At 41.7% G+C, this 114,672-nt stretch carries 116 protein-coding genes, 4 tRNA genes and 1 pseudogene (1 of these 121 only partly in view); 66 read left to right on the top strand and 55 right to left on the bottom strand.

The genetic code is table 11. The annotated features are described in order from the left end of the window. Positions 1-309 carry the 3' portion of a hypothetical protein gene (locus EXE29_RS07585; protein ID WP_120364334.1) on the top strand. It extends 138 nt beyond the left edge of the window, so 309 of the gene's 447 nt are visible here — the last part of the coding sequence; its start codon lies beyond the left edge, outside the window; it ends in the stop codon at positions 307-309. Positions 310-631: 322 nt separating this feature from the next. Here the strand turns inward: EXE29_RS07585 and EXE29_RS07580 are convergent, their stop codons facing one another. Continuing rightward, the gene (locus EXE29_RS07580) at positions 632-2,344 is read right to left on the bottom strand and encodes an electron transfer flavoprotein-ubiquinone oxidoreductase (protein ID WP_120364335.1); all 1,713 of its coding nucleotides are present in this window, start codon (positions 2,342-2,344) and stop codon (positions 632-634) included. Between the two features lie 193 nt (positions 2,345-2,537). Between EXE29_RS07580 and EXE29_RS07575 the strand changes: the two genes are divergently transcribed. From EXE29_RS07575 to EXE29_RS07555, 5 genes are all read left to right on the top strand, one after another. After that, positions 2,538-3,149: a DUF1285 domain-containing protein gene (locus EXE29_RS07575; protein ID WP_120364336.1), complete on the top strand. Its 612-nt coding sequence runs from the start codon at positions 2,538-2,540 to the stop codon at positions 3,147-3,149. A 45-nt stretch (positions 3,150-3,194) separates the two neighbouring features. Then, on the top strand, positions 3,195-4,067 hold the full coding sequence (murI, locus tag EXE29_RS07570) for a glutamate racemase (protein ID WP_120364337.1): 873 nt from the start codon (positions 3,195-3,197) through the stop codon (positions 4,065-4,067). Positions 4,068-4,194: 127 nt separating this feature from the next. After that, positions 4,195-5,223: a DUF4062 domain-containing protein gene (locus EXE29_RS07565; RefSeq protein ID WP_120364338.1), complete on the top strand. Its 1,029-nt coding sequence runs from the start codon at positions 4,195-4,197 to the stop codon at positions 5,221-5,223. 63 nt (positions 5,224-5,286) lie between these two features. Then, positions 5,287-6,300 carry a ferrochelatase gene (hemH, locus tag EXE29_RS07560; protein ID WP_120364339.1) on the top strand — a complete coding sequence of 338 codons (1,014 nt, stop codon included), beginning with the start codon at positions 5,287-5,289 and terminating at the stop codon, positions 6,298-6,300. An 18-nt stretch (positions 6,301-6,318) separates the two neighbouring features. Beyond that, positions 6,319-6,963 (top strand): MBL fold metallo-hydrolase, encoded by a 645-nt coding sequence (locus tag EXE29_RS07555; protein ID WP_120364340.1) that lies wholly within the window; start codon positions 6,319-6,321, stop codon positions 6,961-6,963. A 723-nt stretch (positions 6,964-7,686) separates the two neighbouring features. Here the strand turns inward: EXE29_RS07555 and EXE29_RS07545 are convergent. Next, on the bottom strand, positions 7,687-7,860 hold the full coding sequence (locus tag EXE29_RS07545) for a DNA gyrase inhibitor YacG (protein ID WP_106986528.1): 174 nt from the start codon (positions 7,858-7,860) through the stop codon (positions 7,687-7,689). Positions 7,861-7,945: 85 nt separating this feature from the next. Between EXE29_RS07545 and EXE29_RS07540 the strand changes: the two genes are divergently transcribed. Together EXE29_RS07540 and EXE29_RS07535 are read left to right on the top strand one after the other, a co-directional pair. Beyond that, complete coding sequence (locus EXE29_RS07540) at positions 7,946-8,602, top strand: class I SAM-dependent methyltransferase (RefSeq protein WP_171356310.1); 657 nt, start codon at positions 7,946-7,948, stop codon at positions 8,600-8,602. Beyond that, positions 8,602-9,801, top strand: coding sequence for a TIGR03862 family flavoprotein (locus EXE29_RS07535; RefSeq protein WP_120364341.1), 1,200 nt, complete (start codon positions 8,602-8,604; stop codon positions 9,799-9,801). Before EXE29_RS07540 ends, EXE29_RS07535 begins: the two co-directional genes overlap by 1 nt. A gap of 67 nt (positions 9,802-9,868) precedes the next feature. Here EXE29_RS07535 and EXE29_RS07530 read toward each other — a convergent pair whose 3' ends face one another. Then, complete coding sequence (locus EXE29_RS07530) at positions 9,869-10,471, bottom strand: hypothetical protein (protein WP_106986525.1); 603 nt, start codon at positions 10,469-10,471, stop codon at positions 9,869-9,871. A gap of 8 nt (positions 10,472-10,479) precedes the next feature. Beyond that, positions 10,480-11,256, bottom strand: a complete 777-nt coding sequence (locus EXE29_RS07525; protein WP_120364342.1) for a class I SAM-dependent methyltransferase — start codon at positions 11,254-11,256, stop codon at positions 10,480-10,482. Between the two features lie 123 nt (positions 11,257-11,379). Between EXE29_RS07525 and EXE29_RS07520 the strand changes: the two genes are divergently transcribed. The 3 genes from EXE29_RS07520 (at position 11,380) to EXE29_RS07510 (ending at position 14,041) form a co-directional block, all read left to right on the top strand. Further along, positions 11,380-12,654 carry a hypothetical protein gene (locus EXE29_RS07520; protein ID WP_117006856.1) on the top strand — a complete coding sequence of 425 codons (1,275 nt, stop codon included), beginning with the start codon at positions 11,380-11,382 and terminating at the stop codon, positions 12,652-12,654. A 112-nt stretch (positions 12,655-12,766) separates the two neighbouring features. Further along, positions 12,767-12,973: a hypothetical protein gene (locus EXE29_RS07515; protein ID WP_130125648.1), complete on the top strand. Its 207-nt coding sequence runs from the start codon at positions 12,767-12,769 to the stop codon at positions 12,971-12,973. Between the two features lie 114 nt (positions 12,974-13,087). Further along, positions 13,088-14,041: a 2-hydroxyacid dehydrogenase gene (locus EXE29_RS07510; RefSeq protein ID WP_117006855.1), complete on the top strand. Its 954-nt coding sequence runs from the start codon at positions 13,088-13,090 to the stop codon at positions 14,039-14,041. 78 nt (positions 14,042-14,119) lie between these two features. On the opposite strand, the gene EXE29_RS07505 is transcribed toward EXE29_RS07510, so the two are convergent. The 3 genes from EXE29_RS07505 to EXE29_RS07495 form a co-directional block, all read right to left on the bottom strand. Further along, positions 14,120-14,641 carry a hypothetical protein gene (locus EXE29_RS07505; RefSeq protein WP_106986520.1) on the bottom strand — a complete coding sequence of 174 codons (522 nt, stop codon included), beginning with the start codon at positions 14,639-14,641 and terminating at the stop codon, positions 14,120-14,122. A 211-nt stretch (positions 14,642-14,852) separates the two neighbouring features. Then, complete coding sequence (locus EXE29_RS07500) at positions 14,853-15,401, bottom strand: hypothetical protein (RefSeq protein WP_106986519.1); 549 nt, start codon at positions 15,399-15,401, stop codon at positions 14,853-14,855. 280 nt (positions 15,402-15,681) lie between these two features. Continuing rightward, positions 15,682-16,071: a hypothetical protein gene (locus tag EXE29_RS07495; protein WP_106986518.1), complete on the bottom strand. Its 390-nt coding sequence runs from the start codon at positions 16,069-16,071 to the stop codon at positions 15,682-15,684. Positions 16,072-16,625: 554 nt separating this feature from the next. Here EXE29_RS07495 and EXE29_RS07490 point away from each other — a divergent pair. Next, a complete protein-coding gene (locus EXE29_RS07490) occupies positions 16,626-17,054 on the top strand; it encodes a hypothetical protein (RefSeq protein ID WP_106986517.1) in 429 nt (142 codons plus the stop codon). A 164-nt stretch (positions 17,055-17,218) separates the two neighbouring features. On the opposite strand, the gene EXE29_RS07485 is transcribed toward EXE29_RS07490, so the two are convergent. The 5 genes from EXE29_RS07485 to EXE29_RS07465 form a co-directional block, all read right to left on the bottom strand. Next, positions 17,219-17,548, bottom strand: a complete 330-nt coding sequence (locus EXE29_RS07485; RefSeq protein WP_227865814.1) for a hypothetical protein — start codon at positions 17,546-17,548, stop codon at positions 17,219-17,221. 208 nt (positions 17,549-17,756) lie between these two features. Then, complete coding sequence (locus tag EXE29_RS07480; RefSeq protein WP_106986515.1) at positions 17,757-18,155, bottom strand: hypothetical protein; 399 nt, start codon at positions 18,153-18,155, stop codon at positions 17,757-17,759. Between the two features lie 182 nt (positions 18,156-18,337). Continuing rightward, on the bottom strand, positions 18,338-20,407 hold the full coding sequence (gene glyS, locus EXE29_RS07475; protein ID WP_117006854.1) for a glycine--tRNA ligase subunit beta: 2,070 nt from the start codon (positions 20,405-20,407) through the stop codon (positions 18,338-18,340). Beyond that, positions 20,407-21,381: a glycine--tRNA ligase subunit alpha gene (gene glyQ / locus EXE29_RS07470; RefSeq protein ID WP_117006853.1), complete on the bottom strand. Its 975-nt coding sequence runs from the start codon at positions 21,379-21,381 to the stop codon at positions 20,407-20,409. Before glyQ ends, glyS begins: the two co-directional genes overlap by 1 nt. An 88-nt stretch (positions 21,382-21,469) precedes the next feature. Next, positions 21,470-23,011, bottom strand: a complete 1,542-nt coding sequence (locus EXE29_RS07465) for an SIR2 family protein (protein ID WP_117006852.1) — start codon at positions 23,009-23,011, stop codon at positions 21,470-21,472. A 176-nt stretch (positions 23,012-23,187) separates the two neighbouring features. Between EXE29_RS07465 and EXE29_RS07460 the strand changes: the two genes are divergently transcribed. Next, entirely contained in the window at positions 23,188-24,297 is a 1,110-nt protein-coding gene (locus EXE29_RS07460) for an HPP family protein (protein WP_117006851.1), read from the top strand. A 124-nt stretch (positions 24,298-24,421) separates the two neighbouring features. Here EXE29_RS07460 and EXE29_RS07455 read toward each other — a convergent pair whose 3' ends face one another. Next, positions 24,422-24,682, bottom strand: coding sequence for a PspC domain-containing protein (locus EXE29_RS07455; RefSeq protein WP_106985342.1), 261 nt, complete (start codon positions 24,680-24,682; stop codon positions 24,422-24,424). Between the two features lie 286 nt (positions 24,683-24,968). Between EXE29_RS07455 and EXE29_RS07450 the strand changes: the two genes are divergently transcribed. Next, positions 24,969-25,514: a hypothetical protein gene (locus tag EXE29_RS07450; protein WP_120364343.1), complete on the top strand. Its 546-nt coding sequence runs from the start codon at positions 24,969-24,971 to the stop codon at positions 25,512-25,514. Next, positions 25,514-25,636, top strand: coding sequence for a hypothetical protein (locus EXE29_RS17820; RefSeq protein ID WP_265936308.1), 123 nt, complete (start codon positions 25,514-25,516; stop codon positions 25,634-25,636). Before EXE29_RS07450 ends, EXE29_RS17820 begins: the two co-directional genes overlap by 1 nt. 23 nt (positions 25,637-25,659) lie before the next feature. Here the strand turns inward: EXE29_RS17820 and EXE29_RS07445 are convergent. The 6 genes from EXE29_RS07445 to EXE29_RS07420 form a co-directional block, all read right to left on the bottom strand. Further along, a tRNA-Lys gene (locus tag EXE29_RS07445) sits at positions 25,660-25,735 on the bottom strand. A gap of 213 nt (positions 25,736-25,948) precedes the next feature. Continuing rightward, a tRNA-Lys gene (locus EXE29_RS07440) sits at positions 25,949-26,024 on the bottom strand. Between the two features lie 47 nt (positions 26,025-26,071). Continuing rightward, positions 26,072-26,147: transfer RNA gene (locus EXE29_RS07435), tRNA-Lys, on the bottom strand. A 22-nt stretch (positions 26,148-26,169) separates the two neighbouring features. After that, a tRNA-Lys gene (locus EXE29_RS07430) sits at positions 26,170-26,245 on the bottom strand. Between the two features lie 129 nt (positions 26,246-26,374). Next, positions 26,375-28,216: a long-chain-acyl-CoA synthetase gene (locus EXE29_RS07425; RefSeq protein ID WP_120364344.1), complete on the bottom strand. Its 1,842-nt coding sequence runs from the start codon at positions 28,214-28,216 to the stop codon at positions 26,375-26,377. 185 nt (positions 28,217-28,401) lie between these two features. After that, a complete protein-coding gene (locus EXE29_RS07420) occupies positions 28,402-31,779 on the bottom strand; it encodes an Rne/Rng family ribonuclease (RefSeq protein ID WP_120364345.1) in 3,378 nt (1,125 codons plus the stop codon). 757 nt (positions 31,780-32,536) lie between these two features. On the opposite strand from EXE29_RS07420, the gene EXE29_RS07410 reads away from it, so the two are divergent. The 7 genes from EXE29_RS07410 to EXE29_RS07380 all read left to right on the top strand — a co-directional run bounded on the left by EXE29_RS07410 (position 32,537) and on the right by EXE29_RS07380 (position 40,537). Beyond that, positions 32,537-33,499 (top strand): RluA family pseudouridine synthase, encoded by a 963-nt coding sequence (locus tag EXE29_RS07410; protein ID WP_106985346.1) that lies wholly within the window; start codon positions 32,537-32,539, stop codon positions 33,497-33,499. Positions 33,500-33,630: 131 nt separating this feature from the next. Continuing rightward, entirely contained in the window at positions 33,631-34,299 is a 669-nt protein-coding gene (locus EXE29_RS07405) for an HAD-IA family hydrolase (protein WP_106985347.1), read from the top strand. A gap of 484 nt (positions 34,300-34,783) precedes the next feature. After that, the gene (locus tag EXE29_RS07400) at positions 34,784-35,581 is read left to right on the top strand and encodes a 2-keto-4-pentenoate hydratase (RefSeq protein WP_106985348.1); all 798 of its coding nucleotides are present in this window, start codon (positions 34,784-34,786) and stop codon (positions 35,579-35,581) included. A 36-nt stretch (positions 35,582-35,617) separates the two neighbouring features. After that, positions 35,618-36,520, top strand: a complete 903-nt coding sequence (locus EXE29_RS07395) for an acetaldehyde dehydrogenase (acetylating) (protein WP_106985349.1) — start codon at positions 35,618-35,620, stop codon at positions 36,518-36,520. A gap of 10 nt (positions 36,521-36,530) precedes the next feature. Then, positions 36,531-37,550: a 4-hydroxy-2-oxovalerate aldolase gene (dmpG, locus tag EXE29_RS07390; RefSeq protein ID WP_120364346.1), complete on the top strand. Its 1,020-nt coding sequence runs from the start codon at positions 36,531-36,533 to the stop codon at positions 37,548-37,550. Between the two features lie 569 nt (positions 37,551-38,119). After that, positions 38,120-39,388, top strand: coding sequence for an OprD family outer membrane porin (locus tag EXE29_RS07385; protein WP_120364347.1), 1,269 nt, complete (start codon positions 38,120-38,122; stop codon positions 39,386-39,388). A gap of 288 nt (positions 39,389-39,676) precedes the next feature. Then, positions 39,677-40,537 carry an alpha/beta fold hydrolase gene (locus EXE29_RS07380; RefSeq protein ID WP_106985352.1) on the top strand — a complete coding sequence of 287 codons (861 nt, stop codon included), beginning with the start codon at positions 39,677-39,679 and terminating at the stop codon, positions 40,535-40,537. 393 nt (positions 40,538-40,930) lie between these two features. Here the strand turns inward: EXE29_RS07380 and hcaR are convergent, their stop codons facing one another. Continuing rightward, positions 40,931-41,836: a DNA-binding transcriptional regulator HcaR gene (gene hcaR, locus EXE29_RS07375; RefSeq protein WP_117006844.1), complete on the bottom strand. Its 906-nt coding sequence runs from the start codon at positions 41,834-41,836 to the stop codon at positions 40,931-40,933. 280 nt (positions 41,837-42,116) lie between these two features. Between hcaR and hcaE the strand changes: the two genes are divergently transcribed. The 8 genes from hcaE (at position 42,117) to EXE29_RS07335 (ending at position 50,087) form a co-directional block, all read left to right on the top strand. Next, positions 42,117-43,484 (top strand): 3-phenylpropionate/cinnamic acid dioxygenase subunit alpha, encoded by a 1,368-nt coding sequence (gene hcaE / locus EXE29_RS07370; protein ID WP_120364348.1) that lies wholly within the window; start codon positions 42,117-42,119, stop codon positions 43,482-43,484. Then, positions 43,481-43,999, top strand: coding sequence for a 3-phenylpropionate/cinnamic acid dioxygenase subunit beta (gene hcaF, locus EXE29_RS07365; RefSeq protein WP_120364349.1), 519 nt, complete (start codon positions 43,481-43,483; stop codon positions 43,997-43,999). The genes hcaE and hcaF overlap by 4 nt, the downstream gene beginning before the upstream one ends. Next, positions 43,999-44,325: a 3-phenylpropionate/cinnamic acid dioxygenase ferredoxin subunit gene (gene hcaC, locus EXE29_RS07360; protein WP_004278517.1), complete on the top strand. Its 327-nt coding sequence runs from the start codon at positions 43,999-44,001 to the stop codon at positions 44,323-44,325. The genes hcaF and hcaC overlap by 1 nt, the downstream gene beginning before the upstream one ends. A 2-nt stretch (positions 44,326-44,327) precedes the next feature. Continuing rightward, the gene (gene hcaB / locus EXE29_RS07355; protein WP_117006843.1) at positions 44,328-45,143 is read left to right on the top strand and encodes a 3-phenylpropionate-dihydrodiol/cinnamic acid-dihydrodiol dehydrogenase; all 816 of its coding nucleotides are present in this window, start codon (positions 44,328-44,330) and stop codon (positions 45,141-45,143) included. Between the two features lie 65 nt (positions 45,144-45,208). Beyond that, entirely contained in the window at positions 45,209-46,174 is a 966-nt protein-coding gene (locus tag EXE29_RS07350; RefSeq protein ID WP_106985357.1) for a 3-carboxyethylcatechol 2,3-dioxygenase, read from the top strand. Between the two features lie 5 nt (positions 46,175-46,179). After that, a complete protein-coding gene (gene hcaD, locus EXE29_RS07345) occupies positions 46,180-47,409 on the top strand; it encodes a 3-phenylpropionate/cinnamic acid dioxygenase ferredoxin--NAD(+) reductase subunit (RefSeq protein WP_120364350.1) in 1,230 nt (409 codons plus the stop codon). Positions 47,410-47,786: 377 nt separating this feature from the next. Next, positions 47,787-48,692 (top strand): DMT family transporter, encoded by a 906-nt coding sequence (locus EXE29_RS07340; RefSeq protein WP_120364351.1) that lies wholly within the window; start codon positions 47,787-47,789, stop codon positions 48,690-48,692. A 339-nt stretch (positions 48,693-49,031) separates the two neighbouring features. Next, a complete protein-coding gene (locus EXE29_RS07335) occupies positions 49,032-50,087 on the top strand; it encodes an MBL fold metallo-hydrolase (protein WP_120364352.1) in 1,056 nt (351 codons plus the stop codon). Here EXE29_RS07335 and EXE29_RS07330 read toward each other — a convergent pair. Next, positions 50,076-50,480, bottom strand: a complete 405-nt coding sequence (locus tag EXE29_RS07330) for a DoxX-like family protein (protein WP_120364353.1) — start codon at positions 50,478-50,480, stop codon at positions 50,076-50,078. The genes EXE29_RS07335 and EXE29_RS07330 overlap by 12 nt on opposite strands. Then, positions 50,473-50,913 carry a thiol-disulfide oxidoreductase DCC family protein gene (locus tag EXE29_RS07325; protein WP_106985363.1) on the bottom strand — a complete coding sequence of 147 codons (441 nt, stop codon included), beginning with the start codon at positions 50,911-50,913 and terminating at the stop codon, positions 50,473-50,475. The genes EXE29_RS07330 and EXE29_RS07325 overlap by 8 nt, the downstream gene beginning before the upstream one ends. 356 nt (positions 50,914-51,269) lie before the next feature. Between EXE29_RS07325 and katG the strand changes: the two genes are divergently transcribed. Then, positions 51,270-53,453, top strand: coding sequence for a catalase/peroxidase HPI (katG, locus tag EXE29_RS07320; protein ID WP_120364354.1), 2,184 nt, complete (start codon positions 51,270-51,272; stop codon positions 53,451-53,453). A 64-nt stretch (positions 53,454-53,517) separates the two neighbouring features. On the opposite strand, the gene EXE29_RS07315 is transcribed toward katG, so the two are convergent. Together EXE29_RS07315 and EXE29_RS07310 are read right to left on the bottom strand one after the other, a co-directional pair. Next, on the bottom strand, positions 53,518-54,519 hold the full coding sequence (locus EXE29_RS07315) for a hypothetical protein (protein WP_117006836.1): 1,002 nt from the start codon (positions 54,517-54,519) through the stop codon (positions 53,518-53,520). 221 nt (positions 54,520-54,740) lie between these two features. Beyond that, positions 54,741-55,349 (bottom strand): TetR/AcrR family transcriptional regulator, encoded by a 609-nt coding sequence (locus EXE29_RS07310; protein ID WP_120364355.1) that lies wholly within the window; start codon positions 55,347-55,349, stop codon positions 54,741-54,743. Positions 55,350-55,440: 91 nt separating this feature from the next. On the opposite strand from EXE29_RS07310, the gene EXE29_RS07305 reads away from it, so the two are divergent. Further along, entirely contained in the window at positions 55,441-57,102 is a 1,662-nt protein-coding gene (locus EXE29_RS07305; protein WP_120364356.1) for an acyl-CoA dehydrogenase family protein, read from the top strand. 60 nt (positions 57,103-57,162) lie between these two features. Here the strand turns inward: EXE29_RS07305 and EXE29_RS07300 are convergent, their stop codons facing one another. Continuing rightward, complete coding sequence (locus tag EXE29_RS07300) at positions 57,163-57,636, bottom strand: Lrp/AsnC family transcriptional regulator (protein WP_120364357.1); 474 nt, start codon at positions 57,634-57,636, stop codon at positions 57,163-57,165. Positions 57,637-57,773: 137 nt separating this feature from the next. Between EXE29_RS07300 and EXE29_RS07295 the strand changes: the two genes are divergently transcribed. Then, positions 57,774-58,427 (top strand): LysE family translocator, encoded by a 654-nt coding sequence (locus EXE29_RS07295; protein ID WP_120364358.1) that lies wholly within the window; start codon positions 57,774-57,776, stop codon positions 58,425-58,427. Positions 58,428-58,520: 93 nt separating this feature from the next. Next, on the top strand, positions 58,521-58,721 hold the full coding sequence (locus EXE29_RS07290; RefSeq protein WP_117006865.1) for a DUF7230 family protein: 201 nt from the start codon (positions 58,521-58,523) through the stop codon (positions 58,719-58,721). 23 nt (positions 58,722-58,744) lie between these two features. Here EXE29_RS07290 and EXE29_RS07285 read toward each other — a convergent pair whose 3' ends face one another. The 4 genes from EXE29_RS07285 to EXE29_RS07270 all read right to left on the bottom strand — a co-directional run bounded on the left by EXE29_RS07285 (position 58,745) and on the right by EXE29_RS07270 (position 62,806). Next, positions 58,745-59,326, bottom strand: coding sequence for a DJ-1/PfpI family protein (locus EXE29_RS07285; protein ID WP_106985370.1), 582 nt, complete (start codon positions 59,324-59,326; stop codon positions 58,745-58,747). Positions 59,327-59,446: 120 nt separating this feature from the next. Continuing rightward, positions 59,447-59,917, bottom strand: coding sequence for a hypothetical protein (locus EXE29_RS07280; protein WP_120364359.1), 471 nt, complete (start codon positions 59,915-59,917; stop codon positions 59,447-59,449). A gap of 36 nt (positions 59,918-59,953) precedes the next feature. Beyond that, the gene (gene ptsP, locus EXE29_RS07275; protein ID WP_120364360.1) at positions 59,954-62,251 is read right to left on the bottom strand and encodes a phosphoenolpyruvate--protein phosphotransferase; all 2,298 of its coding nucleotides are present in this window, start codon (positions 62,249-62,251) and stop codon (positions 59,954-59,956) included. 75 nt (positions 62,252-62,326) lie between these two features. Further along, entirely contained in the window at positions 62,327-62,806 is a 480-nt protein-coding gene (locus EXE29_RS07270; protein ID WP_106985373.1) for an RNA pyrophosphohydrolase, read from the bottom strand. 181 nt (positions 62,807-62,987) lie between these two features. Between EXE29_RS07270 and EXE29_RS07265 the strand changes: the two genes are divergently transcribed. The 4 genes from EXE29_RS07265 (at position 62,988) to EXE29_RS07250 (ending at position 65,344) form a co-directional block, all read left to right on the top strand. Next, positions 62,988-63,638, top strand: a complete 651-nt coding sequence (locus EXE29_RS07265) for an HAD family hydrolase (RefSeq protein WP_106985374.1) — start codon at positions 62,988-62,990, stop codon at positions 63,636-63,638. A gap of 142 nt (positions 63,639-63,780) precedes the next feature. After that, positions 63,781-64,275: a DUF2628 domain-containing protein gene (locus tag EXE29_RS07260; protein ID WP_106985375.1), complete on the top strand. Its 495-nt coding sequence runs from the start codon at positions 63,781-63,783 to the stop codon at positions 64,273-64,275. 160 nt (positions 64,276-64,435) lie between these two features. Beyond that, complete coding sequence (locus EXE29_RS07255; RefSeq protein ID WP_106985376.1) at positions 64,436-64,672, top strand: DUF2789 family protein; 237 nt, start codon at positions 64,436-64,438, stop codon at positions 64,670-64,672. 165 nt (positions 64,673-64,837) lie between these two features. After that, on the top strand, positions 64,838-65,344 hold the full coding sequence (locus EXE29_RS07250; protein ID WP_120364361.1) for a DUF2628 domain-containing protein: 507 nt from the start codon (positions 64,838-64,840) through the stop codon (positions 65,342-65,344). A gap of 95 nt (positions 65,345-65,439) precedes the next feature. Here EXE29_RS07250 and EXE29_RS07245 read toward each other — a convergent pair whose 3' ends face one another. Both EXE29_RS07245 and EXE29_RS07240 read right to left on the bottom strand, forming a co-directional pair. Further along, on the bottom strand, positions 65,440-66,309 hold the full coding sequence (locus EXE29_RS07245; protein WP_106985378.1) for a LysR family transcriptional regulator: 870 nt from the start codon (positions 66,307-66,309) through the stop codon (positions 65,440-65,442). Between the two features lie 690 nt (positions 66,310-66,999). Further along, positions 67,000-67,242, bottom strand: coding sequence for a DUF2061 domain-containing protein (locus EXE29_RS07240; RefSeq protein WP_106985379.1), 243 nt, complete (start codon positions 67,240-67,242; stop codon positions 67,000-67,002). 261 nt (positions 67,243-67,503) lie between these two features. Here EXE29_RS07240 and leuC point away from each other — a divergent pair, with 261 nt between their 5' ends. The 4 genes from leuC (at position 67,504) to leuB (ending at position 71,389) form a co-directional block, all read left to right on the top strand. After that, positions 67,504-68,937 carry a 3-isopropylmalate dehydratase large subunit gene (gene leuC / locus EXE29_RS07235; protein ID WP_106985380.1) on the top strand — a complete coding sequence of 478 codons (1,434 nt, stop codon included), beginning with the start codon at positions 67,504-67,506 and terminating at the stop codon, positions 68,935-68,937. Between the two features lie 24 nt (positions 68,938-68,961). Next, the gene (gene leuD, locus EXE29_RS07230) at positions 68,962-69,612 is read left to right on the top strand and encodes a 3-isopropylmalate dehydratase small subunit (protein WP_120364362.1); all 651 of its coding nucleotides are present in this window, start codon (positions 68,962-68,964) and stop codon (positions 69,610-69,612) included. Positions 69,613-69,707: 95 nt separating this feature from the next. Further along, positions 69,708-70,268 (top strand): hypothetical protein, encoded by a 561-nt coding sequence (locus tag EXE29_RS07225; protein ID WP_120364363.1) that lies wholly within the window; start codon positions 69,708-69,710, stop codon positions 70,266-70,268. A 41-nt stretch (positions 70,269-70,309) separates the two neighbouring features. Continuing rightward, positions 70,310-71,389 carry a 3-isopropylmalate dehydrogenase gene (gene leuB / locus EXE29_RS07220; RefSeq protein WP_120364379.1) on the top strand — a complete coding sequence of 360 codons (1,080 nt, stop codon included), beginning with the start codon at positions 70,310-70,312 and terminating at the stop codon, positions 71,387-71,389. Between the two features lie 83 nt (positions 71,390-71,472). Here the strand turns inward: leuB and EXE29_RS07215 are convergent, their stop codons facing one another. Further along, positions 71,473-71,868: a hypothetical protein gene (locus EXE29_RS07215; protein WP_117006827.1), complete on the bottom strand. Its 396-nt coding sequence runs from the start codon at positions 71,866-71,868 to the stop codon at positions 71,473-71,475. 242 nt (positions 71,869-72,110) lie between these two features. Between EXE29_RS07215 and EXE29_RS07210 the strand changes: the two genes are divergently transcribed. Further along, positions 72,111-72,470 (top strand): lysozyme inhibitor LprI family protein, encoded by a 360-nt coding sequence (locus EXE29_RS07210; protein WP_120364364.1) that lies wholly within the window; start codon positions 72,111-72,113, stop codon positions 72,468-72,470. An 81-nt stretch (positions 72,471-72,551) separates the two neighbouring features. On the opposite strand, the gene infA is transcribed toward EXE29_RS07210, so the two are convergent. Further along, positions 72,552-72,773, bottom strand: coding sequence for a translation initiation factor IF-1 (gene infA / locus EXE29_RS07205; RefSeq protein ID WP_001284370.1), 222 nt, complete (start codon positions 72,771-72,773; stop codon positions 72,552-72,554). 230 nt (positions 72,774-73,003) lie between these two features. Here infA and EXE29_RS07200 point away from each other — a divergent pair, with 230 nt between their 5' ends. Further along, the gene (locus EXE29_RS07200) at positions 73,004-74,011 is read left to right on the top strand and encodes an AraC family transcriptional regulator (protein ID WP_117006825.1); all 1,008 of its coding nucleotides are present in this window, start codon (positions 73,004-73,006) and stop codon (positions 74,009-74,011) included. 139 nt (positions 74,012-74,150) lie between these two features. On the opposite strand, the gene truA is transcribed toward EXE29_RS07200, so the two are convergent. The 5 genes from truA to asd all read right to left on the bottom strand — a co-directional run bounded on the left by truA (position 74,151) and on the right by asd (position 80,081). Beyond that, entirely contained in the window at positions 74,151-74,948 is a 798-nt protein-coding gene (gene truA, locus EXE29_RS07195) for a tRNA pseudouridine(38-40) synthase TruA (protein ID WP_120364365.1), read from the bottom strand. Positions 74,949-74,971: 23 nt separating this feature from the next. Beyond that, entirely contained in the window at positions 74,972-75,931 is a 960-nt protein-coding gene (locus tag EXE29_RS07190) for an asparaginase domain-containing protein (protein ID WP_171406260.1), read from the bottom strand. 48 nt (positions 75,932-75,979) lie between these two features. Then, positions 75,980-77,224, bottom strand: coding sequence for a T4P machinery localization factor FimV (fimV, locus tag EXE29_RS07185; RefSeq protein ID WP_120364366.1), 1,245 nt, complete (start codon positions 77,222-77,224; stop codon positions 75,980-75,982). 70 nt (positions 77,225-77,294) lie between these two features. Then, positions 77,295-78,812 carry a FimV/HubP-related protein gene (locus tag EXE29_RS07180; protein WP_120364367.1) on the bottom strand — a complete coding sequence of 506 codons (1,518 nt, stop codon included), beginning with the start codon at positions 78,810-78,812 and terminating at the stop codon, positions 77,295-77,297. A 150-nt stretch (positions 78,813-78,962) separates the two neighbouring features. Continuing rightward, a complete protein-coding gene (gene asd, locus EXE29_RS07175) occupies positions 78,963-80,081 on the bottom strand; it encodes an aspartate-semialdehyde dehydrogenase (RefSeq protein WP_120364368.1) in 1,119 nt (372 codons plus the stop codon). Between the two features lie 185 nt (positions 80,082-80,266). On the opposite strand from asd, the gene EXE29_RS07170 reads away from it, so the two are divergent. Both EXE29_RS07170 and EXE29_RS07165 read left to right on the top strand, forming a co-directional pair. After that, the gene (locus EXE29_RS07170) at positions 80,267-81,379 is read left to right on the top strand and encodes an endonuclease/exonuclease/phosphatase family protein (RefSeq protein ID WP_106985389.1); all 1,113 of its coding nucleotides are present in this window, start codon (positions 80,267-80,269) and stop codon (positions 81,377-81,379) included. Positions 81,380-81,862: 483 nt separating this feature from the next. After that, positions 81,863-82,180 carry a hypothetical protein gene (locus EXE29_RS07165; RefSeq protein ID WP_106985390.1) on the top strand — a complete coding sequence of 106 codons (318 nt, stop codon included), beginning with the start codon at positions 81,863-81,865 and terminating at the stop codon, positions 82,178-82,180. A gap of 111 nt (positions 82,181-82,291) precedes the next feature. Here the strand turns inward: EXE29_RS07165 and EXE29_RS07160 are convergent, their stop codons facing one another. The 6 genes from EXE29_RS07160 to EXE29_RS07140 form a co-directional block, all read right to left on the bottom strand. Continuing rightward, positions 82,292-83,401, bottom strand: a complete 1,110-nt coding sequence (locus EXE29_RS07160; RefSeq protein ID WP_117006819.1) for a glycosyltransferase family 4 protein — start codon at positions 83,399-83,401, stop codon at positions 82,292-82,294. 30 nt (positions 83,402-83,431) lie between these two features. Then, entirely contained in the window at positions 83,432-84,367 is a 936-nt protein-coding gene (locus tag EXE29_RS07155) for an LpxL/LpxP family acyltransferase (RefSeq protein WP_120364369.1), read from the bottom strand. 104 nt (positions 84,368-84,471) lie between these two features. After that, entirely contained in the window at positions 84,472-85,233 is a 762-nt protein-coding gene (locus EXE29_RS07150) for a 3-oxoacyl-ACP reductase (protein ID WP_120364370.1), read from the bottom strand. 107 nt (positions 85,234-85,340) lie between these two features. After that, positions 85,341-85,625, bottom strand: coding sequence for an aromatic acid exporter family protein (locus EXE29_RS17710; RefSeq protein ID WP_228198740.1), 285 nt, complete (start codon positions 85,623-85,625; stop codon positions 85,341-85,343). A 6-nt stretch (positions 85,626-85,631) separates the two neighbouring features. Beyond that, positions 85,632-85,859, bottom strand: a complete 228-nt coding sequence (locus tag EXE29_RS17705) for a hypothetical protein (RefSeq protein WP_228198742.1) — start codon at positions 85,857-85,859, stop codon at positions 85,632-85,634. Between the two features lie 175 nt (positions 85,860-86,034). Further along, positions 86,035-87,933 (bottom strand): ATP-binding cassette domain-containing protein, encoded by a 1,899-nt coding sequence (locus EXE29_RS07140; protein WP_106985395.1) that lies wholly within the window; start codon positions 87,931-87,933, stop codon positions 86,035-86,037. Between the two features lie 34 nt (positions 87,934-87,967). Here EXE29_RS07140 and EXE29_RS07135 point away from each other — a divergent pair, with 34 nt between their 5' ends. The 7 genes from EXE29_RS07135 (at position 87,968) to EXE29_RS07105 (ending at position 95,410) form a co-directional block, all read left to right on the top strand. Then, positions 87,968-88,213, top strand: coding sequence for a SlyX family protein (locus EXE29_RS07135; protein ID WP_106985396.1), 246 nt, complete (start codon positions 87,968-87,970; stop codon positions 88,211-88,213). Between the two features lie 197 nt (positions 88,214-88,410). After that, positions 88,411-89,403 carry a hypothetical protein gene (locus EXE29_RS07130; RefSeq protein WP_117006815.1) on the top strand — a complete coding sequence of 331 codons (993 nt, stop codon included), beginning with the start codon at positions 88,411-88,413 and terminating at the stop codon, positions 89,401-89,403. A gap of 331 nt (positions 89,404-89,734) precedes the next feature. Continuing rightward, complete coding sequence (locus EXE29_RS07125; RefSeq protein ID WP_106985398.1) at positions 89,735-90,184, top strand: hypothetical protein; 450 nt, start codon at positions 89,735-89,737, stop codon at positions 90,182-90,184. A gap of 32 nt (positions 90,185-90,216) precedes the next feature. After that, positions 90,217-92,859, top strand: coding sequence for a type I DNA topoisomerase (gene topA, locus EXE29_RS07120; RefSeq protein WP_106985399.1), 2,643 nt, complete (start codon positions 90,217-90,219; stop codon positions 92,857-92,859). Between the two features lie 97 nt (positions 92,860-92,956). Next, the gene (locus EXE29_RS07115; protein ID WP_120364371.1) at positions 92,957-93,940 is read left to right on the top strand and encodes an NYN domain-containing protein; all 984 of its coding nucleotides are present in this window, start codon (positions 92,957-92,959) and stop codon (positions 93,938-93,940) included. Positions 93,941-93,946: 6 nt separating this feature from the next. Further along, positions 93,947-94,708 (top strand): hypothetical protein, encoded by a 762-nt coding sequence (locus EXE29_RS07110; RefSeq protein ID WP_120364372.1) that lies wholly within the window; start codon positions 93,947-93,949, stop codon positions 94,706-94,708. A 129-nt stretch (positions 94,709-94,837) separates the two neighbouring features. Then, on the top strand, positions 94,838-95,410 hold the full coding sequence (locus EXE29_RS07105; protein ID WP_120364373.1) for an HdeD family acid-resistance protein: 573 nt from the start codon (positions 94,838-94,840) through the stop codon (positions 95,408-95,410). A gap of 56 nt (positions 95,411-95,466) precedes the next feature. Here EXE29_RS07105 and EXE29_RS07100 read toward each other — a convergent pair. Continuing rightward, a pseudogene (locus EXE29_RS07100) lies at positions 95,467-95,920 on the bottom strand (carboxymuconolactone decarboxylase family protein). Between the two features lie 81 nt (positions 95,921-96,001). Between EXE29_RS07100 and EXE29_RS07095 the strand changes: the two are divergent. From EXE29_RS07095 to EXE29_RS07065, 7 genes are all read left to right on the top strand, one after another. After that, positions 96,002-97,132 carry a glycerate kinase family protein gene (locus tag EXE29_RS07095; RefSeq protein WP_117006810.1) on the top strand — a complete coding sequence of 377 codons (1,131 nt, stop codon included), beginning with the start codon at positions 96,002-96,004 and terminating at the stop codon, positions 97,130-97,132. An 18-nt stretch (positions 97,133-97,150) separates the two neighbouring features. Beyond that, positions 97,151-97,480, top strand: a complete 330-nt coding sequence (locus EXE29_RS07090) for a hypothetical protein (protein ID WP_117006809.1) — start codon at positions 97,151-97,153, stop codon at positions 97,478-97,480. 174 nt (positions 97,481-97,654) lie between these two features. Then, the gene (locus EXE29_RS07085; RefSeq protein WP_106985109.1) at positions 97,655-99,643 is read left to right on the top strand and encodes an ATP-dependent helicase; all 1,989 of its coding nucleotides are present in this window, start codon (positions 97,655-97,657) and stop codon (positions 99,641-99,643) included. A gap of 89 nt (positions 99,644-99,732) precedes the next feature. Next, the gene (locus tag EXE29_RS07080) at positions 99,733-99,984 is read left to right on the top strand and encodes an RNA recognition motif domain-containing protein (protein ID WP_106985110.1); all 252 of its coding nucleotides are present in this window, start codon (positions 99,733-99,735) and stop codon (positions 99,982-99,984) included. A 47-nt stretch (positions 99,985-100,031) separates the two neighbouring features. Beyond that, on the top strand, positions 100,032-100,391 hold the full coding sequence (locus EXE29_RS07075; protein WP_106985111.1) for an ASCH domain-containing protein: 360 nt from the start codon (positions 100,032-100,034) through the stop codon (positions 100,389-100,391). A 75-nt stretch (positions 100,392-100,466) separates the two neighbouring features. Beyond that, on the top strand, positions 100,467-100,970 hold the full coding sequence (locus EXE29_RS07070) for a DUF6586 family protein (RefSeq protein ID WP_106985112.1): 504 nt from the start codon (positions 100,467-100,469) through the stop codon (positions 100,968-100,970). Between the two features lie 108 nt (positions 100,971-101,078). Beyond that, entirely contained in the window at positions 101,079-101,357 is a 279-nt protein-coding gene (locus EXE29_RS07065; RefSeq protein WP_106985113.1) for a hypothetical protein, read from the top strand. 64 nt (positions 101,358-101,421) lie between these two features. Here EXE29_RS07065 and EXE29_RS07060 read toward each other — a convergent pair whose 3' ends face one another. From EXE29_RS07060 to EXE29_RS07040, 5 genes are all read right to left on the bottom strand, one after another. After that, a complete protein-coding gene (locus tag EXE29_RS07060; RefSeq protein WP_120364374.1) occupies positions 101,422-102,039 on the bottom strand; it encodes a DUF1294 domain-containing protein in 618 nt (205 codons plus the stop codon). 143 nt (positions 102,040-102,182) lie between these two features. Beyond that, positions 102,183-103,901, bottom strand: coding sequence for a cation:proton antiporter (locus EXE29_RS07055; protein WP_117006806.1), 1,719 nt, complete (start codon positions 103,899-103,901; stop codon positions 102,183-102,185). A gap of 136 nt (positions 103,902-104,037) precedes the next feature. Then, positions 104,038-104,193 (bottom strand): 50S ribosomal protein L33, encoded by a 156-nt coding sequence (gene rpmG / locus EXE29_RS07050; RefSeq protein ID WP_001205031.1) that lies wholly within the window; start codon positions 104,191-104,193, stop codon positions 104,038-104,040. A gap of 12 nt (positions 104,194-104,205) precedes the next feature. Next, a complete protein-coding gene (gene rpmB, locus EXE29_RS07045; RefSeq protein ID WP_000048256.1) occupies positions 104,206-104,442 on the bottom strand; it encodes a 50S ribosomal protein L28 in 237 nt (78 codons plus the stop codon). A 162-nt stretch (positions 104,443-104,604) separates the two neighbouring features. Then, a complete protein-coding gene (locus EXE29_RS07040) occupies positions 104,605-106,053 on the bottom strand; it encodes a coniferyl aldehyde dehydrogenase (protein WP_117006805.1) in 1,449 nt (482 codons plus the stop codon). Between the two features lie 115 nt (positions 106,054-106,168). On the opposite strand from EXE29_RS07040, the gene EXE29_RS07035 reads away from it, so the two are divergent. From EXE29_RS07035 to EXE29_RS07015, 5 genes are all read left to right on the top strand, one after another. Beyond that, on the top strand, positions 106,169-106,876 hold the full coding sequence (locus EXE29_RS07035; protein ID WP_106985117.1) for a TetR/AcrR family transcriptional regulator: 708 nt from the start codon (positions 106,169-106,171) through the stop codon (positions 106,874-106,876). 224 nt (positions 106,877-107,100) lie between these two features. Beyond that, complete coding sequence (purU, locus tag EXE29_RS07030; RefSeq protein ID WP_106985118.1) at positions 107,101-107,967, top strand: formyltetrahydrofolate deformylase; 867 nt, start codon at positions 107,101-107,103, stop codon at positions 107,965-107,967. Between the two features lie 221 nt (positions 107,968-108,188). Next, a complete protein-coding gene (locus EXE29_RS07025) occupies positions 108,189-108,956 on the top strand; it encodes a TonB family protein (protein ID WP_120364375.1) in 768 nt (255 codons plus the stop codon). A gap of 26 nt (positions 108,957-108,982) precedes the next feature. Beyond that, positions 108,983-109,603: a MotA/TolQ/ExbB proton channel family protein gene (locus EXE29_RS07020; protein ID WP_120364376.1), complete on the top strand. Its 621-nt coding sequence runs from the start codon at positions 108,983-108,985 to the stop codon at positions 109,601-109,603. Then, a complete protein-coding gene (locus EXE29_RS07015; protein ID WP_106985121.1) occupies positions 109,603-110,007 on the top strand; it encodes an ExbD/TolR family protein in 405 nt (134 codons plus the stop codon). Before EXE29_RS07020 ends, EXE29_RS07015 begins: the two co-directional genes overlap by 1 nt. Positions 110,008-110,104: 97 nt before the next feature. Here EXE29_RS07015 and msrA read toward each other — a convergent pair whose 3' ends face one another. From msrA to thyA, 5 genes are all read right to left on the bottom strand, one after another. Continuing rightward, complete coding sequence (msrA, locus tag EXE29_RS07010; RefSeq protein WP_117006803.1) at positions 110,105-110,623, bottom strand: peptide-methionine (S)-S-oxide reductase MsrA; 519 nt, start codon at positions 110,621-110,623, stop codon at positions 110,105-110,107. Between the two features lie 118 nt (positions 110,624-110,741). Beyond that, on the bottom strand, positions 110,742-111,200 hold the full coding sequence (locus tag EXE29_RS07005) for an META domain-containing protein (RefSeq protein WP_106985123.1): 459 nt from the start codon (positions 111,198-111,200) through the stop codon (positions 110,742-110,744). 112 nt (positions 111,201-111,312) lie between these two features. Then, positions 111,313-112,341, bottom strand: a complete 1,029-nt coding sequence (locus tag EXE29_RS07000; RefSeq protein WP_171406258.1) for an Lnb N-terminal periplasmic domain-containing protein — start codon at positions 112,339-112,341, stop codon at positions 111,313-111,315. Between the two features lie 72 nt (positions 112,342-112,413). Further along, positions 112,414-112,926, bottom strand: a complete 513-nt coding sequence (locus tag EXE29_RS06995; protein WP_117006800.1) for a dihydrofolate reductase — start codon at positions 112,924-112,926, stop codon at positions 112,414-112,416. Between the two features lie 97 nt (positions 112,927-113,023). Beyond that, complete coding sequence (gene thyA, locus EXE29_RS06990; RefSeq protein ID WP_117006799.1) at positions 113,024-113,866, bottom strand: thymidylate synthase; 843 nt, start codon at positions 113,864-113,866, stop codon at positions 113,024-113,026. A gap of 242 nt (positions 113,867-114,108) precedes the next feature. On the opposite strand from thyA, the gene EXE29_RS06985 reads away from it, so the two are divergent. Further along, on the top strand, positions 114,109-114,660 hold the full coding sequence (locus tag EXE29_RS06985; RefSeq protein ID WP_120364378.1) for a hypothetical protein: 552 nt from the start codon (positions 114,109-114,111) through the stop codon (positions 114,658-114,660). Positions 114,661-114,672 lie beyond the last annotated feature (12 nt).

Here is a 114,672-nt window from a genome sequence, read left to right as displayed (position 1 = left end):
AATTATCGTGAAAAGAAAGGGAGTGAAGTGGGTAGCTATATCTATTGCGAACCATCTAAATTAGTAGATGAGAAAAGTAACTTGTTTCCTGACGCTGAAAAAAAATCAATAACAGGTGTGGTTGATACTGTTAATATTATTAATAAAAATTTATATAGCTACAATGTCTTATTAGAGAAAAATGTTCATTATGATTTGTTTGAATATGGTGGTACTTATACATGCCAAAGATTTACTGGTTCAATGAGTTGGTTTTTGAAAAAATCTGAAAAATTTAAAATAAATTTATTGCTTGATGATTCTTTATAAAGATAAATTTATTGTTGATAGGGTTTTGTTAGAAGTATATATGGAATTATTTAATAAATCAGAATTGATGGGTATTTGCTCATATTTATAATAAATTCACTATTGATATATTTTTATTTATATCCCAATGATTGTGTGGTTTTTACTTATATTAAATCTAGTAAGTTAGAAGAAGAGTGTATTTTAAATAATTTTATTGTGTATATTTTTACAGGGTTATTTATTCTATGTTTTTTCTATTTCAAAATTTTTACCTAGTTGTATGTTGAAATTTAAAAAATAAACCCGCACTAAGCGGGTTTATTTTTATCTCAAAAAGAGATTACATATTCGGGTAATTAGGACCACCGCCGCCTTCAGGTGTTACCCAAGTAATGTTTTGTGATGGGTCTTTAATATCACAAGTCTTACAGTGTACACAGTTGGCTGCGTTAATTTGGAAACGCTTAGAACCGTCATTTTCTTCCATAATTTCATACACACCAGCAGGGCAGTAGCGCTGAGCAGGCTCATCCCATTTTGGTAAGTTGACGTTTACTGGAATAGACGCATCTGTCAGTTTCAAATGAGCAGGCTGGTTTTCTTCATGTACAGTATTCGATACGAATACAGAAGATAAGCGGTCAAATGTTAACTTGCCATCCGGTTTTGGATAGTTTGGTTTAACATTGTTCGCTTCAACAGTTTTTAGTGCACTGTAGTCTGGTTGCAAGTCACGCAACGTGAATGGCACTTTAAAGATGTTTTGATCAATAAAGTTAAATGCGCCACCACCGAATGTACCGAATTTGTGCATTGCAGGGCCAAAGTTACGCGCGTTATATAACTCTTCTTTTAACCAGCTGTTGTTAAATTTCTCAGTGTATGCAGTCACTTCTTTAGCGAAGAAGTCTTCACCTTCAGTCACACGAGCAATGGCAAGGTCACCGCCTTTTTCGACACCCGCTGCAATCGCTTCAAATACAGCTTCACCACAGAGCATGCCAGATTTCATGGCAGTGTGAGAGCCTTTGATTTTGGCAAAGTTTAAGAAGCCTGCATCATCACCAATTAAGCTACCACCTGGGAAGGTAAATTTCGGTAATGAGTTGAAACCGCCTTTCACAACAGCACGTGCGCCATAAGAAATACGCTTACCACCTTCAAGGAACTGTTTAATCAGCGGATGTGTTTTCCAGCGCTGCATTTCCATGAATGGATACATGTGCGGGTTGGTGTATGACAAGTCTACGATCATACCCAAAGTCACTTGGTTGTTTTCTGCGTGGTATAACCACCAGCCGCCTGAAGAACCTGTTTCAGTTAAAGGCCAACCAGCGCCATGCATAACCGTACCTGCTTTATGTTTTGCAGGATCGATTTCCCAAAGCTCTTTAATACCAATACCGTAGTGCTGCGGATCAGCATCTTTATCTAAATCAAATTTAGAAATGAGGCGTTTGCCTAAGTGACCACGACAGCCTTCTGCAAAAATCGTGTATTTTGCATGCAGTTCATAGCCAGGGGTAAAGTTGTGTGTTGGTTCGCCATCTTTACCAATACCCATATCGCCAGTTTGGATGCCTTTAACCGTACCATCTTCATGATACAGAATTTCAGAAGCAGCAAAGCCTGGGAAGATTGATACTTCAAGTTCTTCTGCTTTCGTACCTAACCAGCGAACCACGTTGCCCAATGAAATAACATAGTTGCTGTCATTGTGCATGGTTTTTGGCACCATCCAATGTGGCATTTCTTGCGATTTTTCATCAGACAATAAGAAATAGGTTTTGTCTTCAGTAACAGGCACATTTAAAGGCGCGCCTTGTTCTTTCCAGTTAGGGAACAATTCATTGATTGCACGTGGTTCAAGCACAGCGCCAGACAGAATATGCGCACCTACTTCGGAGCCTTTTTCTACGACACAAACGGACAAATCGTTCAGGTTATTTTCAATTGCAAGTTGACGGATTTTAATCGCAGCAGAAAGACCCGCTGGGCCTGCACCAACGATTACTACGTCAAACTCCATCGATTCACGTTCGATGTGTTCCATGTCGGACTCCTCATCTGGTTTGAAGGTGGCTACCAATTATTGCGTTTTAATATTGGCGCTGCCATGAGTGTTCTGAATTCCTAGACACAAATTTATTATCGTGCCTTTTATATTGTGGGCTAGTATAGTTTTAAACCTTGTTCTAGCCAATTGGCTGAATCATATTATTTTTCCGTCAGTAAGGTCTTCTGCTATGAATAATCATGAAAATCCCTCAAATTCGGCGAAAGAAACAGCTCAAGCCGATAATAAAAATTTAATGGCGATTGCACAATACTTAAAAGATGGACAGTTCGGTCACAAAAAGTCAATTCCCCCTTTAGAGCAATGGCACCCAAAGCATTGTGGCGCTATGGATTTGAAGGTAAAAGCCAATGGAGAATGGTGGCACGAAGGTCAATTGATCAAGCGCCAAGCCCTCATAAATCTATTCTCAACTGTACTCTGGAAAGAGGCGGATAAATTCTATTTAAAAACCCCAGTCGAGCAGATTGAAATAGAGGTCGAAGATGAGCCTTTATTTGTGAATCAGGTTGATGAAATTCAGATAGAAGGTCAGCGCTATATCCAGTTCACAACAACTACAGACGATATTGTGGTGGTTGATGCAACACATCGTATATTTATGCGTGAATTTGCTGGTGAATTAAGACCTTATGTACAGGTCCGATTTGGGTTAAATGCATTAATTCAGCGCGCGGCATTTATGCATTTGGTGCAAATGGGAGAGTTAACTGAAAATGAACAAGGTCAGGCACAATTAAGCTTGAAAAGTGGTAATTTGCACTTGCAATTAGACAGCTGAGGTTTAAGCTTTCTGAATCGAATACGTCAATTTTAACTCTGTACTATGAGCGCGATACATCCTCTATACCCACTCCATGATCCAATGCCAAAAGCTGGGGCAGATGCACCGATTGGAATCTTTGATTCGGGCATTGGTGGGCTCTCCATTGCACAAGAAATTGCACGTTATTTACCCAAAGAACGCATTGTGTATTATGCCGACACAGCACATGTGCCATACGGCCCACGTGAAGATCAAAATATTCGTGAACTTACCGCACATGCCATTGAGTGGCTATATCGTCAAGGCTGTAAAATTGCGGTGGTGGCCTGCAATACTGCTTCTGCATTTAGTCTGGATTATTTACGTGAGCATTATGGTGAAAACTTTCCGATCATTGGTTTAGTTCCAGCCCTTAAGCCTGCAGTATTACAAAGCAAATCAAAAAAAGTTGCGGTTCTTGCAACACCAGCGACCTTTCGTGGTCAATTAATCAAAGATGTGATGACTCGCTTTGCCGAACCTGCACAGGTTGAGGTGCTCACGATTACGTGCTTAGACCTCGTGCCTTTTGTTGAGGCCGGTGCTCAGATGAGTGAGGCATGTTTGGTGACGCTTAAAGAGGTGTTACAACCTGCTGTTGATCAAAATGTCGACTATTTGGTTTTAGGTTGTACGCACTATCCTTTCTTAAAAGACGCAATTCAGCATATTTTTGGTCAGAAAATGACATTAATTGACTCAGGAACTGCCGTTGCGCGACAAACAGCCCGAATTTTAATTAAAAATGAGTTATTATTTGAACATGATGGGCAGCCAGAGCATGTGCGCATTGAATGTTATGTCAGTGGGCAAAATGCAGATCATTTAAAACCAATTCTGAGTCATCTTATTGCACCTGATTTGTCTTGGAGCATTAAAAATATTGGTATTTAATGATCAAATAACTTAAGTTAGTCTTTTGAATTAATTAAAAATTATTTTATATGGGGTAGTCATATCGCAGAACATGTTGTGACCTTAGTCACAGTAGCTGTAATGTGCACTTGGAAGAGGATAACCAATGCTCGATAAGCGTTATCAAGTATTTATTTCTACGTCTGGTAGCGAAATGCAACCTGAACGCATGATTTTAGCTCAGACTCTTGTGGGAATGGGCTTTTTCTCCTGGGGCTTAGAGCAACGGACACCATTGAGTACTGCATTTGCACGTCGTCAAATTGATGACTGTGATTATGTGATTATCTTATTGGGAAGCTCTTATGGTGAGCAGTCGGTATCAGGTGTGGGATATATGCATCTTGAGTACATTTATGCAGTGACCAAGCAAAAGCCAATTATTGTATTTATGCACGATGAGCCATCTTCACGTGATCATGCGCTACAAGATCAGAAGCCAGAATTAGCCGAAAAATTCAAAGAATTTCGTCAGCTTTTGCAAAATGAAGTGGATCAAATTTTTACGTACCGTAGTCTGCGTGACTTGGAAATGGCAGTGCGTTTAAATATGTCACAAATGTTGGAGCGTTACCCTGCGGTGGGTTGGGTGCGTCCACAGAATTCTCAAGTATTGCAAGATGAAATTGATGCTTTAAAAGATAAAATCCAACAATTGGAAACGGATGCAGGCAAGCGAGAAGTCGATCCATTTTTAACTTTACCAAAAGTGTCGATGCATGAAGTTTTTGCATTTGAATACCGTATGCATGCCTATCAAGACGGTAATTTTAAAGAATTAAAAATTCAGAAAAAATTAACCTGGGCACAAATGCTGAGTATTTTGGGCACTACATTTATGAATCCAACGCCGGAAGAATATTTTTCCAAGCGTATGAATGAATATTTAAATGAAAATGGCTTGTCGGATGCGCGTATAGAAATGCCTCGTGCACATGCAGTTGCGCGTGCACAAATTAATATTCGTGCTTTGCACAGTATCAAAATGCAAATGCGACAAAATGAGTGGATTGTGCAATCTGGTCGCGATGACCGCCAACGCATGCTTTGGCAAGTCACGTCGAAGGCCACGAAATTGTTGGACAGTAATTTATTAGACTCTGATCGAACTTTTCAATTTAAATCTTTAAATTAATCTATTTAATAAATTGATTTAAAACTGATACAGTAGGCTGGTCTAATTCATAGGAATAGCATGATGTCTTCTGCGCCGAAAGCAAAAGTGACGGTGATTTTAGCCAATTTAGGCACACCTGATGCACCGACTGTGCCAGCAGTCCGTGCATTTCTAAAACAGTTCCTGTCTGATCAGCGTGTCATTGAAATCCCCAAACCCATTTGGCAGCTGATCCTACGCTTATTTATTTTGCCTTTCCGTCCTAAGCGTGTAGCACATGCCTACGCTTCTGTGTGGCAGCAAGACTCTCCGATGCGGGAAATTTTGTTCGAGCAGGTACAAGCAGTTCAGCAGCATCTGACAGCGCAATACCCTGAGTTTGACTTGCAGGTTGTTCCTGCCATGACCTATGGCAATCCAGGTATTCAGCAGACGCTGGCGCAGCTGAGCGAACAGCAGCCAGATCATGTCATTTTATTCCCGCTTTTTCCGCAATATTCAGCGACTTCAACGGCGCCTTTATATGACGCTTTTGCGAAATGGATCCCGCAACAACGCAACTTACCGGGCATTTCAATTATCCGTGATTATTACCAGCATCCGCTCTTTATCCAAGCTTTGGCACAAAGTGTTCTAGACTATCAGGCGGTACATGGTCAGCCCGAAAAGCTTTTGATGTCCTTTCATGGAATACCACAACCTTATGCAGATAAGGGGGATCCCTATGCTGATCGTTGTCGCGTGAGCGCTCAATTGCTTGCGAACGCATTGGGTTTACAAGAGGATCAGTGGGCTATCAGCTTCCAATCACGCTTTGGTAAGCAGGAGTGGGTGAAGCCTTATACCGATGCTTTACTGGCTGAATGGGCTAAGCAAGGTGTGAAGTCTGTACAGGTGCTCAGTCCTGCTTTTTCGGCGGACTGTTTAGAGACTTTAGAAGAGTTGGCGATTGAAAATGCGACGTTATTCCGTGAAGCAGGTGGTGGTTCTTATGCCTATATTCCAGCTTTGAATAATCGTGCTGATCATTTGCAATTGCTCAATAGTTTGCTTCAAGCTAATCTTGATGCTTTAAAACATACTTTAGCGCATTGATTTTTGAGGTCTCGCCCCATGCTCCAAGTAAAAATTGTGCCAGTCACAGCATTTCAGCAAAATTGTTCCATTGTTTGGGATTCGGTTAGCAAAGAGGCCATTTTAATTGATGCTGGTGGTGAACCAGATAAGTTAAAAGCTGAAGTTGAAGCTTTGGGTTTGAAGGTCCAAGCCTTATGGTTAACGCATGGACATTTGGACCATGCAGGTGCAGTAGGTACGCTACAAAAAGTGTGGGATGTGCCTGTGATTGGGCCTCATAAAGAAGACGCATTTTGGTTAGATATGATTCAGGAAGTGTCGGCAAAGTATGGTTTCCCAATTCCTGAAAAAGTTGAGGTAACGACTTGGCTTGAAGGCGGAGAGGTGCTTCAACTAGGCACTGAAAAATTTGAAGTGCGCTTTGCACCAGGTCATACACCAGGTCATGTCATGTTTTACAATGCACAGTATGGTCTACTGTGGACAGGTGATGTGCTGTTTAAAGGTTCGATCGGCCGCACAGATTTCCCACGTGGCAATCACCAGCAATTGCTAGATTCTATTCAACGTGAATGTTTTAGCCTACCCGATGAAACCCAGTTTATTTCTGGGCATGGTCCAATCAGTAGCATTGGCTTTGAAAAGCAACACAATCCTTTTGTGGCAAGTAAAGCTGGCTAAATACTAAGGACTGGAGCTTCGGCTTCAGTCCTTACTAAAAGGATTGCTATATTCCTTTTTAACTTCTAGATACATCAGACCAGAAGCTGTACCCATTAATAGTCCCATCAGTAAAAAGATGAGGTCTGAGTTATGTATTCCAATAATTAAACAACCCACACTAGATAAGACAAATATCGCCATAATGGCGCACATCAATTTCGTTTTCATAAGCAACAGCTCTCCCCAAAGCGTTCTTTTTTTGTTTTGAAGCCATTTCAACAGGTTTGTTTGAGTTGCCTATAAAGATGGCCCACATCTACTAAGTGTAAAATTTATGTACACTTGAAACATGAATACAGGCTGTGTATTCATGACTATTTATAATCTGTATTAATGACAATATTCTTAATTAAATCTTAAAAAAAAGATAGAGGTGAAAATAAAAATACTTAACGCTAAGTGATTGACAAAAAAGTCATTTTTCACTAAAAAATTACCATGTATGACATTCACATATCTATGAGAAGTCAAAGCTAACAAGCGCAAATTTTTACTGATATTTTCATAGGTAGCTTAAGAAGGTTAAAAGTATATTGGTTGATGAAATGGTATAAGCGCTTGGCGGTTTTGTGACTTGTTATGTATGGTAGGAATGCTACTTATTTAAGTAGGTTTGGAGTTGAAGAGAGGAAGAAAGTCCCCTCTATAAAAGACCTAACAACATTGTGATACTGTCTTATGTTATTCCTCGGAACCATCTGCTTGAGGCGCATCTTGGGTGGGTAAGGTGTATTCTTCATTGGCCCAAGCTCCAAAATCAATTAATTTGCAACGCTCTGAGCAAAATGGGCGGTAAATATTATTTTCCCAAACAGTGAGTTCGCCACAACGTGGGCAGTTCAGAGAAGTGGGCATAGTGGCGACTCCAAGCAGAGCAAATGATTCAATTAGGCAAAAACCGCGACACTTGTTAGACTTGTACGGTTTTTATTAGTTTGATCTGATTATGCCGATTCGTCAATTTCAAGCGCAGCGCATGCATGCACCTCGTGATTTCCAAGCTATTGCCAATCAACCGATTTGTGTGGAAATTGGTGCCGGCAAAGGGAAACACGCGTTATTGTTTAGTGCATCCAACCCGGATAAGCAACTAATTGCTGTGGAACGTACACGTGAAAAATTTATTGCGATGCAAAAGCAACATGGCATAGAAGGTCAAAAAAATTTACAAGCGATTCATGCGGATGCCTTGCCTTGGGTGGTTCATGCATTATTTCCTGCACAAGTGCAGCAATTTTTTATTTTATATCCGAACCCAGAGCCACATAATCCAGCACAGCGCTGGTTAAATATGCCTTTTTTTGAGTTTTTACTGTCACGTTTAGAGGTGGGCGGTACGATTACTTTGGCCAGTAATATTCCTGAATATATTGCTGAAGCACAGCAGCAGTTGATTGATGTGTGGAAGTTGCCTTTTGTTAAAGAAGTTATCGCTGCTGATTCGGCTCGTACACACTTTGAAATTAAATACTTAGAGCGTGGTGAGTTGTGTCAGCAATTGATTATTAGCAAGCCTGCATCTTATCAAACGCGTTTTGATGACTTTCAGCCTTTGCAGGGTCAGACTGCAAGCACAACGCAGAATGAAGCAGAATGATGAAACAGCGTGTTGCCATTATTGGCGCTGGCCCAGCAGGTTTAATGGCTGCTGAAGTTCTGAGCCAATATGCTTATGAGGTGCATGTCTATGAACAGAAGCCATCGGCTGCCCGTAAGTTTTTAATGGCAGGCAAGACGGGTTTAAATATTTCACATGCAGAACCTGTAGCCCAATTTATTCAGCGTTATGACCAAGCAGAATGGCTTGCACCTTGGGTGCGGCAGTGGGATGCCAATTGGATTCAAGATTGGATGAAGGGGCTTGGGATCGAATCATATATTGGCTCTTCAGGTCGTGTGTTTCCCATTGAAATGAAAGCTGCGCCTTTGTTGCGCGCATGGTTAAAGCGTCTCGTGGAGCATGGTGTAAGCTTTCATTATCGCCATCAAGTGACAGCCTTAGAGGCTCAAGATTTAACGGTACTGGATTTAAAACAGAACGAAACACGGACTGAAACTTTTGATGCAATGGTTTTAGCTTGTGGTGCTGTGTCGTGGTCGCAACTCGGAAGTGATGGTGCATGGCAATCTTGGTTACAAGCCGACAGTATTGAACCCTTTCAAGCCAGTAATGCAGGCGTAGAGCGGGCGTGGTCGCAATATATGCAACCAGTGTTTGGCCAACCCTTAAAGCGTGTAGAGGCTTGGGTGGGTGCAGGCGAGCGTACGATGGGTGATATTGTGATCAGTCATTATGGTTTAGAGAGTGGTCTGATTTATAAACAAGGTCGAGCTTTAAGGGCGATGCTTAAAGTGACTCAAGGCATGACACTTTATTTGGATTTAATGCCAGAAGTGTCGGTGCAACAATTGGCGCAAAAACTGCAGCCCAATAAAAAGCAGTCACAAAGTAATGTGTGGCGCAAAGCTAGCCTAGACAGTGCTAAAGCTGCATTGGTTCGTGAGTTAGTGCCTAAGGCACTTTGGTCACAGCCAGAAGCATTGGCACAGCAGATTAAAGCTTTATGTATTCCATTAACAGGTTTTCGTCCTATCGCTGAGGCGATTAGCTGTGCGGGTGGTGTGAAGCGCGAAGCACTCTCTGAACAGTTACAACTCAAGCAGCAGTCTGGCTTATTTTGTGCAGGTGAAATGTTAGATTGGGACGCGCCAACTGGGGGCTATTTGCTTACGGCTTGTTTCGCGACGGGTCGCGCGGCAGGTGAAGGCGTACACGCCTATTTGCATCAAGACTGATGTGGCTTTAAGTTGACTTATAACTGAGTAAAAAAGGGTTCATGTAGAACCCTTTTTGTGTTCTAGATTAAGGAGCTGATGTGGCAACATCACTCGCAGCTTGTGTATTGAGTTGTGCCAGTTCTGGGTATTGAGCTTGCCAGTGATCAAGCTGCTCTTGTGCATGAATAAACTGGCCTAAACCTTTGACATGGGCACTCGAAACCGCATTTTCGTCTTTGTTAGTTACCTGTGCTTCAGCCAATTGAAGTTGTTGTTGCTGATTCCAATATTGATACATCAAGCCTTGGATATAGCGACCTTGTTCGGTTTTAAGGTCTAATTCCTTAAGCATGCTTAAGGCCGATTGAATATTGTCACGTTTGCGTTCGGCAGCAAATTCGGGACTGAGCGAGCCACTTTCTTTCATCTGCATCAGCTCATCTTCCATCTCATCACTGACTGCGGTAAAGCGTTGGTCATAGTCTCGTAGTGCGCGAATATCATCTGGATCTTGTGCGGTTTTAGCAAAACTTTTGACCGGCTCAGAAGCCAGCTCTTTCATAATACGATCGTCAGCGCTCGTCTCTGCTTCTGGTTGCTGAGCTGTCTTTTTTTGTTCGCAACCGTGCATGAAAAATGTCGTACCTAAGAGTACAGGTATCGCCAAAAATTTAACCATGTAATGCATAACTCGCCCTAATCATTTTTTTTAAAGACATACACATGTGTGGTGTATGGAAAATCAATTTCATCTTGTACTTGCTTGCCTGTGTAGTCATACACAATGTGTTCAAAGCGTTGTTTTAAACCTTGTTGCTCGGCATCAGGCAAAGCGGCAATAAAGCTGGTCGACAATAAGCGCTTGGAGACAACCTGTTCTACTGTACCATGATGTAATTGGCGAAAGGTGGTTTGATCTTGTAAGTGGAAATAGGCTTGCTGTGAAAATACTTTTTGCCACTGCCCACTATGGTAACGCGGGGTATCGCCTTCAAGTGGAAAGATTTCATCTGCCAGTGCTTTGACCCAATCAACCTCAATATCACGTTGATTCCAAATGAGCACCAAATGACCATGACTTTGCAACACGCGATGCAGTTCAGCTAAAGTATCGTGCGTGGCGAACCAATGAAATGATTGTGCACAAAACACAGCACGTACAGACTGATCAGTTATAGGCAATTGATCACTCATGGCTTGTAGCGTCTGAACATCAGGATGAGCAAGATGCAATTGCGTGAGCATTGCTTCTACAGGGTCGACAGCGAATATCTGCGTGCTTATGGTCTTTAGGTAGGGGAGAAATTTTCCCGTACCTGCACCGAGGTCCAGTAAAAGATCATTGGTATGTAGCCCAAGCGTCGCTTTTAGCCATGCGCTAATGGCTTCAGGATAATCTGGACGGACATTTTGGTAGAGGCTCGCGCCTGCACCGAAGCCTTTTTCTGCAGCAGGATGGAGTGATTGTGTCATATTCTGCACTTTTTAATCCTTATCACCGTTATAAAATAGCATACTCTTATGCAGGCGAGTTTTTGCCAGCAGATTGCAACTTGGTGACATCAGCAAAAAAAGGATTTTTTAAACAGGACAACGATGGATAAAGAGATTATTTTTGAAGATGACCAAATACGGGTTATTTTTTTAAAAGGCACTTCAAATGAATTGGTGTTCTCATTTGGCGATTTGATTACACGTGCCAAGGGCAATAGCATCAATGCAGAAAAGTCATTGCATAAATATGATTTTAATGTGATTGGTATTATGCCTAAGCAGAAATCATGGTTTCCTGAACAGTCTATGTTGGCCATGTTTGAGCAGATTCAAAGCTGGATCGCACCGTTTGCGACCCGCATTGCTTATGGCGGTTCAATGGGTGGCTATGCTGCGATTAAATATTCTAACTTGCTGAATGTTCAACGTGTGGTGGCCATGGTGCCACAATTCTCGATTGATCCGACAGATGTTGAAGATCCACGCTATAACATGTTTTATCAGCCAGAGCTGAATAGCAACATGCGCGTACAGTTGGGTGATGTAGCGCCATCGCGTGAATACATCATTATTTATGATCCTTACTATGCAGCAGATCGTGCCCATGTGGAATGCTTAAAGCCACTGTTACCAAGTGCAAAATACTTACATTTGCCTTATACCAATCATGATGCAATTGCGGTGTTAGCAAGTTCGGCATTGGTCCATGACCTAATTCGCCATCCTTTTGATGCAGGTTATTTTTACCAAAGCATGCGTAAGGTGAAAAAGAACAGTAAGTTCTATTACCGTAAAGTGATTGAAAACTTATTACCACGTCATCCGAGCGCTTTGGGTAAAATTTTAAAAAATAATGACTTAATGTTAGATGGTCAGTTTTTTGATGCCAAGCAGAAACAAGTGATCTTGCGTGAATTACTGCGCAACAAGCAAGTCGACCAGCAAGACCTCAGTAAGCTGGGTATTGAAGTGACCATGCCACAAGAAAAGCGTAGTATTTTGCGCGACCGCTTTGGGCACGGTTTGGTCTTTAATGTCATTAGCCAAAAGCTCGAAAGTTATGCTGCCAGCGCCATCGCTTTAAATCATAAATTTTTGATTCCAGTTTATGCCAAAGGCAATGGCCTCGTGCAAATTGTGTGGAATGATCAAGCATTGATTGTGGTGATGAATGATCGGCAGATGATGAAACTGATTCGTACAGAAGAAGCTGTACCGGTAGGACATCATCCATTGCTGATGAAGAAATACAGTGACTATTACGCATTGGCGTATAAAGCGCAGTATTTGAGTACAGACGAATTTGGTGCAACCAGCATGGCTGAAGATTTACACAGTGACTGCCAATTTGTAGCACAACCTGAAGGACAGATCTAAGACCTTGGCAGGGAGAGACTTGCTTTTTTAATTTGGAATGCTATGGTTGAAATATAGGCAATAGATGGATGGCCTATCGACCAAGGATGAGATTAAAAGCGAGGAAAGCAGTATGCAATCTCCACTGATGCTTGCTGTATGTTGTTCATTGCTCAGTATGAGCTATTCACCGATGATCTATGCTGAGGACTTAGTTCAAGCAGAATCTTCAGCCACGGTTTTGACCGTAGCTCTCATGATTATGTTGGCGTTAAGTGTTTATGTGGTCATTCGGATTCGAAGCACGATCCGTTATCATCTAGATAAACCCGCTAAATAGCGGGTTTTTTTGTATGTTAAAGCGATGTGTTTTTCTTGAATCTTCACGCATTGTTAGATTAAATGCAAAACAGCCCATTTTATGCATTAAACCCATCTCATTTAAGGAAAGCACATGAAGGCGGTATATTTAGATTACGCATCTTTAGATAAAAACGACTTAGATTTTAGTGCGCTACATGCGGTCTTTGATGATTTACAGCTGTATGAACGTACCAGTGCTGAGCAGTTGTTATCGCGTGTGCAAAATGTGGATGTGATTATTAGCAACAAAGTGGTGATTGATGCGCAAACCATGCAGCAATGTCCTAATTTAAAACTTATTCTAATTTCTGCGACAGGTACCAATAATATTGATTTGGTGCAAGCGACGCAGCAAGGCATTAGCGTCTGCAATTGCCAAGGCTATGGTACGGCAGCTGTTGCACAGCACACCCTTATGTTGATGCTAAATTTGGCCACTTCTTTCCGTCAGTATGACCGAGCTGTGCAGCAAGGCGAATGGAACAAAGCCAACCAATTTTGTTTGCTGGATTATCCAATCATTGAGCTGTCAGGCAAAACCTTAGGCATTGTGGGTTATGGTGAATTGGGGCAGGCCGTGGCGAATTTAGCCCGTGCATTTGGCATGCAGATTCAAATTGCAGCCTTGCCAAACCGTCCAGCTGGCCCTGAGCGTATAGCGTTTGCAGAAATGCTGCCGCAAGTGGACTTTTTAAGTTTGCACTGTCCATTAACCGATGATACGCGGGATTTGATTGATGCAGCAGCACTGAAAAAAATGAAAGCCAGCGCCTTTGTGATTAACTGCGCCCGTGGTGGTGTGGTCAATGAAAGCGCTTTGGCAGAAGCGCTGAAGGCTGGAACAATTGCAGGCGCTGCTACAGATGTACTGACGGTTGAGCCACCTAAAGCAGGTAATGTGCTGCTGGATGCCTCTATACCTAATTTAATCATTACCCCGCATAGCGCATGGGGCAGCGTGGATGCACGTCAGCGCATAGTGCAGCAGATGGTGGAAAATACAGAAGCATTTAAGGCTGGTCAGCCGATCCGTAAAGTGAATTAATGTATTTAGAAATCTAAAAATAGCTATAAAAAAGCCCATCGTGTGATGGGCTTTTATTTGCGTGTAGACAACACTGACTTATAAATCGGTGACTGCATAAGACGTAGTTGATGAGCCTGAGTTGGTTACAGATTGGCTTTGCTGCTGTGGGTTTATGGTGTTACTACGATTACTATTGTTAGATGGCTCACTTAAAGGCTGCTGTTCAATGGGTGCAGACTGCTGCGGTTTGGCGCCTAGGGCTTCTTTGGTTTCTTGAATTTTGGTATTGGCTGTTTGCGCCGCTTGTGTTGCGCCTTCATCCACTTTGTGTACAGTGCCTGATGCTAGGTTTTTGGTGTTGTCCCATGCTTGATCAACGGACGGTTTAACCTTTGCGACACCGCGCTCGGTCATTTCACCGACATTTTTGGCCGCGCCAATCACGCCTTCTTGGGCTTTATAGGCCCAAACATGAAAGATGTTTGGATTTTTGCCATAAGGTTGAATCAGTTTTTGGTTTTGCTGTTCTGTTTGCGGTGCAGTTTCTGCTGTTTGCGCCAATAGTAATGGAGATGCCAGCAGTAAAGTTACACCTACTGCGGTTTTTAATAATTTCATGTGGCAGTAAACCTCAACGTGTATTCATCTTAAAGGGTCTTAACGCATTATAAGCAAGCAAAGCGCAATAGGAAGTTTTGAATGCAAAATCTATACAGCTGCGTTTTGGCACGGTGAAAAGTGAAAGCTAAATGCGTTGTGCAATAAAAACAAAGCCCATCGGAAATGAAGGGCTTTGTTTGAAGCTTGGTAAAATAAGTCTAATACAGGCTTATTTTTTGCTTACTTCAGTTTTTGCAGAAGTTTTAATTTCTGCAGAACCGACAGGTGTTTTCACCTGCGCTGAGCCTTCACCGTCAAAGCCTGCGCTGCGTGGTTGATTAATGTGATCTTTCAGCTTTTGGTTTTTGCTTTTTAGATACGATTTGGTTTTTTCGCTTTTATCTGAGGCAAATTTTTTGCTTTGCTCTGTTTTAGATTTTAGCAGATCGTGGCTTTTTTCTGCATCGTCATGCAATGACTGTTTGTGCTCTTCAGCTTTTGCTTCTTGAGTGGCTTTAATTTCAGCGACTTTGTCTTTTGTGGTGTCCCATTTTTCTTGGCTGGCTTCTTTGGTGTGTTCAGCGCCTTGGACGACGGTGTCACCTGTTTTATGCGCAATCGTTTTAATGTCTTGGCCTAGGTTGTTTAACACGCCTGGTGTTTGCGCTTGCACAGCGACGTTAGTGCTGCTGTTTGCAGAAATAGCTGTATTTGCAAATAGGACAGGTGAAGCTACCAGCAGAGCTGCGCCAATTAAGCTGTGTTTTAATAATTTCATTTTTCTATACACCTCATTGTTGTGAGCACTGCGCCGTACGAGGACGGAGTGTACGATGAGATATTAGATGCAATTTTTTTGAAAATGGCGCTTTTTGATAAAACATACACAGCGTTTTACATGCCAAATACGCTGTAGGAGAAGTTATGGAGGGCTGGTAACAATGCTTGTGAATTGTAAATAAATTACAGATTGTCAGTCTTGAGTGGGGGAGTTTGGGCTGTAGGTGGATAAGGGCATCACTCATACAGATAATGAGTGATGCGGTTTTAACGGAACATTAGTCACATTGTGAAATGGCTTCTTTTGCAAAGTGATGACGTAATGCAAGGAAGTTCTTTTGGACTTCTGGTGCATGTAGGTCAAAGCCTGTTGCTGTGCTGGTGCCATCTTTGGCGAAGGTTGCAGAGCCAGCAGATATAAGCGTTAAGCCTTTAAATGTCCATTGTTCTACCACTTTGCCATTTTCTAACTGACCCGTAAATTCAATCACGCATTTGTCTACTAGCTTGTTGAGCTGTGCTTTGTTGTTGGTGGTATTTGGGTAGACGTCAATATTTGAGACTTCTTGTAATGCACCAGCTTGGATTTGCGGAATTGTTGGAGCAGATGTACAAGCGCTAAGTGCAAGACCCGCAAGACCAGTCAAAATGAGTGCTTTTAGTTTCATAAGGTTCTTTCTTGTTGAGTGTTGTTGTATTTGAGTATAGGGATTTGAGATGAAGATGACTATATTTTTTATATGTTGACAGTGTATAGCATTGAATATAGATAAATAACTGCCTTATGCGAATGTTTAAATAATAAAAAATAGCATCGGATGAAATGGAGAGTTAGGACAAAGCTTGTAGTCTCTTATGTTGTTAGTGTGTCTTTTGACCATGTGTATGATGTAATCCAATTCAGGTTACTGATCTGGAAATAGGCTTTTGTATTTGGGTTGTACGGGCTCTTTAGTTTACTTGCAATAAGGTGCTTTGATGATCCAAAAAATGAAGAATGATGAAGATTTGTAATTTGAAATACCAAAATGAGCTTTAAACCAGTTTTTAAAATTTCGTCAGTATTTGGATAGGCAGTATCGAGATTTCATCAGAAAAATAGGTTGAGTGGGATGCTTCGTAAATTTTTAGATAAAATATGATGTCATGATTTAAATGCCAATCGTTAGATTAAAGATCATGATTGATCAAAATAATAAGAGTTAATATTACTGAGGCTGGTATGAAAATTATATGGAAGAAAAAGATATTAAAACTATTGGGTTGGGAGTTTCTGTTGCTTGTTGCTTCAAGTTTATTCTTTTTAACCGATTTTTATTATGATTGGTATAACAGCCAACGGGCAGAAGAGGATGTACATAAGGTCATGGCACTCGGACAATATCTGCTTGGTGTTTTGGTATCGAGTGTATTTGGCTTGTGGTTGTTGGGTTTAGTGCGTTCTTTTTTACATTTTTTGGTGGGTTTAATTTTAGTGATTGTGCAGTTGTGGATTAGTCTATTATTTTGTAGTACAGGCACATATGAAATTGAATGGGTCGCTTTAGTAGGTTTTGTTTATTACGTTATTTTAACGGTGCTGCATATTTGGTTAGCTTCACAATGGATGAAAACGTTAACACTACGAAAAATGACTTTGAAAGGGGAATAAGATTTATTTTCAAGACCTAACTTTGTCACTTAAAACGTATGTTAAAAAACCGCATTTAAGCGGTTTTTTAACAGTAATTGGAACTTAGGGCTGAAGCACCTAAATATCCATAACGGCTATAAAAAAATAATAAAGCTCAGCAAGCCTCGTCCTTTTTTGTGTAATTAAATCCCTGGCAAAAAGAACAGTACTACCAAACTACCCAATATCCCGCCTATTATGAGCCAGTCTTTCTTACGCATCTCTGCAATGTTGAGGATAGAAAAATACAAACTTGGGTACAGAATGCCTGCAAAAATGAGTATGCACAGTGGGTTATTAAACAAAAACTCAGAATAACCCGACAACACAAAAATAGCCGTGCTGGATATCCAATACAGCACAGCCAAGATAAATTTATTTATGGCTAATGCACGAACTGAACGGTCAAGGCGACTCAAGGATACTGCAAGTATCACGATAGCAATGATGCCACCCAGAATCGAAATCAACATAAAGAACAGGCCACTCATATCTGGCTTAGTGATGATATGTGGATAGAATTTCACCAGAGCGAAACTAAGTGCTAATAGCAGGGCATGAATTATAAAAAGATACAGATCAGGGCGATAATGACGCGGAACTTTCATATTTGAAATTTATTATTCTTATAAAAAATCCCGCTAGTTTTAGCAGGATTTTAATATATTTAAAATACGTTTTTTATTGCAGGCGTACAAATTTCTCTACACGGTCATTCAAGTCGTATGTCACTTCAAATGCTGCTTTTTTACCATCAAAGGTCGCTTCAGTTGGTGTGGCCACGATTTCCCATAAGCCCAGTGTCGCAACATCGGCTACACCATGGAACAGTGTGCGTCCAACGCGGTTTGCAGTGCTGTAGCCTTGCGTAAAGGAGAATACATCAACACGCTTACCATCCTGCTTAGTTTCACTGGCAATTGGAGAGCCAATTTCAGCTAAAATTGTACTACGTGGCATACCTTGTGCAATGACGGATAGGTCTTTCTTTTTAGGCTGTTTTGAAGCCATAACAGCAGAACATCCCGTTTCTGTAAAAGCCAGTGCAAGCAATAAAGGCACAACCAATAATTTCTTCATTTTTAAATATTCCCCCTTCTAACATTATTGAATATTTTGGAAGGATTATAGAGTAAATAAAGTAAATAAGTTTATGAAATTTAAAATAAAAATTATTTAGAAAGATTTAAGTAAGCTGTCAATAAATATTAAAAGTAATAAAAAACCCGCTCGAAAGCGGGTTTTTTTATTTAATTCAGAACTTAGTGTTGTAACACAGAAATATCAGCCACTTTCGTGAACAGGTCACGAAGCTGAGCAAGCATACGTAAACGGTTTGCTTTTAGGTCAGCATCATCTGCCATGACCATTACACCATCAAAGAACGCATCTACAGGCGCACGAAGCGCAGCAAGTGCAGACAACGCAGCAGTGTAGTCTTTGGCAGCAAATAACGGCTCAACCACAGGTGTAATTTTCGCAAGTTCAGCGAACAATGCTTTTTCAGCATCTTCAACCAAATTCGCTTCAACCACAGCGCCTTCAGGTGCAGCTTCTTTCGCAAGAATGTTGGCAACACGCTTGTTGGCAGCAGCAAGTGCGGCAGCTTCAGGCAAGTTACGGAAGTGATTTACTGCATTTACACGCTTATCAAAATCAAGCGGTGATTTTGGAGAAAGCGCTTGAACCGCTTGAATCACATCAACTGCAACGCCTTGGTCTTCGTATTTCGCACGGTAACGGCCTTCAAGGAATGCAACAGCATCCGCCAAAGTCTTAGCGTGATCTTTCAATACGTCGCCATAAGCAGTTAAAGCAAGTTTGATCAGGTCTTCAATTGAAACGTCTAACTCATTTTCAGTCACTAAACGCAAAATACCAATTGCAGAACGGCGCAGTGCAAACGGGTCTTTAGAACCTGTAGGCGCTTGACCAATCCCGAAAATACCTGTGAGCGTGTCTAAACGGTCAGCAAGGGCAATGGTTGTACCTGTTTTGGTTTTCGGTAAAACGTCACCCGCGAATTTAGGTAAGTATTGCTCACCTAAAGACTCAGCAACTTCATCATTTTCACCTTCAAGACGTGCGTAGTAAGTACCCGCAATACCTTGAAGTTCTGGGAATTCACCCACAAGCTCCGAAGTTAAGTCACATTTTGCAAGAAGGGCTGCTTTTTCAGCATCCGCTGGGTTTGCACCAGTAATCGGTGCAAGTGCAACAGCCAATTTCGCAATACGTTCAGACTTGTTCCACAGTGTGCCAAGTTCAGCTTGGAAAACCATGTTCGCAAGTTTCTCTTTACGAGACGCAAGCGGTTGCTTTTGGTCTTGTAAGAAGAAGAATTCAGCATCAGACAAACGTGGACGAACAACTTTCTCGTTACCTTCAATAATTTGAGTCGGATCTTTAGACTCAATGTTTGAAACAGTAATGAAGTAAGGCTGTAATTTGTTATCAGCATTAACTAAGCAGAAGTACTTTTGGTTGTCCTGCATCGTCGTAATCAATGCTTCTTGAGGAACTGCAAGGAAGCGTTCTTCAAAGCTTGCACGTAGCGCAACAGGCCATTCAACCAATGCTGTTACTTCGTCACGTAAGTCGGCAGGGACAATCGCAATCGCATTCACTTCATCAGCCAAAGCTTTCACTTGACCGTCAATGATTGCTTGACGCTCTTCAAAAGACGCAACGACGTGAGCCGCTTTTAACTTAGGCAAGTATTCTTCAGCATTGGCTAAAGTGATTGCTTCTGGCGCATGGAAACGGTGACCATAAGTCACGTTGCCTGCTTTGTGGTCTTGAATGGTTGCATCAACAACATCGTTGTCTTTAAGCAGCACAACCCATTTTACCGGACGTACAAATTCAGTACGGCTGGCTGCAGAACGCATGCGTTTTGCAATTGGAAGGTTATCCAACGCAGTTTGTAAGATTTGCGGTAAAAGCACATCAAGGCTTTGGCCTTTAACGTCTTTTAAGTAGCAAACTTTTTCAACTTTACCTGCTTGGAAAGTCGAAACTTGCTCAACTGTAATGCCTTGACCGCGCATAAAGCCTTCAAGCGCTTTAGTCGGGTTGCCTTCCGCATCAAACGCTGCTTGTTTCGCAGGGCCGTCAAAACGTTTTTGTGTGTCTGCTTGAGCAGTATCAACATTCACAATTTTAAGCGCTAAACGGCGCGGCGCTGCGTATGCTTCAATTGAGTCAAATGCAAGGCCAGCATCATTTAAGCCTTTAACCGTTTCAGCTTGCAGTGCATCACGTAATTTTTTCAGGCTTTTTGGTGGAAGTTCTTCACAGCCAAGTTCAAATAAAACAGTATGTTTAGACATTATTTGTTCTCCGCTGCAGCTTCTGCTTCAACTTGTGCTTTTAATTGCGCCAATACTTCATCACGTAAGTGCGGTTCAGCCATAGGGAAGCCAAGTTCCGCACGTGCTGCCACGTAGCTAGTTGCAATTGCACGTGCCAATGAACGTACACGTAAAATATAACGCTGACGCTCAGTCACAGAAATCGCACCGCGAGCATCTAACAAGTTAAAGCTGTGTGATGCTTTAATCACTTGCTCGTATGCAGGAAGTGGCAATTTAGCTTCGATTAAACGTGTTGCTTCAGCTTCGTAGAAGTCGAACAATTCAAACATTTTATCAACTGGCGCATATTCAAAGTTGTAAGTCGATTGCTCAACTTCGTTTTGATGGAATACATCACCATAAGTTACTGTACCGAACTGGCCTTTAGTCCAAACAAGATCGTAAACAGAGTCCACACCTTGAAGGTACATTGCAAGACGTTCTAAACCGTAAGTGATTTCGCCAGTTACTGGGTAGCACTCAACACCACCGACTTGCTGGAAGTATGTGAATTGAGTCACTTCCATACCATTTAACCAAACTTCCCAGCCTAAGCCCCAAGCGCCTAGTGTTGGAGATTCCCAGTTGTCTTCTACGAAACGGATGTCGTGTACAAGCGGGTCAATACCAATCGCTTTAAGCGAGTCTAGGTACAGCTGCTGGATGTTGTCTGGGTTTGGCTTAAGCACAACTTGGAATTGGTAGTAGTGCTGCAAACGGTTCGGGTTTTCGCCATAACGGCCATCTTTAGGACGGCGCGACGGCTGTACGTAAGCTGCGTTCCAAGTTTCAGGGCCTAAAGCGCGTAGGAATGTTGCAGTGTGGAATGTACCAGCGCCCATTTCCATGTCGTAAGGCTGAAGGACTACACAGCCTTGTTCAGCCCAGTAGTTTTGTAAGGCAAGAATTAAGCCTTGGAAGGTATCAATATGCGATATGGCGCGACTCATGGTCATCCACTTAAAATTAGATAAAAATTGTGCTCAATTATAAGGATTTTGGGGGTGTGTGGCAAAGGTCTTTTATTTTCTATCAGCATTAAAAATATTGATTACAGAGTTCCTTGAATTTAGGATGCATGAGTAAGTTTTTGAAATCAAAATCTGTTTCGACATCACGGAGTGTGAAATAGCTTTCAGTATCTTTTTGATTCTGTTTAAGTGATGCTTCTAGTAGATTTAAACTTGAGTCGACATTATCTTTTAAAGCTTCTAAACATGCTTGATTGTATAAAATGCGACTGATTATATTGTTAGTATTATTTCGGTATTCATCGGTTGTTTTAAGTTTGTTGAGAGCATTTTCGGCTTCTTGAAGAAAGCTGGGTTCACTGAGCAAATTGTTTTCTTTTTGAATTCGATAAATCGTTAAACAAGTATGACTAAGATTAAGTAAAGCCCAAAAATTATTAGGTTTGCTTTCTAATGCTTCGAGTAAATACTTTTTCAAAGTAAAAAGATTTTTTAATCTTTCTTGAATGAGATGCTTGTATTGGGATGGTTTAGCGCGTTCTTTAAAATTATAGGAACCTTCTAGGTCTGATATTTTAAGAATTTTATAGACAAGGTTGATGAATTTTTGATGTTGTTCGAGCTTTTGTGAATGGTTGATTCTCTCTAGATGCTTTTTACAATCATGAATAAATTCTTGATAAAAATTACCTAATTGTTGGTGAGTATTGAATTTTATTTCATCAATGTATAGTTGGAGTCGTTCACTAGGATCTTCGATAAAACTTAAAGGGCACTCTATATCTTTATTAATTTGCAAAAATATAGAATCGGCATCACAGCCATAAATGACTTTGCACTCTTCATCATTCTCTAAAAATTGATGGCTTTCTTTTTGTAAAACTTGTTCTTTGTATTCGAGCCAATATAACCAATTATTGAATGGCCTTAGCTCATTTAAAGCATCCATTAAGGGATCATTTTCCCCACTATAACCTGCAACAATCCAAGGACTTTTACAGCCTGTAGACACTACAACTTTTTGTAAAATCGGATCGTGTATATTTAATTGTGATGATGTGTTTCTTTGAACTTGTCCTGCATGTTGACCATTTAAGTAAATAATACAGGGGTCATCAAAAAGTTCAGGATTTATTTGATCTACTGAACCTAGATCATAAATAGCTGGTAGTGGATACATGCCAACCATATAACAAGCATTAATGAGTAATGGGTCAAAGTTAGTGGTCAAAATACGTTTGATATAACCTTGCTTTAATAATTCTGCGATGGTCAGGTGAGCAAAGTTTAGTTTGGCTTTGGGGATGCTCCTTGCTTCATTACCCTGAATATGCCATTGAAAAATCTCTTTACGATGAGCAGGTGATAGTTTACTCATAATGTCGTTGTATTGAAGTATGCTTAAATTCTCTATGGATTGTCGTTTTACTTCTTCTGTAAAATAATTAGGAAAGTTGTCGATCGCGATTTTCATTAGCTTTTGCGCAGGCGGTATGCCAGCAGATACAGAAATGCCTGCTCCGACCAGTAAAATTGCACCACCATCTTCTTTAGCATCTTTTAAAGAGGCTGCTAAGTGTTTTAAAAGTTCTTCGCGCTTTGGGTTCATTATTTTTTATAAAGTCATATGTTGCTTACTATATTATGGTTAAGTTGATGTTTTTCAAATTTTATTTATATTTTCAAAAATAAATCTAATATTTATAACATATAAAATAAATACATCTTTTAATGAAGTGTCGCCTATAATTCGTTTAAATATAAAACAGCAAATGCAGGTCTCACGTGTTTCACTCCAAAGCAGCTTGGCTCAATACCCTAAAACCTAATTTTAAAGTGCTCCCGCTTAAAGACCGCGTCTTATGTGGGGTAGGGGCTTTGCTTGGATTAAGTATTTCCTCGCTCATCAGTTGGCTTGCACTAGGTAACCTAAATGCATGGTATATCGCGCCTATGGGCGCATCTTCAGTGCTGTTGTTTGCTGTGCCTGCTAGTCCTTTGGCACAGCCCTGGAATATGGTGGTTGGTAACAGTATTGCGGCGCTCATCGGTGTGACCTGCGCAATGTGGATACCCAATCAGACTGAAGCATTTAGTGTAGCCGTTGCGCTGGCTATCGTGCTGATGATGACCACAGATTCCTTACATCCGCCGAGTGGCGCGGTGGCGATTACTGCGGTGCTGGGTGGCAAAGCTGTACAAGATTTGGGTTATGCATTTCTGTTTTATCCTGTGCTATTAAATTCTGTATTGCTGATGGCCTTTGCTATATTTTATAACCGTTTGCTTGGTAAACCATATCCGCAGCGTCCACAGGTCAATATACGCAGCGCAGATCCGACACCGATGCAGAAAGTGTCCATTCGGCCAGTAGATATTCAGCAGGTATTAGAACGTCAGAGCCAGTTGCTTGATATTAGTGAATATGACTTACAGAAAATTATTTTAGAAGCACAGCAGTTGGCAAACCGTCGCAATTTAAGTCAGTTTAGCTGTCGTGACATTATGAGCCGTCAAGTCCTGACTTTAAGGGCGGAAGATGATATTCAATCGGCTTTGGAAAAGTTTAAACAGGTGAATTTAATGAGCCTGCCGGTGGTAGGTGATTTGGACCGATTGGTGGGTAATTTAGCTTTGTATGAGGTCGTGGAGTGGTTCAAACGCGCTGCTGATCCTAAAGCCAGCTGGGAAAATCACGTATATCAGATTATGAATCCTAAAGTGGTGACTGTCAGACCAGATCAACCGATTGAAGATTTAGTTCCATACTTTGTTGAGCGTTCTTTTAATTACATCCCTGTGGTTGAAAATCAGCGCTTAATTGGCATGATTAGTCGTGCAGACATGATTGCAGCCTTAAATCAGCAAATTCACTTCTTAAAAGAGAAAGCTTAAATGTAGGCAAAAAAAAGCTGTAGGCTTTTGGGGGAAAACCTACAGCGACCAAAGAGGTCTAAGGGATCTCTATTGTGTTTATAACAACAGACTAAAATTAAAATAACCTGAATTTAAATGCAGATTATTGCAACGGATCATTATTTACAGTACGTACAGGGTGGTCATAGCCTTGCATATTTTTGTATTGGCTTTGCTGTTTTGGAATCACCAGCCATAAAACCAAATACACCAAAATCCCTGGAAATGCTGCACTCATACATGAAACGATCACGAAAATAACGCGCAACAAATTTGCATTCCAACCAAAACGTTCAGCAATACCGCCCATTACACCCGCAATCATGTTTGAACGGTTCGAACGATATAAACCAACATTGGCCATTCAAGTCTCCTTAATTCATCAATTGTTATATGAAGCATCATGTGAACGATAAAACTTAATTCAATCATGCATCCATACTTTTAAAATGGTGACATGGATCAATTTTTAAAGCTGTTTTAAGCAAAAAAAACGTAAAGATATGTAAAAGAATGAGGATTTAGAAAATAATGGTGGCATACATTTAATTTTAAAAATTTATACAGCATACATATCTATAAAATTTAGAGTTTTTTAATGTCTGATAAGCAATTGGTCATCATATATAAGAGTAGAGCATATTTTACTGATGAAAATTTTAACCGCTCTTCACTTATCGAAGTATTGCCAGCGTTGGGTGACGAAGCAAGTTTGGCTAGGCATGATGGTTTTATCATGCTTTGCCCTCATAGGGTGTAGCTCACCTGAGCATCAAGCCAGTAATGTGCAAAAAGATGTCATCCAAGTGGATAGGTTGGATCTAGAAAAACAGAAGGGTCGTGCTTTATTGAATGTGGCGTTGGGGCAGGAGAGGGTTGCGATCGCTGAACAACCTATGAATGTGGGCTTGGTGAACCAAGAGGCGATGCCTTATGTTGGCCGTTATGCCACGAAAATTGATTGCGAAGATGCTTTTGTCGGTTGTGAAAGTGGTGAAGCTGATTTCATTATCAGTTTATCACCCAATGGTATAGCACATCGCATGATTAAACATCGTGGCTCCATTACCTTTACCTCCAATCAACAATATCGGCAGGACCATTGGTCTTATGACCCAAATGTGCATCAAATTATTTTGCATCGTGCTTCAGGGGGCGACTTTTTTTATGATATTGATGCTAAAAAAATATTGTGATGGATTTGGATAAAATTGCTCATGCAACTGAAGTGAATCAGCAATATTTTGCTGAAGGGAATCCATTGCCACTGAAAGCTTATGTGCTAGAAAAAATTAATACTCGATCTGTGCAAGAATAGATCAAATTGAAAATAACAGAATGTGGTGGGTTGTGTGGGGTTCGAACCCACGACCAATAGATTAAGAGTCTACTGCTCTACCAGCTGAGCTAACAACCCTTTGTCAGGATTAGTGAACTTAAAGCATTGCTTTGAAGTATCACCCGAGTGCAAAAGTGAATGTATAGACGTCAAAAAACACCGTACATTGCAACATCGGTATAGCAAAATTTCGAGAATGGCAAATACACCCGAATGGGTAGATTGGTCTTGGTCGGAACTTGCAGGTTTCTTTTTCTTCGCATGCCGGAAGAAAGAAGCCCTAAGAAAGAATGGTGGGTCGTCCGCGACTCGAACGCGGGACCAATAGATTAAAAGTCTACTGCTCTACCAACTGAGCTAACGACCCTTAGGGGGTATACTGCATTTTAGTCTAAAACCGAAGTTTTAGAAAGATGGTGGGTCGTCCGCGACTCGAACGCGGGACCAATAGATTAAAAGTCTACTGCTCTACCAACTGAGCTAACGACCCATCTTTGGGGTATCGAAGTAAATGGTGGGTCGTCCGCGACTCGAACGCGGGACCAATAGATTAAAAGTCTACTGCTCTACCAACTGAGCTAACGACCCATATCACTTGATGGTGCGTATTGTAGCAAGATATCGATTGAGCGCAAGTAAAAAATCATAAACTTGCTTTTGTTTGTTTATAAATACAACAAAAAAGCCCGTTTTTATCAAAAAACGGGCTTTTTATAATCAGAAACGATACTTGTAGGCGTTAATGTTGCTTAAAATATCTGCAGTTAAGTCACAGTAAGCATCACTATTGGGTAGCCAAACCAAGATACGATCACTGGTTTTTTCAGGATCAAAGCCTTGTTCTTTTAACTTACTCTTTTGATATTTAAAGGTGCCTGTGGTTTCAACTTGCTGTTGTATGCGTAAAAACAACGGGACTGCATAGGCTGGAAGGCATTTTTTAAATTCAACCAGCATATCTTTGCAGTCTTGTTCATCTAATACAGCATTTGGGGGTAGGGTAATGGCTGCCATACCTGCACGACCATTGGTATTTGGAATTTCTACACCATAAACTACGGCTTCTGAAATTTTACTGTACTCACTCACCATGTTTTCAACTTCAGTTGTTGACACATTCTCGCCTTTCCAGCGGAAGGTATCACCTAGGCGATCCACAAATTGTGCATGGCGGAAGCCAATATCACGCACTAAATCGCCGGTATTGAAGTAAGCATCGCCATGCTTAAACATATCTTTGATAATGACCGATTTATTTTTTTCTGGATCGGTATAGCCATCGAACGGTGAGCGACGGGTAATTTTACCCACCAATAGCCCCACTTCACCTTTTTTAACTTTAATGCACCATCCTTTTTTATTGCGGATGGGCTCATTCTTTTCTTTATCAAATTGAATAACCGCATACGGTGTTGGCGAGAAGCCTACAGTATTGTCAAAGTTAAATACGTTACTAAAGCCAACGTTGCCTTCACTCGACGCATATAACTCTAAGACTTCTTCAATACCAAAGCGTTCTTTAAATTTGTCCCAGATATTTGGGCGCATACCGTTACCAATCATTTTGGTGACACGGTGGCCTTTTTCAAGATCAGATGGTGGTGCATCCATAAGATAGCGACACAGCTCACCAACATAGCCAATCGCTGAGGCATCAAATTTTTGTACATCTTTCCAAAAAGAGGAAGTTGAGTATTTACGACGAATTGCGAGTGTTGCAGCACCTGCAATCACACCACACCAGCACACCACAGTACCTGTTGCATGGTAAAGGGGCAGGGTGACATACATGACGTCATCTGGAGTGAGATTTAAAATATGACCGTAAGTGCCATAAGCCAATGTCCAACGACTATTGGTAAAAATCACGGCCTTAGGGAGGCCGGTGGTGCCAGAAGTGTAAATATAAAACAGGCCATCTTTGCCTTTTACACTTTGTGTGGTTGGTGGGTTGAATTTTGGAAATTGCTCAATCAGCTGAGCGAGGTTTTGAAAGTCTTTAGGTGCTTTACCTGCATCTATTAGTGTTGCTTGATCGGCAAACCAATGTAAACGCTCTGGTGCGACGCTCAGGTCATTACGAATTTCATCAACAGCAACACGGCATTCTTCACCTACAATCACAGCGATCGGGTTCACAAGGTTAATGCTATGTGCGAGCACCTTACCTACTTGAGAGGTATTCACCAGTGCAGCCGTCACGCCAATTTTTGCTAACGCAACAATACATGCCACCAACTCAGAGCGGTTTTCAATCATCACCGCAATCACATCACCTTTTTTAGCTCCGAGGGAAAGGTAGTAATGCGAAATCTGGTTAGCCCATTGGTTGAGCTCGGTATAGGTATATTTTTGTTCTTCAAAGAGTAAAGCCATGCCATTTGGATTGCGCTTAACGGCTTTTTCAAATGCGAGACCAAGACCAGCAGGTGTATTTGGAGTGCGTAAATAGGCTTGTTTTAGTCCCGTCAATAAATTAGGGACTTTGCTCATAAATTTTGGAATTTTAGCAGCGACATCCGCAATCCCAATCAGGTCGTGTTGTGTAGTTTGGCTCATGAGAATCCTAGTTATTTTGCGTAATCCAATACGTCTTTTGTTAGCGGTATATGATGCATTCAGTAGAGATATTGGTTTTTAATCGTTTTAATCTAGTGCAATCAACCTAATTTGACAAAAGTATCAAAAAAAAACCAGTCACCGAAATGACTGGATTTTTTTAATCAGCTGCAATTTTGCAAGTATTACTCAGCTGAAGTATTACTTTTCTTTGGTGGACGACCACGAGGACGGCGCGGGCGAGCTGGTTTGTCTTTGTCTGCTTTGACTTTTTCGTCATCCGCATCAACGACATCCGTATTTTCTGCGGCTTCCTGAACCTCAGACTCAGCTTCAACAACTTCATTCACTTCAACAGGTGTTGCTTCAACTTCTGCTGGTGTTTCAGTTGCTTCTTCTACAACTGGCTCTATTGCAAGCGTTGCTTGAGTAGGTGCGAGTTCTTCAAGCACTGGAGTGACTTCAGCTACATGTTCAACAGTTGGTGTTGCTTCAGTTGTGCTTTCAGCTGTTTCGGTTACTTCAGCTTGCGCGCTTTTCGCTTGCTCAAGGGCTTGTTCTGCCGCCAATTTAGCTAAACGACGACGCACACGTGGATCATTTGAAACACGATTTTCAGAAGTTGCTTTCGGTGGTGTTAAGTCCAATACCGGTGCAGGTTCTGCTTGAGGTGCTGCTTTAGCAACGACAACATCACGTGTGACAGGTTTTTTCTCAACAGCTGTTGGTGCAACTGTAGAAAGTGTAGCTGCATACTCTTCCGTGAATTTTTGCAATGCACGATTAAATGTTGGAATTAGACCAAACTGTTCAATCAGCACAGAGCAGTCTTCACCATACACATGGCGAATTAGGCTACCTACAGTATATTCACCCAAAGTTGGTACTTGTGAAGGTGATAACTTCGGTGCTTGTGCTTGGCGGTTTTGCGCTTCACGTTGTTGACGACGGCGTTGACGCGGGTCATTGCTTGCACGTTTCACTGGTGCATCTTGAACTGGCTTTTCAGCAGGTTCTTGATGTGCTTTGGCTTTGCTCTTGTGCTCTGTTTTTGGTGCTTCAGTAACAACAGCAGTTTCTGCTGGTGTAGCTTCTGCAACTTGTGCACGTGCTGGCTTTTCAGCTTTTGCTGGTGCTTCAGGCGTTAAAGCAACAATTTCACTTTGCGCTTGATCAAGGTTTACCACCATAGCAGTTGGAAGAATCTCTTGGCGAGGTACTTCAATAGTTTCTACTTTAGGTTGGCGCGAAGCAACAGCAGGCGTGTTTTCAACTGCCAACTCTTGAGCAATGGTTTGCTCATTTAAAACGCTTGGATCACGGTGGCGATTTGGGCGGTTTGGACGTTGGTGGTTGTTACGATCACGACGTGGAACAGCTTGTTGCTCATGATTTTGTTGTACATCATGCTGCTGTTGTTCGTTGTGATTGTTGTTGTGTGGGCGACGCGAGTTGCGCTTGTTTTCACGCGCTTCTTGACGTTGCTCTTGACGCGACACTTGGAGCACTTCTTCATGCACTTGATGTTGTGGTGCATTGTCTTGAGCCACTTGCTCACGTGGTTCTTTGTGCTTGTTGCGTTGCTTTTTGTTGTGGTTGCGCTGAGTTGCTTTTTCGTCTTTCTCAACATGCTTTTCTGTTTCACGAACATCAGGCTTATGTGTAACAGACGTAGACGGCGCTAAGTACACATTGCTTGCAGGTGCGGCAACTGGTGCAGCTGCTGTAGCAACTTGACCCACTTGGCCAAATTGACCACGGCTTACAGCACCACCATTTACCATTTGTTCAATCATGGTTGCTGCATTATTTGCAGTACGTGATTGATCGATGGTTGCAGCTTGCTTTTGTACAAACAAGTTTTCTAACCAAGCACATGGGCTAGAGCTTGCAACAGTAGGTGCTGGCGCTTGAGCGACAGGTGCTTGTTGTGCAGCTTGAGCCTTGTGTTGTGACTTTTTATGGCGTTTCTCTTGTGTTTGAACAGGCGCTTGAGCGACTTGTTGTTCGTCTTCTAAATGCCATTCAGAAGCTTCATAGCCCAATTCTTTTTCGCTTGAACGTGTTGCTTCAGTACGTTCATAACTAGTTGGCGCAAAGCCTTCTGGGTTGTATGAAATTTCGTAATGTGGTGTTTCTAAATGCGGGTGAGGCAATACAGTGACACGTACATTTGAAGTTTGCTCTAGGTATACCAAACTATGACGTTTTTCATTCAATAAGAAGGCTGCAATTTCTACAGGAACTTCAACTTGAACTTCACCATGACGCTCGCGAAGGGCAATCTCTTCAACTTTACGCATAATTGAAAGTGAAAGAGAGCGTAGGTCACGAACCATACCAGTGCCGTGGCAACGTGGGCATACATAACCGGTTGCTTCTTCGAGTGATGGACGTAAGCGTTGACGGCTCATTTCCATTAAACCAAAGCGAGACAATTGACCGAATTGAATGCGGGCACGGTCGCTTTGTGTAGCTTCACGAAGTTTCGCCTCAACCATACGTTGGTTGCGGTCTTTGGTCATGTCGATGAAATCGATAACAACCAAGCCACCAATGTCGCGTAAACGAAGTTGGCGCGCAATTTCTTCAGCTGCTTCTAAGTTGGTGTTGAGTGCAGTTTCTTCTACATCGTGACCACGTGTTGATTTCGCTGAGTTAATGTCGATAGACACTAAAGCTTCAGTTTGATCGATGACAATTGAACCGCCAGAAGGCAGTTTAACTTCACGCTCATAAGCTGTTTGAATTTGGCTTTCAATACCAAAATGAGCGAATAACGGTTCATTTAAGGTATAGGTTTTAAGTTTGTCGATTTGACGAGGCATCACAGCTTTAACAAAGTTATATGCTTCGTTATAGGCTTGCTCAGAGTCAATCAGAATTTCTGCAACGTCATCACGTAGATAGTCACGAATTGCACGTGTTACGACACCCGCTTCTTGATGAACAAGCATTGGTGATGGACCTGAATTAGACGTGCTTTGGATTTGAGCCCAAAGGTCTAATAAGTGCTGTAGGTCAAGTTGCAATTCTTCTTGTGAACGGCCAATACCTGCAGTACGTACAATTACGCTCATACCGCGAGGGATATTTAAAGATGCCAACATTTCTTTCAATTCTTCACGAACTGAACCAGAAATTTGACGACTAATACCGCCACCTTTAGGGTTGTTTGGCATAAGTACCAAATAACGACCCGCAAGTGAAATGAAAGTAGATAAAGCCGCGCCTTTGTTGCCGCGTTCTTCTTTTTCCACTTGAACTAAAAGTTCAGTGCCTTCCGTGATGAGCTCACGAATGTTTGAAGTTTGACGAGGGTCAGCTTTGTAATATGAGTTGGCAATTTCCCGCATCGACAAGAAACCTTGACGACCTGCACCGTATTCAACGAATACAGCTTCTAGAGAAGGTTCAACGCGAGTCACGTGACCTTTATAGATGTTGGATTTTTTTTGCTCACGCGTACGATTTTCTAAGTCAAAATCGTAAAGACGTTGTCCAGTGACAAGTGCAACGCGAATCTCTTCGGCATGTGTTGCATTAATCAACATACGTTTCATGGAGTAACACCTAATAGTGATACACAACAAAACATCGCTATACACGTAGCGAACATCAAACAACGGATCAACCCTCAGATCTCAAATATACCGATTGCGGTCTGAGTTTTTTTACCGGCCTTCTTTATAGTGGGCTTCGGTTTTTGATTCACGTATTGATGATGGCAATACGGCTTCAATCTTTAAACGATTAAAGTCACCTCATGGATTCACTGGCGGACAAGCGGTACATTGGATGTGAGTAACTTTCACTGTCACATTGCTCAAAGATCATCCCTTCTTTGTAGATAGAGTGTCTTGATACGGAATTATCATCGTATCTTTACAACTTGTGCAGATCCAATGTATCAACGCTGTAGCCTGAATGCAGCATTAGGGCGCGACTAATCTGATGTGTATCAGTTTACGTTTAAAACCAACTAAAGTTGGCAGCATATTTTTTTGGGTAAGCTGCTTTTACCTCGTATAGATGTAATTAAACGCAACAGCTTACAGTTTTGCCGATATAATAAGCCTTCGGCGTCGGCATAATTCTTTTGGGACCTATGCGTATTTAGATGGGCATTTCATTGAAAAAGCATGCTCAGTAAACTGAAACGATTCAACTTTTGTCCACCAACGATGGTTTCCGTGCGCTGACTATATCAAACCTTGCATCATCTGCCTATGGGCTAAGCTTATGTTTCTTGTGTAAAGCATAGCCTAAATGATCAGTTTTTAACCAAATTTAGTATTTTTTTTAGGTCACAGTAATTGTATGAATTCTACACAGCAATGGCAAAGCGTCACTTGGTTTGAAGTGGATGAGCATCAAGCGGGACAGCGCATTGATAATTTTCTATTTACCCGACTCAAAGGCGTACCTAAAAGTCGAATTTATCGTTTGATTCGTGAAAGCCAAGTGCGTGTAAATAAAAAACGCGTGAAAGCAGAAACTAAATTAAATATTGGCGATCAAGTTCGGGTTGCCCCAATTCGCTATGAACAAAAAGACGAATCAGCTGTACCTGTGTCAGATAAAGTGGCACAAAGTTTATTGGCGCGTGTGATTTACGAAGATGAAGGCTTAATGGTGGTAAATAAGCCATCAGGTATTGCTGTGCATGGCGGTAGTGGTGTGGCTTATGGCTTGATTGAAGGCTTACGTGCTGCTACAGGTAAAAAATATTTAGAGCTGATTCACCGTATTGACCGTGATACATCTGGTTTGGTGATGATTTCTAAAAAGCGTAGTGTATTGAAGACTTTACAAGATATGTTGCGCGAGCACAAAATTCAAAAGACCTATGCGGCTGTGGTCAAAGGCCAAGTGAGTTTAGATAAACAGTTGATTGATCAGCCACTACTTCGTTATGAATTGGCCAATGGCGAGCGTCGTGTACGCGTGTCTAAAGACGGTAAAGAATCGAAAACCCAGTGGAATGTTCAAGAACGCTTTATGCATGCAACTTTGGTGTACGCTTCGCCATTGTCTGGTCGTACCCATCAGATTCGTGTGCATGGTTTAAGTATTGGTCATCCATTGGTGGGTGATGATAAATACGGTCATGAAACTGACTATAAAGGTCCGAAACCACGTCGTTTATGCTTACATGCAATGCGCCTTGAAATTCCAGGTTATGCGACGATTGAGGCGCCATTACCTGAAGACATGCAAAGTTTAGTGGCGCAGCTGCGCGCACAGAAAGCGGATAAACCAGCTGCAACGCCTGAGGATTAATTTTTAAATTGTTGTCCTTTCTATAGCTCTGCGTTGTGTAAAATTGAGTTAGATCTCATTTCTCCCAAGCCTGCTCTACAAGGGGTAGGCACATGATTTGTTTTAAGCAGAATCAAATTTAGGAAAATTGTATGAAAAAACCAGTAGAACTGATCATTTTTGATTGGGATGGCACTTTATTTGATTCCGTTGGACAAATTGTGGCAAGTCTTATGTTTGCTGCCGAGCAGTATCAGCAACCGCTGACTGCTGAAGATGCAAAAAGCATTATTGGCCTAGGTTTACCAGAAGTTGCTCAGCGTTTATTTCCGAATGTACCTGAATTACATGAAGAGATTTTACAAAGCTATGCAACCCATTATGTCGCGAACTCAAAAGGTGATGCATGGTTTGCAGGCGTGTCTGAAATGCTACGTGATTTGAAAGATCAAGGTGTGCAATTGGCGGTTGCTACAGGGAAGAGTCGTAAAGGTTTAGACCGTGTGTTACATCAGACGCAAAGCGAAGATTTATTTGTTGCAACACGTGCTGCTAGTGAAACTAAATCCAAACCCGATCCGTTGATGTTGCAAGAAATCTTGCAGCAAACAGGTGTGGTTGCAGAGGCTGCAATTATGGTGGGGGATACCTCTTATGATTTGCAGATGGCGCAAAATATTCAGATGCCTCGAGTTGGGGTGCTATATGGTGTGCATGATCAGCAAGTACTGTCGCAATTTGCTCCACTGGCAATTGTGTCTGATGTGCGTAAATTGCATGATTTTCTTTTGGCACAAGTACAAGATATTGAACTGATTTAAGCTTTAACTGGCTTAAATAAAAAGAAATGGCGGGTGGCTAGTATCTAGCGAGTCCCGCCTTTTTTTATGCAATATTGGAAAAATTTGAAGCTTATATTGGTAGGCATAGTCTTAAAAAACAACAAATGATCTAGTCTTTTAGTCGTATATAGGGTGTTTATTTTCGATTGAGGGAAATTCATACACCCACTGTGATTTTGATTGCAGCTTATTGTTTAATCTTAAAGTTTTGTTTTTAAATAATAAATCCGAGTTAATTTATAGGAATTAGCTATTGTTAGAAATAAAATAAGTATTGGCACTTGAATAGCAAAATCCCGATTCTAAACCAGTTTATTCATATAAGCGTTCTCTGCTGAAGCACCTGCCAGACATGATTGTTGGTTAGGAAGGGTTGAGGTTCATTGACTTTACACATGAACTTTAAATTGACTTTTCACAGATGGCGCTGTAAGTCCCATTTTTGCAGTTTAAGGAAACATTGATGTCGAATTCTGCTGTTGTTGAGTCAGTTGCTTTAGCACTGCGAGAAGCTGAACTATCAAAAAAAGCGATTGCGCCAATCCGTCCACAACTTGGCGGTGAAAGTGCAGATGTTGATATTGCGTATGCAGTTCAGGAAGTAAATACTGCGCGCGCTTTAACAGAAGGTCGTCGTTTAACTGGCCGTAAAATTGGTTTGACTTCAAAAGTAGTTCAAGCACAGTTGGGCGTAGATCAGCCTGACTTTGGTATGTTATTTGCCGATATGGCGTATGGTGATGGCGAAGCGATCCCAGCGGGTCTTTTGATCCAGCCTAAAGTTGAAGCAGAAATCGCTTTAGTGATCAAAGCAGATTTAACGAAAGAAAAACACACTTACGCAGACATTATTAGTGCAACTGACTATGCACTTCCTGCGGTAGAAGTGGTTGATAGCCGTATCGAAAATTGGAAAATTTCATTGATTGATACCGTGGCTGATAATGCATCTTCAGCGGCTTATGTTTTAGGTTCACGCCCTGTGAAACTGGAAAACCTTGATCTTGTAAATTGCAAAATGACCATGACTCGCGCGGGCGAAGTGGTATCTCAAGGTGTTGGTAAAGCATGTCTTGCAAACCCACTTAATGCTGCAGTTTGGTTGGCAGATGAAATGGTACGCCGTGGTCGTCCACTTTTGGCAGGTGACATCATTTTGACTGGTGCACTTGGCCCAATGGTTGTGGCAAACGCGGGTGACGAATTCGTGGTTGAAATTGAAGGTTTTGGTTCTGTAACAGCTGCATTTGCTGCTGAATAAGACTTGGCCTGAGCAAAATTTTTAGAGAGTACGTTAATGAAAAAGATTAAATGTGCAATGATCGGTCCAGGTAATATTGGTACTGATTTGCTTTACAAACTTCAACGCAGCGAATGGTTAGAACCAGTATGGATGGTGGGTATTGACCCAACTTCTGAAGGTCTTGCACGTGCTGCAAAAATGGGTTTGAAAACCACTGCTGAAGGCGTAGATGGTTTACTTCCGCATATTATCGAAGACGACATCAAAATTGCATTTGATGCAACTTCAGCTTATGTACATGCTGAAAACAGCCGCAAGTTAAATGAGCTTGGCGTGTTAATGATTGACTTAACACCTGCTGCAATTGGTCCATTCTGCGTACCACCAGTGAACTTGAATGCTTTACTTGAATCAGGTGAAGTACCAAACGTAAACATGGTGACATGTGGTGGCCAAGCAACAATTCCAATGATTGCTGCGATTGCTAGCGTTCAGCCTGTGAACTATGGCGAAATCATTGCAACTGCTTCGACTAAGTCTATTGGTCCTGGTACACGTAAAAATATTGATGAATTTACCCGTACAACTGCAAGCGCAATTGAAAAAGTTGGCGGTGCAAAACAAGGTAAAGCCATCATTATTATTAACCCAGCTGAGCCACCAGTGTATATGCGCGATACAGTGCATTGCTTAGTTGAAGGTGAGCCTGATCAAGCTGCTATTACTGAAGCTGTTCATGCTATGCTTAAAGAAGTTCAAAAATATGTACCAGGTTACAAACTTGTAAATGGTCCTATTTTTGATGGCAACCGTGTTTCTATTTTCTTAGAAGTAGAAGGCCTAGGTGACTTCTTGCCTAAATATGCGGGTAACCTCGATATTATGACTGCAGCAGCTGCGCGTACTGCAGAAATGTTTGCAGAGCGTTTAATCGCATCACAAGTTGCTGAAGCTTAAGGAGCACATCATGTCTAAAGTGATTATTAATGATATGACGCTACGTGATGGTATGCACCCACAGCGCCATCAAACTACGGTTGAGCAAATGATTGCCATTTCGACTGCTTTAGATGAAGCAGGTGTACCTTTAATTGAGGTGACACATGGTGATGGTCTTGGTGGTAACTCAGTAAACTACGGTTTTGCTGCTGCAACAGATGAAGAATATTTATCTGCAGTTGTACCACGTATGAAAAATGCCAAAGTAACAGCATTATTGTTGCCTGGTATTGGTACGGTTGATCATTTGCACATGGCACATGAAATTGGCGTATCTACGATTCGTGTTGCAACGCACTCAACAGAAGCAGATTGCTCTGAACAGCACATCACTGCTGCACGTAAGTTGGGTATGGACACTGTTGGTTTCTTAATGATGGCGCACATGGCTTCTCCAGAGCGTTTATTAGAAGAAGCGAAAAAGATGGTGTCTTATGGCGCAAACTGTATCTATGTGACTGACTCTGCAGGTTATATGCTTCCGCAAGATGTTAAAGACCGTGTTGATGCTTTACGTCAAAACCTAGATTCAAACATCGAAATCGGTTTCCATGGTCACCATAACTTAGGTATGGGCGTGGCGAACACGGTTGCTGCTGTTGAAGCGGGCGCGATTCGTGTCGACTTGGCATCTGCAGGTTTGGGTGCTGGCGCGGGTAATACACCACTTGAGTTATTCGTGGCTGTTGCGAACCGTATGCAAATGGAAACTGGCGTTGACTTGTTTAAAGTGCAAGACATTGCTGAAGACCTTGTGATTCCAATGATGCACAACCCGATCCGTGCCGATCGTGATGCTGCAACATTAGGTTATGCAGGCGTTTACTCTTCATTCTTGTTATTTGCTAAACGCGCTGAAGCGAAATATGGCGTATCAGCACGTGAAATTCTTATTGAGCTTGGTCGTCGTGGTACGGTTGGTGGTCAAGAAGACATGATCGAAGATTTAGCTTTAACAATGTCTAAAGCACGTGAATTACAAGCTTAATATTACTTAAGCAAAGTTCACTAAAAAGCACTCCATTTGGGGTGCTTTTTTTGTTTATCGCACATGAATTTTAGACAAGAGGCTGATGTTGTCGATTGGCCGATGATGTTGTTAAAAAGAGATTTTGCATGTCATAACAGCGTCATTGTGTGCTGAAACAATTCAACTTAATAAAACTGTTGAAAAATATGTTATTTTTTTGATCTAAACATTTGAAATTAATAGTTTTAATATATTATATTATTTGTTTTAAATATAAGTTTGGGGGCGAGATTAGGCCTCTGTTTTAAGGTGTTAAACTTAAAAGCAATAAGTAGCGTGTAGAACTTAATTAAAAACTTTAAAAAATAATTTTAACCATGATAAAACATTTACTTATTTAAACCACATGATAAATAAAGTGGAAAACAGTTATTGCTGAAAACTCTAAACAAAATCAGTCAAAATTACGCAATGAATCAGGATGAGATATTCATCGAAAAAACTTAATACTGTGGTCTGATTTCTCAAACTCGCATTGTTCAGCATGATAGCACCATAGCTTAATTTGATGATTTAGGAAGAGAGCCATGCGTCGTCAAAACTTATGGATAGCAATGCTTGCTGCGACAGCAACTTTAGGGACAACTGCATCTCATGCAGACTTTATTGGCGACAGTCAGGTTCAATTGAAATTTAAAAATTTCTATTTAGACCGTCAAATTGAAGATACGCCAAACAAAAACTGGGGTTCATGGAGTCAAGGCATCACACTGGATGCCAAATCAGGTTACCAAGATATTGGTGGTGGTGTTCAAGTAGGTGCAGACCTTTTGGTACAACATGCCTTTAAACTCAATGGCCGTGATGCAAATGCAGACTTCATTTTGCCGCATGATGGTAAAGAGTCGAAAGATGAGTTTGGCAAAGTTGGTGCGACCTTAAAAGCTAAAGTAGCTAAAACAGAGTTGAAAGTGGGTGAGTTGTTACCCGTTTCTCCAGTTTTGGTATTCGACCCATCGCGTCAACTACTTACAACATTTAGTGGTGCATGGTTAGAATCGAAAGACATTAAAGACACTAAATTGACTTTGGCTTATATTGACGGCATTAATAACCGTTATGATAACCAATTCCGTGATTTGACGATGTTTGCACCAGGTAAAGTTTTGCCAAATGGTCAAGTGGGTCATTTTGATTTAGGGCCTACTTCTGACGGCATGTATATTGCGGGTGTTGACCATCAGTTTACACCTGAAATTGGCGGGAGCTACTGGTATGCCGATGTGCAAGATATTTATCGTCAAAACTATGTTGGCCTAAACTACAAAACGAAATTAGGTGAAAAAGCGAAATTTGATAGCCATATTCGTTATTTTGACAATGCAGATTCAGGCAATAGCTTATACGGATCGATTGATAATCAAGCATTATCAATAGGTGCAAAAGTGAATTATGGTTCACATACAGTCGGCTTGGGCTACCAACAAATGTTTGGTGATAATGCTTTCCCTACATTGGGTGGCTGGGTGCCACAGCCGTACTTAGTGAACTGGGGTGTAGCAACATTTACTGCGAAAAATGAAAAATCATTAGGCTTAACTTATGCTTATGACTTCTCAGAAATGGGCGCTAAAGGTTTAAATGCGACTGCGGTTTACATGATGGGCCAAGATGCTGAGACCAATGGAAAGAAAGATCAGAAATCTGATGAGCTGAATTTAATTGTGAATTACACCGTGCCAGAAGGTAAGTTGAAGGGTTTAGGTTTCCAAGCAATGTATATTGATGCGAACTTTGACTATAAGTCAGACCTAGAGGAATACCGTGTAGCAACAACTTATACCTATAAGTTCTAATTTGTAGGTTTAAAAACAAAGGGTAATCCAAATTGGGTTGCCCTTTTTTTATGCATCCATATTCCAGTGGAAAATACCCGATGCTTTTTAGGGAAATGAAATAAAAATAAGTCATTAAAAACAAATATTTAAATTATATTAATTTTATTGTTTATGATCGTAATTTTGTATCAGTAGCTACGCGGATAGCGGGTAATATGCAATGGTAAAACTCAAAATATTTAATTCATTGGCGTTTAAATCCGGATGTGATTGAAACGCAAGTACGACGCTGTACGAGGAGTATGTATGAGCACAGTTCAAATCCCTGAATACACGACAGATTCATTCTTTGGTTTAGAAGATAAATGGATTGAAACTGCTGAAGGCGAATTAACCCATTACCACGAAATTGGTGAAGGTACGCCGATTCTATTTTTACACGGTTCTGGTACTGGCGTATCTGCAGCTGCGAACTGGTGGTTAAACCTACCGCAAATTGGTGAGCAAGCACGTTGTATCGCAATTGATACCATTGGTTACGGCCAAACAGTAGTTGCACCAAATACAGCTTATGGTATTCGTGCTTGGGTAGACCATGCAGTGCGTACTTTAGATGCACTTGGCATTGAAAAAACTTGGTTGGTAGGTAACTCACTAGGTGGTTGGTTAGCATTCCAAATGGCGCTTGATTATCCTGAGCGTGTATTGGGTATCGTATCGATGGGTACGGGCGGTGCGAAACAAACTGCAGCGCTTAAAGCACATGCAAACCCTGTATTAACAGAAGAAGGCATCAAGAAAACTTTGTCTATGTTCGTTGTGAACAAAGACCTAATCACTGATGAATTGGTAAAAGTACGTTTTGCATCTGCTGCAAATGACTATGCATCAAACCGTTTGATGGACGTTGTTGGCGCACGTGACCGTGATCGTTTCGAATTCCCATTAGATTTCGAAAAAATGAAAGACATCACTGTCCCTGTACTTTTGATTCACGGTACACAAGACGTGGTGATCCCAGTTTCACGTACTTGGGACATCTTAAATATTGTGCCAAATGCTGATGCGCACATTTTCAGTCAATGTGGTCACTGGTCACAAGTTGAAAAATCGGCAGAATTTAACACAGTAATTAAAAACTACTTAGCAGTACATGGCGTGAAATAAGCCGTAACTGGATAAAAAAGAGTGCTTCGGCACTCTTTTTTTTTCAGCGGATGCTTTTAAAAAGAACATTATTTGTTACATTTAGGGTGCTTGGCATCGTTAAATGAGGGCTTGTTTGTATAACTTCGCTAAGAAAAAGGTCGTATTTATGGGTTGGATCTTAAACCAGCGTATTAGACTTAAGTTGTAATTTGACTAAAAAAGCCTAGGTTTATAGATATGGAAACATTTTCTTATAAGTTATTTCCCATAAAGAGTAGATGTTTTATACATAAAAAGAGTAAGACTTAAGTCTAGTTTGGGTAAAAAGTGGGCAAAACCAGTCAAAAAAAAGCACCACTATTCATTTAAGAAATAATGGTGCTATATTTTTTAGTAAAAAGATATTAAAAATTAATTTTGTTCGCGGGCAATATCTAAATAAAACACGCGTGTGAGCAGTTCCATAAATTTGTTTACCGCAATAGATTCGCTATTTTTACGCCAGCTGACATACAAATCAAGATACGGCAGTTCGATGTCCAAAGGACGAATAACCGTATTGTTCATGGTCAGTGGTGCAATGTAGCCAGGTAAGATTGTACAGCCCAATCCCATGCCAATTGAGTTGATATTAAACAAAATATTATCGGCTTTTTGCACAATATTAAATTCAATATTATTGGCTTTGGCAAAGTCTAAAATGGCTGTATGTAGGGTCAGTGATTGCTCTGCGGCAGGAATAATAAAATCTATGCCATTCAGTGCTTTAACTGGAATTCGATCATATTTTACCAAAGGATGATCTTTAGGCAAAATGAAAATAAGAGGCTCACGCAATACGAACTGACTTTCAATTTCGTCGCTATTGAAATTATGACGGGTAAAAGTGATGTCTAGTTCACCTTTTTTCAATAATTTCATTTGCTCAACGTTGTTTAGGCTGAGTAATTCAATTTTGAGGTCAGGGTTTTGTACACGTAGGTTGGGCAGTACATACGGAAAGATTTTCATCTCTGCCACAGGGACAAAGCCAATACGGAGCATTTGTTGTTTGGCTTGTGAAACCTGACGTGCCATTGCAATGGCTTTGTCTGCTTGTGCCAAAGTTAAGCGAGCTTGTTCTAAGAACACGGCGCCTTCTTCAGTCAGCTCTACTTTACGCTTCGTGCGGTGTAGGAGTTGTACACCGACGTCTTCTTCAAGGTCTTTAATCTGTTGGCTTAGCGATGGCTGAGCTGTATAAAGTTTGAGTGCTGCCTTACTGAAGTTTAATTCTTCAGCAACGGTTATAAAATAGCGAAGGTGTCGTAATTCCATATATCTAGCCTAGGAGTAATCCAAAAAATGTCTTACTATGAGTTCAAGTCAGTATAATCTATAAACAACTATGTCGTGAAGTTGATTTTGCCATTTAGAAAATAAATGGCCTTGGCGGGTTTTATTGAAAGCGTATATCAAAAATATCTATTCTAATAATTGGTGAAAGCTCTTAATTAAAACAAAAAAAATATTTCCGCAAAACTCAGTGAAAATCCATCATCGTCGGAAAGTTGAGTCTATTTGTTTTGTGACCTAAGTGGCCACAGGAGAGCTTTTCATGAGTGGAAAAATTGATGTGCGCGAAATCGACGCTTTAGTCGACGCACAAAATGGACGTATTACACCATCTATTTATACTGATCCAGATATTTACGAATTAGAACTAGAACGTGTCTTCGGTCGTACATGGTTGTTCTTTTGCCATGAAAGCCAAATTCCTAAGGCTGGGGATTTCTTCAACACCTACATGGGTGAAGATCCAATTATTGTTGCACGTCAAAAAGACGGTTCAATCAAAGCATTCTTAAACCAATGCCGTCACCGTTCTATGCGCGTAAGCTTCGCAGACTGTGGTAACACACGTGCGTTCACTTGCCCATACCACGGCTGGTCATACGGTATTGACGGTTCACTTAAAGACATCCCACTTGAAGACCGTGCTTTCCCGCATGGCGCTTGTAAAGAGCAATGGGGTCTGGTTGAAGTTACCCGTGTTAAATCATACAAAGGCTTAGTATTCGCATGTTGGGATGAAACAACACCTGACCTAGAAGAATACATGGGCGATATCGCTTGGTACTTAGATGGCGTTTTAGACCGTCGTCCAGGTGGTACAGAAATTATTGGTGGTGTACACAAGTGGGAAATCGAGTGTAACTGGAAATTTGCAGCTGAACAGTTTGCATCTGACCAATACCACGCATTGTTCTCTCACGCATCTGCAATTCAAGTACTTGGCGCGAAACCAGACGACGAAGCTTCTAAGAAATTAGGCGCTGCGCAAACTGCACGTCCAGTTTGGGAAACTGCGAAAGACGCGATCCAATACGGTTCACGCGGTCATGGTTCAGGTTTCTTCTTTACAGAAAAGCCAGATGCTAACGTATGGGTAGACGGTGAAGTTGCAAACTACTTCCGTGAAACTTATGAAGAAGTTAAAGAGCGTTTAGGTGAAGTACGTGCATTACGTCTTGCAGGTCATAACACCATGTTCCCAACATTGTCTTGGTTAAACGGTACTGCAACACTTCGCGTATGGCACCCACGTGGTCCAAACAAAACTGAAGTTTGGGCATTCTGTATTGCAGACGCTGAAGCATCACAAGAAGTGAAAGAAGCATTTGAACGTTCTGCAACACGTGCATTTGGTCCAGCTGGTTTCCTAGAGCAAGATGACTCTGAGAACTGGATTGAGATTCAAAAAGTTTTACGTGGTTATAAAGCGCGTCAAAACAAACTCATTATGGAAATGGGTAAAGGCAACGAGAAAGTACGTGAAGACGGCATTCCAGGCATTACCAACTACATTTTCTCAGAAACTGCAGCACGTGGTATGTACCGTCGTTGGGCAGATCTATTGATTCATGAAAAATGGGAAGACGTTGAAGCTGCGGCTGACGAATATGAGAAGGAGCTTATGAAATGAGTCAAGTGAGTTTAGAACTTCATCATCAAATTAGTCAGTTCCTTTTCCGTGAAGCAAAATTGCTTGACGATTGGAAATTCCGCGATTGGTTAGATACGCTAAGTGAAGATATTTCTTACACTTTGCGTACAACGCCAAACGCACAAACCCGTGACCGTCGTCGTTCAGTTGAACCACCAACAACTTGGGTGTTCAATGATACGAAAGATCTTTTAGAGCGTCGTGTCGCTCGTCTTGAGACAGGTATGGCTTGGGCTGAAGAGCCTCCTTCACGTACTACACACATGGTGTCTAACGTGATTGTTGAAGCAACTGAGGTTGAAGGCGAGTACGACGTGTACGTAACATATTTGTTATACCGTACGCAAAAAGAGAAAGACGTCGTTATTTACTGTGGTAAACGTCATGACAAGATCCGTAAAGTTGAAGGTGGCCTAGGCTTCCAAATCTTCAACCGTAAGATCATGCTTGACCAAGTTACTTACAGCTCACATAACCTGAGTGTGTTCTTCTAATGAATAAGATTTTTGTTTGCCAAGTTGATGAATTAGACGAAGGCGAAGCATTGAAAGTGGATTGTGGCGTAAACGGTATCGAAGCGCTTGCTGTATTTAACAATGGCGGAGAATTCTTCGCGATGAACGATAAATGCAGCCATGGTAACGCTTCTATGTCAGAAGGTTACCTTGAAGATGACGGTACTGTTGAATGTCCATTACATTCAGCGCGTTTCTGTTTAAAAACAGGTGAAGCATTGTGTCTACCAGCAACTGATCCAATTAAAACATTCCCAGTGATTGTTGAAGATGGTCAATTGTTTGTAGAAATGGCAGGAGAGTAAGCATGGGTTGGCTACAAGGCGAAGTTGCACTTATTACTGGTGGTGGTTCTGGTTTAGGCTGGGCTTTGGTTGAACGTTTCTTAGAAGAAGGTGCACAAGTAGCCGTTCTTCAACGTTCAAAGGCAAAAGTGGATGCATTGAATGAGCACTTTGGTGGTAAGGTTCTTGCAATTGAAGGTGATGTAGCCAGCTATGCAGATAACGTTCGTGCAGTTCAAGCAACTGTAGAGCGTTTCGGTAAACTCGACTGTTTCGTAGGTAATGCCGGTATCTGGGATCACTATGCAGATATCGTCAATACTTCTGGCGAGCAGCTAGAAAAAGCCTTTGATGAGATTATGGGTATTAACACCAAATCGCTCATCTTAGGTGCAAAGGCTGCGCTTGATGCATTGATCGCTTCTGAAGGTTCTATCATATTTACTTTGTCTAATTCGGCACTGTACTCCGCTGGCGGAGGCCCTGTATATACTGCATCTAAGCATGCTGGTGTGGGTATTATGAAAGAATTAGCCTATGAACTTGCGCCTAAAGTACGAGTGAACGCTGTTGCACCATCAGGTATGAATGTGAATATCAAAGGTGCTGCATCTTTGGGTCAAGAAAACCTTGGCTTATTAGATGCACGTGATCCTGAGAAAATCGCACGTGGTATGCCACTGAATTTCTTACCTGAACCGGAAGAAATGACAGGTTCTTATGTGCTCTTGGCATCTCGTCAAAATAACCGTCCGCTGACTGGTGTTCTGATTAATGCAGAATGCGGTCTTGGTATTCGCGGCTTACGTCAGCCACGTGCGGGATTCTTTGACGAATAAAAATCTAGTCTTAAATGGACTTATCGGCAGCTAACCATTAGCTGCCTTCCTTTTTGGAGTCTCTCATGGCCGTTAAACTTATTTGTGCATCGCACAGTCCTTTGATGGAATTTGCTTCACCGCAAGATCAAGCGCAAGAACAAAAAGTCCGTTCTGCATTTGAAACACTTTCTGCTGAAGTAAAAGCTTACGACCCAACCCTAATCATCACGTTTGGTCCAGACCATTTTAATGGTTTCTTCTATGACCTTATGCCAAGTTTCTGCGTGGGTATTCGTGCCAAAGCAGCAGGCGACTGGGATTATGGTAAAGACAATGACCACATTGATGTACCTGAAGACAAAGCTTTGGCTATGGTTCGCCGTGTACTTGATGAAGGTGTTGACGTTGCGTACTCATACCGTATGCAAGCGGATCATGGTGTGACTCAGCCATTACATTTCTTATGTGAAGGCAAACTTGATCGTTACCCAACGATTCCAGTATTTATTAATGGCGCTGCAGCACCAATGCCAACCACAAAGCGTACGATCGCTTTGGGCCGTGCTGTAGGTCAGTTTATCAAGTCTTTAAACCTTGAAAACGAGCGTGTTCTTGTATTGGGTACAGGTGGCCTTTCACACGATCCGCCTACACCGCAAATGGGTTCTGTACCGCCAGAAGTGGAAGAGTTCCTAATTGCAGGCCGTAACCCAACGGAAGAGGCACGTAATGCACGTCAAGCGAAGATTATTGCTGTAGGTCAAAAATTGGCTGCGGGTGATACTTCTGTTGCTGTGCCATTGAGTCCTGAGTGGGATATCGCATTGCTTGAGAAATTCAAGAATGCTGATTTCGCTGCAATGGAAGCAATGAAAGAAGATGAAATCCGTCGTGACGGTGGCCGTGGTGGTCAAGAAGTTCGTTCTTGGATGGCAGCATTTGCAGCCCTTCACGAAATCGGTGAGTACGAAATGACGACTCACTGTTATGAAGATATTAGCGAGTGGATTGCGGGCTTCGGCATCGTATCTGCAGAGTTAAAGGGTTAAGAGATATGAGCAATATTGAAACCGTTGTAATCGTAGGTGCTGGTCAAGCAGGTGCGAGCGCGATTTTAGAACTTCGTGGGAACAAATACGAAGGCAAAATCATTTTAATTGGTGATGAAACGCATCTTCCTTATGAGCGTCCGCCATTATCAAAAGACGTGATTCTAAAACCTGAAGAAACCAAAATCGAAATTTTGTCAGAAGAAAAACTGACTGATCTTGGTGTAGAGACAATTCGCGGCAATGGCGTTGTGAAAATCAATGCAGACGCGAAGACTGTTGAACTTCAAAACGGTGACCTTGTTGCTTATGATAAGTTGCTTCTAGCGACTGGCGGTGCTGCGCGTCGTTTACCAAACTTTGATGCGTTGGGTAAACACGTTTATACACTGCGTAACCTTGAAGATTCACAAGCGCTAGTTCCAGTATTACAAGCTGGCCGTCGTATTATTTTGATCGGTGGCGGTGTAATTGGTTTAGAGCTTGCTTCATCTGCACGTTTCAAAGACTGTATCGTTACAGTGATTGAAATGGGTCCAATGGTGATGGGTCGTTCATCTCCACGTGTATTGAGCGAATTCTTATTGGCACAGCAGCGCCTTGCTGGTGTTGATGTACGCCTTGAAACTTCAATTGCAGATTGCAAATTGGATGGCGAAGAAATCGTTGTGACTTTAGGCAGTGGTGAAGAGCTTCGTGCCGATGCAGTGGTTTACGGTATTGGTATCGTGCCAAATGCACAGCTTGCGACTGAAGCTGGTTTAGACGTTGACCTTGCAATCAAAGTCAACGAAAACTGCCAAACTTCAAATGCTGACATTTATGCAGCAGGTGATGTTGCAACTCAGCTTCGTGACTGCGGTAACCACCGCCGTGTGGAAACTTGGGAAAATGCCAACCTTCAAGCAGGCATCTTCGCACGTCATGTGATGGGTGTTGAGCATCCTACACCAAACCCAGCTTGGTTCTGGACTGACCAGTTAGACATCAACTATCAATTTGTTGGTGATATGGCTGCGGCTGAATGGCTTGTTCGCGGTGAAATCAATGCGGAACAACGCGCGGAATCTTCTTTCGTGTTGTTCGGTGTGACTGACGGTGTGATCGTTGGCGGTATTACTGTAAATGCAGCGAAAGAAATGCGTCATCTTAAAAAGTTGATCAGCAAGAATGCAGCTTTTGAAGCTGATAAATATTTAGATCTAAGCCAAGATCTTCGTAAACTCGTGAAATAACCTTTGCGTTATTAATGAGTTTACAAAAGGGCAGACCTTGGGCAACCTAGGTCTGCTTTTTTATGGCTATATTTTTTGATGATTGAGGCATGACCGCAATTTGCATTTTAATTTTTAATGGCATTGAGTAGGTATGTCTTACTTTTCAATGATGATGAGAATATCAAAACCTCAAATTTTGTGTCATGGGTAACTGCTCACGCGCAGGTGAAGCCTCACTTTTGAGAGATCAAAAGTGACAAAAATCTTTCGATAAGCTGAAGATATATCCCTATATCTCAGCTTATCGGCGGCATCCATGCCGCCACGCGGAATAGATTTTGGGTGGATTTTCTGTGCTGCAATGCTTCTGAATTTATATTGCGATAGAACCATTTATGAACTCTAATTCCTCTCCCATGATTGTCACGGCAAGTATTTATGCTTTGCTGGTGTTGATTTGGGCAGCGACGCCGCTTGCAATTGTATGGAGTGTGGCAGAAGTGCATCCAATGTGGGTGCTGATCATTCGTTACTTTGGCGCATGTGTCATTGCTTTGGTTATTTTAGCGGTCATGCGTAATCCGCTGCCTTTTGACAAAGTATCGCTACAGAGTTACGTAGCAGGCAGTCTAAATTTGATTGGCGCGCAGCTGTTTATTTATTTGGCTGCCAATTATTTGACCTCTGGCTTGATGGCGCTGATTTTTGGTTTCTCACCGCTCATTGCAGGCCTGATTGGGCATGTGATTTTAAAAACGCATAAACTGGTGTGGTTACAGTGGCTGGGCATGGCGGTTGCCGTCGGTGGCTTGAGTTTTGTCTTTTTAGATTCTGCCGACAGCAAGGTCAATCCGTGGGGCGTGGTATTGATGCTGATCAGTATGGTGTCATACATCAGTTCGATTTTTTGGGTGAAACAAATTAATGCACCTTTGAAGCCGATGTCACAGGCGACAGGTTCACTTATGGTATCTGCACTGGGTTCATTACTGCTGATTCCATTTATTTGGCAGCATTTTCCAACCGAAATACCAAGTAGTAATGCCATCATTGGTTTCTTGTTTACCATGATTTTGTCATCTATTGTGGCAATGCTGTGCTACTTCTGGCTGATCAAACGCCTAGCGGCTTCAACCGTGTCTTTAAGTAATGTGATGACGCCAATTATTGCACTGGTATTAGGCGCAACATTAAATAGCGAACACATTAGTGCTAATGCTGTACTGGGGATTGCTGTGGTGATGTTTGGTATTGTGCTGTATTTTTGGAAAGAGTGGCGCGAGCAGTATTTTGCCAAATAATATACGGTGGTGAAGGAAAGGGAGTCTGAGACTTCCTTTTTTTATGTCTCTTTTGATGTTTGGGTGAAAAATGTTCCATGTGGAACACCTACGATGTGTGTTTGATCTTTGTCCTTGTTGAAAGAACTTAAAAGTTGATCATGTTGCAAAGTCTAGACGCATAAATTCAACAGAATTTACATAAAATTATGGCACTCTTTATTAGCGTACAATGGCAGTTGATCGATTCAACGTAGACAAAGGTCCTGTAGGTGGTTGAAATTCGCTACTTTCGGTGTCACTGTAGGGGTTGAACTCGTCAGAGTTGGCATATTTAACATTGAAGAACTCGAAATATTCATGAAGCAAGATTTAGAACATAAAAATTTCCAGTTACCTGCAGCGCGTTGTTTGTCGCATACTTGGCAGCAACCTGTATTTGATTTTCTTGCATCAAATCATTTTAATGGCACGCATTTTTTAAATGCTTTGCGTCCGCCTGAAGCACATAAGCGCTCAAATTTTATTAAATGGATGTTAAAGCGACGTAGCTCAACATGGAAGGTCGATCGTAAGCGTGAATATGCGACCTTTGAGCAAGCGTCACGCTCTTTACCTCAAAATAGGCCAAATGCACGCTTAGATGATTGGCAGGTGTGGTTTGTAGGGCATGCAACCGTGCTCATTCAAATTGGCCCTTATAACTTGTTGACAGACCCTGTGTGGGCTGAATATGCAGGTCCGAAACAGGGCAGTGGACCACGTCGGGTTTGTCCTGCTGGGATTGCTTTAGAAGAACTGCCAGAAATTCATGCTGTTTTACTGAGTCATAATCATTATGATCACATGGACATTGCCAGTTTAAATTGGTTACATGAACGCTTTGCCATGCCAATTTATACAGGTTTGGGCAATGGTTATTATTTGCCAGAGCATTTCCAAGTCTATGAAATGGATTGGTGGCAGTCGGCATTATTGGGTGATTTAAAATTTGTATATACCCCAGCTCAGCATGGTTCAGGGCGTGGTCTGCGCGATCAGAACCGTGCATTGTGGGGTGGTTTTTCGGTGTTAAATGGGCAGGACCATTGCTTTTTTGCCGGTGACACAGGCTATTCACTACATTTTAAAGACATCTTTGCCAAATATGGCGCGCCACGGATAGCATTGTTGCCAATTGGTGCATACGAGCCACGTTTGCTGATGCGTTATTTGCACATGAATCCTGATGAAGCATTTCAAGCGCATAAAGACTTACATGCCAAATGTTCTTTGGCGATTCATTACCGTACTTTCCAGCTGACAGATGAGAGCCGTGAGCAACCAGAAGACGACTTACAAAAAGCACGTCAGAAATCTTCTAAGTTGATGAATCCGTTTATTTGCATCCGTGAAGGAAAACGCTTAACGGTTTAAGTCTGTATTTTTCGCATCTTGAATGAGCGCAATGGCAATCATCGAAAGTGTTGCCATTGCTAGGTTCATCACCAATGGATTAAAAGCCTGCAAAAAGTAACTTGGATCGAGCCATACAATTAATCCGCTTAAAAGTAGCATCGTCAGTAAATTGAGTGCATGTAAGCACAAACTTTTTCTCAAGATAAAAAACAACAGCCCAAATATAATTTCAGCACAACCTGACATTTGCATGAGTATGACCGCATGATCTGCAGTGACGCCTTGCAGTGCCCAAATACGTAATTCATCTGGAGCTTGTACTAAAATTTTAGGCACCAAGCCCTGATAGATCCATAAAGTCGCTAGCGTGGCATGAATGCCTAGCAGAATGTGTCGATGTAGTTTAGTCATGGATGGCATATTCTAAAAAATGCTGTTGGTTGTCTGTGGATGGCAACATGCAATAGTCGGTTGTACCAAACAATTGATAGCGATTCAGTGCGACACGCCGATATAAAAAATCACGGATGAATTGAGGAACCACATAGCCTGCACTGAGTAGCGAATAGGGCATGCCTAGGTGCTGCATGACTTTGAGCAAAGCTGTAGATTCGAGATAGCGTTGTCCATTGAAAATAACCACCATCGTGGTGTAATCCACTGTCGACATTGCATAATATTTTAAAATCGCTTCCCCAAGAGGCGATTGGACAGAAGCCAATTTAAATTTTTGCTGCGTATCATTTTGAATTAAAAACTTGGCCCAGCCATTACAAAGTACGCAAATTGCATCGAATAAAATAATGTTATGTTGCTGGATAATCTTTTCAATATTGTATTGCATCGCAGAGCACCTTTTTATCATTTTATACTTGAATATCAATAGTTTTATTTTAAAGAAAACTAGAAATATGATGATTTTGGGGAATCAATTTTTTGATTTTTTTTTAAAAATTTCTAATATGGCTTATATAAATAATATTGCAAAATAACCATCAGTGTTGAATTTTAAATATATGCAGAAATCTAAATCTATGAAAAACAAAAATTCATTTATTTTTAATGTCTTAAATTGAATAAAACGATTGTTTTTATTCGTAAAACTCACTTCATATTGTCACCTAAAAAGGTTAAGTTAAAACTGGAATTAAAGATTTATACGGTTCGAAACATTACTTCATAATTATTTGGAGCTTTACAATGACACAGAATACGCAAGGCAAGTGCCCATTTCACCAATCAGGTGCACAGACCACGCAAGATACGACAAATAATGCATTTTGGTGGCCGAATGCCTTAAACCTTGACATTCTTTCGCAGCACGATAAGAAAACCAATCCTTTAGATCCTGACTTTAACTATGCGGAAGCTTTCAAATCACTTGATCTTGAAGCGGTAAAAGCAGACCTCCGCGATTTAATTAACAGCAGCCAAGAATGGTGGCCTTCAGATTACGGCAGCTATATTGGTATGTTTGTCCGTACAGCGTGGCACTTAGCGGGTTCTTACCGTAAGCAAGATGGTCGTGGCGGTGCGAACACAGGTAACCAACGTTTTGCGCCACTCAACAGTTGGCCTGATAACGTCAACACAGACAAAGGCCGCCGCTTACTTTGGCCAATCAAGCGTAAATACGGTAACAAAATCTCTTGGGGTGATTTAATCGTTTTGGCTGGTACGGTTGCATACGACGTTGCGGGCTTAAAAACTTTTGGTTTTGGTGGCGGACGTGAAGACATTTGGCACCCAGAAAAAGACATTTACTGGGGCGAAGAAAAACAATGGTTAGCGCCAACTGAAAACCGTTATGGCGATGATGACAACCGTGAATCACTAGAAAACCCATTGGCTGCAGTGCAAATGGGATTGATCTACGTGAACCCTGAAGGTGTAGATGGTGTTCAAGATCCGCTGCGTACCGCGCAAGATATGCGTGTCACTTTCGACCGTATGGGTATGGATGACGAAGAAACTGTAGCTTTAACCGTAGGTGGTCATACAGTTGGTAAAGCACATGGTAATGGTAAAGCTGAAAATTTAGGTGCAGATGTTGAAGGCGCGGACGTTGAATTCCAAGGTCTAGGCTGGCACAACTCTGAAGGCACAGGCAATGGTGCAAATACCATGGTCAGCGGTTTAGAAGGTGCTTGGACAACGCATCCTGACAAATGGGATAACGAATTCCTTTATTTACTGTTCACTTATGAGTGGGAAAAAACACTCAGCCCAGCAGGCGCGAAACAATGGGAACCGATCAACATCAAAGAAGAAGATAAACCTGTTGATGCGCACAACCCGAATGTACGCCGTAACCCAATGATGACAGATGCCGATATGGCGCTGAAATTTGACCCTGCTTACCGTGCGATTGCAGAGCGTTTCTACAACAACCCTGCAGAGCTTGATGATGCCTTTGCACGTGCTTGGTTCAAATTGACACACCGTGACATGGGCCCTAAATCTCGTTACTTAGGTGCTGATGTACCTGCTGAGGATTTAATCTGGCAAGATCCAATTCCTGCAGGTACAGCATTGTCTGATGCAGACGTTGCGGATTTGAAAGCTAAACTGTTAAACAGCGGTTTATCTGCTGCTGAACTCATCGCAACAGCATGGGACAGCGCACGTACTTACCGTGGTTCTGACTTCCGTGGCGGTGCAAATGGTGCACGTATCCGCTTAGCGCCACAAAAAGACTGGGAAGGCAACGAACCAGCGCGTTTAGCGAAAGTATTGGCGAAACTTGAAGAAATTAAAGCAGCTTCTGCGGCAAATGTAAGTATTGCAGACTTGATCGTATTGGGCGGTACAGCAGCAGTTGAAGCGGCAGCGAAAGCAGCAGGCGTAGACGTTGCAGTTCCGTTTACATCGGGTCGTGGTGATGCAACGCAAGAGCAAACTGATGCGTATTCATTTGCTGACCTTGAGCCTAAAGCAGACGGTTTCCGTAACTTTGTAAAAGCTGATTATGCTGTTCAGCCTGAAGAGCTGCTATTAGACCGTGCACAATTGCTTGGTTTAACTGCTCCTGAAATGACAGTGTTAATTGGTGGTTTACGTGTATTAGGCGCGAACTTCGGTGAGTCTAAAGCGGGTGTGTTCACAGACAATGTGGGTACATTAAGCAATGACTTCTTCGTGACATTGACGGACATGGCTTACAACTGGAAGCCGACAGGTAAGAACTCGTACAATATCGTAAGCCGTGCAACAGGTGAAACGAAATACACAGCGACTCGTGTAGACCTTGTATTTGGTTCTAACTCGATTTTACGTTCGTATGCAGAAGTGTATGCTCAAGATGACAACAAAGCGAAGTTTGTAAAAGACTTTGTTGCAGCTTGGACAAAAGTGATGAATGCAGACCGTTTTGATGTGAAGTAATTTGCATTGAGATGTAAAGAAACCGCCTGAAAAGGCGGTTTTTTTCTTGTTGTATCAACAACAATTATGACTGTTTAGGTAGTGTTAATATTGCTTGATATAAGGTTGCAGCAGCAGATGAATTGAAGGCCTGACAAATGCCCGCGGAAAACTGTACTGAACTATCATATTCTTCACGATAATCATAAACACGCGCATCATCATAAAGTCCTTCATACAATTTGCCATCTTTTTCAATCGCAGCATTTTGACGGTAGCCTAGCCCAATATAAAAGTTTTGATCTGGACTACTTACCACATAAGCAACTTTATGGTTTGCCCACGTTGCTTCAACTATTGTATTTTTGAGAGCTGCTTGTTCAGCCTTCCAATCTTCTAAAGTTTTTTTGTCATTTCCTTGGCTTTCAGAAAAAATAATATTGGCTTGATTGAATTGTTTAGATAAGTATTGATGGCAGACAGCATCTTGATCAAATTTGAAAGATAAAGCATTAATTGCATTGCTGAGTTTAATAAAGTTAGCATCATTCAGATCTGAATGAATATAGTTATTAAACAAGTCTGTTGTGATCTTTTTTGAATTTACAGTTTCGTTAGCAATCGAAATATTCTTAAACTTAATCGTAGATTTTAAGCCTTTACCATCCACATCATAGGCTAGCTCTAGGACTGAATCTGCATTTTTAATCACGTAAAGAGGGTGCTGACTATTTGCAGAATAGTAGAGTTTATTCTTAGTAAGAATGAATTCTTGCCATCCAAGCCAGTTAGGATTGTAATTGGTATTTTGTTGATACAATGTTTTGGACTCTTCTGAAATAAGAGTATTCAACAGTGATTGATTATTTTGTTGAATCGAAAAAATATCTGCTTGTGTGCCAATATCCACTTTATTTATTTTAAATTGAGTGATGGGAAAGCTTAGAATATTTTGCGTAGTTACGGGCGGTTGCGTTGGTGTTGTCGGTGATTCTATATTGGTGTCATTTGAGCTGCCACCGCCACCTCCACATGCGCTAATCAATAATGTCGTTGGTAATAAAAGTGAATAGATGAACTTATTCATAATAGGGGGGTCCAAAGTATGCATTAAGAGAGTATTCAACCTTTTAAACACGAACATATTTAGAGTGTGATGAAAGGTATGTAAAATGCGAAAAGATTAGTATTTTTTCACATTGTAGATTTAGGTTTTATGGCAAATTATTTAGATTTGTTTGTTTTAAGTTATTGTAAATATGATTGTTGTTTAAGCTTTTGAATTTTTTATTAATTTAATTTTCTAGTTTATTTAATTGATTTTAATATATCCTTTTCAAGCTGTTGCCACTCCCAAAACTCAGGCTCAATCAATAAAGTCTGCGACACAAAGCCATAACACACTCGTTGCATATTTAAAGCCATCGACTTATTGAGTTGTTCATCATTCTGAATAAACGGTTCAAGAATGCTCTGCCACATGTGCACCATCATGGCATAACTCTTACGGTAACTTTCAATATCTGAAATTTGCCGTTCCAACAAAAACACCTGCGACCATAAAAACTGCTGCGCCTGAATTTGCTCAATTTGAAAGTGAATAATTCGCTCTAAATACGCCTGAAACTCCAAATCTGTGGATAACTTGATCAAGCTTTGTGCATAACTTTTTAAGCTTTCCGCATTGTGTTTCACATGCAAATGAATGGTCAGCGCAATCAAATCTTCCTTCTTAGAAAAATATTCATAAAACGTTCCCAAGCCCACGCCTGCAAGGTCGGTAATCTCACGAATGGTAATTTGGCTGGCAGGGCGCTCATGCAAAAGCCGAACAAAACTGTCCTGTAGGGCTTCTTGTGTCAGTTTGGCCCGTGATTGACGTGGCTTGCGCCGTATTTGAATGGCTGAATTCTTCATATTTTTAAGCGTGGAAAACCGAACGTCTATGCTTTAAATTTTCTCTATACTGAAATGAAAAGCCAACAAGAACAAGCGGAAAATATAGACGATGAATACATTAGAACAGACATGGATGACGCATCAAATCAGCAACCAATTTGATGAACTGGAAAACTACAATCTATTTTCAAGCGATACGGTTTTACACGAAATCTTAAAACGCTACGGCAGCCATGATCAGTCGACTTTATGCGAAATGGGCAAAGTCGCAGGTTCGAGCGAATACTTTCAGCATGGGGTTTTAGCCAACAAACACACGCCAATCTTACATGCCTTCGATGCTCGTGGTCGCCGTACTGACTTTATCGAGTTTCATCCTTCATGGCATAAATGGATGGGACTCAATCGCCAGTTTGATACCCATGCGCATCCTTTTAATCAGCCTAACTCCAAGACTAAATGGGTGGAATGGGCAGCGCGCTTTTATCTTGCAGGTCAGGTCGAATGCGGTAACTTATGCCCAAACTCCATGACGCTCGGCAGTATTCCACTCATTCAGCGAGAGCCTGAACTATGGGCGAAAATTGGCGAGAAACTACTATCGACTGAATACGATGAACGTGATGTGCCGATTGCACAAAAAAAGTCGATTTGGCTCGGTATGGGCATGACTGAAAAGCAGGGCGGTTCAGATGTACGTGCCAATGAAACAATTGCGGTGCCTGTAGCAGAAACAGGACGAGGTAAAGCTTATCTGCTGACAGGGCATAAATGGTTTTTCTCTGCGCCGATGTGTGATGCGCATTTGGTGGTGGCAAAAACCGAACAAGATGGCTTGGCCTGTTTCTTTGTACCGCGCTGGCTGGAAGATGGCACCAAGAATAATATTCAAGTACAGCGCCTAAAAGAAAAAGTCGGTAACCGCTCGAATTCAAGCTCGGAAGTCGAATTCAAAAATGCATGGGGCATTATGATTGGTGAGGCAGGGCGCGGCATTCCAACCATTATTGAAATGGCAAATTACACCCGTCTGACTTGTTCGGTCGGTTCGAGTGCCATGCTGCGTCAAGCCTTGGTGCAATGCATTGCTTATACCCGTCAGCGTCAGGCCTTTGGTAAACATCTGATTGATCAACCGCTCATGCGTGCAGTCTTGGCAGATTTGGCTTTAGAAAGTGAGGCGGCGACGCAGCTCAGTTTCCATTTGGCACAGTGCTACGAATCGGATGATGCTTTGTCTGTGGCATGGAAACGCATTATGACCCCAGCAGCCAAGTTCTGGATTTGTAAGCGTGCGGTGGAACTGACCGGTGAGATGATGGAAGTCTTTGGCGGCAATGGCTATGTCGATAACGGCATCATGGCACGCATCTTTAAAGAAGCGCCTGTGAATACCATTTGGGAGGGTTCAGGCAATGTCATGTGCTTGGATGTACTGCGCGCGATTGGGCGCGAACCTGAATCCATTGAAGTACTGTTTAAAGATTTGGCGAGTACAGCAAATACAGATGAAAGCTTGCAAACTGAATTGCAGGACTTGTTCAGATTGTTCCATCAATCGCCTGAAGATTTACAATTTATGGGGCGCAGTTTAGTGAGCCGTTTAACCGTATTGGCACAAGCGGTTTTACTAAAACGCTATGCGCCTGACTATGTAGCCAATGGCTTTATTCAAAGCCGTTATAGTGAGAAACATGGGCAAGTGGTGGGGATGCTGGATGCCAAAATGGTCGATGTAGAGCGTTTGTTGGAACGGGCTTTTGCAAGCTAAATACTTTGGAATTCCCTCTCCCTTTGGGAGAGGGTTAGGGAGAGGGCTTCAGTCAGTATTTTATTTCTGACTGTGAATCGGATAGCCCAAGAAAGGCTTAATTTCTTTCAGCACAAAAATACTCTGCATTTCTTTAATGCCGGGTAAGCGGCGGATCGTCGACATCGAAAACTCAGCATAAGTGTCTAAATCCGGTGATACGACTTGCAGCAAGAAATCTGCATCACCGCCCACGCTATAACACGCGACCACATGCTCCAGCTCAGTCACACGTTCTTCAAATTTTTTGGCTTCTTTTTCGCTATGGCTATCAATCGACACGCGGATAAACACCATCACGCCTTGGCCAATTTTTTTACGGTCTAATAAGACACCATAACCTTTAATCACTTGCGTGTCTTCAAGGTGCTTGACCCGACGCCAGCAGGGTGAGGTCGACATGCCAATCTGTTCGGCAAGTTCGGCATTGGTCGTGCGTGAATCTTCTTGCAGGATTTTTAAAATTTTGGCATCTGTCTTGTCTAAAAGGCTCATTGGTATAAATTACCTTAAAAATAAATTTATAGGTTATTTACACCCTTTTATGTGCTTTTTATAAAATAAATAGATCAGTTTTACCCATAAAATTATTCAAAAATAGTGCCATTCATTGCTCATCATACCTTTGCAAAATGGAACATTTCACACAGCTTTCGACTTATATTTTTACTTTGTTTTTGGCTGCTTTATTGCCAGGGCCGGGTATGACAGGTCTCATGTTTAAAACCCTGTCACAAGGCTATTATGCAGGCGTGATCATGTTATTAGGCCTGATGACCGCAGATATGATTTACTTGTCTGCTTCGATTTTTTTATTAAGTTATATCAATCAGCTCAGCCCGAATTTTTCATTTTATTTAATTATTTTTTCAAGCTGTTATTTGCTGTATTTGGCTTACCAGTTTTGGACTTTTAAAGGCGATTTATTGGCAAGCTCAAATGAAATGAATCTGGGTAAAACCTTTTCGGCCTATAAAGACGGTTTGCTGATTACCTTGAGTAATCCGAAAACCATTTCTTTTTATTTGGCCTTGGTACCTGCGATTTTTGGCTCGGTGTCTTTGCAGGCAAAAAGCCCGATGCTGATGTCTGTGACTTTGCTGACTTTGGCATTCATTGGCGGGCTTTATATTTTCTGTTCGCTCAGTTTAAAGAAAGTGCTCAAACCGCTACATGTACAGAAAATGCTGGTGCGCAGCTTGGCCTGTGTAATGGGCTTTTTGGCGGTCAGTCTGCTGTATAAAGAGCTGAATGTAATGGCGCCAGTCTATGCAGGCTTGTTTTAAAGGTATTCAAAATAAGGCTTGAAATTTGCCAAAAATTGCCCAATATATGCACTACAGCACGAGGGTGCTACATAGGCAAAAAGGTGAATGCAAATGGCAAAGAAAAAAGTCCTGCCCGAAGTTGAAGTTCGCAACTTTGTGGCAAAACACATGAACGATTTTAACAAAAGCCAAACTTTTGTAGATCGAAAGAAAAATGCCAAACGTGGCTATGCAAAGCACAAAAAAGGGGGATATTCGAATGATTATCTCCCTTTTTATTTCAGTGTATTTTCTAAATTATCACTCTGCTGAATTCTTCCGCTTGAATATCTGCATTAAACAAATGCTGCATCATATTCCATACGTTTCGCTGTTTGCTTCGCAATCTCTAAGCCATGCAATTTGGCCACAATATAAAGCGATGCATTGATCCCCGAAGAAATCCCCGCAGCAGTAATGATTTTGCCTTCATCAACATATTTCACATCGCTGAGTACTTCAATGTGCGGATAATCTTGCGTGAGACGTGCAATGTCCATCCAGTGTGTTGTGGCTTTTAAACCATTTAGCAAACCAGCTTCTGCCAAAATAAATGCACCTGTACAAATCGAAAAAGTCAGTTGAGCCTGTGCATGACGCTGCAGTAGCCATTGTCTGAGTGGCACGTTATACATTTCGACAGTTTCGGCCCCAAGTCCACCTGGAATCACAAGAATATCAATATGCGGGGCAGTGTCTAAGGTGTAATGGCTGGTGATTTGCAATCCATTGCGAGCACTAATTTGAGCGTGCTCAGATACAGTAAATACATTAAATAATTTTTTTTGCTCTGCATTGCTACAAATTGAAAAGACTTCAAAAGGGCCTGCAAAATCTAAGACTTCTACTTCATTAAATAACAAGATACCGACATTCATAGTGTCACTTCAGTTGTGTGTGAATGATTGAATAGTATTGATTTTATAGCGTTTTATTTGCTGGTATTGCAAGCAGTAACTGCGTTTAGTTCTGAGTCTATAAGGTTATATACGCTGAATTTAGCGTGGGCGTTGCTCGGAAAATAAATCATCAAAGATTTTATGGAGTTGTTTGCTTAAGGTTGGCGCTGTCGGGGATGTTGAGTGACTATGCTCTTGGGCAGATTGAGCCACTTTTTCTAACTGCTGTTTAAGCTGATCAAAGAAAGAAGGGGGATGGCCTGTGCCAGTCGAGTACGCTTTATTTAACTGGGCTGCAATCACTGAAGGATCATCCTTACCTAGGCGTCGGCATTGGGTTGCTGATATTTCAATGCCGTGTAAAGGAGGCATGCGTGGGCGTTCAATCGTCTGACGCGAGTATGTGGTAGGGCTTGGTGATGATGTTTCTGTTTTGATCGGTTTTTGGCGTAGCACCTGTTGGGGTGCACGTTCCTCGAGCTCCGTGTTCGCGCGCTGATTTTGGCGTGGTTTGATTTGGTTAAAATAAAACACCACACCTGCAAAAACTAAAAACAGAATAAAATCCATAGGCACCTGCCATGAAAAATAAGCTGAGCCCGTGAATTAAGGGCTCACAATACGTGTAGAGGCTTTGACCATGTCACCTAGGCCATGCGTTCTAAAATAATATTCCATCCAACTTTTCACCATCAGTGGATTGTTCATTTTTAATACATGCTCAAGTAACGCTTGTGCATCGGTCATTGGCACATGGCAAATGGCTTTACGCACCCGCAAAATATTACTTGAACTCATCGACAGGGTATTAAAGCCCATTGCCATCAATAATACGGCCGAAATAGGATCGCCAGCCATTTCACCGCAAATACTCACAGGTTTATCGTATTTATGGCACTCTTGCACCAAGCGGGTGAGGGCTTTTAATACGGCAGGGTGTAAGTGCGAATAGACATTGGCTACGCGTGGGTTATTTCGGTCTACCGCCAATAAATATTGAGTTAAGTCGTTGGAACCCACCGAGAAAAAGTCAACCAAATGTGCAAATTCTTCAATTTGTAACAGCACACTTGGTACTTCCACCATAATACCGATTTTCGGTTTGGTGATTTTCACCTGTTCTTCTTCTTGAACAGCTTGCCAGTCACGGTCTAGTAAATAGAGTGCTTCTTCAACTTCACTGACACTGGTCACCATAGGCAGTAAAATGTGCAAGTTATTCAGGCCAATACTGGCTTTGAGCATGGCGCGAATTTGTGAAGAGAAAATCTCAGGGTGATCGAGGGTAAAGCGAATACCGCGCCAGCCCAATGCTGAGTTTTCTTCTTCAATGGAGAAATAAGGTAAATCTTTGTCTGCACCAATATCGAGGGTACGCATCACCACAGGTTTATTGGCAAAGTGACTCAATTGCTGACGGTAAATGGTGCGCTGTTCTTCTTCGCCAGGGAAGCGGTCACGGAGCATAAACGGAATTTCAGAGCGATAAAGCCCTACACCTTTAGCACCACGCTGTACACCGCGTACCACGTCAATCATCAGACCAGTATTCACAAATAAACGTACCGCTACACCATCAGGGGTAATCGCATCTTTGGTTTCATACTGCTTGAGATCTTTGGCGATCTGTTCTTCTTCTTTTTGAATTTCTTTATAACGTGTACGCAGGCGACGTGGTGGATTAATAAAGACACGGCCCTGATGCGCATCCACAATCATCTCAACATCATCGAGCGTATTGATGGGTAATTCAGTCACGCCGACCACAGTCGGAATACCTAATGCACGTGCCACAATGACCATGTGTGAGTTCATTGCGCCTTCGGTGGTGACAATGGCTGCAATCTTATCGACAGGTAATTCCACTAAAGCGGCGGTCGAAATTTCATCACCAATTAAAATGCTTTCATCGGTAATTTCACGGTGACTGGCATCGGCTTCTTGTAAAAAAGCCAAAATGCGTCGGCCCAAATCTTTTAAATCAGAGACCCGTTCACGTAAGTAGTCATCCTCCATTTGCGCAAACAGTGCAATGTGCTTATCAATCACATTACGTACTGCACCTTGCGCCCAGTTCCCGTCACGGATTTCATCTTTAATTTCTGTGGGGAGGGCATTTTCATCCAACATGCGCAGGAACACGCTAAATAGCGCACGCTCTTCGGCCATCAGCGCGTCTTGCATTTTGTCATCTAGAGACTGAATTTCCTGACGCACCGAATCAATAGCATGATCGAGGAGTTCGAGTTCTTCACTGATGTCATCAGCTTCGCGGTCAGGCACAGAAGCTAAATCCGCAGGTGGATATAGAATGACTGCGCGACCAAGTGCAATACCGCCAGAACCCGAAATCCCTTGGAAAGTTTTGTAGGCAGGCAAGTTGCTCGGTTTGCGGAATACGTCAATATTGCCCACAGCATGTGCATGCGCAATGACGCCAGAGAGCTGTGCACAGAGCGTCACGAGGAAAGATTCAGCTGCTTCAGAAAAGTCCTGAGATTCTTTATTTTGAACCACCAGTACACCCATTACTTTTCGGCGGTACATGACAGGTACGCCTAAGAATGAGTTATAGATTTCTTCGCCAGTTTCTGGAAGGTATAAAAAGCGCTCGTGCTTTGGCGCATTGTCTAAGTTGACAATTTCTTCACGCTGACCCACCAGCCCAACCAAACCCTCATTGGTGTCGAGTGAAACATGGCCAACTGAGTCAGGATTAAGACCCTTAGAGGCCATAAGCAGATAACGATGATTGCGCTCATCAAGCAAATAAATAGAGCAGACATCGACATGCATGGCTTCAGCAACCTGCTTGACCATAATATCTAAAGATTCATGCAAACTGGTTGACGCATTAATCTCTTGGACGATGCGTCTGAGGGTATCCAGTTGCATATTCGACATCGGGCCTGCTCCTTTGTTATGACATTTAATTTATATCAATAGTTCTCTGAAAAATCTGCAATGTGTTGCGATTTTTTATATTTTTTGGGGCAACTGATTGCATAGTTCCACCATCGCTTTGCGGTATACATCGCGCTTAAAATTGACCACTTGTCCCAGTGGATACCAATAACTTACCCACTGCCATTGATCAAATTCAGGTGGATCAGACAAATCCAGTTGAATGTTTTTGACAGAAGCCGTCAGCTTCAGCAAAAACCATTTCTGTTTTTGACCAATACATACTGGATCTGAGTCCATGCGTATATAACGGTTTGGCAAACGGTAGCGCAGCCACCCTTTAGTCTGCGCAATAATTTCGACGTGTTCGGGCAATAAGCCTACTTCTTCGCGGAGTTCACGAAAGAGTGCCTCTTCAGGGGTTTCACCATGCTGAATACCTCCTTGCGGAAATTGCCAAGCATTGTGACCAATGCGCTTTGCCCATAAAACCTGTCCAAAATCGTTTGCCAAAATGATCCCGACATTCGGTCGGAAACCTTCTGAGTCGATCATTTGGCTACCTAAATATTGTGTAATTTATATCTTTGCCTTCGGGATCATGAATTTTTAATCCAGCTCGAAAAAAGCAAAGTGTAAAAATGTTAAAATTGCTATGATCTTAACGAATTTCTATCGACTAGCGGAGATAGATTTACAATTTTTTTCTTAAATTTCAGCTTTTACGAGTATTTTCATGAAATTGGCGCTCTTTGATCTTGATCACACCTTATTAAATACAGATTCTGACCATTCTTGGGGGGAGTTTTTGGTGAATGAGGGCTTGGTAGATCCAATTCATCATCGCGCGATGAATGACAAATTTTATGAAGATTATAAAAAAGGTCAGCTTGATCCGATTGCCTATAACGAATTTGTATTTGAATTTTTAACACAGCATGACAATGCCTATTTAACAGAATTACATCAGTTATTTATGCAAAAAGTGATTCGTCCTCAAATGCGCCCTGAGGGTTTTAAAGCCATTCAAAAACATCAAGAAATGGGTCACCAACTGGTGGGCATTACAGCGACATCTGATTTTATTACTGCGCCTATTTTTCATGAATTTGGCATTCAAGAGGTAATTGCCACCAATGCAGAAGTGAAAGACGGAAAATACACTGGTAAAGTGACTAATATTCCATGTTATCAACAAGGCAAGTTGGCGCGCTTAGATCAATGGCTACAAGGGCGTGATGTGACAGAGTCTTGGGCATATTCAGATTCAATTAACGACCGTTTTTTATTGGAATATGCAGATCATGCAATTGCGGTAAATCCTGATGACCGCCTTGAAGCTTTGGCGAAAGAGCAGGGTTGGGAAATTCAAGATTGGTCAATTTAAAGACCCTCATGCTTTTTTAAAGTGGTGTTGAATACACATCACACGACATCGAAAACCGTCATTTAAGTAAAGCAGTGCCTTCAATACATTGCTTTGCTTGAAGTGGTTTTGCCTACATGGGCACATTATCCAATGATCAAGAGTGACTTTTAAATTGACGCATCAGTCTGAAGCCCATACATCGAGTGCAAGTTCTGTTTCTACAGCCACATTGTTTAAAATGTTTGTTGGCCCTCGCGCAAGTGCGTATGTACAAGCATTGCAAAATCCTACACGTTTTAATTGGGGCGGTTTGTTGTTTGGGGCCTATTGGTTGCTTTACCGCAAAATGTACGCACAGTTTTTTTTATTGCTGTCGATATTGTTTTTTCTCGGCATGCTTGGGGCTGTTATTGGGCTTCCGTGGCCAATTTTGTTGGGTATTTCTGTATTGCCACATGTGGTTTATGGCTTTATCGGGTCAGATTTATATGCGCGTTTTGCACAAGAAAAAGTCCATGACTATCAACATCAGCCAAAGTACAGTCCGCAAGTTTTTGCAGAGTCTGGGGGCACATCGTGGAGCCAACCGATTTTATGGTTAGGTATACAAATGGTTGTGGGCTACATGCTAACGACACCTTTTTTACAGTATTGATATGCTAAATGACTGAAGCACATGGCGTATTGAATATGTATGTATTCTCAATCAGTGGGTGACAATAAGCGCAGTTTAAATTGAGTGCTTGGACGTTCCATGTTATATCCTTAATGACAGCATAATTGATATTTTGATTGGGTAAAATAAGGAGAACAAGATGAGTGTACGACCAAGAATGACCCACTTATTTGAACAGTTGGGCTTAGATTCAAGCGAACAAGCGATAGCTTTGTTTATTGCGACCCATCAACTCAATGCGCACACTAAAATTACACAGGCTGATTATTGGAATGAGGGGCAACGTCAATTTTTGGCCGAAAAAATAGCCTCAGATGGTGAGTGGGCCATCATTGTCGATCAGTTAAATGAGTCTTTACATGAGGATTCAGTTTAAGTACTCAGTTGGTATTGGTAAAGTCCCTAAAATTTGTATTTGCCTCTGTCGGGTTTTACTTGTACAGAGGCTTTTTCTTTTGAATAATTTTTACATCACATTGATGATTTGATGTGTGTTGTATAGCAAATGCGATAACTAAAATATAAGAATAAGGACAATGAGATGAATGAAGAAGCCAGTGTTTTACCCCCTTCCTTAAGCCATAGAACGGCATTGCGTTATCACGATGAACAACTCATGCAATGTTTCGTAGGTGAAGAAAAATATCAGCATTATTATCAAAAGGCATTTTCGCAATTAACTGCAACGAAACATGTTGCGGGAATCAATTGGGGCGCATTTGTCTTTGGTGTGATTTGGTTGTTTTATCGCAAAATGTATGGCTATGGTACGCTGGTCGTCGCGTTATTAGTGACGTTAAGCATACTCGAAAATATGTTTAAATTTGAAGCCAAAGGCGTTGGAATAGCGGTGTCGGTGAGCTTAGGTTTAGTCGGAAACAGTCTGTATAAAAAATTTGCCGAACAAAAAATTGCCAAAGTACGTCGTCAGTTATCAGCCAGTGATTTAAATCAGGCACTTGAGCAAGCGGGTGGTACCAATTTAGGTCTTGCTTGGGTGTTGTTGGCTTTTATCTTTGTTGCTGTCTTTATTGCACATTTTGCATAAAGCCAATGATTTATTCAAACAAACATTAAAAAACGGCCTAGGCCGTTTTTTAATGCACAATTCTGTGGGTCATATAATTGATGCAATATGCGGGCTTAAGCCAAGTGTTGCTTCATGAGCGACACCAAAGCTTCAGCGGCTTTAGATTGTGTACGGCCAGGATGCCAGACCATGCCCAATTGGCGGTGCATGACCAAATCAATATCGAGTTGCTTTAAGTCTTGGTTAATCATGGTTTTTGGAAGTACAGACCAACCTAAACCAATCGATGCCAACATCCGAATAGATTCTAAGGGATTATTACTCATGGTGATTTTAGGTTTAATCCCTTGCTTTTCAAACTCAGCCAATGTGATTTGGGTGGTATAAGTTTGCGCAGCAGGAAGCAAGCTTGGATATTGGATTAAATCTTCAAGGGTTAAATGGCTTTGCTGTGCAAGAGGATGAAATGGCGCAGCCACAAACACCAATGGGTCTTGCCAAATATTGACATATTTTAGACGCTCATCACCTTGTGGAGGTAAGGTTAAAAAGGCCAGTTCTAAATCACCTGCCAGTACTTTTTCATGTGCTTGTTCTGAATCGACAAAATGCACATCTAAAGTCACATCTGGGTAGGCTTGTACATAATTACGTAAATGGTTAGGTAAATGATGTAAGCCAATATGATGACTGGTACCAATTTTGAGCTTGCCCTGAATCTGGCCTTGTTCATGGCTTAATGTATGGTGAATATCTCCCAATTCATTGAGCCAGTTTTTAACTTTAGGTAACAGTGAATGTGCGGCATGCGTTGCTTGTACACCACGACCAGCCGATTCAAACAGCTTTACACCAAAATATTCTTCTAAGCTATGAATTCGCTTGGTCACCGCAGGCTGGGTAATAAACAGTTGATCTGCAGCCAAAGAAATAGAGCCTGTTTCCATGACTTTGACAAAGGCTTCGAATGCAGCAAGATTCATATTAATCACCCATAAAGAAAATTTATGCTTATTTTTATTATTTAGAAAAAATTAGAATAAATCAAAGGAAATGTGTAATTGTTTGCTATAAACTTATCCAATTGGCAAAAATAGAAATGAAATCAATGAATAATCATTTTAGGGTGATCGGTGGATAAATCACGAAAATACAGAGGCTCCAGCAAGGTGTAGTGACATGGTCAATTCGACGTGATTATGTACAGAAAGTTCCGACCAAACACCACCCAATCCCTATTCAGGGAAAATTGTTGAAGCATTGCTGAACATTGAGAACATCAGTTGTGGTGATGAACAAATAATTTAGTTGTCAAATGAAGCATCTATAGGGAATGCTACATGCATTGCTTTAAGAAAAAATCACTTGTTATATTTTAACCCAAATTTACATGTCAAAAGTCAAACGCTAGCAGGATATGCGGACGTAAATAGATGGCATTGGATGACTGGATTCGTGGTTTAAAAAATATCGGACCTTTGTGTATCAAGTAGAAGAAGATTTAAGATATTTACTCTTAGTCTTATCTTAGGTTTAGCAAAAGCACTAAATTGGTTTGATACAAAATATTGTTTCGAAAACAAATTCGCAGTAGTCGATTTAAATCGTTTTCAATAGAAAAACCACCCGTAGGTGGTCGTGAACAACATCAAGCAAAGTGATTTGCAATCACACTAGACTTGGGCGCTCGCTTCCTGATTGTCAACAGCGGATTTTTTATCCCAAATACGCTCATGGAAGAAATATGCAACTGCTTGAACTGTAGGTTCAACTAAACTTAAAGTAATGGCCATCCATAAGCTACCTGTCACGACATAACCGACAATCATGGCAACCGTAATGTGCATGATGTAATAGCTTAAGGTCTTTTTAAACATACGTTGATTGTTTTCTACAAATTGCTGAATATTCGCCATGATGATGTTCCTTTAAAAAGTGTGTTCGCTTGGTATATGTAAATAATACTTATTCTCATTTACTTTGTAAAAGTGATTTTTTGATATTTTTTGATCGGAAAATTAGATTTATTTTTGAGCGATTTTAAGCGTGAAATTAGCAAACAAAACAATTCCAAAAAGTTTGCAAACTAATAAAAATGATAAATTAGATTTATGTGAACACGTGGTTATAATCAATGTTAATGAAAGAATTTACCCAGTCCAGTGGAGCAAATCGACATGGCAGGCGAAACCCAAAAAGCAAAAACATTGTATGACAAATTATGGGATGACCATCTAGTAAAACAACGAGATGATGGCTCTTCATTACTGTATATCGACCGTCATTTATTGCACGAAGTAACATCGCCGCAAGCATTTGAAGGCTTACAGCTTGCAGGTCGTCAGCCTTGGCGTTTAAGCGCGAACGTTGCGACACCTGACCACAACGTACCGACTTCTACTAAGGAACGTGCTGAAGGTATTGCGGGTATCGAAGATGATACTTCACGTATCCAAGTACAAACTTTGGATGACAACTGTAAAACTTTTAATGTTGCGCAGTTTGACATCAATGACGTACGTCAAGGTATTGCTCATGTGGTTGGCCCTGAGCAAGGTTTGACTTTACCGGGCATGACGGTTGTTTGCGGTGACTCGCATACTGCGACACATGGTGCATTTGGATGCTTGGCGCACGGTATTGGCACATCGGAAGTTGAACATGTATTGGCAACCCAATGCTTGGTTCAAAAGAAAATGAAAAACATGTTGGTACGTGTTGACGGTAAATTAGGTCAAGGCGTAACACCAAAAGATGTGGTTTTAGCCATCATTGGTAAAATTGGTACTGCGGGCGGTACAGGTCACGCAATTGAATTTGGCGGTCAAGTTTTCCGTGATATGTCGATTGAAGGCCGCATGACTGTATGTAACATGGCAATCGAAGGCGGTGCGCGTGTTGGTATGGTCGCTGTCGATGAAAAAACCATTGAGTATGTAAAAGACCGTCCTTATGCACCGAAAGGCGAGCAGTGGGATGCAGCAGTAGAATATTGGAATACTTTGGTATCTGATGAAGGCGCACACTTCGATACAGTGGTTGTATTGCAAGGTGAAGAGATTGAGCCGCAAGTATCTTGGGGAACTTCTCCTGAGATGGTGATTCCTGTATCTCAAGCTGTTCCAACTTTAGATCAGGCTAAAGATGACGTGCAGCGTAATGACTGGACACGTGCTTATAGCTATATGGGTTTAAATGCAGGTCAGGCATTGGCTGATATCCAATTAGACCGTGTATTTATTGGTTCTTGTACGAATTCACGTATTGAAGATATTCGTGCAGCAGCTGAAGTTGCCAAAGGCAAAAAAGTTGCAGGCACAATCAAACAAGCGATGGTTGTTCCGGGTTCAGGTTTGGTAAAAGCGCAAGCGGAAGCTGAAGGCTTGGACAAAATCTTAATCGAAGCTGGCTTTGAATGGCGTGAACCAGGCTGTTCAATGTGCTTGGCAATGAATGCAGATAAATTGCAGCCAGGCGAACATTGTGCATCAACCTCAAACCGTAATTTTGAAGGTCGTCAAGGTAATGGCGGTCGTACCCACTTGGTGAGCCCAGCAATGGCAGCTGCTGCTGCAATCGCGGGTCACTTTGTTGACGTACGTTCGTTTTAATTTGGGCTAATAGGAGCAAACAGCATGAAAAAATATACCGTTGAACAAGGTATCGTTGCACCCTTAGACCGTGCCAATGTCGATACAGATTTAATCATTCCAAAACAGTTTTTAAAATCGATTAAGCGTACTGGCTTTGGTGCAAACTTATTTGATGAATTGCGCTATTTAGACGAAGGTTATTTAGGTCAAGACATTTCAAAACGACCGATTAACCCAGATTTCGAATTGAACAAACCGCGTTATCAAGGTGCTTCAATTTTGATTTCACGTGCGAACTTCGGCTGTGGTTCAAGCCGTGAGCATGCGCCTTGGGCATTGGAAGAGTATGGTTTCCGTACGGTGATTGCACCAAGCTATGCAGATATTTTCTTTAACAACAGCTTTAAAAATGGCATGTTGCCAGTGATCTTGTCTGAAGAGATTGTCGATCAGTTATTTAAAGAATGTGCTGCATCGGAAGGCTATCAGTTAACGATTGATTTAGAAGCGCAAGAAGTACGTACGCCAAATGGCGAAAGCTTTAAATTTGAAGTTGATCCGTTCCGTAAGCATTGCTTATTGAATGGCTTGGATGATATTGGTTTAACTTTACAAGCTGCTGATGATATCAAAGCTTATGAAGCTAAAACCAAAGCATCACGCCCTTGGGTATTTGCAGACGTAAAAGCTTAACAATTGAAGTGACGAATGCATAGTCACCATGCTGAACTCTTGCTAATATCTAGGCATAACAATATACAAATGTCAGATTTATACTGGGTTCAGACATGGAAAAGTTACTCACACACATGGCAGTAGGGCTCACGATAATTGGATCGTTGAGCGCTTGCCAAAGCGTTCAGGTAATACAGGTTCAAAATATAAAAGAATCTGCAAGTACGCAAAATAATGCACATATTTATTGTGCAGGTACAGAAAGCTGTCAGTTTGAGCGTTTAGATCAGACCTTCATTATGAAAGAGCATAATGAACTTGAGCGTGAAGCAATCAAGGCGGGTATTGTGCGTATACAGGGAAAATCGTTGAAAGAGCCGAATGCGGTTTATCTTTCAGTGACTCCTGTTCAGCATGAAGTAGTTGTTCGGTTTTACCCGATATCGCCTGATAAAGCTGAGCGTTTACACGTGATTCATGCGTTTAAACCCAAAGCGAATTATACCTTAACGATGTACCGTGATCGAACCAAACACAAAGCGAGCTTGTTAGAGGCCTCCGCGCCAGATCCTTTGTGTGTAGATTTGAAAATGGAACAGAAAACTATTCGACGTTTTTGCAAACCCTACAATGTCCTGACGGGGCTTGGTGAGTTTGTAGAGAAAAAATTGTAATCAATTGCCACGTATAATTGGCACATAAAATGGAAAAACTCATGTCAAAACATATCTTGATTTTACCGGGTGACGGCATTGGTCCTGAAATTGTAAAAGCTGCAGAACAAGTGCTTACCCGAGTGAATGAAAAATTCAATTTAGGTTTGACTTGGGAAGAAGGTCTATTAGGTGGTGCGGCAATTGATGCGCATGGTTCACCTTACCCAGAAGTGACATCTGAACAAGCCAAAAAAGCAGATGCTTTACTGCTTGGTGCGGTAGGTGGTCCTAAATGGGATACGATTGAACGTTCAATTCGTCCTGAGCGCGGTTTATTAAAACTACGTAGCGAACTTAACCTTTTTGCAAACTTGCGCCCAGCGATCTTGTATCCGCAATTGGCGGATGCTTCAAGCCTGAAGCCTGAAATCGTAGCTGGCTTGGACATTCTAATTGTTCGCGAATTAACTGGTGGTATCTACTTTGGTCAGCCACGCGGTATCCGTGAATTAGAAAATGGTGAGAAGCAAGGTTTCAACACTGATGTATATGCAGAGTCTGAAATCAAGCGCATTGCAAATGTAGCCTTTGAATTGGCTGGCTTACGTGGTGGTAAAGTATGTTCTGTAGATAAAGCCAACGTACTTGAAGTGACTGAACTTTGGAAACAAACAGTGACTGCATTGAAAGAAGAGCAGTATCCAGAAATTAACTTGTCACACATGTATGTAGACAATGCAGCAATGCAATTGGTACGTGCACCAAAACAATTTGACGTGATTGTAACCTCTAACTTATTCGGTGACATCTTGTCTGATGAGGCTGCGATGTTAACGGGTTCTATCGGCATGTTGCCATCTGCATCTTTGGATGAAAACGGCAAAGGTATGTACGAGCCTTGCCACGGTTCTGCACCAGACATCGCTGGTCAAAACCTTGCAAACCCATTGGCAACTATTTTGTCTGTAGCTATGTTACTTCGTTATACATTCCGTGAAGAAGCTGCAGCAAAAGCCATTGAAGATGCAGTAGGCTCGGTATTGGATCAAGGCTTACGTACAGCAGATATCATGTCTGAAGGCATGAATAAAGTGGGTACAGTAGAAATGGGTCAAGCAGTTGTAGCTGCATTGAACTAAGTTCTATTGATCTTAAAAAACCGAGTCTAGAGACTCGGTTTTTTTATGGACATCATTGGGGGGAGTAGGGCGTTTAATACCCATTAACAGGTACGTCCGCTGAGTTGTACCGCAGTCGCAATTTGGTTTTGCAGTTGAAAACGAATTTCGCATTGAAGACTTGCATCATAGCTTTGTGTTGGAATAGGCACTGCAGTCCCGGCACCTGCACCTAAGGCAGGATTCTGTGCCATTGGAATAGGAATGCTAATCGGCCGAATCACGGTATAACTTAATGTATTTTGCTGTACGAATGGGGCAGTGGCATTTTGATAGCCAAGTTTGGCTAAGTCTAAATGGCTTTGAATATAGCTGCTACTTTGACCCACAAATTGTGCTAAGTATTTTTCTCGCTCAGTCGCATTCATCACAGGGGTGCTGGCACAGCCAAAAAGCACAGAGGCAAGCGCACATTGGCCTAAGGTCATTTTAAAATTCATAAGCATATCTCATGCTGACTAATTGCAAACCAGTGTATGGAGTTGAACACAATAACTATGTAGTGATTTGATAAACGGTTAACTTGAATGAGCTACGATGCTTGAAGTGGAATGAAGATACAATTTTTTTCTTACGCCATATTGTAGGCATGTTTTAAAATGAATAGGCATCTTACAAGCGATTTAAAAATGGCGTGTAGGTGAATCCCATAAGATAAAAACAATGATTTTGGATGAATAAAATGAAAAAGATCTTATTGCTTGGCGCATTGCTTTTGACCAGCTATGCCAATGCAGACAATTGCGACAGTGCGCGTAATACCTACGATGATATCTATTGCACCAATAAAGTCTATGCCAGTGCTGATGCTGAATTAAATAAGAATTATCAGGCTTTGCGGGCTAAGTTATCAGACAAGCAAAAAACTACGCTAAAGCGTTCTCAACTGCAATGGATTCGTGAGCGTGATGCAAACTGTACGACGGATACAGGCGTCAATGTGAATTGCCGTCTAGAAACCACACAGGAGCGTAATCATTGGTTGTTAGAGCGCTTACGTGAATGCAAGACCATTGGCTGTAAAAGCAGTGCTTTGAGCTAAGTCTGCTTGATATACGGGTTATTCTATCGATTGCATAAAAAAAGCCACATGATAATGTGGCTTTTTCTGCTTCGCTAAAACTTAGCGTGCACGATAAGTGATACGACCCTTAGTCAAATCATAAGGTGTCATTTCTACTTTAACACTGTCGCCAGTCAAAATACGAATATAGTGTTTACGCATTTTACCAGAGATGTGAGCAATCACTTCATGACCGTTTTCTAAACGTACACGGAACATAGTATTAGGAAGCGTCTCGGTGACAACGCCTTCGAACTCGATGAGTTCCTCTTTATTGGCCATAGCCTACCTGAATGAATAAATTAGCAAGGCGCAAATTATAGTCAATTTTTTTGCATAAAACAAGATGAAACGGCCGTCAGAATAATCAGATGCAAGTAAAATAAGCGAACAGTGCGGTTAAACTTTTTCAACAAAAATGTTTGTAGAATAGTTGTCAGTTTGGTCAATCACAGTTAATCTAAAATTAAGCATTTGAGTATAAATGAAGTACATACAAGGAAGGTTCTTGAGTGGGTCAGCTAACTGATGCATCCGTAGTATTGCGGTTGGGCTACCAAGCGATTCGTCGTGCGGGTTTGCCGACGGAAGATATTTTAACCAAAGCTGGTGTTGCACTGAAGCAGGTTGAAGCCAATGATCGTACACCTTTAAGTGCGCAGTACGCGTTTTGGGTGGCAGCTGAAGAAGTCAGCAAAGATCCAGATATTGGTTTACATCTGGGTGAACACCTTCCTTTGTACCGCGGGCAGGTGATTGAGCACCTGTTTATTTCATCAGAAAATTTTGGTGAAGGTCTCAAGCGTGCATTGGCCTATCAGCGCTTAATTAGTGATGCTTTTCATGCCAAACTGGTCATAGAGGATGATCGTTGCTATTTAACCAATGGTCATCAGCCTTGGGCAGAAAATATCGTTAATCGTCATTTTTCTGAATGTGCGATGTCGGGTGTATTGCGCTTTTTTAAGTTTATTACTGAAGGGCGTTTCCAGCCCATTTATATCGACTTTAATTTTAGTCAGGGCGCGCCGGATGATGAATATTTCCGTGTTTATGAATGCCCAGTGAGCTTAGGGCAAAAAGAAACACGATTATATTTTGACCCTGCTATTTTAGATTATCAACTGTGGCAAGCTGAACCTGAGCTTTTACAGTTACATGAACAACTTGCGATCGAAAAACTGCAAGAACTTGCGCGCTATGATTTGGTGGGTGAGGTACGTCGTGCTATTGGTTCAACCTTAGAAAGCGGTGAAACAACCTTAGAAACCGTGGCTGCACAGCTAAATATTACGCCACGTCGTTTACGTACCCAGCTTTCAGAGGCCAATACTAGCTTTCAGCAGATTTTGTCGGATTACCGTTGTCGTTTAGCGAAAAAACTCTTGGCCAATACCAATGAAAGTGTTGAGCGAATTGTGTACTTAACCGGCTTTTCGGAGCCAAGTACCTTTTACCGCGCATTTAAGCGTTGGACTAACGAAACCCCAGTGGAATATCGTAAGCGTAAGCAACGTTAAATCTTAAAAACAACGCATGAAATCCCTCCTGAATGGAGGGATTTTTTATATGGTGCACCCACTCAATAAACTCGTGCGAATGGATTTTTGGACAGCATTTTTTACTTCTTTTAAGGGCAGAACCAGTAAAAAGTACATATTATTCAGGCATGTTTAGCCAATGCGGGCCAAGTGGCGCTGTAGGAAGCTGAAACTGCTCAGGATAATCTGCATGAATGAAATACAAACCGTCGGGCGGAGCAGTCACGCCTGCCGCTGAACGATCTTCGGCAGCAAAAATTGTATCGATATGATCGATGCTATACATGCCTTGGCCCACTTCTAACAAACAGCCCATAATGTTACGGACCATGTGATGTAAGAAGCCATCCGCTTGAATGTCTAAGACCAAATAGCATCCATGTTGAATTAAACGACAGTGACTGACGGTACGAACTGGCTGATTTGATTGGCAGGCAGCAGCACGAAAACTTTCAAAATTATGCGTGCCTTCAAACTTGCTGGCAGCCAGGATCATGCTGGCAACATCTAGTGGTGCATGTATGTGGGTGACTTGCTTATGTAGTAAAGCAGGACGTACAGGATGGTTATAGACGACATAGCGATAGCGGCGTGCTTGTGCTTTAAATCGGGCATGGAAGTCCATGTCCATTTCTTGTACCCATTGAATTGAAATGTCTTTGGGGAGTTGGCTGTTACAGCCACGAATCCAGCCATGAATGCTACGTATTGCATGGGTATCAAAATGGGCAACCATATTGGTGGCATGTACACCCGCATCCGTACGTCCTGCACCATGCAGTGCGATTGGCTCATTTGCGACTGTGCTGAGTACTTTTTCAATGGTTTCTTGGAGGCTAATCACACCTGCCTGTTGAGTTTGCCAGCCACGATATTGTGAACCATTAAACTCAATTCCCACTGCAAAACGCTGCATACTCACCTCAGTCTATATCAATGTTACCAATGGGCATGCCATTGTTCTATGGCGTCGTATTGTAAATACATTTGTAAGACTTTTGCATATAGATCTGCATGGCCGGCACAATTGCTGACAAGAATCTGGGCATCTTGCACCCACTGGCTGACTGCATAGCGTTGATCGATTGCTCCAAATGGAACTTGGGTGGTCAGAATGACAGCACAGCCTTGTTGTTGGATGTACTTTATTTGCGCCACGACTTGATCATTGACGGCAATATTTCCTGTACCAAAACCTTGCAGAATCAACACATGAGGGGGCTGAGCAGACAGTGCTTTTAAGTTGTATTCCAGCTGTGCGACGCCAACGGGTTGTAGCATTAAACTAATGCAATTGAATGCACGAGCTTTTTCAATATGGGCTGTCTGTACAATCAGTGCATCTGTGGGTACGGTATTGACAGCTAGTCCGCTGAGTTGTCCACTAAAGGCATCGAGCTCTGTAGTATGTGTTTTAAGGGCTGTGGAAGCATGAATGAGCTTGTGATGAAATGCTAAATAAACCCCAGTTTCAACTTGTAAGACCTGATCTAAAGCAAAATTTAGATTAGAAATTGCATCGGTAAATTCGCGCGTATCCGTTCCATGTACGTTCAGTAAAGGATATTGGCTACCTGTCAAAATAACATGTGCAGATTGGGCAATAAATCGTGCCAAGACTGCACTCGCATAGCTGAGGGTGTCTGTACCATGAATAATCACGAAATGCTGATAATGCTGTAACTGTAAGCTTTGAATCTGTTGGATCAGTAACAGCCAATCAGGTGCGGTACATGCACTGCTATCACGGATGACTGGTGCAACAAAACAATCGATATGTACATGTAAGGGCAGAACATGTTGTAGTTGGGGAATAAATTCCGCTGCAGGCATTGGGCTGAGCGGTTCACCGACACAACCAAAAGTACCACCCATATAGATTAAGGCTATTTTTTTCATCATAAAAAAAGCAGTCATGGAGACTGCTTTAGTTTAAATCGATTTCTATTAAGAAGCGATTTGATTGCGTAACAGTTTGACTTGCTCAATTTGTTCAGCAGTGTATTCGCTTTCTTTTTCTTCTAAAATTTCACGCGCGGCATCAAATGCACCTAATTGGATGTATTGAGCTGCTAATTCTAGATTGAGCGTAATTTCATTGCTGTCCAAAAGTTCTGGAAATGATTGTACCAATGGATCATTTTGATCTGTACTTGATGCAGGTGTGCTCACTTGACTGATGTCGAAGCTCACGCCTGTAGATGCTGGTGCAGTAGGTGCAAGCTCTACTTCTGGCTGAGCACCAATTGAGCTTAAATCAAAGCTGAGTGGTTCTGCTTTTGGTGCTTCTGTAGCAGGTTCTTCTGTCGTAAACGAAAAGTCTAAAGGTGCTGGTTCAGCCGTCGGTTCTGGCTGTGCAACTTCAGGGCTTGTTTGCGGTGCAAAGTCTAAAGAGAAATCGAGTGGTTTGATTTCAGCTGCTGGTGCTGCTTCAGCAACTTTCGCTACAGGTGCAACTTCTGGTGCTGCAAAGTCAAGCGTTTGTGCTTCTTGAGGTTTTTCAGCAACCACTTCAGCAGGTTTAGCTGCTACAGAATCAAATGACAAGTTGAAGTCTAAAGGTTTGATTTCTTCTACAGCGGGTGTAGCCACAACTGGCGCTGGAGTCGCTTCTTTTTTTGGCTCAGGTGCAGTTGAAGGGCTACCCATTAAAGCATCAAAATCAGCAGTATTTTGTGCTTGTGGTTTTGCAGCACTTGCTGGTTCTGTAGGGCTTGTAAAGGCAATAGTATCTACAGTTTTATTTTGTGCTTTGTCGAAGTTTGCTTGTTTTGCTTCGGCTTGTGCAATGATGTCATCAAGTTCAAGTGAGCGAACATGACTAATTAATTGACTAATTGCAAATTCATCTTTTTGTAAAATATGAATGTCGAGCAAGTACAAATAAAGTTCGTGTTGGGTATTATCTTTTTTCAGTGCCTGATTAATTTGTGCTTCAGCTGAAAAGAAATTACGTTCATCAATTAAACTTTGAATTTTTTTACGCGTGTCATCGTTTAAAGCCGTCGTTGTCGGTTTTACTGCCGCTTCTACAGCTTGTGTACGATTTGGGGCAATTTTAGCGGATGAACTTGCTTTTTTTGCCTTAGCCTTTTGTGCATTCGCTTTATCTGATTCTTGTGCACTTTGACGTTTTTTTAAAAATACCAAAGCAATCACGACAATCACTAATGGAATCACATAAATCAGCATATTTTAACCCCTTGTGGATAGAGCTTTGGTTCAGTGAACTCATCCATTTAAAATCTTCATGTTGCAATTTTTAGTGTATTGGCTTCTTCGCAGCGCGTTGTGCTTTCAGTTTTTCTTCCAGCTGTGCTAAGCGAGTATTTAATAATTGAATTCTTTGATCCTTCTGATTTAGCGCCAATTCTAATTGCGTTACGTTTCTCTGTAATTTAACGGTTTTTTCACGCGATGTCATAATTTTTAATGACAACTTGTCCGAAGTTTGGTTTTTTTCTGTGTTTTTGTTGGCGCTTGTATGAGCAGAATCGCGCTCATTTTCTGAAATCAGGCTCATTTCAGCTTGATTCAGGCGATATTTAGCTTTACCTGATTGTGCAGATGGAATTTTTGCTAGCGCTGCTGCATTGACTTTCGGTTGTTCTTTACTTGGTGCAGTGCTGTTTAAATTTAGCGCTACACCACGGCGTAAGCGGTTAGAGTCACCCTGAATAAAGGCATGTTCATTGCTGGCTTTAATTTGCTTCATCACTTCGTCAATTGGACGGTTTTGCGCAGTCGCTAAACGCGATGCAATACCCCAAAGGGTTTCATTTGATTGCACCACATATTCTGCTTTGGCTGGTGGCGGTGTTTGCGCAGATACTGGGCTTTTGCTCACGGGTGCTACATTTGCTGGTGCTGGTGCTGGTGCTGGTGCTGGTGTAGCTGGAGCGGTTTTTTGCTCGGCTTTGGCTTCAGCAAACTGCTTAACCAATGGATCTTGAGACACCTGACCCATTGCTGGCTTTGCTGCCATGCTTGTTGCTGGCTTTGCTGCTACGCTTGTTGCTGGTTGTTCAGCCGTATTGCTAGGTTTGGTTACAGTTTGCGCAGGTGTAGGTGCTTGTGCAGATGCAACAGTCTGTTTTTGTACTGGGGAAATTGGTGTGACTGGGGCTACCGCTTTGACCATGGGCGCAGGAACTGCATAAGCTTGAGCCACTGGTGTAACTGAAGCTAAAGTTGGTGTACTGCTGTTATTTAAACTTGGTGGTGTAGCGCGGCTAATGCTTAGTGGTGCTTCATTTTTCTGGATTGAATTGGGTGTTTTTGCTGTATAGGCCGTACTGACGGGTAAATTCAGACCAATTTCATTTTCATTACGAATGATCAAAGGGGCCAGTGGTCGTTCATTTCGACTGAGATTGGCGAGAGAGGGATTTTGTCCCGCACTGCGTTTTAATGGTGTTTTAATGTGTTGCAGGCGAATGGCATTGCCTTCGGTCACTTTAACCACAATGTTGAGTTCTGCATCGGTCATTGGGCGTGACGAAGTAATGGTAATGACACCGTTGCCAGCGCTGTCTCGACGAGTAAAAAAGTTTAAATGGCCTGGAGGTTGATGGCCTACACCCATACGCATTAAGTCTTCAGCATTGGCTAGGCTGGCTTGCAAAGGCTGATTTGAATCGGATTGACGAAAGTTGATTTCGGCATATAACAGCTCCCCAGGCGCAGATTGAATTTGAATCGGATCAATCGTAATGGCATGCAAAGGCTGTGATGCAAGTATAGCTAAAATGGCGATTTTTAATTTGTTATAGACAGTCATCTTAATTTTTAGCTCAATTCAAATTGCGCGGTGTTTAAAGTGAATAGATTAACGGGATGTTTAAGAATTGTAAAACATTAACAAGATTAGTACAGAAAAAAAGCCGATCAAATGTGACCGGCTTTTTCAGCTTAAAAACAACAATGTTGATTAAGCATTTTTATAATCGATTAAGATGCGAAGCATACGACGTAAAGGCTCAGCAGCACCCCAAAGTAATTGGTCACCAACAGTGAATGCACCTAGATATTCTTTACCCATATTGAGCTTACGTAAACGACCAACAGGAACAGACAATGTACCTGTTACAGCTACAGGTGTTAGATCAGTCATTGAAGCTTCACGTGTATTTGGTACAACTTTCGCCCATGGGTTGGCGTTACGTAATATGTCTTCAACTTCATCAAGCGGTACGTCTTTTTTCAATTTCAAGGTTAATGCTTGAGAGTGACAACGCATTGCGCCAATACGAACACAGTGACCATCAATAGGAACAATTTGTTGATTGCCTAAGATCTTGTTGGTTTCAACTTGACCTTTCCATTCTTCCTTCGATTGACCGCTTTCAAGTTGCTTGTCGATATAAGGAATTAATGAACCTGCTAAAGGCACACCAAAGTTTGCAGATGGGAACCCTTCGCCACGTTGTAATTGTGCAATTTTAGAGTCGATGTCTAAAATTGGTGAACGTGGGTCATCTAACAAATCTTTAGTATTGTTATACAAGTAGCCCATACCAGTGATCAGCTCACGCATATTTTGCGCGCCAGCACCAGAAGCGGCTTGATAAGTCATTGACGTTGCCCATTCCACAAGATTATTTTGGAATAGACCGCCTAAACCCATAAGCATTAATGAAACGGTACAGTTACCGCCCACAAATGTTTTTGTACCGTTCACTAAGCCGTCTTTAATGACGTTTAAGTTTACTGGATCAAGTACGATAATTGCTTCATCATCCATACGAAGGGTAGATGCGGCATCAATCCAATAGCCTGCCCAGTTTTCAGCTTTTAGCTTAGGGAAAACGTCAGTCGTATAGTCGCCACCTTGGCAAGTAATAATGACATCCATTTGCTTCAGACTATTAATGTCTGTTGCATCCATAAGTGCTGGGGCGGTCTTACCGCCAAATACAGGGGCTTCACCACCTGCATTACTGGTAGAGAAGTAGAACGGCTCAAAATGAGCAAAATCATTCTCTTCAACCATACGTTGCATAAGGACAGAACCAACCATCCCGCGCCAACCGACCAGACCTACTTTCATGTCACTTTGCCTCGGTGCGTTAAAAAATTAAAAGGGGTTTGAGTGTACCAAAAGGGTGCTCAACTGCAATAGCTGCATAATCAAAACAGCAATTATATTGTGCAATATATCTTGTTTATGTTACATGCAAAATTGATATTAATTTATAAATGAATAAAAAAATTAGAATATAAGGAGTGCAGTAGATGTTTTGGATAGAGGGTCTGGCCCTAATTGTTATTTGGCTTAGCTTTTGGTCCTTGATTCCACGTGATGAATGGTGGTTTCGTGGTGCAGATTTTCCACGTTTACAACTTCTAGCATTAGGTGCAATTGCATGGCTTTTACTAATGTTTTGGCCTGCGCCTTGGGCGCTGAGTCGTAGCGTGATTTTATTACTGCTAATGGCAGCAATAGCATATCAACTCAAAATGGTGCTGCCATATACTTTCTTGTGGAAAAAACAAGTCAAGCAAGTGACGGAGGCGGAGCTCAATCCCGAACAGCAAATTTCGATTTTGGTTTCAAATGTGCTGACACCGAATACTCAATATCACTTATTGCTTGAGCAAGTACAGAAATATCAACCCGATTTATTGCTGACCTTAGAAACTGATCAAACTTGGCAAAATGCTTTATCGTCCATTGAGGCAGACTATCCGTATCGAGTGCCTGTCCCACTGGATAATTTATATGGCATGCATTTATATAGTCGTCTGCCTTTGCGCGACACTGAAGTTAAATTCATTTTGAGCGATGAAATTCCATCCATTCATACCACCGTGCAATTACGGTCAGGCAATTTAGTGAAACTGTATTGCTTGCATCCCAAACCACCGAGCCCAACCGAAGCCAAAGACTCCACGTTGCGAGATGCAGAGTTGCTAATTGTGGGTGATCAAATTAAAGATTTAGATGAAAGCTGTATTGTGATGGGAGACTTAAACGATGTAGCGTGGTCGCGAACAACACGGTTATTTCAGCGTATTAGTGGGTTGCTTGACCCGCGTGTTGGTCGTAAATATATCAATACCTTTCACGCGGATTATAAATTTTTACGCTGGTCTTTAGATCATATTTTTCATAGTACTGATTTTGCCTTGGTCCACATGGAACGCGTAACACATGTGGGTTCAGATCATTTTCCTGTATATGTCGTCCTTCAGACGGGCCGGGCGTTCGAACATGTGCAAGAGTCTTTGACACAAACCGATGATGACGAAGCGGAAGCACAAGAAGCGATTCAGGAGGGGATTGAAAAAGCAGAGCGTGAGGAAAAGCCTGTGACGGATGAAATTGCACAGGACTATAAGCCATAAAACACGATTTGGGCGGTTTAAGATGCAGTTCAAAAACAGCTACAGTCGACGGATATTTTACTGGCGCTATACACGATGTAGGAAATGGCTTACAAGTCTTTAGGACTCTGACGAATGGTCAGTTTAAACGTATTGACATATTCTAATTTCATCGGCAAAAGGAATCGGGAATGGATCATCCCAGCTATGGAAGACAACGCCGATTGGATCAAGTCATCATGGATATGATGCAGGAAAGGAACGCCACTGAAAAAAAACAATAATAAAACTTGTGAAAGCACAACCTCATCAGCCCGAGTTATGCAGGATGCAAAACTCGGGCTTTGCTTTATGTACAATATTATCGGCATTCACATGCTTTGTGCTTTAAACATCCCATTTTTATCGATCCAGAATAGATCGATAGTCTGTATTTCTTATGTCATCTCTGCGGCTTAAAATAAGCTCGAAAAAAAGTACGACACAAAAATAAGAGTATGGAGTATGGCAATGCAGAGCCTGAGCACAGGGTTGATATCTTTTCAGCAGTGGGCACATTTATCGACCGATGCAGGTCATATTTATTTAGGGTTGGTTATTTTCTTTGTGATTGCACTGTGTCATCAGCGGCAACTGAAATCACATTATGCCATTTGGGCTGTGCTCGGACTGGCTTTGGCCTTGGAACTCTTTGGGGCACGGCACGATATTTTAGAACGTGGCTACTGGCGTGTCACTGAAAGTGTACGGAATATACTCCACATGAGCCTGATGCCCTTATTAATTTGGCTGAGTGCGTATTATCGCGTTTGGCGTGGGTAGATTTTTGGGTAGTTGAAACAAGGTTGCTTTTTTAACGAAGACCCTATTTGAAAGCCATCAGACCATCAAAAGCAGACAGCTATGTGTCGGCTTTTGATGATTATGAGCTTGTTAGTTTGAAGCCTGAACAACTTGTTTGTACAGCGCTAAAGTTTGATCACACATTTCTTTTAAGCTAAAGCTTGTGACTTCTGCGACCTGTTGTGGCGTGTCAATGTGTTGTTGAATGGCGTGTATTAATGCCACTTGATCATCTACATTAATCAGACCTTGTGGGTATAAACGGCTTAAAATTTCTGCAACACCGCCACGCTTCCAGCCAATAACGGGCGTACCTAAAGACAGGGCTTCAAGTGCGGTGCGACCAAAAGTTTCGGCTTGATTTGATAAAGATAAAACCACATTACTTAATGCCAGCCATTCACGAATATCAGAGCGATGACCCACAAAAGTGATGTGCTCGGTGAGTCCTTTCGTGGCAATGGTGTTTTGCATTTCTTCTAAATAGGCTGCCTTTTTAGGATCTGCACCACCGACAACCACGGCATGTAACTGTGGATATTGGCTATGCAGTTGTTGCATCAAATCAATTAGGGTTTCATGTCCTTTGAGTCGGGTAATCCGACCTGGTAAGCAAATTACAAATTTATTTTCCAATTGTGGAAAATCTTTATAGGTGTTGATCATCCACTGGGCTGAGGGTTGGTAGCCATGTGGGAAGGCCACAGGATCAATACCGCGGAAAATTCTGACAATATCTTGGGGGGGACAGTTTTTATAATTGTCCTGAATGTACTGCACCACGCTGTCCGATACCGCAATGACTTTTTCGGCTTGCGTCATAATTTGGCTGTAACGATTAATCGAGTAAAAGCCATGCACTGTACTAATCAGGTGCGGACGCTTATGTGCAGGAATACCTTTGAGCGCAAAATGTGTCAGCCATGCAGGCACACGTGAGCGTACATGTAGAATGTCTGGTTGTTCTGCTTCAATGAGCTGACGTAATGGACGAATTTGCCACAGGCTAGAGAGCGCTTTTTTATGAATTGCCAAAGTGCAATGTTTAGAGCCTTCCGTTTCTAATTGGTTGACTAAACGCCCACCATGCGACACCACCAAAGATTCATGACCGTCTGCAACCAAGGCACGCGCGATTTCTAAGGTGCCGCGTTCTACGCCACCGCTGTTTAATTCGGGTAAGAGCTGCATGACTTTCATGAATATTCTCTACTGATCAAGGTAAGTGTTTTAGTAAATTTCGTCGTAGCCTTCTGGGCGACTTTTAAAGCGACGGTGAAACCACATATATTGAGTGGGCGCAATACGAAGCTGATTTTCAATAATTTTATTCACACGAATTGCATCTTCGACTTCATCTTCACTCGGTAGATTGTCTACAATCGGCTCGAGTAAAACATGATAGCGCGGATTTTTAATATCACCTGTGCGGTAAAAATACAGTGGAATAGCCACTGATTTTGAAATTTTAAGCAAGCGACGGTGCGCCGTAACCGTGGCAGCAGGAACACCAAAGAACGGTGCCATCACGCCTTGTTTGAGTCCAAAATCTTGGTCTGGACTATACCAGATGGCATGGCCATTTTTTAAATTGCGAATTAAGCCACGCATATCGTCATGATCAATTTGGTTGGCATAAATGGTACTACGGCAACGGTAAATCAGCATGTCGAGCAGTGGGTTATTTTGCGGGCGATACACCACATCGGGTTCAAAATATTGAGCGCATAGATAACCACCTGCATCGAGCAACGTAGAATGCGTACCTAAGAGTAATACGCCTTTGCCTTCGGCTTGAGCCTGTTGCAGATGCTCTAGACCTTCAATGCTCACCCGATTTTTAAACCACTGCGGGCTATACCATGCATTGAGGGTTTCAAATATGCCAATCATTTGATCGATAAAAACTTGACGAGCATTGTGCTGAACTTCTTCTGCTGACCATTCTGGAAAGCAAACTTCTAAATTACGTAGCGTTGTTTTACGACGTGACTTTAAATGTTTAAATGCTGTATTGCCCAAGATTTTGGCCAAACGGTGCTGAATGGCCCAAGGCAAAATGGCCAAGATCATCAGGAATACAATGCCAATCCAAATTCCCCAATATTTGGGCAATAAAAAGGACCACTGAAATTCACCGGGTTGGTAATCTGGCTGTTGGCTCATAAAAAAGAAGGGTATGCAGGTTAAATATAGGATTCAGTTTAGCATGAAGCTGAATTGAAAGAGAAAGTTCAACCTGCACACAAGGTTGAAAATAGCGACTTGCTTTAACCTTTGACTAAGCCACCATCAACAATGAGGTTTTGACCTGTTACCGCACGTGAATAAGGTGATAAGAACATGAGAATCGCAGCGGCAAATTCGTCTGGTGTGGTTACACGGCGTAGCGGGGTAGAAGATGCAATTAAGTCAAAAACAAAATCTGGCGTTGCTTTGCTGGCATCGGTGCTTTGCAGTAAACCACCTGATAGCATATTGACGTTAATGCCATATTGGCCCAAATCTTGCGCTGCTGTACGGGTAAAAGCCAATAATGCAGCTTTGGCGGTGGTGTAGTCATGATAAGGCACGACAGGGTTTTGGACTAAATTGGTTCCAATATTCACAATGCGGCCAAAGCCTGCTTGTTTCATATCGGCAAGGGCTGCTTGTGTGGTATAGAGTGCAGCCAATACAGCGCCATCAAATTGGCGCGTCATGCCTTCAGCAGTGAGGTCTTCTAGTTTTGGGCGTGCATCACCATTAAATTCAAAATGTACCAAAGCATTGTTAACAACGGAATGAATGGCTGTCCCAAAGTGTGCTTTAGCTTGTGCAAATAAACGTTCAACTTCGGCTTTGTTGGTCACATCGGCTTGCACTGCAAATACTTGCTTTGGGTGCTGTGCCATCAATTGCGCCGCTGTGTGTTGGCTTGAATGATAGTTCACCACCACTTTTGCGCCTTCTGCAATCAGTGCTTGTGTAATGGCTAAACCGAGTCCACGTGCACCACCAGTCACTAAGACAATTTGATCACTAATGTGCATATTTCCATCCTTTTTCAGCATTCTGCATTGCACCATAGCAAGCTTTGGGATGAAAACCAAAGTTGATTGAAGTCAGAATCACCAATCAGGTTCTTTTCAATATGTATTTAACTAAGATGTGATGTTTTACTCAAAATTGCTAAGGAAATTTTTTCAATTAAAAAAGCGACGAGACAGCCAATTAAGCAGTAGACAATTCTTAATAATGCGCCATCAATTGTGTGATGACCAACGTCGTACACGGTGACAATCAAAAAGCTCGATAATGCAATGCCGGTAAATTGGCTGGCCTTACAGCTTACGCAAATAATGGTGGTGAGGGTAATGCCGATCACCAAAAATAAGTATTCCAAATTAATATAATAGAGGTGTAAAAAATTGGCTTTGGACATGGCAATCTAAATGATAATTCCGACCACTGAGCCAATAAAATTGCCCGTGACTTGGTTAAAGTTAATTTTTTGTTTTAAGTCATATTGCAGGGTGAAAAATGCAGTTAATGAGCCCCATAAAAAGAAATTGGTGTCTTTGTCTTTATCAAAAATTAATGCCAGTAAAACCATGATAATGGCACAAGATAAAATTTTGACCACATACACGGTATTGGCAAAGTCTTTTGAATGCATACGGGTCCTAGGCTGGGCTAAATCAGTGGATTGGTTGAAGTTAAAGTGAATGCGAGATGTCTATCATCTTAATGCAATCTTCAGGCTTATTTTGAAGCAAAATGTGCTGTTAGAGGATCGCTTTTTCAGTTCACAAAAAACGCCACATGAAGTGGCGTTTTTTGTGTGCGTAGAATTACTTGGTCATATTTTCCAATTCTTCTAAGCGCTCCATTTTTTCTAACATCAGATCATCAATTTCAGCCAAACGCTGTGAAGCTTGAGTCGCTGCATCTGCATCTTTCATAAACCAAGAGCCATCTGCAAGCTTTTCAGAAAGCTGTGCTTGCTCCTGTTCTAAGGCTTCAATTTCGGCAGGGAGTTGATCCAGCGCACGTTGGTCTTTATAACTCAACTTCACTTTTTTTGCAGGAGCAGTGGCTGCAGCTTCCGCTTTTGCAACGGCTTTTTTTACCGCACTTTTTTGATCAACGACTGTTTGATCTGGGCGTTGCTCTAAATAATCTTGATAACCACCCACATATTCATCAATGGTGCCTTTACCATCAAATACCCATGTAGAGGTCACAACGTTGTCCATAAATGCACGGTCATGCGAAATCAACAATAAAGTGCCTTTGTAGTTGCCGAGCATTTCTTCAAGCAGTTCTAAGGTCACCATATCTAAGTCGTTGGTTGGTTCATCCATCACAATGAGGTTAGATGGTTTAAGTAAGAGCTTAGCCAATAAGATACGGTTACGTTCACCGCCAGACAGTGCTTTTACTGGCGTACGCGCACGTTCTGGAGAGAACAAGAAGTCTTGTAAGTAGCTGTAAATATGACGACGGCTACCATTTACATCGACATGATCAGAACCTTCAGATACGTTATCTTTTACTGATTTTTCAAGATCAAGTGCATTACGTAATTGGTCAAAGTATGCCACTTCAAGTTGAGTACCTGTTTTTACTACGCCAGTGTGTTCTTGTTCACCTAAAATGGCTTTAATCAGTGTTGTTTTACCTACACCGTTATCACCTACTAAGCCAATACGATCGCCACGCAATACCAATGCAGAGAAATCTTTGATAATTGGTGCATTGTCGCCAAAGCGTACGCTTAGGTTATCAATTTCGAATACCACTTTGCCTGAGCGACTCGCTTCTTGCGTCGCCATCGTCACTTTACCTTGTTGTGAACGACGTGCTTTGGATTGCTCGCGAAGTTCTTTTAAAGCACGAACACGGCCTTCATTACGCGTACGACGCGCTTTAATGCCTTGGCGAATCCAGACTTCTTCTTCAGCTAGGCGTTTGTCAAACAGTGCATTTTGCTTTTCTTCAGCTTCCATTTGCTGTGCTTTGAGGTCGAGGTAACGTGAATAGTTACCTTCATAGCTACGCAAAATACCGCGGTCTAATTCAACAATACGTGTAGCTAGACTGTCGACAAATGCACGGTCATGCGAAATAAACAATAAAGTTAAATTGTTTTGATCGAGTAAGAACTTTTCTAACCATTCAATGCTTTCAACATCCAAATGGTTGGTTGGTTCGTCGAGTAATAACACATCAGGTTGTGTTAATAGAGCACGTGCCAAGAGCACACGACGTTTACGACCACCAGATAAGTCTGAAAGGTCTGCTTCTGGGTCTAGGCCCATTTTGCTTAAAATGGCATTCACTTTAGTTTCAAGTGACCAGCCATCATGTAAATCCATTTGATGTTGCAATTCGCCCATGCGTTCGCAAGCATCCATATCACCCAGTACACATGATTCGCTGGCTTCATGGTAGGCTTTTAAAATTGCGGCTGCTTCACCCGCACCTTCGGCAACGATATCTGCAACTTTACCTGATGACATGGGTACATCTTGCGTCAACATCGAAATGGTGATGCCGTTTTGTAGTGCAATTTCGCCATGATCGGGCAATAAACTTCCCTCAATCAGTTTAAGTAAAGTAGACTTACCTTCACCATTACGGCCAATCAAACACACTCGTTCGCCGCGTTCTAAGTTAAAATTCGCGCCGTCGAGCAAGGCAGGTCCACCAAACGCTAGTTGGACATCCCTTAAAGTAATATAGGCCATAATGTTTCCTGAAAATCTCAAATGAGGACTTAAAATGACTAAACAACAGAATTTGGATAATCAGGCGTCATTTTCCGCACCCATTGAAGATTTGCAAGTCCGAATTGCATTTTTAGACGATTTAGTTGAACAACTGAATGATCAAGTCGCACTTCAATCGGTGGAAATAGCTAATTTAAAGAAGCAGATGCAGCTACTTTACCAGCGCGTTGAGTCTGCAGATTTATCTGAAGGAATTGCAGCCTTCGATCCAATGACCAATCGCCCACCGCACTATTAATGGCCAGATACATACTGGATAAATGCAAATAAATATCATAGATGCGCGTTTTTCAATGGAAAACGCTTCTGTGTGTTTGACATTGCATTTGCTAAATTCATGATGATTTACAATTCCTGAATAAGATCGCTTGACCTTTGCGGTATGTACCGCTGTAATGCGCATCTGAATAAAATTCCTGCACGATTTTTCTGATTATGAGTTCCAAAGCCGTATTGCTTGATTTAGAAAATAATATGCCAACGGCCAGTCTGTTGCGCGAAATTATTGAACATTATCCTGTTTTATATCTATTGAATTGCAAAGGATATTTTGAATATTCGCTTGAGGATTTAACCGAATTTTCAAGCTGGGTCAGCAGTGGGAAGATTATTATTCTAGACACGCCAAGTGCGGCGCAAAAAGAATTTGAATATGCTGTTGTGGTTGGGCAATTAATGGCTTTATTGGAATCAGACAGCCATGTCGAAATTATCTCGGCGATGGACAGTAGCGAAATGCTGTTGGATATGCTGAGTAATGCCGATATTTCATGTAGCTTAATTCAGATTCAAGAAGAAGTAGTTGAGGACAACAGTCAACAGCATCATTTGCCGAGTGTAAGCACCATTAAGGCGAAACCACATTTGCAATTGGTGAAAAAATATTGCGATGCTTTAGGTAAAATGACAGGTAAGCCAAATACGGTTGAAGCACTGAGAAATTCAGTTGAAAACATCTTGCAAGTTTTGCCAGAAAAAGCACAGCATTTGGTGGGAATGTTGATTAACCTGAAAATTGTAAAGCGCTATGATGAGCAGGTGAATTTCCGTAAAAAGATACTCAAACAGTGGCTAAAACTGGATTTAGAGCAAACGGAATCGGTTGCACCTGTGACCAATTTAAGTGACGCTATGGCCCAGCTAAATAAACCTACAGGTGAAGAACAATCAGTCGGGGATTCTGATATACAAGTACTGGATTTATATCGCAACTTTGCGCAAGTTGACCCCGTACAGTTGGAAGTCATTAAAAAGCTTAACCTGTTAAATGCGCAAAAACCCAAAGATATTTATGCGCTACGTGATGTGCTGAGTGAAATGTTCCCGCAATCTGATATTCGTTTATTACTCAAAGAATTATTGGATAAAGGTTATATTTATTGGAATGGTCATGAAGTCATTTATAGTCATGAAATGTTTTTAAATTAATGCGCATGTCGATCCAAGGCGGTTTTAAAAAATCGCCTTTTTCATGCCTACGATTTCGCTGGTTGTTAGAGATGCCCAATAAATCATCAGTGTTTTACGTGATTGTCACAGAACGCGAATAAAAGCTTGTTTTAACATAGGCCAGTTTTTAGAGTACAGGCCTTTTTAGACGACACGCTGTTGGAAGAAAAGGCGGAATGGCACAAAAGCCGTGCAAATCAAAGGATTCATTTTATCGAAAATGAACAAATAAGCTGAGCATTAATTATTTTGATCTTGCCTTTTATATTGTGCTTGTGCAACTCTAATAAAGGAACGTAAAGGTTGTGCTATGGAAAATACTGGAATTTGGATTACAGTCTTCATTGTTGTGTTTGTGTTAGGGTCTATTTTTGGACTTCGGGTCAATCCTCGTGAAAAGGCTTTGGGCATTATGCGTGATAAGGCGCGAAAAATGTCTTTGCACCCGCGTTTGGTGGCCGCACCAGAGTGGACAAAAATCCCAATGGCGTCTGAGAAACGTGCCAGTATGGTGGCGTACTACAGTGTTTTAATTCCAGATGCTCGCTTGCCCTTAATGCGTGCGCGTGTGGTCGATCAAAAACTAGAATTGGTGTATGGCGACGACAAGTTTAAGGATTTACCCGTTGCATTAAAGGGCATTTATGCTATTGATATGCAGGCGAACTGTGTGGGTATATTCTGGGATGAAGAATCAGACCTCAGAGCAACACAGCTTGAAGATATGAAAGCATATTTACATTCTTTGGCTGAACTTTAATTATTTAAATAAAACAGGATTAATGGTTAATTATGGCGAACGCTCCTCGGTCCACATCAAAAAGCAGCACAGCGCAATCTCCCGAAGCTGGTAAGAAGCGTGCCTTGGTGATTGTGGAGTCGCCTGCAAAAGCGAAAACAATCAATAAATATTTAGGTTCGGATTACATTGTTAAATCATCTGTGGGTCACGTACGTGACTTACCAACAGGTGGCTCAGCAAAAACTGCAGAAAAAAAACCTGCAACTCGTACCAAATTAACCGATGAACAGAAGGCTGAAAAAGCTCAAAATGCTTTGGTTAATCGTATGGGGGTTGACCCAGAACATGATTGGAAAGCGCATTATGAAGTGCTTCCTGGTAAAGAAAATGTCGTTTCAGAACTGAAAAAGCTTGCTTCGCAGGTTGACGAGGTTTATCTCGCAACGGACTTGGACCGTGAAGGGGAAGCGATCGCTTGGCACTTAAAAGAAGTGATTGGTGGTGACGATTCACGTTATCAGCGTGTGGTATTTAACGAGATCACCAAAAATGCCATTCAAGAAGCCTTTAAAAATCCATCGCGCTTAGATACCAACAAAGTGAATGCACAGCAAGCACGTCGTTTCTTGGACCGTGTTGTTGGCTTTATGATTTCGCCATTGCTGTGGGAAAAAATTGCCCGTGGTTTATCGGCAGGTCGAGTACAGTCTGTTGCGGTTAAGCTGGTGGTCGAGCGTGAACGAGATATTCGTGCATTTATTCCAGAGGAATACTGGCAAGTCTTTGCAGATACCAAATCTGCAAAAGATGACATTCGCTTAGAAGCAGTAAAGCAAAATGGCAAAACACTTAAACTTCAGAACAAAGCGCAAACTGATGCGTTATTAAATCTGATAAAAGATGCCAACTATACCGTTTCAGCACGTGAAGATAAGCCAACCAAGGTCAATCCAAGCGCGCCGTATATCACTTCAACATTGCAACAAGCAGCCAGCACGCGTTTAGGTTTCTCTGTGAAGAAAACCATGATGCTGGCACAGCGTTTGTATGAAGCAGGTTTTATTACCTATATGCGTACAGACTCAACATTCTTGAGTGATGATGCGGTAAATATGGTTCGTGGCCATATTGAGTCTGAGTTTGGTGAGAAGTATTTACCAGCCAAGCCAAATCGTTATGGCAACAAAGCCGGTGCACAAGAGGCCCATGAAGCGATTCGTCCTTCAACTGTGGGTTTAAAAGGCGATAGCTTAGTGGGTGTAGAGCGTGATGCTCAACGCTTATATGACCTCATTTGGCGTCAGTTTGTGGCGTGCCAAATGACGCCAGCAGAATATTTATCTTCGACTATTTTAGTGGATGCCAATGGCGTAGAACTTAAAGCCAAAGGTCGTACCTTAGTGTTTGATGGTTTTACCAAAGTACGTGGGCAAAACAAATCTGATGATGATGTACTGTTGCCTGCGGTGAAAGTCGGTGAAGTGCTCAAACTTGAAAAGTTAGATCCATCACAGCACTTTACTAAGCCACCAGCACGCTTTACTGAAGCATCATTGGTCAAAGAGTTAGAGAAAAAAGGCATTGGCCGCCCATCGACTTATGCCGCTATTATTTCAACCATTCAAGACCGTGGTTATGTGAAGCTTGAAAACCGTCGTCTCTTTGCAGAGAAGATGGGTGAGATTGTGACAGACCGCTTGGATGAAAGTTTTAATAACCTAATGAACTATGACTTTACCGCAGACTTAGAAGGTCAGCTGGATAAAGTTGCAGATGGCGAGCGTAATTGGAAAGAGCTACTGAATAGCTTTTATGGTGATTTCAAAACACGTTTAACCAATGCGCAAGGTGAAGGCGGTATGCGCCGTAATTTACCTGTAGAAGTGGCAGCTGTTCACTGTAAAGAATGTGAACGTCCAATGCAGATTCGTACGGGTACGACGGGTGTTTTCTTAGGGTGTTCAGGCTATAACTTGCCACCTAAAGAGCGTTGTAAAGGCACATTAAACTTAACACCTGTTGAGTCCTTAGCGGCATTATCTGATGATGATGCAGCAGAAACAGCGGACTTAATGTCGAAAAAACGCTGTCCGATCTGTGAAACAGCGATGGACAGCTACGTGATTGACGGCGGTCGTAAATTACATATTTGTGGTAATAACCCAGACTGTAATGGTTTTGAGCTTGAAGAAGGTGAGTTCAAAATTAAGGGTTATGATGGTCCAACCATTCCATGTGACAAATGTGATGGCGAGATGCAACTGAAAACTGGTCGCTTTGGCCCGTATTTCGCGTGCACAAGTTGTGATAACACGCGTAAAGTGCTGAAGAATGGTCAAGCTGCACCACCGCGTGTTGATCCAATCAAGATGGAACATCTCCGTTCAGTAAAACACGACGACTTCTTTGTTCTTCGTGATGGTGCTGCAGGTTTATTCTTGGCTGCTAGCAAGTTCCCGAAAATTCGTGAAACACGTGCGCCAAAAGTAGCCGAGCTACGCAGTGTTGCAGAACAACTGGATCCAAAATATCAGTTTATTTTACAAGCACCAGATGTAGACCCTGAAGGTAATCCAACCTTGGTGAAATTTAGCCGTAAGAACCAAGCACAATATGTAGGTTCTGAAACGCCTGAAGGGAAACAAACCAAGTGGTCATTGGTTTACCAAGATGGAAAGTGGATTGAAGCGTAAATTTTAAGATGTAAAAAATGCTGGCGATTGCCGGCATTTTTTATGGCAATATAAATAAAGGCAACAATTTGAAATAAATAATTTTTTGTGGGGAAAGATGGAATTACAAACTAAAAAATTTGCAGTTTTGATCGATGCTGATAACTCATCTATACAGGCGATACCTTCGGTACTTGAAGAAGTCGCAAAATACGGAATAGCTAGTGTCAAGCGAGTATATGGTGATTGGAGTAGTGAAACATTAAAAAATTGGAGAGATGTTTTACTTCCTCATGCAATTACGCCTGTACAGCAATTTGCCTACACAAAAGGTAAAGATGCTACGGATATGATTTTAATTATTGATGCGATGGATTTATTGTATGCAGGCGCATTAGATGATTTTTGCATTGTTTCAAGTGATAGTGATTTTACGCCATTAGCATCCCGTATTCGTGAAAACGGGCTTACTGTTTTTGGTTTTGGAAAAAAAACTACGCCAGAAGCATTTAAGAAAGCATGTGATAAATTTATTTCGGTTGAAAATCTGCTCACAGTTGAAAAAGAAGAGATGAGAGAGGCAACTGATCTAACAGATAGTAAGAATAATATTAAAGAGCCATTAAAAAATGAAAAACTCGAAAAAGAAAATTTAAAATTAGATATAGATAAAGCTACATTAAATTTGATTTATAAGGCTGTGAAAGATAATTCAGACGATAGTGGATGGGCTTATTTAGGTTTAGTTGGAGGGTATATTAATGCGGTAAAGCCTGATTTTGATACAAGAAACTATGGATCAGATAAGCTTTCAACATTAATTAAGGCACTAGGTGTGTTTGAGACCAAAATGAAAGGTAGCCAAATGTACCTTCGGAAAAGTAGTTTTAGCTCTTTTTTACGGCTAGTTCAAAAAGCAATTAATATATATGCCGTCAATGATGGTTGGGCAAAAATGTCAGATGTTATTGAATACTTAAAAAAGACAGATTTAAATATAAGAAATTATGAGGAAGCAATTGAGACAATTCATTCAGGATGGATTGATTTTAAAGATATTGAAAAAAACAAATATATTAAAGTAAATCGTGTCTTGGTTTAAATTAACATGTGGAAAAAAATAAGAATTCTGTGCTTATTAATCGTGTTGGGGATTGTTGCTCTCAACGCGTATAGAGATAAAAATCAGGATTGGAACAAGCCTGTATTTGTATTATTACATCCAATTAATGCCGATGGTTTAGCGACAACTCAGACCTATATCCAACATCTTTCGGAGCGAGATTTAGATGGCGCACAGCAATATTTACAAAACTATGCGCAGCAATTTCGTGGGCAACCGACCTATTTTTACTTCCGTTTAGGACGTGAGTTGAAACAGTTGCCTCCCAAAGTACCCGATCAGGCCAATATTTTAGATGTCATGTTATGGAGCTTAAAGTTCCGTTTTTATGCATGGAACAATCAGCAAAAAAGTGATGGTTCTGCCAGCTTAACGCTGTATCTAAATTATTATGATCCGCGCCAAACGCGAGAGTTAAAGCATTCAACAGCACTTGAAAATGGACGCATCGGCTCAGTGAATTTATTCGCATCCAAAAAGCAAAGTGCGCAAAATAAAATTGTCTTGGTACATGAGCTTTTACATGCCTTTGGCGCAACCGATAAGTATGATTTAGCAACGGGGCAACCGATTTTTCCGCAGGGTTATGCGTATCCAGAACAGTTACCGCGCTATCCACAGGCTAAGGCTGAACTCATGGCTGGGCATATTCCAGTTTCAGCGACGCAAAGTAAAATGCCAGAGCATTTAGCGCAAACATTGATCAATACACAAACAGCACAAGAAGTCGGTTGGCTCAAACCTTAACTATGGATAACTCAAATTTTATCCACAGTCCTAAGTACGATTTGATGGAAAACTGTGTATAACTTTTGGACTTTTGCCTAAGCACAGAACGTGTTACAACTCAATAAAGCCATCTGACTTGAGAAGAATATGAGAACAGTAGGAAATGATTTAGTTCGACATCAATTACATGAAAATCGTAAATGGTATTTAGGCTTGGGTATTTTACTGACCATTTTTGGCGTTGTCTTATTAGCCGCTTTGCCTTTTGCGACACTGTCTGTGGTGTTTATTTTTGGTGTGCTCATGATGATTGGTGGCCTGTTGCATTTTGTGGCCGCATTTAAAATTTTTGAAGGTGGGTTTCGCTGGCTTTGGGCGTTGTTTGGTCTTTTGTATTTGGTTGCTGGGTATTATGCCTTTAGTACGCCAGTCAAAACGGCTATTATCTTGACCAATATTCTGGCGATTATCTTAATTGTTGCAGGTGTGATTCGTGTCTTGAGTGCGCTTGTATTCCGTGCGATACAAGGCTGGGGTTGGACTTTATTTTCAGGCTTACTGACTTTAATTACTGGCGTGATTATCTTCATGTCGCCTGATGCGCCATTTTGGGTGTTGGGGTTATTTTTAGCAGTCGATATTTTATTCCAAGGAATTAACTATCTGACTTTGGCTTCATATATTCGCCGTGAAGTGCCAAAGAGCTCGGCAGATCAATAAGCTTAGAAGTAATGAGATGTAAAAAAGAGCGCTAAGGCGCTCTTTTTAGTATGCAATTAAGGCTTCACGCTGTAGCGACTGCTAATCGCAATTCGGTTCCATGCATTAATGACAATCGCTAGCCATTCAATGGCACTAATTTGTGCATCCGTTAAAAAGGGTAAAGCATCTTCATAAATCGCATCGGGCACTTGGTCTACGGCAATAAGCGTGATGGCTTCCATTAAAGCTAAAGCTGCTCGTTCTGCTTGATCATAGTATTCAGTTTCACGCCAAGCATTCAAAAGCGCAATTCGCTCTGCGCTTTCACCTGTTTTGAGGGCATCTTGAGCATGCATCCGAATGCAAAATGCACATTGATTAATTTGTGAGGCACGGAGTTTAAGCAAATGTGCAAAGCCTTCCTTCATTCAACTGTGCTTCTTGGACTTTTTGCATGGCCAAAGCATCTAGTTCGGCAACTTTTTTATACAGTTCAGTTGCAGACTGACCCAAGTTAATTCGAGACATTTCGAACCTTTTTGATATTTAGATATACCTATTATTTTAAAACCGTTATGGTTTAGGACAAGGTTTATTTTGAGCATTGAGATGACCACTTTTGTTCTTGCTCCCGATTCATTTAAAGAAAGTCTGAGTGCGCAGCAAGCCTGTAACGCAATGCGACGTGCCATTTTAAATGTTATTCCACATGCAGATGTTATTGCCGTTCCAATGGCCGATGGTGGTGAGGGCACTGTGGATGCATTACTCAGTGTTTGCTATGGGCAAACACATGCAATCACAGTTAGAGGGCCTTTGCCTAATCAACGTATTCATACCTATTTTGGTCTTATTGATGGGGGGAAAACCGCAGTTATTGAAATGGCAAAAGCCAATGGTATTCATCTTGTGACAGTTAGGGCCCGAAATCCGTCACTGACTTCGACCTATGGCACGGGAGAAATGATCAGGGCAGCATTAGATTTAGGCGTAAATAAAATTATTATTGGCTTAGGCGGAAGCATAACCAATGATGGCGGTGCTGGTATGGCACAGGCACTCGGGGTTCAATTTTTAAATGATCAAGCTACAGAAATTGAGGTCTGTGGCGGAAATCTACATCAAGTCGTACAGGTCGATGTGACCCAACTCGATCCTCGTTTAGCACAGACCGAAATCATTATTGCCAGTGATGTCAATAACCCGTTGTGTGGTGTAAATGGCGCATCCTATATCTTTGCGCCACAAAAAGGCGCAACACAGCAGATGGTACAACAGTTAGACCAGAACCTTAGCCACTATGCTGATGTGGTTGAAGCGACACTGGGTTGTACTTTACGCAATGTTCAAGGTGCAGGCGCCGCAGGTGGACTCGGTTTTGGTCTGATGGCTTTTGCAGGCGCATCCATTCAATCAGGCATAGCGCTGATGATTGAGCAGACGAAGCTGGCGCAAAAAATTGCGCAGGCGGATTATGTGCTGACAGCTGAAGGTAAAATTGATCATCAAACCAAATTGGGTAAAACACCGTATGGCGTGGCGCAGGTGGCGAAGCAGTTCAATAAGCCTGTAATTGCTTTTGCTGGTGTGGTGGGTGAGAGTATAGCTGAACTTTATGATTTAGGATTTACGCAGATTGTTGGGATTAATCCACCAAATTGTGCCTTGGAAGATGCATTCAAAAATGCGGAAATGAACTTGCAAAAAGCGTGTGAAAATATAGCTAAATTACTGAAATAATGTTTATTGAGATCAACGATGAAAAAAATAATCTTTTTAGTGTCGATGTTGGGTCTACAGAGTTTTGGCTTTGCTCATGCGGATGCCACTCATGAAGTGAAAGACAGATTAAAACAAGGAAATAAAACGTCTTTTCGATTTAATGATAATTCAATTCAAACAGCCGCATATCTCATTCAGCATGAAAAAGGGATTAAAGTTGTGATTGATCAAAGCGTGGATAAAAAAAGGAGTTTTCCCATCAATTTAAGAGATCAAAATTTTTTAACTTATCTTGATGTGACTACTCAGCGATTGGGTCTGAGCTATGAAGTGCTAGACAATAAAACCATCAGAGTGTATCGATAATATTTTATGCTTATTTTTAAAATACGTATAAACTAATTGGCTGATACAAAATGAAATTCAGCCACTTTTGTACCGCTACTGCGCCTTTCTTGTGATCTCAGCTTAGCTTTGTTCATCAAGTTTTCTGCATACAGCTCTGCTAAACTATAGGCCTAACCCGTACGATGAGACACCATGAGTTTAGCCAACCTGATTAATGAATTAAACCCGCAACAAAAACAAGCCGCAACAACAGAAGCACAGCATAGCTTGGTTTTGGCAGGGGCAGGTTGTGGTAAAACCAAAACCATCGTGGCGCGTGCAGCTTATTTAATTGATCAAGGTGTACCAGCCAATCAAATTCAAATTTTAACTTTTACCCGTCGTGCGGCCAGTGAAATTGTGGCACGTGTTGAACTGGCCTTGGGCGATCAAGCACAGGGCTTGCGAGCATCGACATTTCATACTTTTTGTATGTACTTGCTACGCCGTATTCCAAAAGCTTTTGGTTTAGAGCAGTTTTCCATTATTGATCGTGATGATCAAAATATGATGTTTCGCTTGATTCGTGGGCGCGACGATAAAAAAAATCCTAACTTTTTACCTAAGCCTGCTGAGCTTTGCGATCTATATTCTTATGCACGCAATACCCGTCAAAAACTGAGTGAAGCACTAGAAAAACAAATGCCCGAATATTTGGCGCTCAAAGACCAGATTGCGGACATTATGAAAGAGTACGAAGCCCGCAAACGTGCCCGTGCATTTTTAGATTATGATGATATTTTAGCCATTGTGGCGAAGGCTTTGGCGGAGTCTGATGGTTTAGTGGATTATGTGGCGTCGATTTGTCGTTATATGTTGGTCGATGAAATGCAGGACACCAATCCCTTGCAATGGGCTTTATTAGAGCCATTGAAGGATCGTGTAAGTTTATTTTGCGTGGGTGACGATGCGCAGTCCATTTACGGCTTTCGCGGTGCAGACTTTGAAAACATTCATCATTTTAAAGAGCGAGTGCCAAATGCTGAAATCTTTAAACTGGAAAAAAACTACCGCTCGACTCAAGAAATTTTAGACCTCTCTAATTGGTTATTAGATGAATCTGAAATTAAATATGACAAACGTTTAGATGCGCATCGTGGGGAAGGCATTAAGCCGAAAATGCATATTTTCCCAAATGAATTTGATGAAGCCAAATGGATTGCGATTGATATTAAAGAGCGCCATTATTTACAAGGCAACAAATGGTCAGATCACATGGTGCTGGTACGTTCGAGCTTTGCCGCCCGTAGTATTGAAGCAGCCTGCATTGCTGCCAACGTACCTTATCGCTTTATTGGTGGCATGAAACTGCTTGAAACAGCGCATGTAAAAGATCTGATGAGCCTGCTTCGCCTCATGTCTAATCCACTTGATGACATTGCTTGGATGCGCTTTTTAACCTTGTGGAATGGTGTGGGGGATGTAGGCGCGAGTAAGCTTTCACAGCAATTGCTACTTGAACACGACATTGATGGTATTGCAAAGCAATTAGAGAAGTTTGGTAAAGTGCCTGCAGAAGCGATATTGATCATGAAGCAAATGTCGGTGCTCAAAGATCAGGTTAAAGCGTGTGTGAGCTTGGCCATTCAAGCGATTGAAACGCAGTTGGCGGAGAACTATAAAAAGGATTGGCCACGTCGCCAAGGTGATTTTGAGTTGGTCAAACAACTGGCGTCTAAGCACGATCAATTGGCAGAGTTTTTAGAAGCTTATGTGCTTGATCCGGTATCTATTTCTGAAATTGAACGCCAATCCGATACCGATGTCGTGACTTTAATTACTATTCATTCTGCCAAAGGGACAGAACAGAAAGTCTGCTATGTGGCCAATGTTAGCCCAGGACAGTATCCAAACTCACGGGCTGCAGGCGATTTTGATGCCGTAGAGGAAGAGCGCCGTGTACTGTATGTGGCTTTAACTCGTGCGCAAAATGAATTGATTTTAACCAAGCAAAACTTAAATCATTGGGCGCGTGAAACCGTTGATGAGCAAGGACGCAAAGTTCAAAGCTACTTTTTTAATGATATGACGCGTCAATTATGTACGATGGAAACACATTATAAGCAACGTGAACAAACAGTAAAAACTGCTTTAATTGAGCGTAAGTCGATTAATTTAGATTTTGGCATCGATCTCGATTAAAATAGTGGATTGACGTGATTGAGCACGCAAGTTCAAAAAGCAACCATAGGCAAATGCTTTTTGAGGACGCTGCCTATTTGGAAAATTGAATGAATATTTTAGTACGTAACTTAGAGCGCTCGGTAACAGAAGCAGAATTACTGGAATTGTTTAAACCTTTTGGTAAGGTTGAATCAGCAGTGGTAGTAATGGATGCTGAAACGGGCAAATCTAAAGGTTTCGGTTTTGTAGAAATGCCAAATGGCCGTGAAGCAATTAAAGCGATTAAAGGTTTAAATACGCTGAAAGTGAAAGGTATGGGTATTCGAGTTAAATCTGTCGAAGACAAACCAAAAGCTTAATAAAGAAAGGGAGCAATAATTGCTCCTTTTTTTATGGTGAATTCAGCATGCAGACCTATTTTGCACTTTCTATAGTGGCACCTGCAGGGCAAAAAATTGTCAATGGTTTAAAAACACTGGAAGTGCGCCGTTGGCGCCCTGAGCAATTGCCTTTAAAGAATTTAGTGATTGTCGAAAATCAGCATTTTCTACACCAAGAAGGTGCGGAGGAAATGGGGCATGCCATTGCAATGGTGGATGTGCGAGAAGTCCATGCTTGGACTGAAGATGAAATTGAGCCTGCACAGGCCTCTTATTGGGAAGCAGGATACTGGGCTTGGACTTTAGAAAATATTCGTCCCATTGCAACAATACAACCACAAATTGCTAAACGGAAAATCTATTTAATTGAAATGGATCATCCATAATATTTATTGTGAATTCAGAGAGTTTGAGTTTAAGCTTGTGCTTGTACTCAACGCCAAAATGTAGGAATTAAATTCATGTCTCGAGTTGCTCGTTACCATGCTGATCGCACCAACCAAAAACTCTATTTTGCACGACTGGCTTGCCAACAAGCTGAGCAAGTAGAACATATTCAGCAAGCACAAGCACATCGAGAGGCTGCAGTATTTCACTTACACGGTGCGGTATTGGCGTTCTTGCAGGAACTGGTGCGCTATTATCGTTTAAATGACTTTAATCCAACTTTAAAATCTGTAGAAGAACATATGGCGGCTAAAGGTCAGGTGTCTCCTGAAATTTCCGTCATGCAAAAATTGGCCAAAGAAGGATTTATTGCTGAATTAAAGCGAGCTTACCGGATGTGTCAGTATGCACCAGAGCCAAGTGCACCGGAACCTGAGGCAGAAACCTCGTCAAATTTAATTATTAAAGTGACGCAGTCGCCTCAAGCATGGTTGCCTGATACCAAAATTTTACGTGAATGGCATCGTGAATTAACGCAGTTGATTGATGGCTTCCGTAATGAAATGGTGGAGTTCTAATTCGATTTAATGAGCAGTACTTGAAATTGCCAATTTCAACCCGATATTAATGATCTAAGCCGTGCAAAGTGCAGTAGCCTTTGCCACCATGTTGTGCATGGAGGATATATGTCTATAGAACAGTTGAAAGAATTATTTGGAAATCAAGACGCAATTTTAGAACTTGTGCAACTCGAGGGTGGTGAATTGGCCTTGCGTAATGCAGGCTCAGAGCAAGAGCCTTTGGTGACGATTCAATTTAATGAAGAGGTCCGAGCCTTACTTGGGGATCAAACACCTGTGATTGCGCAGCAGATGATTCAGGCTGCGCTATATGGTTTGCTTGAAAAGCAAGTCAATGAATGGCAAGCAGGCGTTGTGGATGAGAAGCCACAATATTTGAGTTAATCATTTAAAAAATTAAACGCACCTTTTGGTGCGTTTTTTTATGTGTGCTTCGATCAAGTTGGCATTAAAATGTTGAAGGCCAAGTGAAGTAGACAAAGACCGCAAACACTATAATATTACCCAGCACCGTAAGCCAGAACGTTTCACGAAATTCTTTCTTTTGTGATTTATGACGTAAGCTGAGCTGAGCAATTAGCGCGCCCATCCAACCCCCTAAAAAACTCCATTGATGTAACGTTTTTTCAGGTGTGCGCCGTTGATTTTTTTGTGCTGCGTTTTTATCTTGCCAATACAAAAAGAAGGTCAGTAGGCTTAGCACGATATAGTAGCCAAGCACCCAAATACTGATTTTTCCCCAAAAGCATAAAGCTAATAACACTAAAATAAATGGATAGGCTGCAATTTTAGACAGCAATTGCTTGCCTTCTTCAGTTTGGTTATGTCGTTGATGGCGTAATTTTTTTCGTTCAAAGTCATGTAAAAATTGAATATTCACAGCTTGAGGGCGCTGATTGGCATCCATCTGAATATCATAGACCAATTGATCCCCTTCGCATGGGCGACGGGTTTTATAGCTAAAATTTTTAATATGTACAAAGACTTTATCAGTTTGCTGTTCAGTTGTTGCAAACCCAAAGCCTTGCTCGTCTTTCCAAGTGGTGAGTGTGCCTTTTGAATGCATGATGCCCTCGAAAATATTATATTTAAATATGTATTGTTAAGTGTTTGAAGCTTATCGGTTTTGCTTTGTTTTGACCAGTGTGTACTCAAAAAACGGATAATAAAAAACGCACAGAAGCGTGCGTTTTTTATAGCGTGATGAGCTTAATGCGTAGGGGCTTCATGATGCGCAATTTGGATTTGATTCAAAATATGATTGCTCATATTTTTGGCCATTTCCTCTTTGGCAAAATACACTTCGCCAATATTATCATTGCGGATCACTTCGGCTTCTTGCTTACTCTCAGCACATACCAAGACCTGAATTTGTGGGTTTAACGTTTTGGCAATATCTACAATTTTATGAATATCCAAAATATCCATGGGTGAGAGTACCAAAAGGCGTGCATGTTGAATGTGTGCTTGAATGAGTACGCTCGGTTCAGTGGCCATACCAGAAACAGCGGCAATGCCTTTTTCCCGTAAGTTTTCCACAATCTCACGGTTTTCTTCTGCAATCACCACCTTAATATTTTGTTCCATCAGCGTACGGGTAATACGACGCCCAACCTCACCATGGCCAACGATCACCACCTGATCGCGTAGGTAATCTTGTGAGACTTCATCTGGAAGCATTGCCAAGGGGTCACCACTACGTTCAAGTAAGCGAGCCAATGATGAGCGCTCACGAATCCATCTTTGTATTGGTTCAACGGCTGAAAATACAAAAGAGTTTAGGGTAATGGAGATGAGCGCACCGGCTAAAATTAAGTTTTGACCTTCAATAGACAGCAGTTGAAGTGAAACTCCGAGTGCAGCTAAGATGAAAGAAAATTCACCAATTTGAGCCAAGCTCGCACCAACGGTCAGTGCTGTATTGAGTGGATAACGGAAGAATAAAACCAAAGCCATGGCAGCGATGGTTTTACCAATCATAATAATGCCGACAACAGCCAATACATGCAGTGGTTGTTCTAGCAAGATCCTTGGATCAAACAGCATGCCAACAGAAACGAAGAACAAAATGGCAAAAATTTCACGTAAAGGCAGGGTTTCTTCTTCTGCACGGTGACTGAAGTCGGATTCCTTCACCACCATCCCAGCGAAGAATGCACCCAAGGCCATAGAAACGCCAAAGATTTTATATGCGCCAAATGCAATGGACACCGCAGCAGCAACAACAGTTAACGTGAAGAGTTCACGTGAGCCAAGTCGTGCCACAATTTGCATAATTTTAGGCACTAAGCGCTTGCCAACAATCAGCATGAAGGCAATGAAGCCTGCAACTTTCAGCAGTGTGATGCCTAAAGTCAGCCAAATGCTATCATCTGCATTGGCACCTTCAATGGCTTGCCCACCGAGTAGGACTGCAGTGGCAGGTAACAGAACCAATGCCAGTACCATCACGAGGTCTTCAACCAACAGCCAGCCTACGGCAATTTTACCATTGACTGATTCGAGCAGACCTCGATCACCGAGAGCTTTGAGTAATACCACTGTACTTGCACAAGACAGGCTTAGACCGAAAATGAGTGCAGAACCAAAACTCCAGCCCCAGAGCATAGAGATGCCGACACCTAAGAGTGTAGCGACAGCAATCTGTAAAATTGCGCCTGGGAGGGCAATGCGTCGAACTTGCATTAAGTCATTGAGTGAAAAGTGCATGCCAACCCCAAACATGAGGAACATGACACCAAGCTCAGCCAACTGATTGGCCAAATGAATATCACCGACAATACCCGGTGTGTTTGGGCTAATAATAATGCCCGCGACTAAATAGCCAATAAGAGGGGGAAGGCGTAAACGGGCGGCGATATAACCAAAAAACAGCGCAACACCAAACCCGACTGCAAGTAGGATAATGAGTTCTACATCATGTGGCACTAAAACCTCCTGAAGTCAGTGTATATTAGGGAAAAATTAAGCATAAGAAATGCCAATTATGCTGAAAGTGTAACAAGTCGAATAAAAAAAATGCAAAAAAAAACGGCCAGAAGGCCGTTTTTTTTAGAATCTAAAATTATTTAATTTTAGCTTCTTTGAAGATTACGTGTTGACGGATTTTTGGATCAAATTTTTTGATTTCCATTTTTTCCGGCATAGTACGTTTGTTCTTAGTAGTGGTATAGAAATAACCTGTACCAGCAGAAGAAACTAGGCGAATCTTATCACGCATTGTAATGACTCCTTAGATCTTTTGACCTTGAGCACGAAGGTCAGCAACAACCTTTTCAATGCCCAATTTGTCGATAATACGCATACCTTTAGTGGTTAGACGAAGACGTACAAAACGTTTTTCGCTTTCTAACCAGAAACGGTGGTGGTGCAGGTTCGGCTCGAACCGGCGTTTGGTTTTGTTATTGGCGTGCGAGACGTTGTTGCCAACGACTGGACGCTTGCCGGTAACTTGGCAAACCTTAGACATGGTGAACTCCATTGCTAGACAGCACCGATTGTGTGCCTAGTCATAAAAAGTAAACGGATGAAATCATTCAAGGGGCGTTTTATACCAAAAATACGCTTAAAAGACAAGCGATTTTCAATAAAACACGGCATGACTATGTGCGATAGATCATGCCTTGATCAGTTAGCGAAGAAGTGTCTTCGAAATTAGCTTGTGGATCGGCTTATTGAATGGTGGGAGAATGAATTTCAAGCTATACAGCTTTGGATTCGACATCACTGACCGTTCATGCGACAAACTAAAGAACCCTTCCGGACCATGGTATTTCCCCATACCTGATGCGCCAACGCCACCAAATGGTAAATCGTCTTGTGCAACATGGGTTAAAACCGTGTTTTGTCCAAAATGCCCTGAATGCGTACGCTGTGCGACATAGTCGGCACGCGCCTGATCAAAGTCGAAGTAGTATAAAGCAAGTGGACGCGGACGGCTATTAATAAACTCAATAACATCGTCAATTTGATCATATTCCATGATTGGAAGGATCGGCCCGAAGATTTCATTTTGCATAATTTGCATATCAGGGCTAACACCCGTTAGCAAAGTTGGTGCAATTTTGCGCACCGCAGCCACATCTTCGTGTTTTGAATTAATTTCAATGATTTGTGCACCCGATGCTTGCGCGTCTTCTAAATAGCCTTGCAGGCGGTTGTACTGTTTATCATTAATAATTGAAGTGTAATCTTGGTTATCTGCAAAATGCGGATACATATTTTCTGCACAGGCTTTAAAACGATCAATAAACTCTGCTGTTTTACCTCGAGGTAAAAACATATAGTCAGGTGCAACACAAGTTTGGCCTGCATTCCAAAGTTTACCTACAGCTAAACGTTCAGCAACGTCTTGTAAGTCCATGGATGGGTGAACCAGCACTGGCGACTTACCCCCGAGTTCTAAAATAACTGGGACTAAGTTTTCAGCGGCTGCCGCCATGACGGTTTTTCCGACATTGGTTGAGCCTGTGAAAATCATTTTGTCAAAAGCCAGATGACTAAATGCATCAGAGATTGCGCCACCGCCATTAATCACCGCCACCAACTCTTGTGGGAAGGCTTCTGCTAAGGCTTTTTCTAACACAAAACCAAAGTTTGCCGATGCACTCGAAATTTTGATCATGGCATGGTTACCTGCAGCCAATGCACAAATGAGTGGTCCAATCGAAAGAAGAAGCGGATAATTCCAAGGGGTAATAATACCGACCACGCCCAGTGGTTGATATTGTACCCAAGCTTTTGCAGGCTGATGAATAATGCCAATATGTCGCTTAGATGGTTTCATCCAGCCCGTTAAATTTTTGCTGTAATATTTAATATGTTCAAGGCACGTAAGTAGTTCGCCAATTTTGGTTTCACTGATCGAACGGTTGCCATAGTCTTGATTAATTGCTTCAGCAAATTGATCTTGATACTTAACTAAGATACGCTTAAGACGAGCCAAACGGTCGATGCGTTCTTTTGCTGTAGGCAACGGGTAACGCAAATAAGCATTTTTTTGTTGCGCCAACGTATTTTCAAGATGTTGGGTATCAAGAGAATGAGGTGTCATTGATGTTGTTTTAGTCTGACTATTCATGTCGCACGACCATTTTCAAAGAGCGATTTATTAAATTTTTAGAGTAAATGCTCTAAATAGTCAAGTTACTTTATGTGTTATGAAATTAATGCATTGAATTTATGGTTGTTTTAGGATGTCCCAAACAAAAACGTTGAAAACCAAAGAACGTATTTTACAGCTGAGCTTACAGTTGTTTAATGAACGTGGCGAACGTTCGGTTACGACCAACCATATTGCAGCTGAACTTGGGATGAGCCCAGGTAATTTGTATTATCATTTCCGCAATAAAAGCGAAATTATTAAAGAATTGATGGAGCAATATCAAAAGGAAACGCTAGAAATGCTGGCGTTACCTGAAGATCGTCCTCTCGATGCAAATGATAAAATTCGTTATTTTCAGGTGCTGAGTAGTCAGCTTTGGGCGTATCGCTTTTTACATCGTGATGTTTATCATTTGGTTGAAAACAATGATGATTTTCGTAAGATGTATCCACGCTTTGCCAGTCAAGTAATGCAACAAGGGCAAAAAATTTATAAGGCCTTTGTAAATGCAGGCTTAATGGAAATGACTGACTCAGAAATTGAGGCTTTGACCATTAACCTTTGGATTGTGCTGACTAACTGGACGAACTTCTTGTATATGTCTGGTCATATTACCGATTCAAACCATTTGGAAGAGAAGTGGGTTTGGCAGGCATTGCGTCAAATGGTGTTCTTGGAAGGGGCATATTTACGTGGTGAAAGCCGTCAGACGTATGAGCATTTATTGGAAACGATGGGTGAGTCAGAGCTTTTTGAAAGTTTAGCAGCCTCGGTGCCTAAAACCCCAGAAGCACCCTAAGAGAACAGCTACCCAATAGGTGAAAATGAACACGCTTTTGTGCAAGCCACAGAAGCGTGTTTTTATTTTGTAGTTATACTTAAATGAGTAGTCGAATGAGCATAAAAACTCAACAATCTTCTCGAACAACTCGAATGTTCGATCCTACCTATTTAGTCTGTCTTTAAAACGCGTTAGAATACTCGGCTTACTTTTATTAATTGATTTTAGCGATACACACCAAAATGAATATGTCGACTGCAAATACTGCGCGCTTGCTCATTACCTGTGAAGATAAGCCAGGTATTGTGCAAGCTGTATCGAGCTTTTTGTATCATCATGGAGCAAATATTACCGCACTTGATCAATACGCAACGGAAGCTCAGGGCGGACGTTATTTCATGCGTGTTGAGTTTGAGCTTGATAATTTACAAAGCCGTAAAGAAAACTTATTACAGACTTTTGATAATAATGTCGCTGCACGTTATGAAATGCACTGGCGCTTGGCGTTAGTTAGTGACGTGAAAAAGGTTGGTATTTTGGTTTCCAAAGTAGACCACGCCTTGCTTGAACTTTTATGGCGCCATGCCCGTGGAGGTTTGCCATGTGAAATTACCAAAGTTGTGTCGAATCACGACACTTTACGTGAAGCTGTAGAAAACTTTGGTATTCCGTTTGAAGTTGTCCCTGTGAATAAAGAAAACAAACGTGAAGCTTATGCGCAAATTGATGAGCTCATGCAAGGCAATGATTTACTTGTTTTAGCACGTTATATGCAAATTCTGGATGAAGAATTTGTACAAAAATGGGAAATGAAAATCATCAATATTCACCATTCATTCTTACCAGCGTTTGTAGGTGCAAATCCATACAAACAAGCGTATGAAAAGGGTGTGAAGTTGATTGGTGCAACAGCGCATTATGTGACTGCTGATTTGGACCAAGGTCCGATTATTGAGCAAGATGTTGAGCGTGTGAGCCATGACTTTACCGTAGAACAGCTACGTGAATTAGGTCAGGATGTTGAGCGTAATGTACTTGCACGCGCTGTGAAATGGCATTTGGAAGACCGTATTATTGTGCATGGCAACAAAACTGTTGTATTCCAATAATGCTTTGAATCTAGTGTTTAAAAAAGGCATACTTTAAGTATGCCTTTTTATTGATGTGTTGCAGTTTATCATTCAAAAAAGCCATAAAAGTAACCAAATTAATAGTTGCAAATGAAAACACTTCTCATTTATCATTATGCCACTTTAATTGTTCGAACCGATGAGTTTGATTGCAATTTTCATTCTATGTGCAGTCACTTGTTTAAGGTATATTGATTTTAATGACTCTTTCTTCTGCTCCGATGCTGCCAGACCCAAATTCGATGAAAAAGAAAGTCCTCACGGCACTTGTAGCTGTTGTGATTGGGCATGTTGGGGTATTGTGGGCAGTTGGCCAAATGAAAGCGCCAGATTTAAAGCCAATTGAAAAAGAACCATTAAAAGTACGCTTTGTAAAACTTCAGGAAGCACCAAAACCATTGCCTCCTAAGCCAAAACCAGAACCGAAAAAAGAACCACCAAAACCGAAAGAAGTTAAAATAGTAGATAAGCCTTTACCGCCACCACCGAAAAAAATTGAAAAAGTGGAGCAAGTGAAGAAAGCTGAAACGCCGAAACCCGTCGTTAAACCAGTGGAAACACCAAAACCAAGTCCAGTGGTATCTACAGTAGTCTCTGAAACGAAAAAACCTGTACCAACACCTGCACCAGCGCCAGTTGCACCGCCTGCACCTGTAGCTCCTCCGGCACCGCCTGCACCACCAGCACCTAAAAGTGTTTCTTTGGGTGGAGGTGTATCATGGTTACGTGCACCGAAGGTAAGTTTTGAAGGTGGTGAGCTGAAAGACTCATGTTCATTAGTGGTTGCAATATCAGCCAATGAGCAAGGTAAAGTTATTTCTGCTGATGCAAAAAATTCGAGTTGTAGTCCAGCTGTCAACCGTAAAGTTACGGCAGCAGTAAAACGGGCTCAACTCACCAAATATATTGAAAATGGTGTGGCGTATCCAACACGTGTGGAACAGCCATTCGACTTTCAACTTAAATAACCGGCTAACCCATTAGGAGTTCGAGTATGAACTTTTCAGTTTATTGGCAACATGCAGATGCAGTCAGCAAAACGCTGTACTTTGTGTTGTTGGCAATGTCGATTGCGACATGGACCATTTTTGTTTTACGCCTTATGGGCACACGTCAGCTGAAACAAGTAGCTTATGCTCATCTTTCTGATGCTTTAACGGTATTAAAAGCAAAATTTGCACCGTTAAACTTTGATCAACGTAAAGCAGTTGCTGAACAAGCTTTGCTTCGCCAAATTGCAGTGGAAAAAGCCAATGCAGAAAAAGGCGTTTCTGTACTGGGTACGATTGCATCACTTGCACCATTCGTAGGTTTGTTTGGTACGGTTTGGGGTATTTTCCACGCCTTGGTTGCAGTAGGTAAAAGCGGTCAAGCAGGTCTAGCTCAAGTTGCAACACCCGTGGGGGAAGCCTTAATTATGACAGGTCTAGGTTTGGCGGTCGCGATTCCTGCAGTATTGGCTTATAACATTTGTGTACGCTTTAACCGTACATTAAGCAATGAATTGCAAGATCAAGCACATGGCTTGTTGATTGATACCATGCTACAGCAAGAGTCAGTAAAAAAGACTGAAGTCACTGCGGCACAAGAAGGTTTAGTTGGAGGTCAAGCTTAATGGCTTTTCAATTGGGTGAAGACAACGATGCAGGCATGAATGAGATGAACCTCATTCCGCTCATCGATATTATGCTGGTATTGATGATCATCTTTTTGGTGACAGCGACCGTTGCCAACCCATCAATTCCATTAACCTTGCCACAAACTACTGCTGAAGTAATTGATTTACCACCAGAGAATGTGACCATTAGCATTAATGCAAATGGTGATATTGCATGGAATGGTAATGTGTTGTCGCTAGAAGAGCTTGAAACGCGCTTTAATACGGCAGCGGAAGCTGAACGTAAGCCAACCATCGTACTTAAAGCAGATAAAGAATCACGTTATGATACTGTCGCGCAAGTGATGTCACGTGCGAGTGGAGCCGGGCTCAGTGATATTGCGTTTGCAACAGATAATTAATCTGCATTTGAACATAAAAAAAGCAACCCAATAGGTTGCTTTTTTTATGCCTCAGCGTTGGGTTTTGTTGTTGAACTCCAAGTGAGCGTGCCAGCGACTATTTCATTAAATCTTGAAATTTACTTTGTAGCTTTAATAATTTGGGTGGAATTGCAAAATTGCAGTATCCCTGTGTTGGGTTACGGGCAAAAAAGTTTTGGTGATAGTCTTCGGCTGGATAAAACTCAGGGCTAGGGCTCAGTTCGGTGACGATGTCTAAACCTTCCGCTTTTAAAGCGTCAATCGCTTCCATGGCCTGTGAACGCTGTGCATCATCCATAAAGTAAATGACAGAGCGATATTGAGTGCCAATGTCATTGCCTTGACGGTTTAAGGTTGTTGGATCATGCGTTGCAAAGAACACATCAAGCAATTGTGCAAAGCTAATTTGTGATTCATCAAAATCAATCAGAATCACTTCTGCATGCTGTGTCGTTCCTGTGCAAATATCGTCATAACTTGGGTTAGATGTTAAACCACCCGCATAGCCACTGGTTACTGCATGAACACCACGTAGTTGCAGAAATACAGCTTCTGTACACCAGAAGCAGCCACCGCCAAATAATGCTTTTTGCATAAGTTAAACCTAATTAATGTGTGAATTGTCTTTTAATATCGGGGCAAATTGCCCAGCTACAATGTTGCTGGTCTAAATCGCATTAAAAAGCCTGCAGAAGCAGGCTGATGGTCATGATTTAGCGGGGTTGCACTGCTAATTCAAATTTTAGAACTGGGTTGCCATAGCGGTCGAGCAGTTGCAGGGTTTTGCCAATGGTTTTGTAATGGGTGACTTTGGCTAATGCATCATTGAAGTCGCGATCAATATTATTGTTGTTCATGCAGGCCATACGTGTGCTTGCCATTTGACTCAATTGTAGCGTGTCACGTTTAACGCTATAGCTGCCCATAATGCGGTTACAGCCATCGGCACCTGATACACGTTTGGTTGCTTCATCAAATTGAATGCTCGGAATATTACGTGCTTGAGGCGAAGTTTGAATTACGGTATTACCAATCTGAGTGGCAATCCAAGTGCGGTTTTGCAGGAGTTGTAAATTTTCTGTACTTTCTGCAGTTGTCTTTGGCATGGTTTCGCATCCTGCAAGTAGTGCGACTGAGCTCATGGCTAAGGCAAGACATAACGGTTTTAACATGATTTACCCCATCTGTTTAATATTTAAACTTTAGCTTTAATATAAACAAATATTTAGCTCATTCGCTAGTCCAATTTGTTGCATTTATATATGTGACTGTCCATGGTTTATTCTATTTTGAGTTTTGTGGTGCCGTGTGTGTCACAGAGCTGAGTCCTTGGCGAATCAGCGCAGAATACTGTGCACTACTGAGTGTATGGTGGCTTGTTACTCTAGGGTTAACATGTGCACGTCGATACCATGTAGCGATGTCCCATTGATGCGAAAGCGCATTTAAGTCATATAAATAATTGGGCAAATAGCCAGAAGCCAGTAAGCGATAATCGACAGGTAAGTGTTGCTTACTTACCGCCTGCACCATATCAAAGACTAAAGTGGTGCAGTTGCTGGTTAGCGTGTTATACCATTTGGCATGCTTGGCCAAATCGTCAGATTTAGACAGATACTCTTCAAATAAAGCTTTACGTTCGGCCTCACCCATGTTGATCGGGAAGAAATAGACCTGTTCGCCACGAATATTGCTCCGCGTATAGATAATATCTTTTTCATCAGCGGCAATCAGGCTGACTTCAAATTTACGAAAGAAGCCTCCAATGGCAGAGAAGTCTTCGTTTTTCTCTTTACGGATTTCAATAGAAAAGGTCAGGGGTGCACTGTGGGCAAAGTCAAAGCTGACGATGGTATGGGCAATTTTAGGTCCCATCCAATAAGAGGTAATAATATTAACGCCAGTAATGTCATTTAGATTGTAGTGGCGTGTTTCCCAGCGTTCCGTATAGCGACCATCGGCATGCCAATCAAAATTACGGACATTGTGTAGCGTGACTTGGTCGCCGTGCTTTTCGTAGCTCAGCATTTTAGCGACTTCTGGATTCCAGTCACGGTCTTGTCGTGCAGGTAGGCTAAAGTACCAAATTAGGGCAAATAAAAAGGCCAAGCCGTAAATGAGTATATCTTTGCGACGACTGAGCAGGTGTGAAAAATAGATGCCTAAGATGCTCAGTGCAAAGGCAATCCAAAACCCGATAATCGCATAGCTCACAATGCTATTAATGGGTTGCTGTACCCAAATGGCCATACACAGCCAAGCTGAACTCAGAACTACAAATAGGCTAAATACCCCATGCGCAAGTTTGCGCATGAAAGATTTTATCGAGCTATTGGTTCGCGAAGGCTGTTGCATAAGATCATGTTATGTTTTCATTATTTAGCTTTATTTTCGATAAGTTGCGAACTCAAAAGCAATCCCAGTTTTGTCGTCGATATGTTGTTCAGAGGCAACTTTATTGAAGTCAGATGGAATTGCTGGATAGTGGGCATCACCTTGTACATCCAGTTCGACATGCGTGAGTTCTAAGCGATCGGCAATGTCTAAGGTTTGTTTAAAGATTTCCCCGCCACCAATAATAAAAATGGTGTTGGGTTTTTCTGATGCTTCTACATCTGTAACGGCGTGTTTTAAGGCATCTTCAATACTATACGCCACTTTAGTGCCTTCAAATTGCCAGTTTTGGTCACGCGTAATGACCCAGTTAACACGTTTTGGCAGCGTGCGTCCCATTGATTCTAAGGTTTTGCGACCCATAACGACCACGCCACCTTGGGTGATTTCTTTAAAGTGTTTAAGGTCGGCAGAGATATGCCAAGGTAGGTCATTGCCTTTACCAATACAGCGCTGTTGATCCATTGCCACCACATGAACAACTTCTAAATTTTGGAACGCCATTGCGAACTACTCAAACACAATAAAAATTGACCCTATTAAAATGCAAAATCCCGCTTTTCGCAAAGCGGGATTTTGGTTTTTATGCAATTTAGATGCTTTAAACTGCAACAGGCGCTTTAATTCCAGGGTGTGATTCATATCCTACAATTTCAATATCTTCAAATTTGAAATCAAATAGGTCTTTGACATCTGGATTAAGTTGGAGTTGACATAGCGTCATTGGCTCACGGCTCAGCTGTAATTTGGCTTGCTCGAAGTGATTGGTATAAAGGTGAGTATCACCACCAGTCCAAACAAAATCGCCTACGCCAAGCCCACAGACTTGCGCAATCATGTGAGTGAGTAATGCATAGCTGGCAATGTTAAATGGCACGCCCAAAAATACGTCTGCACTGCGTTGGTAAAGTTGGCAAGACAATTTGCCATCTTGTACAAAAAACTGGAACAAAGTATGGCACGGAGGCAATGCAACATTGCCTGCTTCGTTAGGATTCCAACCTGAAACGATCAAACGGCGTGAGTTTGGGTTGGTTTTAATTTCATTTACGAGCCATTTAATTTGGTCAAAACCGTCGTCATTAAACGAACCATCGGCATTTTTAGTGGCACCAAAATTGCGCCATTGGTGACCATAGACTGGCCCTAACTCACCTTCAGGACGTCCAAAACGTGCAGTTTGTTCTGCTGTAGACCATTCATCCCAAATGCTGACTTTGTTGTCTTTTAAATATTGAACATTGGTGTCACCTTTTAGAAACCACAACAGTTCAATCACAATTGAACGAAAATGCACTTTTTTGGTGGTGAGTAAAGGGAAGCCTTTTGAAAGGTCAAAGCGCATTTGATGACCAAATACAGAACGTGTTCCCGTACCTGTACGGTCGCCTTTGTCGCCACCGTTGTCGAGAATGTGCTGTAACAGGTCGAGGTATTGGCGCATATCGCTCTCATCATCTAAATAAAATTTTGCGGGCTATTTTAGCCTGTTTTTGGCGCAGAGCAAAATGCTACGTACAGCGTGCCATTTTTGCATTTTGTTACGTTTTGAGATGAACTTTATGTCGCTTACTTACAATTTTATAAAGAAGATTTAAGTTTGGGTTTTTACTATCGTCTGCAAGAAAAATAGTCTGGTTTTTTGCACAGGACTGCAAATTTGAAGTGAGTCATTGAGGACAGCGGATGTTAGTTGATAGCCAATACCTTGAAATACATAATAGTTATGCTCAGGCACAGCCACACGAGATTGTACAAACTACAAATCAATATCCTCAGCGCACCAGTGTTGATCCAAAAGTTGATCCAAATTTAACAGCGCAATTTTTGCAAAAGCGTGATGCAGTTAACACTTTTAATATGGACAACACAACTGGAATTCAAATTGACCGATTTATTCAGAAGCTAGACAGTATTAAATCTCATGTGAGTTCGCAGCGTTGTGCGCGTAGTATTCGGATTGCTTTAGAAAGTGCAGGTGCTGTTATTGGCAGTCATCCTATTGCGGCTTCAGATTGGGGGGATACTTTAATGAAGCTGGGCTATAAACATATTCAGCCTGAGTTTGATCGTCCACAAGAGGGTGATATTTATATTATTCATCGGACTTCAAAGCATGTATATGGCCATATTGCTGGCTTTACAGGTTCGGAGTGGGTCTCGGATTTTAAGCAAAAAAGCTATGATGTGTATAAAGATGATGGTGTGCAATATGAATATTATAGTTTGGCACTTTAGAGTAGATTTCTC

The organism is Acinetobacter sp. WCHAc060006 (assembly GCF_004209135.1).
Taxonomy (GTDB): Bacteria; Pseudomonadota; Gammaproteobacteria; order Pseudomonadales; family Moraxellaceae; genus Acinetobacter; species Acinetobacter cumulans.
Note: the sequence above shows the minus strand (reverse complement) of the source record. Positions and strands in the feature narration are given on the sequence as shown.

Bases quoted from the DNA above. Each gene is read 5' to 3' on its own strand.
- EXE29_RS07580 (WP_120364335.1), bottom strand. From the start codon at position 2,344: ATGGAACACATCGAACGTGAATCGATGGAGTTTGACGTAGTAATCGTT.
- EXE29_RS07575 (WP_120364336.1), top strand. From the start codon at position 2,538: ATGAATAATCATGAAAATCCCTCAAATTCGGCGAAAGAAACAGCTCAA.
- murI (WP_120364337.1), top strand. From the start codon at position 3,195: ATGAGCGCGATACATCCTCTATACCCACTCCATGATCCAATGCCAAAA.
- EXE29_RS07565 (WP_120364338.1), top strand. From the start codon at position 4,195: ATGCTCGATAAGCGTTATCAAGTATTTATTTCTACGTCTGGTAGCGAA.
- hemH (WP_120364339.1), top strand. From the start codon at position 5,287: ATGTCTTCTGCGCCGAAAGCAAAAGTGACGGTGATTTTAGCCAATTTA.
- EXE29_RS07555 (WP_120364340.1), top strand. From the start codon at position 6,319: ATGCTCCAAGTAAAAATTGTGCCAGTCACAGCATTTCAGCAAAATTGT.
- EXE29_RS07545 (WP_106986528.1), bottom strand. From the start codon at position 7,860: ATGCCCACTTCTCTGAACTGCCCACGTTGTGGCGAACTCACTGTTTGG.
- EXE29_RS07535 (WP_120364341.1), top strand. From the start codon at position 8,602: ATGAAACAGCGTGTTGCCATTATTGGCGCTGGCCCAGCAGGTTTAATG.
- EXE29_RS07530 (WP_106986525.1), bottom strand. From the start codon at position 10,471: ATGCATTACATGGTTAAATTTTTGGCGATACCTGTACTCTTAGGTACG.
- EXE29_RS07525 (WP_120364342.1), bottom strand. From the start codon at position 11,256: ATGACACAATCACTCCATCCTGCTGCAGAAAAAGGCTTCGGTGCAGGC.
- EXE29_RS07520 (WP_117006856.1), top strand. From the start codon at position 11,380: ATGGATAAAGAGATTATTTTTGAAGATGACCAAATACGGGTTATTTTT.
- EXE29_RS07515 (WP_130125648.1), top strand. From the start codon at position 12,767: ATGCAATCTCCACTGATGCTTGCTGTATGTTGTTCATTGCTCAGTATG.
- EXE29_RS07510 (WP_117006855.1), top strand. From the start codon at position 13,088: ATGAAGGCGGTATATTTAGATTACGCATCTTTAGATAAAAACGACTTA.
- EXE29_RS07505 (WP_106986520.1), bottom strand. From the start codon at position 14,641: ATGAAATTATTAAAAACCGCAGTAGGTGTAACTTTACTGCTGGCATCT.
- EXE29_RS07500 (WP_106986519.1), bottom strand. From the start codon at position 15,401: ATGAAATTATTAAAACACAGCTTAATTGGCGCAGCTCTGCTGGTAGCT.
- EXE29_RS07495 (WP_106986518.1), bottom strand. From the start codon at position 16,071: ATGAAACTAAAAGCACTCATTTTGACTGGTCTTGCGGGTCTTGCACTT.
- EXE29_RS07490 (WP_106986517.1), top strand. From the start codon at position 16,626: ATGAAAATTATATGGAAGAAAAAGATATTAAAACTATTGGGTTGGGAG.
- EXE29_RS07485 (WP_227865814.1), bottom strand. From the start codon at position 17,548: ATGTTGATTTCGATTCTGGGTGGCATCATTGCTATCGTGATACTTGCA.
- EXE29_RS07480 (WP_106986515.1), bottom strand. From the start codon at position 18,155: ATGAAGAAATTATTGGTTGTGCCTTTATTGCTTGCACTGGCTTTTACA.
- glyS (WP_117006854.1), bottom strand. From the start codon at position 20,407: ATGTCTAAACATACTGTTTTATTTGAACTTGGCTGTGAAGAACTTCCA.
- glyQ (WP_117006853.1), bottom strand. From the start codon at position 21,381: ATGAGTCGCGCCATATCGCATATTGATACCTTCCAAGGCTTAATTCTT.
- EXE29_RS07465 (WP_117006852.1), bottom strand. From the start codon at position 23,011: ATGAACCCAAAGCGCGAAGAACTTTTAAAACACTTAGCAGCCTCTTTA.
- EXE29_RS07455 (WP_106985342.1), bottom strand. From the start codon at position 24,682: ATGGCCAATGTTGGTTTATATCGTTCGAACCGTTCAAACATGATTGCG.
- EXE29_RS07450 (WP_120364343.1), top strand. From the start codon at position 24,969: ATGAAAATTTTAACCGCTCTTCACTTATCGAAGTATTGCCAGCGTTGG.
- EXE29_RS17820 (WP_265936308.1), top strand. From the start codon at position 25,514: ATGGATTTGGATAAAATTGCTCATGCAACTGAAGTGAATCAGCAATAT.
- EXE29_RS07425 (WP_120364344.1), bottom strand. From the start codon at position 28,216: ATGAGCCAAACTACACAACACGACCTGATTGGGATTGCGGATGTCGCT.
- EXE29_RS07420 (WP_120364345.1), bottom strand. From the start codon at position 31,779: ATGAAACGTATGTTGATTAATGCAACACATGCCGAAGAGATTCGCGTT.
- EXE29_RS07410 (WP_106985346.1), top strand. From the start codon at position 32,537: ATGAATTCTACACAGCAATGGCAAAGCGTCACTTGGTTTGAAGTGGAT.
- EXE29_RS07405 (WP_106985347.1), top strand. From the start codon at position 33,631: ATGAAAAAACCAGTAGAACTGATCATTTTTGATTGGGATGGCACTTTA.
- EXE29_RS07400 (WP_106985348.1), top strand. From the start codon at position 34,784: ATGTCGAATTCTGCTGTTGTTGAGTCAGTTGCTTTAGCACTGCGAGAA.
- EXE29_RS07395 (WP_106985349.1), top strand. From the start codon at position 35,618: ATGAAAAAGATTAAATGTGCAATGATCGGTCCAGGTAATATTGGTACT.
- dmpG (WP_120364346.1), top strand. From the start codon at position 36,531: ATGTCTAAAGTGATTATTAATGATATGACGCTACGTGATGGTATGCAC.
- EXE29_RS07385 (WP_120364347.1), top strand. From the start codon at position 38,120: ATGCGTCGTCAAAACTTATGGATAGCAATGCTTGCTGCGACAGCAACT.
- EXE29_RS07380 (WP_106985352.1), top strand. From the start codon at position 39,677: ATGAGCACAGTTCAAATCCCTGAATACACGACAGATTCATTCTTTGGT.
- hcaR (WP_117006844.1), bottom strand. From the start codon at position 41,836: ATGGAATTACGACACCTTCGCTATTTTATAACCGTTGCTGAAGAATTA.
- hcaE (WP_120364348.1), top strand. From the start codon at position 42,117: ATGAGTGGAAAAATTGATGTGCGCGAAATCGACGCTTTAGTCGACGCA.
- hcaF (WP_120364349.1), top strand. From the start codon at position 43,481: ATGAGTCAAGTGAGTTTAGAACTTCATCATCAAATTAGTCAGTTCCTT.
- hcaC (WP_004278517.1), top strand. From the start codon at position 43,999: ATGAATAAGATTTTTGTTTGCCAAGTTGATGAATTAGACGAAGGCGAA.
- hcaB (WP_117006843.1), top strand. From the start codon at position 44,328: ATGGGTTGGCTACAAGGCGAAGTTGCACTTATTACTGGTGGTGGTTCT.
- EXE29_RS07350 (WP_106985357.1), top strand. From the start codon at position 45,209: ATGGCCGTTAAACTTATTTGTGCATCGCACAGTCCTTTGATGGAATTT.
- hcaD (WP_120364350.1), top strand. From the start codon at position 46,180: ATGAGCAATATTGAAACCGTTGTAATCGTAGGTGCTGGTCAAGCAGGT.
- EXE29_RS07340 (WP_120364351.1), top strand. From the start codon at position 47,787: ATGAACTCTAATTCCTCTCCCATGATTGTCACGGCAAGTATTTATGCT.
- EXE29_RS07335 (WP_120364352.1), top strand. From the start codon at position 49,032: ATGAAGCAAGATTTAGAACATAAAAATTTCCAGTTACCTGCAGCGCGT.
- EXE29_RS07330 (WP_120364353.1), bottom strand. From the start codon at position 50,480: ATGACTAAACTACATCGACACATTCTGCTAGGCATTCATGCCACGCTA.
- EXE29_RS07325 (WP_106985363.1), bottom strand. From the start codon at position 50,913: ATGCAATACAATATTGAAAAGATTATCCAGCAACATAACATTATTTTA.
- katG (WP_120364354.1), top strand. From the start codon at position 51,270: ATGACACAGAATACGCAAGGCAAGTGCCCATTTCACCAATCAGGTGCA.
- EXE29_RS07315 (WP_117006836.1), bottom strand. From the start codon at position 54,519: ATGAATAAGTTCATCTATTCACTTTTATTACCAACGACATTATTGATT.
- EXE29_RS07310 (WP_120364355.1), bottom strand. From the start codon at position 55,349: ATGAAGAATTCAGCCATTCAAATACGGCGCAAGCCACGTCAATCACGG.
- EXE29_RS07305 (WP_120364356.1), top strand. From the start codon at position 55,441: ATGAATACATTAGAACAGACATGGATGACGCATCAAATCAGCAACCAA.
- EXE29_RS07300 (WP_120364357.1), bottom strand. From the start codon at position 57,636: ATGAGCCTTTTAGACAAGACAGATGCCAAAATTTTAAAAATCCTGCAA.
- EXE29_RS07295 (WP_120364358.1), top strand. From the start codon at position 57,774: ATGGAACATTTCACACAGCTTTCGACTTATATTTTTACTTTGTTTTTG.
- EXE29_RS07290 (WP_117006865.1), top strand. From the start codon at position 58,521: ATGGCAAAGAAAAAAGTCCTGCCCGAAGTTGAAGTTCGCAACTTTGTG.
- EXE29_RS07285 (WP_106985370.1), bottom strand. From the start codon at position 59,326: ATGAATGTCGGTATCTTGTTATTTAATGAAGTAGAAGTCTTAGATTTT.
- EXE29_RS07280 (WP_120364359.1), bottom strand. From the start codon at position 59,917: ATGGATTTTATTCTGTTTTTAGTTTTTGCAGGTGTGGTGTTTTATTTT.
- ptsP (WP_120364360.1), bottom strand. From the start codon at position 62,251: ATGTCGAATATGCAACTGGATACCCTCAGACGCATCGTCCAAGAGATT.
- EXE29_RS07270 (WP_106985373.1), bottom strand. From the start codon at position 62,806: ATGATCGACTCAGAAGGTTTCCGACCGAATGTCGGGATCATTTTGGCA.
- EXE29_RS07265 (WP_106985374.1), top strand. From the start codon at position 62,988: ATGAAATTGGCGCTCTTTGATCTTGATCACACCTTATTAAATACAGAT.
- EXE29_RS07255 (WP_106985376.1), top strand. From the start codon at position 64,436: ATGAGTGTACGACCAAGAATGACCCACTTATTTGAACAGTTGGGCTTA.
- EXE29_RS07250 (WP_120364361.1), top strand. From the start codon at position 64,838: ATGAATGAAGAAGCCAGTGTTTTACCCCCTTCCTTAAGCCATAGAACG.
- EXE29_RS07245 (WP_106985378.1), bottom strand. From the start codon at position 66,309: ATGAATCTTGCTGCATTCGAAGCCTTTGTCAAAGTCATGGAAACAGGC.
- EXE29_RS07240 (WP_106985379.1), bottom strand. From the start codon at position 67,242: ATGGCGAATATTCAGCAATTTGTAGAAAACAATCAACGTATGTTTAAA.
- leuC (WP_106985380.1), top strand. From the start codon at position 67,504: ATGGCAGGCGAAACCCAAAAAGCAAAAACATTGTATGACAAATTATGG.
- leuD (WP_120364362.1), top strand. From the start codon at position 68,962: ATGAAAAAATATACCGTTGAACAAGGTATCGTTGCACCCTTAGACCGT.
- EXE29_RS07225 (WP_120364363.1), top strand. From the start codon at position 69,708: ATGGAAAAGTTACTCACACACATGGCAGTAGGGCTCACGATAATTGGA.
- leuB (WP_120364379.1), top strand. From the start codon at position 70,310: ATGTCAAAACATATCTTGATTTTACCGGGTGACGGCATTGGTCCTGAA.
- EXE29_RS07215 (WP_117006827.1), bottom strand. From the start codon at position 71,868: ATGAATTTTAAAATGACCTTAGGCCAATGTGCGCTTGCCTCTGTGCTT.
- EXE29_RS07210 (WP_120364364.1), top strand. From the start codon at position 72,111: ATGAAAAAGATCTTATTGCTTGGCGCATTGCTTTTGACCAGCTATGCC.
- infA (WP_001284370.1), bottom strand. From the start codon at position 72,773: ATGGCCAATAAAGAGGAACTCATCGAGTTCGAAGGCGTTGTCACCGAG.
- truA (WP_120364365.1), bottom strand. From the start codon at position 74,948: ATGCAGCGTTTTGCAGTGGGAATTGAGTTTAATGGTTCACAATATCGT.
- EXE29_RS07190 (WP_171406260.1), bottom strand. From the start codon at position 75,931: ATGAAAAAAATAGCCTTAATCTATATGGGTGGTACTTTTGGTTGTGTC.
- fimV (WP_120364366.1), bottom strand. From the start codon at position 77,224: ATGCTGATTTATGTGATTCCATTAGTGATTGTCGTGATTGCTTTGGTA.
- EXE29_RS07180 (WP_120364367.1), bottom strand. From the start codon at position 78,812: ATGACTGTCTATAACAAATTAAAAATCGCCATTTTAGCTATACTTGCA.
- asd (WP_120364368.1), bottom strand. From the start codon at position 80,081: ATGAAAGTAGGTCTGGTCGGTTGGCGCGGGATGGTTGGTTCTGTCCTT.
- EXE29_RS07170 (WP_106985389.1), top strand. From the start codon at position 80,267: ATGTTTTGGATAGAGGGTCTGGCCCTAATTGTTATTTGGCTTAGCTTT.
- EXE29_RS07165 (WP_106985390.1), top strand. From the start codon at position 81,863: ATGGCAATGCAGAGCCTGAGCACAGGGTTGATATCTTTTCAGCAGTGG.
- EXE29_RS07160 (WP_117006819.1), bottom strand. From the start codon at position 83,401: ATGAAAGTCATGCAGCTCTTACCCGAATTAAACAGCGGTGGCGTAGAA.
- EXE29_RS07155 (WP_120364369.1), bottom strand. From the start codon at position 84,367: ATGAGCCAACAGCCAGATTACCAACCCGGTGAATTTCAGTGGTCCTTT.
- EXE29_RS07150 (WP_120364370.1), bottom strand. From the start codon at position 85,233: ATGCACATTAGTGATCAAATTGTCTTAGTGACTGGTGGTGCACGTGGA.
- EXE29_RS17710 (WP_228198740.1), bottom strand. From the start codon at position 85,625: ATGTCCAAAGCCAATTTTTTACACCTCTATTATATTAATTTGGAATAC.
- EXE29_RS17705 (WP_228198742.1), bottom strand. From the start codon at position 85,859: ATGCATTCAAAAGACTTTGCCAATACCGTGTATGTGGTCAAAATTTTA.
- EXE29_RS07140 (WP_106985395.1), bottom strand. From the start codon at position 87,933: ATGGCCTATATTACTTTAAGGGATGTCCAACTAGCGTTTGGTGGACCT.
- EXE29_RS07135 (WP_106985396.1), top strand. From the start codon at position 87,968: ATGACTAAACAACAGAATTTGGATAATCAGGCGTCATTTTCCGCACCC.
- EXE29_RS07130 (WP_117006815.1), top strand. From the start codon at position 88,411: ATGAGTTCCAAAGCCGTATTGCTTGATTTAGAAAATAATATGCCAACG.
- EXE29_RS07125 (WP_106985398.1), top strand. From the start codon at position 89,735: ATGGAAAATACTGGAATTTGGATTACAGTCTTCATTGTTGTGTTTGTG.
- topA (WP_106985399.1), top strand. From the start codon at position 90,217: ATGGCGAACGCTCCTCGGTCCACATCAAAAAGCAGCACAGCGCAATCT.
- EXE29_RS07115 (WP_120364371.1), top strand. From the start codon at position 92,957: ATGGAATTACAAACTAAAAAATTTGCAGTTTTGATCGATGCTGATAAC.
- EXE29_RS07110 (WP_120364372.1), top strand. From the start codon at position 93,947: ATGTGGAAAAAAATAAGAATTCTGTGCTTATTAATCGTGTTGGGGATT.
- EXE29_RS07105 (WP_120364373.1), top strand. From the start codon at position 94,838: ATGAGAACAGTAGGAAATGATTTAGTTCGACATCAATTACATGAAAAT.
- EXE29_RS07095 (WP_117006810.1), top strand. From the start codon at position 96,002: ATGACCACTTTTGTTCTTGCTCCCGATTCATTTAAAGAAAGTCTGAGT.
- EXE29_RS07090 (WP_117006809.1), top strand. From the start codon at position 97,151: ATGAAAAAAATAATCTTTTTAGTGTCGATGTTGGGTCTACAGAGTTTT.
- EXE29_RS07085 (WP_106985109.1), top strand. From the start codon at position 97,655: ATGAGTTTAGCCAACCTGATTAATGAATTAAACCCGCAACAAAAACAA.
- EXE29_RS07080 (WP_106985110.1), top strand. From the start codon at position 99,733: ATGAATATTTTAGTACGTAACTTAGAGCGCTCGGTAACAGAAGCAGAA.
- EXE29_RS07075 (WP_106985111.1), top strand. From the start codon at position 100,032: ATGCAGACCTATTTTGCACTTTCTATAGTGGCACCTGCAGGGCAAAAA.
- EXE29_RS07070 (WP_106985112.1), top strand. From the start codon at position 100,467: ATGTCTCGAGTTGCTCGTTACCATGCTGATCGCACCAACCAAAAACTC.
- EXE29_RS07065 (WP_106985113.1), top strand. From the start codon at position 101,079: ATGTCTATAGAACAGTTGAAAGAATTATTTGGAAATCAAGACGCAATT.
- EXE29_RS07060 (WP_120364374.1), bottom strand. From the start codon at position 102,039: ATGCATTCAAAAGGCACACTCACCACTTGGAAAGACGAGCAAGGCTTT.
- rpmG (WP_001205031.1), bottom strand. From the start codon at position 104,193: ATGCGTGATAAGATTCGCCTAGTTTCTTCTGCTGGTACAGGTTATTTC.
- rpmB (WP_000048256.1), bottom strand. From the start codon at position 104,442: ATGTCTAAGGTTTGCCAAGTTACCGGCAAGCGTCCAGTCGTTGGCAAC.
- EXE29_RS07040 (WP_117006805.1), bottom strand. From the start codon at position 106,053: ATGAATAGTCAGACTAAAACAACATCAATGACACCTCATTCTCTTGAT.
- EXE29_RS07035 (WP_106985117.1), top strand. From the start codon at position 106,169: ATGTCCCAAACAAAAACGTTGAAAACCAAAGAACGTATTTTACAGCTG.
- purU (WP_106985118.1), top strand. From the start codon at position 107,101: ATGAATATGTCGACTGCAAATACTGCGCGCTTGCTCATTACCTGTGAA.
- EXE29_RS07025 (WP_120364375.1), top strand. From the start codon at position 108,189: ATGACTCTTTCTTCTGCTCCGATGCTGCCAGACCCAAATTCGATGAAA.
- EXE29_RS07020 (WP_120364376.1), top strand. From the start codon at position 108,983: ATGAACTTTTCAGTTTATTGGCAACATGCAGATGCAGTCAGCAAAACG.
- EXE29_RS07015 (WP_106985121.1), top strand. From the start codon at position 109,603: ATGGCTTTTCAATTGGGTGAAGACAACGATGCAGGCATGAATGAGATG.
- msrA (WP_117006803.1), bottom strand. From the start codon at position 110,623: ATGCAAAAAGCATTATTTGGCGGTGGCTGCTTCTGGTGTACAGAAGCT.
- EXE29_RS07005 (WP_106985123.1), bottom strand. From the start codon at position 111,200: ATGTTAAAACCGTTATGTCTTGCCTTAGCCATGAGCTCAGTCGCACTA.
- EXE29_RS07000 (WP_171406258.1), bottom strand. From the start codon at position 112,341: ATGCGCAAACTTGCGCATGGGGTATTTAGCCTATTTGTAGTTCTGAGT.
- EXE29_RS06995 (WP_117006800.1), bottom strand. From the start codon at position 112,926: ATGGCGTTCCAAAATTTAGAAGTTGTTCATGTGGTGGCAATGGATCAA.
- thyA (WP_117006799.1), bottom strand. From the start codon at position 113,866: ATGCGCCAATACCTCGACCTGTTACAGCACATTCTCGACAACGGTGGC.
- EXE29_RS06985 (WP_120364378.1), top strand. From the start codon at position 114,109: ATGTTAGTTGATAGCCAATACCTTGAAATACATAATAGTTATGCTCAG.